Source organism: Pantoea sp. C2G6 (assembly GCF_051336815.1).
Lineage (GTDB): Bacteria > Pseudomonadota > Gammaproteobacteria > Enterobacterales > Enterobacteriaceae > Pantoea.
This window is the reverse complement of record NZ_JBGMNJ010000001.1, coordinates 456,817-569,033: the sequence shown is the minus strand read 5'-3', so window position 1 is coordinate 569,033 and position 112,217 is coordinate 456,817. Positions and strand designations below refer to the sequence as shown.

Sequence of the window (112,217 nt, the reverse complement as noted above, 5' to 3'; positions counted from 1 at the left end):
TGCAGCGCGCCGGTCAGCCAGCCGAGCTGGCCGCAACCTATGTGATGCTGGCCAGCGATGAGGCCAGCTACATTTCGGGTGCCACCGTAGCCGTAACCGGTGGCGTGGCGATTATCTAACCCGCCGAACCCCCTGCGGTTTCCGCCGGGGGTTCGAGAATCGACCGCTGTGCAATCGCCCACTGATAGAGCTGCTCCCGCGCCAGATTCTTCATTTTCACCTCGCACATGATGTCGAAATCCTGAAACGACAAGGCCCAGTCATTCAGCGTCGGGTTGAAGAAGTAGTCGGAGTGCGTCCGCAGTTTGCTTTTACTCACGCCCAGCTGCTGCTGATCGGGCCAGCCCTGCTGCGGAATCATACCCTCCTGCGAAATCGAATAGTGCAGCACCGGCCGGACCCCACGCCATGAGTCGATCACCCTGGCGACGCGCGGGTCATCCGCCTGAATAAATTCCGCCTCTTTTACCCAGTGATGGTGAATATCCAGCACCACCGGACAGAGCGGCGCGGCCTGCAAGACATCATCCAGCGAACAGGAGATCTCATCATTCTCTACCGTCAGCATCAGACGTGCTGCCGGGCTGAGCCGCTGAAAAGATCGGCTGAAGCCGTCAAACCCCGCTTTGCCGTTCATATGGATATTGATTTTAAAATCCTGGAAGGTTTTGCCATAGCCCATCAGCACGGCGCAGAGCGTGTGATACTCCACATCCTCCAGCGCGCGGTTCACCACATCGGGGTTGTCCGAGGCCAGCACGGTATATTGCCCCGGATGGAAAGAGAGCCGGATATGCTGCGCCCGCGCCAGCTCACCACAGCGGGCGAACAGCGGATAGAGTTCCGGCAGAAATGCCGCAAACAGCGGCGCGGCCTCCGGCACCGTATAGAGCGGCAGCAGATCGCTGCCGATGCGCATCATGCGCAGTGGCTCCGGTAAGGTGGCCAGATGCTCAAGCGTCAGATAGAGATGATTGAGATTGGTGACGCTGATCTCATGGAGCAGCTGATAAGCTTCATCGTGCGATAAGCTCAGGAATCGTTTACGGGTGGTGGCGCGAAACGGGAAAAACTGTTTTCCTTCCCGGTTGAGATACTTACATGCAAAGCCTAATTTCATGTCTGCTCCTGATTTATGCTTATCAGAAGTGTAACAGGCCTCCGGCGACCAGCCAGTCGCGGGGCACAGCGCATCACCACAGGGAGAATCACTATGCAGGGTCACGCGATCCAGCGCATCGCTATCGAAGCGGCTGAACGGCAGCCCGCCGCAGAATGCAGCTATCCGTTCGGGCCGGCACATCAGGTTTATAAAGTGTGTGGAAAAGTGTTTTTACTGCTGACCGAACTGCGAGGCGTGCCGATTATCACCCTGAAATGCGACCCGCAGCAGGCGGAACTGCATCGGGTGATCTACCCCTCGATCACCGCCGGTTATCATATGAATAAACGCCACTGGATCAGCGTCTACCCTGGCGACGCGCTGACCCCAGGGCTGATTCAGCAACTGGTTGAGGAGGCTTACCGGCTGGTGGTGCGCGGCATCCCCGCCTCACGTCGCCCGGTCTGGGTCGGCTGAAACGAGCGGATGCCGCCGTCGGGATGACGCCGGTAATCAGCCGCCAGCAGCCTCCCTGCCATTAACCGGCTCGCGCACTCAGTGGTGCAGCATCTCCTCCACCACCTGCGGGTTGCTCAGCTGATAGGGATAATAGGTCGGCCAGTTATCCATCTCTGCCAGCAGCGCCGCCTGCGACTCATTACCCATAAAGATATGGAAATGGGCCGACTTGCGCGGTGCGATGGTGTGGTCGCTGAACTGCACATATTTCGGCGCTTTGCTGTCCGCCTCCTGACACTCAAACAGGTAACGCACCCCTTTTTTGCCTGAGCTATAGGTCAGGATTTTGTGGCCCGCGTAGCGATAATGACAGGCGCTGACCTGATCCCCGACGTGGAACTCCATTACCCCCTTTTCGATGCCGATGGTATTGACGTTGGTGGCGTAGCCTTTGCGGTAATAGGCTTTATATTGCGCGGCCGTTTTACGGTTATCCTGCTGCGCTTTCTTCTGCCAGACCGGGTCCAGCTCGCCACTTTGCAGCAGCGGATAGACCGACTGCCACAGCCCGTCCCAGTCGGAGAGCGGACGATCCTTCACCGCACTGTCGGCGAACACCCCTTCCGCCGCCTGCTGCTCCAGCGCCGACAGCGGCTTGCCGTGTGAATGACCGCCGTGCGCCGCAGCCTGATGGCTGATTAACAGTGCGCTGAGTAACGCTATCCCTTTACCTGCATGATGTGCCAAAGCCTGATCCTCGCTGAAGATGAAAAATGAAATGTTATAATATAACATTTCGCACAGCAAGCCAGCGTGCGCCACACAGGATTAATTTTATTAATCCATTTAGCGCATGCTGCCGCCCGTTACCGGCTCCGCCAGCGGCGGCGCTTATCGGGCGGTCAGAGAGGTCAGCTTCATGGCTGACGCGGGTTGACGGACGGCTAAGCCAGACGGCACAAGGGATGAATAAACGCAGCGGCAGAGGGCGTTCAGCGATAAGCGGGCGAGCAATCCGCGCCAGAACGGCACGCTAATCGACGTTAAATGGCCGCTGTAACCCCAGCATTGTTCAGGTTGTTCTATATTTAGTGTCGTCGAAAGTAAAATAACAGCTGGAGCATGGATTAATGTCGAAAGAAACAGAGAAGAAACCCCTGAGCGAGCGCGCCCCGACCACCGGCCCGGAATCGTCAGAACCCGGTTTAGGCTCCCTGGCACCAAAAGATGGTTCGCATCAGCCGCCAGCCGAACCGACCCCGCCCGGCAAGCAGCCTACCGCGCCCGGCAGCCTGAAAGCCCCGCAGACCCATAACGCCAAACTCGACCAGCTTGAAACCAGCCGTAAAAACGGCACCCATCAGGCGCTGACCACCAATCAGGGCACCCGCATCGCCAACGACCAGAACTCACTGACCGCCGGTTCGCGCGGTCCGACGCTGCTGGAAGACTTCATCATGCGTGAGAAAATCACGCACTTTGACCACGAGCGCATCCCCGAGCGTATCGTTCACGCCCGTGGCTCAGCGGCGCACGGCCATTTCCAGCCCTACCGCTCTCTGAAAGATCTGACCAAAGCGCAGTTCCTCAGCGACCCGGAGCAGACCACACCGGTTTTCGTGCGCTTCTCCACGGTCCAGGGCGGCGCAGGCTCCGCCGATACCGTGCGCGACATCCGTGGCTTTGCCGCCAAGTTCTACACCGAAGAGGGAGTGTTTGATCTGGTCGGCAACAACACCCCGGTGTTCTTTATTCAGGATGCGCATAAATTCCCTGACTTCGTCCATGCCGTTAAGCCGGAGCCGCACAACGAAATCCCGCAGGGCCAGAGCGCCCACGACACCTTCTGGGATTATGTCTCTCTGCAACCGGAAACCATGCACAACGTCATCTGGGCGATGTCCGACCGCGGTATTCCGCGCAGCTATCGCACTATGGAAGGCTTTGGTATCCACACCTTCCGCCTGATCAATGCCGAAGGCAAAGCGACCTTTGTCCGCTTCCACTGGAAGCCGGTGGCTGGTAAAGCCTCGCTGCTGTGGGATGAGTCGCAGAAACTGACCGGTCGCGATCCCGATTTCCACCGCCGCGACCTGTGGGAAGCGATTGAAGCGGGCGACTACCCGGAATATGAGCTGGGCCTGCAACTGATCCCGGAAGAGGATGAGTTCAAATTCGACTTCGATATTCTGGATGCCACCAAGCTGATCCCGGAAGCGCTGGTGCCGGTGGAGATCGTCGGCAAGATGGTGCTTAACCGTAACCCGGATAACTTCTTTGCGGAGACCGAGCAGGTGGCGTTCCATCCGGGTCACATCGTGCCGGGCCTCGACTTCTCTAACGATCCGCTGTTGCAGGGCCGTCTGTTCTCCTATACCGACACCCAGATCAGTCGCCTCGGCGGACCGAACTTCCATGAAATCCCAATCAACCGTCCAACCTGCCCTTACCATAACTTCCAGCGTCAGGGGATGCATCGTCAGGACATTGACACCAACCCGGCCAACTACGAGCCGAACTCGATCAACGACAACTGGCCGCGTGAAACGCCGCCGGCTGCCAAAGGTGGCGGCTTTGAAAGCTATCAGGAGCGGATTGAAGGTCACAAAGTGCGCGAGCGCAGCCCTTCATTCGGTGAGTATTACGCCCAGCCGCGCCTGTTCTGGCTGAGCCAGACCGAGGTTGAGCAGCAGCACATCATCGGCGCTTACTCGTTTGAACTGAGTAAAGTGGGCCGCGCCTATATCCGTGAGCGGGTGGTGGATCACCTGGCGCGCATCGATACTAAACTGGCGCAGGGCGTGGCGGATAACCTCGGTATCGCCCTGACCGATGAGCAGCTGAACATTCAGCCACCGGCGGCGGTCAACGGCCTGACCAAAGATGAGAGCCTGAGCCTCTACGCCATCCCGGATGGTGAGATCAAAGGACGTCAGGTGGCGTTACTGGTCAGCGATGGTGTGAAGGCGGCGGATGTGCTGTCGATTTTGCAGGAGCTGAAAGCTGTCGGGGTGCACACCAAACTGCTGGCCCCGCACATGGGCCAGGTGCGTGCCGATGATGGTTCGGTGCTGCCGATTGACGCGACCTTCGCCGGCCTGCCGTCACTGACCTTTGACGCCGCTATCGTGCCGGATGGCAATATCGACGCCCTGCTGCTGAGCGGTGACGCCCGTTACTTCCTGCTGGAAGCCTACAAGCACCTGAAGGTGATTGGTCTGGTAGGTGAAGCGCGTCGCTTTAAGGCGCAGTTCGGCCTTGAGGATGCGGATCAGGAAGAAGGCATTGTGCAGGGCGATCAGGCGGAGAGCGCGCTGATGTCTGAGTTTACGCAGGCGATGAAGGCGCACCGCGTCTGGTCACGCAGCCAGAAGGCGCAGTCCGTCCCGGCCTGATGCTGACGGCGTGATGCCGCGTAACCGTAGCAAAAACCGCCCATCGGGCGGTTTTTTTTTGGCTGCGGGCCAGCGCCCGAACCGGCTCAGGCGAGCCGGTTCAGGCGAGCCGGTTCGGCGATTGCCGTGGACTCAGAATGTCTGCCAGTTTTCATCGTCCGTAATACGGGCAGGCTGAACCTTTGGCGCAGCGAGCGGCTTCGCCACCGGCGCGGCGGAGAAGGCCGCGTGCAGGCTGCCGGTTTTAAAGACCGATACCGTTTTACGCAGGTAGCTCGCCTGCTCCTCCAGCGAGGCGGCGGCGCTGGCCGACTCCTCCACCAGCGCGGCGTTTTGCTGCGTCACCCCATCCATCTCTGAAACCGCAATGCAGACCTGCTCAATGCCGCGGGTCTGTTCGGTTGAGGAGGCGGCGATCTCTTCGATCAGCTGTGTTACCCGGCTCACCGACTTCACGATGCTCTCCATGGCGATCCCCGCCTGAGAAGCGTGTCCGGCACCGGTACGGATGCGCTCGGCGGAGCGATCGATCAGGCCGCGGATCTCCTGCGCGGCGCTGGCGCTGCGTCCGGCCAGCGAGCGCACTTCCCCCGCCACCACCGCGAAGCCACGCCCCTGTTCACCGGCTCGCGCCGCCTCGACCGCGGCGTTAAGCGCCAGAATATTGGTCTGGAAGGCGATGCTGTCGATAATGGCGATAATCCCGGCGATCTGGCTGGAGCTTTCGCTGATCTGATCCATATTGGCGATAACCCGGGCGACGGTCTCGCCGCCCTGGGTGGCGGTGGCTGACGCCTCCTGCGAGACAGCCGTCGCCTGCTGGGCGTTTTCGGCGTTGAGTTTCACCGTTGAGGTCAGCTGCTCCATGCTGGCGGCGGTCTGTTCTAGCGCGGCGGCCTGCTGTTCGGTACGGGAGGAGAGATCGGTGCTGCCAGCGGAGATCTCCGCCGCGCCGGTAAAGATAGAGCGGGTCGCCTCATCGACCGAGGTGATTGTCACCACCAGCGCGTCGCGCATCTGCTGCAACTCCTGAATCAGCAGTCCCATTTCATTACGGCCTTCGGGCGGGATCGCGGTGGTGAGATCGCCGGCTGAAATCGCGCGCATATAGCCGGTCAGTCTGCCCAACGGACCAATCAGCAGTTTTTGCAGCCCCAGCCAGACCGCCACCCCGATCACCACGGTAATCAGGCTGATGGTGAGCAGCGCCCAGAGGGCGTCCGCCAGGCTGCGCTGATTGTGTTCAGAGGTATCTTTCATCAGCTGGATATTCACCGCCCGCCAGGCCTCATAGGCGCTGTCGAGCCGATCCTGCGCCTCCTGCGCCTCAAGGTTGCCGTAGCTGGCGTAGTTGCCCTGCTTCAGAAAGGTGATCGACGCCAGCATGGTGTCACGCATCTGCTGATAGGCCGCCTGAACCTGGGACGCCTGAGCCTCACTCTGCCCCGCTTTGCGCGGCAGCGCCTGCCAGGCTTTGAATTCGCTATCTGCCGCCGCCGCTGACTCGCCAGCTTTCTCCAGCAGCGCCGCGATAGCCGCCAGTGATTTCGGGTCCTGCTGATTCTTGAGGAAACGGATCGCCACGCGGTTAATGGTGACGCGGGTTTTAATCAGGGTTTTGACCGCATCACTCAGATGCTGTTGCTGAAGCGTCAGCTGTTCGGCTGAGACAAAGTTTCTATCGGCTTTTAACACGCCGTTGTAGAACAGGGAGCCGGTCAGCGTCAGCAGCGCGACGAAGACCAGCAGTACCGCCACGATACCGTGGGTAATTTTAAGATTTTTAAGCATTTCAGCAGGCTCATATCAGAGGAGATACCCCTGTTATCGGCCAGCGTGGCGTTTATCTGAGCGCTGTAACCCACAACGAGACGCCGCGCACACGCTTTTCGCGCATTCCGCCCTTTTTGTCAGCGACAGACCCGGAAAAGGCTGAAAGAGAGGGTCTGAACGCATTCGCCGCTCAACATGCGGCCCGGCTCTGTGGTTGAATTCGCCCTTACATTTTTTTCGCACGTGGTTAACATGCATTACATTCAGAGTGTGACGAGTTTTATCGAGGGAAACAGGGTGTTATCGATCGGCTTCAGCCTGCTGATTCTGATCGTCGCCGGGATGGTCACCCACCTGATCTGCAAATTTTTTATCGTTAAAGTGATCAGGAAGGTCTTTTTCAGCAGCCACAAACAGGGCGTGCCGCTGGATAAAGATATTCGGCTCTCGCAGAAACTCTCTAACTTTGTCCCGGTGCTGGTGGTCTACAACTTTCTGCAATTTATGCCGGGCCTGCCCGACAATCTGAAAGTGGCGATTCAGACCATCTGCGGCATTCTGTTCTTTGTCTACCTGTCGATTTTTTTCAACGAAGTGCTGGAGATCGTTAACAGCTCCTACTCGCGGAAATCGAAACGTAAAAATCACTCGATCAAGGGCTATATCCAGATTGGCAAAATCCTGGTGCATATCATCGCCGCGATCATGATTTTAGCCATTATGTCCAACAAGTCACCGGCGATCATTATCTCCTCGCTGGGCGCGGTCGCCGCCGTGCTGATGCTGATCTTCCAGCATACGCTGCTGTCGCTGGTGGCCAATATTCAGCTCTCCTCCAACGATGTGCTGCAACTGGGTGACTGGATTGAGATGCCGGATAACAATATCAGCGGCGAGGTGATCGACATTGCGCTGCATACCATCACCATCCGCAACTGGGACAACACCATTTCGCGCATCCCGACCAAGAACTTCCTGACCGAGACCTACACCAACTGGCAGGCGATGTTCTCCTCTGGCGCGCGCCGCATCATGCGCAGCTTCCATCTGGACCAGAAGTCGATCACCTTTGTCAGTCAGGAGATGTTGCAGTCGATGAGCCAGATTCGTCTCGCCAGCGACGCCATCACTGAACTGCTGGACGGGCGCGATATTACCGCCGTCGGCGATCGCTGGTTTATGGAGAACGGCATCACCAACCTGATGGTGTTCCGCAAATTTCTCACCGCCTGGCTGGCGCAGCGCGAAGATATTAAAAAAGAGATGTATATCGTGGTGCGGCCGCTGAAGCCGTCGCCTGACGGCCTGCCGGTGGAGATCTACTGCTTCACCTCCTCCATTCTCTGGGTCGACTATGAAAACACCCAGGCGGCGATTTTTGAATTTATCTTTGCGATGGCGCGCTTCTTTGAGCTGAGGATCTATCAGCATCCCGCCGGCTCCGATTTTGCGCGACTCGCTCAGCCCCTTTCCGCGGGCCGCGACAGGGAGCAGAACAGCCCCCTGTAGCCCGACAGACGCGGCGGCGCAGCGCGGCCGCGTCTCAGCTTTTGCTCAGCGCGAAATTCAGCACTTTGTCATTTTTCATCTGCACGGTCAGCGTCTGCCCTTCGGTGGTGTTCAGGGTGCGCGCCTCACTGTAGGTCCATTTCAGCAGCCGCTGCCCGTCCGGGTAAGGGGTTTCACTGTCGGGCTGACCAAACAGCGCGATCAGCTGAGCTTTGGTGGTCTGACCGGCATGGATCTGCTGTAACCGGCCGGTATCCAGATTCTCTCCGACCCGGTTAGAGCAGGCGGAGACCAGCAGCAGCAGGGCCACCAGCAGAGCATTCTTCCTCACGTCATCTCCTTTTCAATGGCATCGGCGCGCAATGTCGCCAGCAGCATCCGGTGGCCTGCACCGGCGCGCTACAGCATAGCCGCAATCGCCGCCGGGCGGCAGGGCTTTCTGCAACGCCGCCCCCACCCGCCGCGCCCGGCGATGCAGAACCGGCGTAATTAACGCAAATTCACCCCTCTCTGCACCGCGCGACCCTGCGATTGCAACATCTTAGACTATGATTACTTTTCGTATGCCGCGTGGAAGCGGTCTCACCGCCCGCTTTCCGCCGCATCACGCTGAATATCCGTCCGGGACGCAGGCTGCAACCCGTCAGCGTCCCGGCTGGCATCCTGGTCTCGCTGACAGATTGATGATTTTTGACGCGCGCTTTATCGACATCCTTCCCGCGCGATGGCGCTCATCGCGCATTTCCAGGTTAAACGAGGCAACTGAATGGAATCCAAATCTTTTTTCAAAAGCTGGGGCGCTGAACGGGTTGCCAGCGACGAGGTGCGTTTCCGCCTCTGGGCAACCGGTCAGCAGCGCGTGACCCTGCGGCTGTCAGGTAAAGATATTGAGATGACGCCGCAGGCGGAGGGCTGGTTTGAAACCCGGCTCAGCGGCGTGGCGCACGGCGCCGAATATGATTTTGTGCTGGCGGATGGCACCACCGTCCCCGACCCCGCCGCCCGCGCCCAGAAAGCGGAGGTGAACGGCCCGTCGCTGGTGATCGATGCCGACGCTTATCAGTGGCAGAACAGTCACTGGAAAGGTCGTCCGTGGCAGGAGTCGGTGGTGTATGAACTGCACATCGGCACCTTTACGCCTGAGGGCACCTTCCGGGCGGCGATTGAAAAGCTGCCGATGCTGGTGGAAACCGGCATCACCATGATTGAAGTGTTACCGGTTTCGCAGTTCGGTGGCAATCGCGGCTGGGGCTATGATGGCGTGCTGCTCTATGCGCCGCACGCCGCCTACGGCACGCCCGATGATTTCAAAGCCTTTATCGATGCGGCACACGGTCACGGCCTTTCAGTGGTGCTCGATATTGTGCTGAACCACTTTGGCCCGGAAGGCAACTATCTGCCGCTGCTCTCCCCCGACTTCTTCCACAAAGAGCGCCAGACGCCGTGGGGCGCGGGCATTGCCTATGACGTGGACGCGGTGCGCCGTTACATCGTGGAAGCGCCGCTCTACTGGTTGCAGGAGTTTAATCTGGACGGGCTGCGGTTCGACGCCATCGATCAGATTGACGATCCCAGCGAAAAGCATGTGCTGATTGAGATTGCCGAGCGTATCCGCGCCACCATTACCGACCGGCCGATCCACCTCACCACCGAAGATTGCCGCAACGTCACCTTCCTGCATCCGCGCGATGACGAGGGCAACGCCCCGCTGTTCACCGGCGAATGGAATGATGACTTCCACAATGCGGTGCATGTGCTGGCGACCGGTGAAGATCACGCCTACTACCAGGATTTCGCCGATCGGCCGGAACAGCGGGTCGCGCGGGCGCTGGCGGAGGGCTTTGTCTACCAGGGCGAAGTCTCGTTGCAGTCGGGCGAGCCGCGCGGTGTGAAAAGCAGCGGCCAGCCGCCGGTGATGTTTGTCGACTTTATCCAGAACCACGACCAGATTGGCAACCGGGCGCAGGGCGAAAGGCTGGTCAGCCTGGCGGGCGTCGAGCGCACGCAGGCGCTGCTGATCACCCTGCTGATGTCACCCCATATTCCGCTGCTGTTTATGGGTGAAGAGTATGGCGAAACCCGGCCGTTCCTGTTCTTTACCGATTTCCATGGCGATCTGGCGAAGGCGGTGCGCGAAGGCCGCGCCCGGGAGTTTGAAGGTCATGCCGGTCATGAAGGTGAAGCGGTGCCGGACCCGAACGATCCCGCCACCTTTGAACAGTCAAAACTCGACTGGCAAAAAACCGGGACGCCTGAAGGTCAGCAGTGGCTGGCGCTGACGCGCCACCTGCTGGATCTGCGCCAGCAGCATATTGTGCCGCTGCTGCACGATGCCGGTGGCGACGCCGGTCAGGTGATCACCACCGCCGACGGTTTTCTGGCGGTGCGCTGGGACTTCCCGCAGGGCACCCTGTCGCTGGCACTGAACGCCGGCGATAAGCGCCAGCCGATGCCCGATCTGCCGGGCGAAACCCTGCTGGCCTGGCCGCAGGCGGAGACCGAACTGGCCCCCAATAGCGTGGTGGTACGCCTTGCTAAGAGAGACGCAGCATGAATATTCCAGTCGCAACCTATCGCATCCAGTTCCGCAACGGCATGACCTTTGACCGCGCGGCGGCGCTGGTGCCCTACCTGAAACAGCTGGGGATCAGCCACCTTTACGCCTCACCCATCTTCAGCGCCACCGCCGACTCGACCCACGGTTACGACGTCACCGACGTCAACCAGATCGAGCCGTCGATTGGCGGCCGTGAAGGCTTTGACCGCATGGCCGCCGCGCTGAAAGCGGCCGGGCTGGGATTAATCCTCGACATCGTTCCCAACCATATGGCGGCCTCGCTGGAGAACCCGTGGTGGCGCGACGTGATAGAGCATGGCGAGCAGAGTCGCTATGCCCGCTATTTTGACATCGACTGGTCACGCCGTCTGACGCTGCCGTTCCTGGGGGATACCTTTGAGGCGGTACTGGCGAATGGCGAGATCAGCGTGCAGCGCGATCCGCAAAGCGGTAAACCGGCGCTGGCCTACTTCGACAACTTCTACCCGCTGGTTCCGCACAGCTGGCAGGGTCGCGAAGAGGCGGTACTCGGCCTGCGCGATGCGGAACAGATTGCGGCGCTGCATGATCAACAGCCGTGGCGACTGATGTCGTGGCGCGATGCGCCCAACGATCTCTCCTACCGGCGCTTCTTTGAAGTCACCGGGCTGGTGGGCGTGCGGGTGGAAGACCCGGTGGTGTTTGACGCGGCGCACCAGCTGATTCTGGAACTGGTGCACAGCGGTGCGGTGCAGGGATTACGGGTAGACCACGTCGATGGCCTGGCCGATCCGCGCGGGTATCTGGAGCAGTTACGCCAGGCGGCCGGTCCCGACTGCTACCTCACGGTGGAGAAAATCCTTGGGGAAAATGAGCAGCTGCCCGATGAGTGGCCGGTCTCCGGCACCACCGGTTATGAATTTATGGCCGCGCTCGCCAATGTGCTGGTGGACAGCGATCGCCTCAGCGGGCTGCGCAAAGCCTACCAGGCGGTGATTGGCAAAACGGTCGATATGAAAGCGGAGCTGCGCGCCGCCAAGCTGCTGATGGCGAATCGCAACTTTGCCGGGGAGTTTAACCGCCTGCTGCAACTGGCGCTGAACATCGCCGACAGCGAAGGCGATGCTCAGCCAGAGGAGACGCTGAAAAATGCGCTGCGCGAGCTGCTGGTGGCCTTCCCGGTCTACCGCACCTACGGCACGCCGGAAGGGCTGACGCCAGCGGACACCGAACTGCTGGAGCAGGTGGTAAGCCAGGTCAAAGCCAGCGCCCATGCGCCCGACAGCCAGGCGCTCGATTTCCTGACCCGCATTCTGCGCGCGGAAGTTGGCGCGGCGGCAGGCGACGACGCCAGCCAGTTCCGCACCCGCTTCCAGCAGCTGACCGGCCCGCTGATGGCGAAATCGGTAGAGGACACGCTGTTCTTCCGTCAACACATGGCGCTGGCGCTGAATGAGGTCGGCGCTGAACCGCTGGCGCGTCACTTCTCGCTGGAGGAGTTTCACGCCGGAATGCAGGCACGCCGCGAGCATCAGCCCGATGCGCTGTCAGGTACCTCGACCCACGACACCAAACGCGGTGAAGACGCCCGTGCGCGACTCTACACCCTGACCGAAGCCCCGGATCGCTGGGCGGCGTGCGTCAGCCGCTGGCGCGAGATGAATCAGCCACAGGTGGTGAAGCTGAAAGATGGACCGGCACCGGAGCCGGCGGTGGAGTGGATGCTGTATGAGGCGCTGGCGGGCGTCTGGCCAACCACCCTGCAACCGCAGGATGCGGATGGCCTGGCGGCGCTGGAAGCGCGCTTTGTGGTCTATGTGGAAAAAGCGCTGCGCGAAGCCAAGCTGCGTACCGACTGGGCGGATAACAACGACGCCTATGAAGAGGCGGTGCTCGGCTATGCGCGTCATCTGCTTGCGCCAACTAATCGCGACTTCCTCAATGACTTCTGCACCGCGCTGCAACCCTTTATGCGTGCCGGGCTGGTCAACAGCCTGACCCAGACCGTGGTGAAGCTGACCGCGCCTGGCGTACCGGACATCTATCAGGGCAGCGAGGCGCTGGACTTCAGCCTGGTCGACCCGGACAACCGCCGCGAGCCTGACTTCGAGGCGCTGGCCGCGATGCTCAGCGCGCCGCAGCAGGATGGCAGCGAGGCGCACTGGCTGCGGGGTCAGGTGAACCAGCAGGCGATTGTGAAACTGCTGACGCTGCGTCAGCAGCAGCCTGCGCTGTTCCGCCACGGTGACTATCTGCCGCTCCCGGTGGAGGGTGAGCAGCAGCAGAAGGTGCTGGCCTTTGCCCGCACCGACCCGCAGCAGGCGGTGATCGTCATCGTCTCGCGTCGGGTGTTAACCACCCTGCCGGATAATCTTGATCGGCCACCGGCGGCACGCTGGGCGCAGACCACTCTCGCCCTGCCCGCCGCGCTGAGCCAGCGCCGCTATCAGGAGGTGCTGACCGGCAAAGAGATCGCCGCTGGCGACCAGCTGCCACTGGCAGAGCTGGCTTCCGCATGGTGCGCCGTGCTGGTGGCACGCTGAAAGTCCGGTTCTGTTGTGCGTCAATCTGTTCAATGAATAACGAGGCATCAATGTCAAACAGTCAGCGTTTTGAAATTACGGCGGGTTACAGCCATTTACTGGGAGCGAACTTCGATGGTCAGGGTGTGAACTTCGCCCTGTTCAGCGCCCATGCCGAGCGGGTTGAACTCTGCCTTTACGATCCCAGCGGCAAAACGGAAATCGCCCGGCTGGATCTGCCAGAATTTACCCATGAAATCTGGCACGGCTACGTGCCAGGCTTACGGCCGGGCGCGCTTTATGGCTATCGCGTTTACGGTCCCTACGACCCGGAAAATGGCCATCGCTTTAACCCGAACAAACTGCTGCTCGATCCCTACGCCCGGGAACTGGCGGGCGACATCGCGTGGAACGAGGCGCATTTCGCCTATGACCTCTATCACGACGATAAAGATCTCACCTTCGACAGCCGTGACAGCGCGCCGTTTACGCCTAAATGCCGGGTGATCGACCCTAACGAGTTTGACTGGCAGGATAAAAACCGCCCGAACGTGCCCTGGCCTGAAACGGTGATCTATGAGACCCACGTCAAGGGCTTTACCCAGCTCAACAGCGCGCTGCCATCCAACATCCGCGGCACCTATGACGGCATGGGCCACAAAGCGACCGTCGATTACATCAAAAGTTTAGGCATCACCTCGGTAGAGCTGCTGCCGGTGCACTGGTTCCCGGACGATCAGCATCTGCTGGATAAAGGGCTGAAAAACTTCTGGGGATATAACACGCTGGGCTTCTTCGCCCCGGCGAGCCGCTACTTCGGCCCGCGCGGCATTCAGGGCTTCCGCGACATGGTACGCGCCTTCCACGACGCCGGTATCGAGGTGATCCTCGACGTGGTCTATAACCACACCGCCGAGGGCAACGAACTCGGCCCGACGCTGTCGTTTAAGGGCATCGATAACTTCTCCTATTACCGCACCCTGCCGGATCAGCATCGTTACTACATCAACGATACCGGCACCGGCAACACCGTTAACACCTCCCATCCGCGGGTGTTGCAGATGGTGCTGGACTCGCTGCGCTACTGGTCGGAATCGATGCATATCGATGGTTTCCGCTTCGATCTCGGCACCATCCTCGGTCGCGAACCGGAGGGCTTCGATCCGCGCGGCGGCTTCTTTGACGCGGTGATGCAGGACCCGATCCTGTCGCAGAAAAAGCTGATTGGTGAGCCCTGGGATATTGGACCGGGCGGCTATCAGGTGGGTGGCTTCCCGCCAGGCTGGGCGGAGTGGAACGATCAGTATCGCGATACGGTGCGGGACTACTGGAAGGGCAACAACGTCTCGACCGATTTTGCCGCGCGCCTGCTGGGATCGGGCGATCTCTACGATCAGCGCGGTCGCCGTCCGTGGGCCAGCGTCAACTTCATTACCGCGCACGATGGCTTCACCCTCAACGATCTGGTGTCGTACAACGACAAGCATAACGATGAGAACGGTGAAGATAATAATGATGGCCACAACGACAACCGCTCCTTTAACTACGGTGCCGAAGGCCCGACCGACGATGAAGGCATTAACGCGGTGCGTGAGCGTCAGAAGCGCAACTTCCTCGCCACGCTGATCTTCTCCCACGGTACGCCGATGCTGCTGGCGGGCGACGAGTTTGGCCGCAGCCAGATGGGTAACAACAATGGCTACTGCCAGGATAGCGAAATCTCCTGGGTACACTGGGATGACCTGCCGGAGTCGGCTGAGGCGCTGCGCGAGTTTACCCGTCAGCTCCTGGCGCTGCGCGCCAAGCAGCCGTTACTACGCCGCGAAAGCTGGCGCGACGGCATGGATATTAAGTGGTTTAACGCCGGAGGCGGTTTCCAGCAGAGCGAGCAGTGGGATGAAGGCTCGACGCTGGGCGTCTATATCGGACGACCCGATTTGCAGACCGAAGAGGGTGTCTGGCATGACGTGCTGATGCTGCTCAACCCGTTTGAGGGCAATGTGCCGTTCCGCATCCCGCAGTTCGGCGAAGGCGGCTGGGTACTGGAGCTGACCACCAGCGATGTGGCGAAACGTGGTCTGGTGATCACCAAAGAGAAGGATTTTGAACTGGAAGGACGCAGCTTCGCGCTGTTCCGCCGCCCCTAGTCACTGAACCGGATTAAAAAGCAGGCAACTGGCGCAGCGCATCTGGCGCTGCGCTTGCGTTTCTGAGCATCACTGCCAGGCTTAATCGGTTGTTAATAGTGATAATAAATGCTGATAAGGAGGCATAATGTCCAGATTTACACAGAAAGTTGTGGTTGTGACAGGTGCCGGGTCCGGCATTGGCGAAGCCAGCGCAAAGCGCTTTGCAGAAGAAGGCGCCTCAGTGGTGCTGGTGGGTCGTACCGCGCAGAAACTGGAAGAGACGCTGGCTGCCCTGACGCCGGGCGACCATCTGGTGGCCGCCTGCGACGTCTCACAGGCAGAACAGGTTAAGCAGCTGTCCGAAACCGTGCTGAACAAATATGGCCGGGTTGACGTGCTGGTTAACAATGCCGGCGTTATCGTGCAGGGCCGTATCCATGAGGTCGATCTCGACGCATGGAAAACCCTGATGGGAACAGACCTCGACGGCGTGTTCCACGGCGTCCACTATTTCATGCCCGCCCTGCTGCAAAGCAAAGGCAACGTGGTGAACATCTCCTCGGTCTCCGGCTTAGGCGGTGACTGGGGCATGAGCATCTATAACGCCGCCAAAGGGGCGATCACCAACTTTACCCGCGCCCTGGCAATGGATTACGGCGCGGATGGCGTACGGGTGAATGCGGTCTGTCCGGGCTTTACCTTTACCGATCTGACCGAAGATACCAAAAACGATCCGGCCCTGCTGGAACGGTTCTACGACCGTATTCCGTTACGCCGCGCCGGTGAAGCGGATGATATTGCTCAGGCGATTCTGTTTATTGCCAGCGATGAGGCGCGTTATATTACCGGCGTCAATCTGCCGGTCGATGGCGGACTGACCGCCTCTAACGGCCAGCCGAAACAGGCCTAAGCCACCCTCAGGCAGCGTATTCACGCTGCCTTTTTTATTCTGCCCAATCCCGCTACTCCGCCCGTAATCTATTCTCTGCCTGTCAGCGCAGCATAATAATGCTTTGCCGCCCGGCGGTTAATGTTTTGGCGTATGGCGGGTCGGCGTCGCCGCCCTGGCGGGTTTAATTACTGTGCTGCTGGTCGGGCAGATAAAACTGCTGAGGCAGGCATTACACTGCGTGACATTAGGGTGATGTATTTTCGCCACGGTCATCGCCTGCTGACGGGTATAAAGCGAGCCAATAAATACGCGCTTATCGTTTTTCGATAAATTAACGCAACCTTCTTTGTGTAAAATCCATCCACCCATGGGACGCGGGCACAGATAATAATAGCTGGCTTTGAGCATGGTATTCATCCTGGTAGTTGCTGTATGTATCGTTAAAAACGAACCAAAATTCGTAAGAGGTTTTTTTTGTTATCTGAAGCATTATTAAACTAACTGAGAATTATCCCTAAAACCACTTTATTGCGTGCAGGAAAGCGACTTTGAGAATATGCCGTTTTCAGCTGTGACTATCGCTTCAGCCATTTTTCGCCCCGCCCCCTATTCTGTCGCATAATTAACGCGCTTCTATTTGTTACGCTAATCGATCAAAAAAAGCGCCATACACCTGATAATCCATATAAAACAGTCCACTAAATGAAATCGACTGAGCGCGGGTGACTCAGACAGCCCGATTCTGATTAGCCGCAGCGGGAATAAAAAAAGGCTCCACAGGGGTATTTATGAGGTTTGGTGAACTGAAGCGAAAAGCGGGGTCGCGCTGCCCGCCACCAGCCATTAAGCGAAACGCTAAACGGGCATGAGTAAGGGATTTATCAATCCCGCTGGCTGCAATCAACCATCACTGGCTTGAAAAAGTAAAACGATCGGTTTACCTTTAAACCATGAAAAAACGAGATGATATTGTTCAGGCGGCCGAGCGGCTGTTTTACCGCTGCGGCTTTCACGCCACCAGCACCGATCAAATCTGTCGCGAGGCGGGCGTCTCCACCCGCACGCTCTATCACCACTTCGCCTCACGCGAGGCGCTGACCGCCGCGGTACTGCGCAGCCGCGAACAGCGTTTTATGGCCGAGCTGCTGCCTCCGCAGCAGCCGGAAGCCATTGCCCGGCTGTTTGCGGTACTGGAGGAGTGGACCGCCGCAAACGGGGCCAGAGGCTGCTTCTTTCTTAAGGCCTGGGGAGAATATGCGGAACGGGACAGCGGCCTGGCAGATCAGGCGCTGGCTTTCCGGGCGGCGATGCGCGCCTATATCACCGAGTGTGTCACCCAGCGCCAGGGCGCAGAGGACGCGCCGCTGAGTGAGGCGATCTGGATAATTTTCGAGGGGACGATCACGGCGGCGCTGTTAACCGGTCCTGCCGTGGCCGGGCGGGCCGCGGCGATGGTGGCTCAGCTGCTGCGCCAGCCTGGTGGCGGCCTGTGAGATCCGCGACCGCACTGGCCCTGACGGGCTTCAGCCTGATCGCCGCGACCTATGGAATGGCACGCTTCTCGTGGGGCGTAATGCTGCCCGCCGTCGCCGCCGATATTCCCTTCAGTCCGCAGCAGGCGGGAGTGCTGTCAGCCTGTAGCTTTGTCGCCTACTGCCTGACCATTGTCAGCGCAGCGGCGCTGGCCGATCGCTTTGGTATCCGGCTGACCGCGCTGCTGGCTTCCCTCTGCGCGACGGCGGGCCTGCTGCTGCTCGCCTGCGCCACCTCACCCCTGCTGCTGGGAGCCGGACTGTTTATCGCCGGGCTTAGCGCCGGTCTCGCCTCTCCCGCGCTGGCGGCGGCGGTGGATCGTCAGGTCAGTGCGGCGGGTCAGCCGCGCATCAATACCCTGATCAACGCCGGAACCAGCGCCGGCATTATTCTGACGGTGATCATCCTGAGCCTGTTACCGGGCGGCTGGCGCAGCGCGACACTGCTCTTCGCCCTGCTGTCGCTGGCCTGTGCTCTGCCGGTGATGCGCCTGCTGCCCGGCGATACCGCAGAGCAGACTTCACCCGCAACCGGCTGGCACCATCGACTCTACCGGCGTTCGATGCATCGCCTGATGGCGATCGCGCTGGGATCGGGTCTGGTCAGCGCCGCCTGGTGGAGCTTTGGTCCGGCGCTGCTGCGTCAGCATCTCGGCCTTGAGGCAGAGATGACCCGTCTGCTGTGGCTGATTGCCGGTGGCGCTGGCATCGCCGGTGCCGCCACCGGACCGATCGCCGCCCGTATCGGACTCAATGCGGTCTACCGGCTGTCACTCTGTGGCATGGCGCTGCTGCTGGTGGTGCTGGCGGTAAGCCATGAGAATTCGGCTCTGCTGTGGGTCGCGGTGGCCTGCTGCGGCGCTGGCTATGTGACGCTATCAGGTGTCCTGCTGGTCTGGGGTGCGCGTGCCACCGAAGAGGCTGCGGCGACCGGGGTCGGCATTCTGTTTCTGATGCTGGCGGTGGGCCAGGTGGTGGGATCGCTGCTGTTTGGTCAGATTTACGCGGCGTTCGGCGCGGTGGCGGCGTTAGCGCTGTTTGCCAGCGGCACCCTGCTGTTACTGTTTTTCGCACCGCCGTCCCGATAAAGCCCACCAGATAGCGTCAGCCAGCGGGTTAGCGGAAATAGCGGTCAGGAAAAAGAGGTTATGCACAAGCTGAAAAGATGATTACCCGGCGATGGCGGGGCGCAACAATAACTCTGACCGCGACGCCTGAGCAATAAATAGCGCTGAGCGGTTCAGCCTCAGATAGTGCGAATATTCTGAATACGCGGGTTTATTTTTTGTTGCAGCAGATCCTGTTCAGGACCGAGATAGTAAGGCACCGCGCACTGTTTACCATCTTTGGTAAAAATAATCTGATTGTCATGCAGAAATAAGGCGGTGAAATGTCCCAGCACCACGCCATTTAATTCAAAGCAGTGATTTCTCGCTTCGCGTAATCCCTGCCTGCTGTTCAGAAAATCGATAAATCGCATCATGCTATGCCGCCGCTAATAAAGTTAATGCTCTGCCGTAATAGTTCAGAATAATAGCCTTAAGCCCGGCGGGAATCATCTGGCGGCCCACCTTTTCAGAATAGGCTTAATAAAGTTCTCGTCGGTCCGAATTAAATCTGATAAAACGCGCGCAGCATTTCTGTCACAATGGCGTCGCGTCTCCGGTCACCCGGCTGATTTTTAGCTGGCGGCGGCCCTGACGCCCACGCCTGCGGTTGAGCCCCACTCAACACCGTCGGCAGAAAACCGCGAGGCGGCCAAAGGCCCTGATTGCATCGCCTGAGCGCGCACTATAGGTTGTTTTTACACTATGCTTATCAGGAGAGCAGTATGATTGAGATTCTGGCGGCGGAAGCGAGTCATATCGCGGCGATTCAGCAGATCTACGCCTGGCACGTGCTGAACGGCACCGCCTCATTTGAAACCGTGCCGCCCGACGCCGCAGAGATCGCCGGGCGGCTGGAGAAGATCCAGCAGGCGGGCCTGCCGTGGTGGGTTGCCATCAGCGAGGGTGTGGTACGGGGCTTCTGCTATCTGGCACCTTATCGCCCGCGTCAGGCTTACCGCCACACGCTGGAGGATTCGATTTACATCGACCCGGACTTTCAGCAGCGCGGCGTGGGTTCGCGTCTGCTGCGACATGCCATTGCCTGGGCGGAACAGGCCGGTTATCGCCAGCTAATCGCCAACGTCGGCGACAGCGAGAACCGGGGTTCAATTGCCGTCCACCGCGCGGCGGGCTTTGAGATCACCGGCACACTGCGGTCGGTGGGGTTCAAGCAGGGCCGCTGGCTGGACACGGTATTTATGCAGCGCCCGCTGGGTTCAGGCGATTCCACCCTGCCCGACAACCTTTAATTCGCACCTGGGGAAACAAAGGGGCGCTGGCCCTCGTTTTCCCCCGTGAAACCTTCTGGTAAGGTGCGCGCACAAAAATAAAAATTTCGGAAGCCTGTATGTTGTCGACAATCATCTATCGCAGCCACATTGTGCCTGATGTGCCGCTTAAGTTTTTGCATGAGCTGGCAATAAAAGCCAATAAAATCAATGAATCATCCAGCATCACCGGAATTTTATTGTTCAACGGCACGCACTTTTTTCAGCTGCTGGAAGGCCCGGAGCAGGCGGTAAAGGCAGTCTATAGCCGGATTTGCCAGGATCCGCGCCACCATAATCTGGTCGAACTGCTGCGCGACTACGCGCCGGCACGCCGTTTTGGCCATGTCGGGATGGAGCTGTTCGACCTGCGCCAGCATGACCCGGAAACGGTGCTGGAGGCGGTGCTGGCCAAATGCACCAGCAAATATCAGATGACCTATGCCGATCGCGCGCTGCAATTTCTGCGCACCTTTGTCGAGGCGCGTGAAAAAGAGAACTACTTTGAGATCCCGGCCGCGAGCAGCTGGACCTTCGTCCGCGACGAGGCGGAGCAGCGTGAAGGCGAAACAAGGCTGATGGCCGCCGATCAGGTCAGCTTCGCCTTTCAGCCGATTGTCGACCCCCTCGCCTGTGAGATCGTCTCGCTGGAGGCGCTGCTGCGCGGTCCGCAGGGCGAACTGCCGCTGGATTACTTCGATCGTCTGCCGCGCGAGCAGCTCTACCTCACCGATTTACAGTCGAAGCGCATCGCGTTCGCTCAGGCCAGGCAGCTCGGCATTGAGGGGATGACGCTGTCGATCAACCTGCTGCCGATGACGCTGGTAGAGGTGCCTGGCGCGGTGCAGTATCTGCTGGATGAGATTGCGGCGCAGGGGCTGGTGCCTGAACAGGTCATGGTGGAGTTCACCGAGAACGAAATTATTTCGCGTCTGGATGAGTTTGAAGCCGCGATTAAACAGCTGAAAGCCGCCGGCATCAGCCTGGCGCTGGATGACTTCGGCGCCGGTTTTGCCGGGCTGTCGCTGCTGACCCGCATTCAGCCCGACAAGATCAAGATCGACCGTAAAATTATCGCTGACGTGCACAAGAGCGGCCCGAAGCAGGCGATTATTCACGCCATCCTGAAGTGCTGCTCCTCGCTTGAGATTGCCGTAATCGCCGAAGGCATTGAGCAGCCTGAAGAGTGGATGTGGCTGGAAGCGGCCGGCGTCACCCAGTTTCAGGGGTTCCTCTTCTCCACGCCGCGGCTTAACGGTGTGGCAGCCGTCGCCTGGCCAGAGCTGCGATAACCGCGTTGCGATTTGGCTGAATCTCCCTCGCGCTGCCTTGCTGAATCACCCGGCTGCTGCTAAATAATAGACAGCAGCGGGTGATGATCATCTTTCTGTCATCTCCCGGTTGCAGAGTCCGTTGTTATCCACTCACTCATTACCCATGATGTTTAGCAGTCAGATGTTCAGTGTTTTTAGGCCAGCGCCACGCTCTATGCGTGGATGCGATTCCAGGGACAGCATTTGAGGAACTGAATGAAGCAAATCATCCGCGGTGATAAAGAGCCCTCCCACATCCTGGCAGCGACCCGCGCGCTTGAAGCGCACTACGCCCGCTACGGAGAAGGCAACAAGTACCATCCCATCATCTACTCCATCGCTTACCGCAGCCGCTTTTACCAGGTTGAGGTGATTACCCGACGTGAAACCATGGTCGCCACGGTGATTACCGGCGTGCGCAACCTGACGCATCTCTCCGGCGCGGCCTGACGCCCGCATACAACAGGGGGGCGTTACGCCCCCCGATACGGTTTAACGTCGATAGAGCGGATTGGCCGGGTAGATCGCGCCAATCACGCTTTTTTCCCGCGCCCCCGTCACCGCTGGCAGATTGCCCGGCAGACCGGAGAGGGTGCGGAATGCCAGCCAGGCAAACGCCAGCGCCTCCATATCATCGCCGCTGATACCCGCCGCATCGGTGGAGCTCACCTCAGTACCGGGCAGCTGCGCCGCCAGCCGCGCCATCAGCAGAGCATTGCGGCTGCCGCCGCCACAGACCAGCAGGCGATCGCAGCCATCATTGAGTAACACCTGCTGCGTAATGGTGATAGCGGTGAGTTCCACCAGCGTGGCCTGCACATCCTGCGGTGCCAGGCCGGGGAAATGGCGCAGCTGCTGCTCCAGCCAGCCCAGATTAAAGTGCTCGCGGCCGGTGCTTTTGGGCGGCGGCAGCGCAAACCAGGGTTCCCGCAGCAGCGCCTCCAGCAGCGCCGGGATCACCCTGCCGCTGCGCGCCCAGCTCGCATCTTTGTCATAGACCTTGCCCTGATTGCGCCAGATCCAGGCATCCAGCAGCATATTGCCGGGACCGGTGTCAAAACCGCGCACCGGCTGGCCAGGGATCAGCAGCGAGAGATTGGCGATGCCGCCAATATTCAGCACCATACGGCGTTCAGTCGCATCCATCAGCAGCGCCTGGTGAAAGGCGGGCACCAGCGGCGCGCCCTGCCCGCCCAGCGCCATATCGCGCCGACGGAAATCACCGACCACGGTCACGCCGGTGGCGGCGACGATCTGGTTATTGTCGCCAATCTGCAAGGTATTGGGGGCGTCGCTTTGCGGTTCATGCCAGACGGTCTGGCCGTGGCAGCCGATGGCGGTCACATCGCTGGCTTCCAGCGACTCACGCTTCATTAAGGTCATCACCGCGTCGGCGAACAGTCTGCCGAGCCGGGTGTCGAGCTGGCCGAGCTGAGACAAGGTCAGACTCTGGCCCTGGCAAATGGCCAGGATCATCTGGCGGAGATCGGGCGGCATCGGATGGCAATAGCTCGCCTGCTGCGCCACCATATTCTCATCGATGGCGGCCAGCACCACGTCGACTCCATCCAGGCTGGTGCCTGACATTACCCCGATATAGCGTCCTGATTTCATAGCCATTCCTTACTCCCGGCGGGCAGTGCGATTCATCTGCGGCTAGCCTGACAAATTATGATCGCGAATTCTATGATTAAATGCTTATTACCCGATCGGGCTGGCAGATAAGCGGAGGAAATTATTTTTCGCTGACGATTGAATTGTTGTTCATCCTGCATAGTCTATGTTAGGTCCGGCCGGGTTTTATTCGGACAGGGATTAATTTGCCAGGTTTGTGTCTTATACTGTGTGCAGGATATTGCGGTAAACGTGGCACCTTCTCGACTAAAGGAGTTTCAAATGATTAAGCGTGTAATTGTGGTCGCTCTGACCGGTGTCATGCTGGCAGGTTGTAGTAATACCAGTACGCTGTCAGGTGACACCTACAGTGCCAGCGAAGCCAAGCAGGTGCAGAGCGTCTCCTACGGTACCTTAGTCTCAGTCCGTCCGGTCAAAATTCAGGGCGGCGATGAGAGCAATGTGATTGGTGCCATCGGCGGTGCCGTACTGGGGGGTTTCCTGGGTAACACCATCGGTGGCGGTGCCGGACGCAGTCTGGCGACAGCCGGTGGTGCGGTACTCGGCGGCGTCGCGGGTCAGGGCGTCCAGGGCGCGGTGAACAAAACCGATGGCGTTGAACTGGAGATCCGCAAAGATGATGGCAACACCATCATGGTGGTGCAGAAACAGGCGGCTTCACGTTACTCCGTCGGCCAGCGCGTGGCGATGGCGTCCAACGGCAGCCAGGTGACGGTCTCACCTCGCTAAGCATGCCAGACAAAAAAAACCGACGCCTGGGCGTCGGTTTTTTTATTTCTCTTTATGTTGCAGTTCGAGAATGTTCTTCTCAAGCCGGGCGATCAGCGTGACCATCTGATTGATCTCCTCCCGACTGATGCCAGACAGAATGTCATCCCGCGTCGCATCAATCACGCTCTCAACCTGCTCGATAATCGGCTCCGCCTGCTGCGTGAGCTTGATGCGTTTAGCACGACGATCGCTGGCGCAGGTGGTACGGGTAATCAATCCTTTCTCTTCAAGCTGATCCAGGGTGCGCACCAGCGATGGCTGCTCGATGCCGATCGCTTTCGCTAACTGAATCTGTGACTGTTCTGGCGGCAGTTGATGAATATTGTGCAACGTCACCCAATGTGTCTGAGTCAGTTCAAGCGGCTTCAGCCGCTGATCAATCAACGCGCGCCAGATGCGCACCAGCCGAGACAAATCCGTTCCAAGGGGCGTATCCATTTCATCTCCTTATAATTAGCTTGCTAGCTATCAAGCCAGATTTTACACTATTCTGCGAGTTTACAGGACAAATTACAAATCCCGGACCCGGTCAGGATAATGCGTCATCGCTTTCCCTCTGCCGTCTGGGTTAACGAAGGATGTTGCTACGTGCTCAGCCATGTTTTTTCAGGCGCGAAACCGCTGACCGATCTGGTGGTGGGCGCCTCTCTGTTCTTTCCGCCCATATTCAAAGCGGTGATACTCGGCTTTTTTTTCTGGCTGATGATCCATCCGCTGCTGCGTGGCTGGATCTACTCCGGCGATGTCTGGCATCCCACCCTGTTTGATCTCTCCCTGTTTGTGCTGTGCGTTACCGCTGCACTCTGGCTCATCGGTCACGGATAATCGAAATGAAATTCAACGCGGTAAAATATTTCTCCACGCTGGTTGTCTTTGCCCTGGCGCTGCTGGCCGGTGGCTGGCTGTGGAACTACTACATGCAGTCCCCCTGGACCCGTGACGGCAAGGTGCGGGCGGAACTGGTGGATATTACGCCCCAGGTGTCAGGCCGGATCCTTCAGCTCCGGGTTAAGGATAATCAGTTTGTGCATCAGGGTGAGGTGCTGTTAACGCTCGACCCGGTGCCGTGGCAGATCGCACTCGACAACGCTGCCGCCCAGCAGAGCAAAGCGGAAGCGGAGCTGGTGAAAGCACAGCATGAATTCAACCGGCGCAGCAAACTGCCGCGCAATATCATCTCAGCTGAGGATCTGGATGCCGCGCGGCTGAGCGCTGAGGCGGCGGCGGCCAGCGCGAAAGCGGCCCAGGCGGAGTGGGAGCAGGCTCGCTGGAATCTGCAACAGACCACCCTCACCGCGCCGGTGGATGGCTGGATCACCAATCTGACGCTGCGGCCCGGCAACTATGCCACCGCCGGCACTCCGCTGTTTGCGCTGGTCGACAGCCACTCTTACTACGTGATGGGCTATTTTGAAGAGACCAAGCTGCGCCATATCCGCCCCGGCGCAGCGGCGCAGATCGTACTCTACAGCAACGGCAGCCGGTTGCAGGGTCAGGTGGACAGCATTGGTCGCGCCATCTACGACCAGAGCGTTGAAACCGATAGCGGTCTGGTGCCCAATATTAAGCCCAACGTGCCCTGGGTACGGCTGGCGCAGCGGGTGCCGGTGCGCATCCGCCTCGATCCACTGCCGGCGGATGTGCCGCTGGTGGCGGGCACCACCTGCACCATCACCATTCAGCCATGAATCTTCAGTGGCTGGCCTGGGACCAGTTGCCCTGGATCAAAGCGAACGCCAACCAGTGGCGTTATGCGCTGCGCAACACTATCGCCATGTGTCTGGCGCTGAGCATCGCCTATGGGCTGGATCTCGATGAGCCCTACTGGGCGATGACCTCCGCCGCGGTGATCAGCTTTCCCACCGTGGGCGGCGCGATCAGTAAAAGCCTGGGCCGCATCGTCGGCAGTCTGGTCGGTGCCACCGCGGCGCTGCTTATCGCCGGACACACGCTGAATGAGCCGTGGCTGTTTACCTTTGCGATTGCTGGCTGGCTGGCGCTCTGTACCGGCATCGCCAACCATTATCAGAACAACGTGGCCTACGCCTTTTCGCTCGCAGGCTACACTGCGGCGATCATCGCGTTCAGCAGCGTAAATGTGACCGACATTACCACCCTGTGGACCATCGCCCAGGCGCGCGTCTGTGAGGTGATCTCCGGCATCCTCTGCGCCGGATTCATGATGATGGTGCTGCCGAGCACCTCGGACGGGGAAACGCTGATCACCTCGCTGAAGCAGATGCATGACCGGCTGCTGGAACATGCGGTGCTGCTGCTCCAGCCTTCGGCCAGCGATAACATCCGCACCGCCCATGAAAATGTTATCAGCCAGATCCTGACCATGAACCTGCTGCGCATTCAGGCCTTCTGGAGCCACTATCGCTTCCGCCGACAAAATAACGTGCTGAACTATGTGCTGCATCAGCAGCTGCGGCTGACCAGCGTGCTCTCCAGCCTGCGCCGTATGCTGCTGAACTGGCCTGACGCCCCTCAGGCGCTGTTTGAGGCGCTGCAACAGCTGCTGGCGGAGCTGGGAAAACCGGCCTGCGACAAATACCGTCTGGCGCTGATCCTGCGCAGCGTCACTCCACCGGCGGATGGCGACTACCGGCAGCGCGCCTTTTGTCAGCGCCTGCGCTACTTCTGCTGGATGTACCTTAATGTGCTGCGCTGGATCCGTCTGCTGGAGCGCGCTGACGCCGACACCCGCTTTCAGCCGCCGCCGGTTCCGGCACTGGCGCGTGACAATGATAGCGCCGAAGCGGGCTGGAGCGCCCTGCGCACCTTCTGCGTTATCGTGCTGGGCTGCGCCTTCTGGATCACCACCCAGTGGTCATCGGGCGCCGCCGCCCTGACGTTAACCGCCATCGCCTGCGTGCTGTACGCCTCATCCCCTTCACCGGGCGGCAGCGTCACCCTGCTGCTGAAAACCCTGCTGTTGCTGTTCGCCTTTAGTTTTGTGATGAAGTTTGGCCTGATGGTACAGATCAGCCAGCTGTGGCACTTTCTACTGTTTCTGTTCCCGCTGCTGGTGACGCTGCAACTGTTTAAATTGCAGCAGAAAAAGCGCGCCGGATTGTGGGGGCAGTTCATTGTCTTTATGGGATCCTTTATCGCCGTCACCAATCCGCCGACCTGGGATTATCAGGACTTTTTTAACGATAACATCGCCAAAGTCTGTGGGGTGCTGCTGGCGTGGCTGGCGTTCCAGATCCTGCGTCCCAGTTCCGATGCCCGGCGCAGCCGCCGCCATATCCAGGCGTTACGGCTGGCCTTTCTCGATCAGCTGCGCCGACGGCCGCGGCTCAGCGAGAGCCGCTTTGAATCGCAGATCTACCATCGTATCAGCCAGCTCAGCCACAGCCGGGATGAACAGGCGCGCGTCTGGTTGCTGCGCTGGGGAGTGGTGCTGCTCAACTGTTCACATATTGTCTGGCAGCTGCGTGAGTGGCGCGCTGGTTCCGATACGCTGATGAAATTCCGCGACAGCATCCTGCAAAATCTGCAACAGATTATCAGCAGCCGCGGTGTGCGACACAGCTTGCTGGATCAGACGCTGTCAGAGCTGGAGTCGATGATTGGATCACTGCTGGCGCTGAAGAGTAACGAGGCCAGCGAGCTGGCGGGGATTATCTGGCGGTTGCGCTGTTCGCTGGCACAGCTGAAGCAGGCCGTGCCAGCGTGATCACTGGCAATATTGCTGTTGCTGACGGTTAAATTCGTCCTGCAACTGTTGCAGCGTTTTGTGGCCTTCGAAACGGGTTTTATCCACTTCGGTCATCGGTTCGATCACCAGCGCTTTCTCATCCGGCGAGAAGATAAAGCGGCGCGTCAGTTCGGTGCCGGTAAAACTCTGACCGTGGATCCCGCCGCACACCATCGTCATGGTGCGACGATAGATAGTGGTATCGGTGAAGTTGGTTTCCGTGGCGCTGCGAAACACCTGCTGACAGCCCTGCGCTTCCAGCCGGCGCACCATATTGCGGCTTAACCACTCCCGCCCTTTGGCGATCTTTTCACAGGTGATACGCATCGGGTTGGTGTCGATGGTGCGCTGAAGTTCACGCCCGGTTTCGGTGACCAGCTGCGTATCATTGGGTTTATCGCATCCCACCAGCAGCAGACACAGCAGTAATGCACCCTTGAATTTCATTTTCCTGCTCCTTTCCCATCACGCTTTCTTACCTGAATCAATATCATAGGGGGGAAACGGCAGGGATGGTACAACAATTCATAAACCGGCAGGAGAAAAGCGGGCGGCCATCATCTGCCGCCCGGCGCGTCAGATCACCCCGCAGGCGTAGCGCGCGCCACCGCCGCCCAGCGGTTGAGGATGATCGGCATGATTATCGCCGCCGACATGCACCATCAGCGCTTTACCTTTGATGTCGCTCAGCGATTTAAGACGCGGCGCCAGCACCGGATAGCTGGCGCTGCCCCTGTCATCGACATAGAGTGCCGGCAGATCACCGGCATGGCCCTCCGCGTAAGGCCCCCGATGTTTGCCGCTGCTGGCGGGATCGAAATGACCGCCTGCCGCGCCCGCGGCCACCACTTTGCCTTCCGATTTACCCGGCTCACAGCTGCCTTCTGCGTGGACATGAAAGCCATGAATGCCGGGCTGAAGCCCCTGCAATGTCGGGGTGAATTGCAGACCATACTGCGTCTCTTCAATCTTAACCGTGCCCAGCGATGTTCCGATGCCTTCGGCCGAGACCTGATTTAGCGTGACCTGCTCGCTGGCAGCCTGTGCCGTGCCGCAGGCAAGCAGGGCGAATAGCGTCACTGTTTTCAGTTTCATAATGACTCCGTTTGCGGACCAGGGGGTGACTAAAGCCTGGCCGCTATCGCGCGAGTCTGCCGAAGATTGACGCAGCTTTACGCTTCAGGGCACATCAAATCCCAGCGCCGCTTTACGGATGCGGAACCACTGCTGACGTGTCAGGGTGAGCGTCAGCGCACCTGCCGCCTCGCTGACCCGCGCCGCTTTACCGGAACCGATGATTGGCAGCGGCCGGGAAGGCAGCATCAATATCCAGGCATAGACCACCTGCTCCAGACTGGTGGCGCCGGTTTCCTGGCGTACCGCTTCCAGCTCCTCACGCAGCGGCTGAAAGTGCGGGTCGTTAAACAGCCGACCGCCGCCTAGGCAGGACCAGGCCATTGGCCGGATGCGCAGTTGCTGACACTGATCGAGTGAGCCATCCAGTACCCCACTTTGCTGTACCGGCGAGATCTCCAGCTGATTGGTGACCAGCGAAAACGGCAGACGGGATTGCAGCAGCGAGAACTGGGCGGGAGTGAAGTTAGAGACGCCAAAATGGAGCACCTTGCCGCTGCGATGCAGTGCCATAAAGGCTTCGGCTACCTGGTCGGCATCCATTAAGGGATCCGGGCGATGGATCAGCAGCAGGTCAAGGCGATCGGTGTGGAAATGACGCAGTGAATTCTCCGCGCTGGTAAGGATATGCGCTTTGTCCGTGATGTAGTGGCCAATCTGATGCTCTGGCCGGGCGCGGGTCGCGATACCGCATTTGGTCACAATCTGGAGCTGGTCGCGCAGGCCGGGTGCCAGCGTCAGCGCCTCGCCAAAGGCCGCTTCACACTGATAGTCGCCATAAATATCCGCATGATCAACGGTGGTGATGCCAAGACTCAGATGATGCTCGATAAACGCCACCCGCTGCTGAGGCGACATGCCCCACTCCATCAGGCGCCAGTACCCCATAATCAGCGGTGAAAAGTCGGGCCCCTGTGAGGCGATGGCTTGCGGTTCTAACATGACATTCTCCCTGTTGCGCGTTGGCTGAAATTAGCGTGACAGAGAGTATAACGGAAAGCGGAAAAGTGTCAGAACAGCTCCGGCTGCTGCGGATCGCGCGAGTCGTCGCTTTTTGACTGTCGTTGCAGGCGCTGGCGGCGCTGCTGGCAGAGGCGTAACACCTCCCGCTTCTGCGCGTCGCTGAAGCGCAGCCAGTTGAACCGCTCATCGCGGCTGCGTAGACATCCCAGACAGTAGCCGCGTGCATCGCTCTGGCAGATGCCGCGACAGGGGCTGGGAACCGGGAAGAACTCAAGCTGTTCGGCCACCACCACTCCGCATCATTTCATCAACAGACCAGTAAAAAGCGTAGCTGGTTTGCCGCGGAAGTAACATTATGTCGCACAGTATTGTCACCCTTCGCCGGTGCAGAGTGAACACTCTGTGCCAAATGCGACTATCCGCATTGCATTCGACCGACTGGTCTACTACTCTCATTGCCATGAATAAGACGCTACAACGCAACGAAACCCGCGAACACCTGCTTCGGACCGGCGAGCAGATCTGTCTGCAACGCGGATTCACCGGAATGGGCCTCAGCGAATTGCTGACGCAGGCGGCGGTGCCGAAAGGCTCGTTCTACTACTATTTCCGCTCGAAAGAGGCCTTTGGCGTGGCGCTGCTGGAACGCTACTTTGCGCGTTTTTTGCAGGATGTGGAACTACAGCTCAACCAGAGTGAGGGCACGCCACGCGAACGCCTGCTTAACCATTTCCGGGCGGCAGAGCAGCTGTTTGTCCGCCAGGGACATATTGTGGGTTGCCTGGGCGTTAAGTTATCCGCTGAAGTGTGTGATCTCTCTGAGCCGATGCGCGACGCGCTGCAACAGGGTGCGGCAAAAATTACCGCCCTGTATGCCCGCACGCTGATCGCCGCTGAACAGCAGGAGTCACTGAACCTGCCGCAGCCGCCCGCGCAGATGGCTGAACTGCTGTCGCTGCTGTGGCTTGGTGCCAGTTTGCAGAGCAAGATTTCCCGTGAGCCGCAGCCGCTGCGACTCGCGCTGAATACCATCGAACAGTGGCTTGACCGTCACTGATTTTAAAAACAGATGTTTGTAGACGACTGGTCTACTAATCAGGAGCTATTATGGCGAGTACCCAGCTGTTTCGTCCGCTGAAAGTCGGCGCAATTACCGTCCCGAACCGCGTTTTTATGGCGCCACTGACCCGGCTGCGCAGCATTGAGCCGGGCGACATTCCAACCCCGATGATGGGCGAATATTATCGTCAGCGCGCCAGCGCCGGTTTAATCATTACCGAAGCCACCCAGATCTCCTTCCAGGCGAAAGGCTACGCCGGTGCGCCAGGCTTACACACGCAGCCACAGATCGCGGCGTGGAAAGCGATTAACGAAGGGGTGCATCAGGCGGGCGGCCATACCGCCGTGCAGCTGTGGCACACCGGTCGTATCTCGCACAACAGCGTGCAGCCGGAAGGCAAAGCCCCGGTGGCACCTTCGGCGATTGCCGCGGGCACCCGCACCTCGCTGCGTGCCGAAGATGGCAGCGTCTACCGTGAAGAGACCTCCACGCCGCGCGAACTGACGGTGCCGGAGATCCAGCAGATCGTGGCCGACTTTGGTCAGGCCGCCGCCAACGCGCGCGAAGCGGATTTCGATCTGCTTGAGTTGCACTCGGCGCACGGGTATCTGATCCACCAGTTCCTGGCGCCAGGCTCAAACCAGCGTAGCGACGAATATGGCGGCAGCATTGAAAAACGCGGTCGTTTTGCGCTGGAAGTGGTTGATGCGGTGATCGCCAACTGGGCGGCGGATCGTATCGGTATTCGCGTCTCCCCTATCGGCAGCTTCCAGAATCTCGATAACGGCCCGGACGAAGAAGAAGCCGCGCTGTGGTATATCGGCGAGCTGGCAAAACGCAACATCGCCTATCTGCACCTTTCAGAGCCAGACTGGGCCGGCGGTAAGCCTTATACCGACGCTTTCCGTCAGAAAGTGCGTGACCTGTTCCCTGGCGTGATCATTGGTGCTGGTGCCTACACCGTGGAGAAAGCGGACGATCTGATCGCACGCGGTCTGATCGATGCGGTGGCCTTTGGTCGCGATTACATCGCTAACCCGGATCTGGTTGAACGTCTGCAACAGGACGCGCCACTGAATCCACAGCGCCCGGAGAGTTTCTACGGCGGCGGCGCGGAAGGTTATATCGACTACCCTACCCTGTAATCGGTTCGGGCTGCCGTCCGGGACGATGACGGCAGCCATTACGCAATGGCGATTTTGATCGCTATACTTAGCGCCTGGGTCATCCGGCGATGGCGTTTTATTGAAAAGAGGATGTTATGCGTTTACTTCATACCATGCTGCGCGTTGGCGATCTGCAACGTTCTATCGACTTCTACACCCGTGTGCTGGGCATGCGCGTGCTGCGTCAGAGCGAAAACACCGAATACAAATATACCCTGGCGTTTGTAGGTTACACCGACGAGAGCGAAGGCGCGGTGATTGAGCTGACCTACAACTGGGGCGTTGATAAGTATGACCTCGGCAACGCCTATGGTCATATCGCGCTGGGCGTCGATGACGCGGCAGCAGCCTGCGAGCGTATCCGCAAAGATGGTGGCAACGTCACCCGTGAAGCGGGCCCGGTCAAGGGCGGCTCCACCATTATTGCCTTTGTGGAAGATCCCGATGGCTACAAAATTGAGCTGATCGAAAACAAAGACGCCGGAAACGGCCTGGGCAACTAATTCTGCCCCTCAGCCTGCCCTGCCGGGTGGGCTGACCTCCCTTCTCTGCGGTTCATCTGCTGCACCCGGGCCGGTTTTTTGCCATAATGCGCGCTGCCCTTTTTCTGCAACGAGATCCTGATGTCTGAATCGAATTCCCCTAATGCACTCAATCAACGTTTCCGTGGCTTCTATCCGGTGGTCATCGACGTGGAAACCGCGGGTTTCAACGCGCAAACCGATGCGTTACTGGAGATTGCCGCCATCACGCTGAAAATGGATGAAGAGGGCTGGATTCAGACTGACCAGACGCTGCATTTTCACGTCGAGCCGTTTGCCGGCTCGCTGCTGCACCCTGAAGCGCTGGCCTTTACCGGTATCGACCCCACTAATCCGCTGCGTGGCGCGGTGAGTGAATATGAAGCGCTGCACGCCATTTTTAAAATGGTGCGCAAAGGCATTAAAGACAGCGGCTGTAACCGCGCCATTATGGTGGCGCACAACGCGACTTTCGATCTGAACTTTATGTCGGCCGCGGCGGAGCGTGCCAGCCTGAAACGCAATCCGTTTCATCCGTTCGCCACCTTTGACACCGCGGCCCTGAGCGGCCTGGTGCTGGGACAGACGGTGCTGGCGAAAGCCTGTATCGCGGCGGGGATGGCGTTTGACAGCAATCAGGCGCACTCGGCGCTGTATGACACCCAGCAGACGGCGCTGCTGTTCTGTGAGCTGGTGAATCGCTGGAAACGTTTAGGCGGCTGGCCACTTCCGTTGGCGGCGGAAGCGCCGGAAGCCGATGCATCCGCATAAGGGATGCCATAATGAGAAAGGCCGACATGATGTCGGCCTTTTTTTATTCTGCTTCTTTAAATTTTTCTGCGGTCTCTTTGATCAGCGACTGCAATTCACCACGCTGTAACATCTCAACGATGATGTCACATCCGCCGACCAGCTCGCCATCGACCCACAGCTGCGGGAAGGTTGGCCAGTTGGCGTATTTCGGCAGCTCTGCACGAATGTCAGGGTTCTGCAGAATATCCACGTAAGCAAAGCGCTCACCACAGGCTGACAGCGCCTGTACCGCCTGAGCAGAGAAACCGCAGCTTGGCAGTTTCGGGGAACCTTTCATATACAGCAGGATCGGGTTTTCTGCGATCTGGCGCTGAATTTTTTCTACAGTACTCATAATTGCCTTCCTTAATTCGTTACTTCGTGTTTGTTTATTGTAGCGACTTCGCCGCGTGACTGAAAACGAGATTTTGCTCACTGCCCGATTAAATGACCCGCATTGCTAAGTTGTGGCAGGCCGGGCATGAATTCTCCTTTATTAACAGCTGGTAACAGTTTAATAATTCGTAATAATTTCGCTGATATAAGAGACTGAAAATGTTCATTTTCAACACTATTATGGCGGCTGCAAAGATTAATAAAAAAAGACATAACAGTTTTTAAAAAAACTGGACTAGAATGGCTTCGGCGCTGATCCTGGATCAGATTATTCTCACCCTTGTCGCGGTGCGTAGTGGCCCTGACAACTCAACTTATCAACGGACTATGCGTTTAATCATTACGCTTTTTATGCTGGCCTTTGCGCAACTGTTCTTTAATGTCGCCGCTGCGTCACCGCACAAGCCGGTGAACCTCAGTACGCATAAAGCAGAGAAAAAGAGTGCGCGTGACGATGAGCGCCGCAAGCGCCGTCCTGTCAAAACAGCGGCGAAAAAGAGTCGCCTCAGCCCGGTTCAGAAAACAAAAACCAAAAAACAGAAAAAAGTTGAACTGACCGCTCAGCAGACCCCCGCTCACAAGACCTCGCTTAAAACCGCCAGCAGCACAAAGAACAAGAAACGCTATGGCCACCAGCGTCCGCTGAAAACCGCCGACCTCAACAGCGCGGAAACCGGCACCATCAAAATGAATAAATCGCACCGTCAGCGCTATCAGAAGGCGCGCGAAACGGCGATGACCAAGCTGATGGGTCAGCTGGGTAAACCCTATCAGTGGGGCGGCACCTCCCCGCATACCGGCTTTGATTGCAGCGGCCTGGTCTGGTACGCCTATAAAGATCTGGTGAAGTTTAAGATCCCGCGCACCGCCAATGAAATGTATCACCTGCGTGACGCCGCACCGATTAAGCGCGAATCGCTGGAAAAAGGGGATCTGGTTTTCTTCCGCATTAACGGTCGCGGTACCGCTGACCACGTCGGCGTTTACCTGGGTAACGGCAAATTTATCCAGTCGCCTCGTACCGGCAAAGATATTCAGATTAGCGCGTTAGGGGAAGATTACTGGCAGCGCCACTACATTGGTGCCCGTCGGGTGATGACGCCAAAAACCATTCGCTGAGTGGATAAACAGCCAGAAAAGAGAGCCGGGGTGAAAACCCCGGCTTTTTTTATCAGTGCAGAATAGCGGTAAAACTAAAGGCTACAATCATCAGCAGGCAGCCGACGGTGGTCATCAACGCCAGTTTAAGATCGGTACTCATTGATTACTCCTTAGTCACACAGTATGTAGGGATATAGCATTTTCCCACAGGGACCGGTAAAAATCTCGTTTTATCCGGTCAGCCTTGTTAGAATCCCGCCTTTGTTGCGCAACGCGCGCAACCCCGATTCCGTTTGCTCGCTTTTCCAGGCGCTATTTACCCGCCAGACGCCTGTTTACCGGCCAGAAAAGAGGCATGATTGCAGGAAAACCCCCTGGGCAGACGCAAACGTTTAACATTACGCTTATCAGCGAGTTAGATAAGCACTGGAGTCCGATTTTCATGGCAACAATCAAAGATGTGGCAAAACGCGCCGGCGTCTCAACGACCACCGTTTCGCACGTCATTAATAAAACGCGCTTTGTGGCGGAAGAGACGCGCAACGCGGTCTGGCAGGCGATTCAGGAGCTGCACTACTCACCCAGCGCCGTGGCGCGCAGCCTGAAGGTGAATCACACCAAAACGCTGGGCCTGCTTGCCACCTCCAGCGAAGCGCCCTATTTCGCTGAAATTATCGAAGCCGTGGAGAATCACTGCTTTGACAAGGGCTACACCCTGATCCTCGGCAATGCCCATAACGATCTGCAAAAACAGCGCGCTTACCTCAGCATGATGGCGCAGAAGCGCGTCGATGGCCTGCTGGTGATGTGCTCTGAATACCCGGACGATCTGCTGAAGATGCTGGAAGAGAACCGTAATATTCCGATGGTGGTGATGGACTGGGGCGAGTCACGCGCCGACTTTACCGACACCGTGCTGGATAATGCCTTCCAGGGCGGCTATCTGGCCGGCCGTTATCTGATTGAGCGCGGCCACCGCGATATTGGTGCTATCCCCGGTCAGATGGAGCGTAACACCGGCGGCGGACGCCATGCCGGTTTTCTGAAAGCGCTGGAAGAAGCGGGGATTCAGCCGCGTCCCGAATGGATCGTGCAGGGTGACTTTGAGCCGGAGTCGGGTTATCAGGCGATGCAGCAGATTCTGTCGCAGAAACAGCGTCCGACCGCGGTGTTCTGTGGCGGCGACATTATGGCGATGGGCGCGATTTGTGCCGCCGACGAGATGGGCCTGCGGGTGCCGCAGGATATTTCGGTGATCGGCTATGACAATGTGCGCAACGCGCGCTATTTCGCCCCGGCCCTGACCACCGTCCATCAGCCGAAAGCCCAGCTGGGTGAGAAAGCGCTGGATATGCTGCTGGACCGTATCACCAGCAAACGCGAAGTGTCACAGACGATTGAAGTGCACCCTACCCTGATTGAACGCCGTTCGGTCGCGGATGGTCCGTTCCGCGACTATCGCCGTTAATCCTCGCTCAGCCACTCCTGATTAAGCGTCTGCGCATCACCCAGGTAGTTCAGCAGCCAGGCGGTTGCCGGGGATGCGCGATCTTCCGCCCAGCTGACGCAGCAGGGGCTGTCAGGAAAGGCCACCGGCAGCGTCAGCTCAACCAGATCGCCGCTGTCGAGCAGCGGTTTCGCCAGATGACCTGGCACCATCGCGACGCACAATCCCGCCAGCAAACAGTCCAGCCCGGTCTGCCATTCCGGTACCACCAGCCGGCGCTGGTTATCCAGCGTCCATGTCATCCGGCGCGGCAGCGCGCGGGAGGTATCCTCCAGCACCAGCGACGGCCAGCTGCGCAGCGTATCTTCATCGATCTGGCTGGCCTGCGTCAGCGGATGATGATGCGCAACCACGCAGCGCCAGTTGAGCTTCCCCATATCGCGGAAGGCGAAACGTCCGCCAACCGGGATCGCCTGGGTCGCGCCAATCGCCACTTCAACCCGGCCATCCGCCAGCGCATCCCAGACGCCGTTAAACACTTCATAGCTGATGTGCAGCTCCATATCGGGGAAATGGCGATAAAAATCTTTCACCAGTTGCCGGGTCCGCTCGGGTTTCACGATGCAGTCAATCGCCAGGCTTAACTGGCCGCGCCAGCCGTTAGCCAGCTGCTGACACTGTCGGCGTGTGGCGAGCATTTTTTTGATGACGCTGCGCCCTTCACGGACAAAATGCTCGCCCGCAGGCGTTAATACCACCTCCCGATGCTGGCGTTCAAACAGCGGCACCGCCAGCCAGGTCTCCAGCTGGCGCACCGTATAGCTGATGGCAGAAGGGACGCGATGCAGCTCCTGCGCCGCCGCGCTGAAACTGCCACCGCGCGCCACTGCGTCAACCACCTCTAATGCATATTCCGACCACATAATCTGCCTTCAAAAATTTTAACAGCAATCGGCAAATATTAGCGTTTCACAGCCGCAAACGCACCTTTTACACTCTGCCGCGTTTATCCTGCAAAATGAGAAGCACATGTTACCGACCAAAGGATTTATGCCCTATCTTGCTCTGCTGAGCATGCTGGGCTTTTTAGCCACTGATATGTACCTGCCCGCCTTCGGTGCGATGCAGCAGACCTTTAACAGCTCGCCGGGTCTGATCAGCGCCAGCCTGAGCCTGTTCCTGGCGGGCTTTGCCTGCGGTCAGCTCTTCTGGGGGCCGCTCTCCGATCGCATCGGGCGCAAGCCGGTGCTGCTGGCCGGGCTGACGCTGTTTGCTGTCGGCTGCGCCGGGATGCTGTGGGTGAGTAATATCTATCTGATGCTGCTGCTGCGTTTTGCGCAGGCGATTGGCGTCTGCGCCGCCGCCGTAAGCTGGCAGGCGCTGGTGGTCGATCGCTATCCGGCGGCGCGCGCCAATAAAGTGTTCGCCACCATCATGCCGCTGGTTGCGCTCTCCCCCGCGCTGGCCCCGCTGCTGGGTGCCTGGCTGATTGGCCATTTCCACTGGCGCTCCATTTTCCTGGTGCTGACCCTGACTGCGGTCGCGCTGATTCTGACCACGTTGCGTCTGCCGGGTGCGCGTCCGGTGGCCGCTGACAAAGGTGCGCAGCCAGGTTTTCTCTCGCTGGTGAAATCCCGGATTTACAGCGGTAACGTTCTGATCTATTCCGCCTGTTCCGCCAGCTTTTTTGCCTGGCTGACCGGTTCGCCCTTTATTCTGGCCGATCTGGGGCTCTCGCCAGCCGACATCGGGCTGAGCTATCTGCCCCAGACGCTGGCTTTCCTGATTGGCGGTTTTGGCTGTCGTGCCCTGCTTAACCGTTTTAGTGGCGCACAGCTGCTGCCCTGGCTGCTGCTGCTCTACAGCCTGAGTATTCTGGCGCTGTTTGGTGTCGCGCTCTCTGGCACTGCGACGCTGATCGGCCTGATGGTGCCGTTCTGCGGCATGGCGCTGGCCAATGGCGCGATCTATCCGATTGTGGTCTCCGGCGCACTGATGCCTTTCCCGCACGCCACCGGTAAAGCGGCTGCGCTACAGAACACTTTGCAGTTAGGACTCTGCTTCGCCGCCAGCCTGGCGGTTTCGGCCGGATTAACTCAGGCGCTCTTCACCACCACGCTGATGATGACGGTGACCATCCTGCTCGCCCTGAGCGGTTACCTGATGCAGCGCAGGGCAAGCGCACGATCTGCTGTTGCCTCTCCGCTACCTGACTGCCAGGATAATCACTGAAACAATGATCTTTAGTTAGCAGCCTAACAATAAGTCATTGAATATTGACTTGGGTGATCATATAATCATCCAGGTCAATAACCTGCTATAAATCAATAAAATAATAACGAAACAAACCGATTGGTAACCTGTTACCGGGAAGGTCTTCGTGCGCGTTATTCCTGCCGTGCCAGCCCTGTTCAGGGAGTGCCAGTCCTCTGTATCACACATAACCGGTGTGCGGAGTCATCCGTGACTTTTCTCAACTCCTGAAGAAATTGACTACTCTTTTTTCAGGCTCCGATTGGACAGGTGGTGGAAAAGCTATGAGTTCATCCTATGCAGAAGAAGTGATCCTTGAAGAGAACCATTGGTACCGTATCGTTCATGAACTGCTGGAAAAAGCGGATATTGACATCAATGGTTCACGTCCCTGGGACATTCAGATTAATCATCCTGGTTTCTTTAAACGTGTTCTGCAGGAGGGTTCGCTTGGGCTTGGCGAGAGCTATATGGATGGATGGTGGGATTGCGACCGGCTGGATATTTTTTTCCACCGCGTGCTGAAACATAATCTGGACCAGCAACTTCCTCATCATTTTAAAGATACCCTGCGTATTGCCGCCGCGCGTTTAACCAATCTGCAATCAAAAAAACGCGCCTGGATCGTCGGTAAAGAGCATTACGATCTCGGCAACGATCTCTTTTCTGAGATGCTCGACCCTTACATGCAATACTCCTGCGGCTACTGGAAAGAGGCCACCACCCTGGAGGCGGCGCAGCAAGCCAAACTGAATATGATCTGCCAGAAGCTCGCGCTGGAGCCGGGCATGTCGCTGCTGGATATTGGCTGCGGCTGGGGCGGGCTGGCGGAATTTGCCGCCCGCCATTATGACGTTAAGGTCCATGGCGTGACGATTTCCGCTGAACAGCAGAAAATGGCGCAGCAGCGCTGTCAGGGATTGGATGTCACGATCCTGTTGCAGGATTACCGTGACCTGCATGAGCAGTTTGACCGTATTGTCTCTGTAGGGATGTTTGAACATGTCGGGCCAAAAAATTACGCCACCTATTTCGACGTGGTCGATCGTAATTTAAAACCAGATGGCCTTTTCCTGCTGCATACCATTGGCGCGATTAAAACGGATATGAATGTCGATCCGTGGATCGATAAATATATTTTCCCCAACGGCTGTCTGCCTTCGGTGCGGCATATCGCGGATGCCAGCGAACCCCACTTTATTCTGGAAGACTGGCATAACTTTGGCGCGGATTACGACCGGACATTGATGGCCTGGTATGAACGCTTTCTCCAGGCCTGGCCGCAACTCGCCGACAGTTATGGCGAACGCTTTAAACGGATGTTCTCTTACTATCTTAACGCCTGCGCCGGTGCGTTCCGGGCGCGCGATATTCAGCTGTGGCAGGTGCTGTTCAGTCGCGGTATTGAAGGTGGCCTGCGCGTTGCGCGCTGAGGCCACGCCTGCGGCAATAAAAAAGGCGCTGACGCGCCTTTATTTAATTGTCGTCGCCGGATTGCCCGGTCAGCAGACTCATCGCTGCCGTGGCGTCGCGCTGCGCCAGCACCCGCTCAACGGTCTCCACAATCGCCTGGGTATGCGGATCGATCTCAATATTGACCCGATCGCCAAAGGTCTTCGCCCCCAGCGTGGTGCGCTCCAGCGTCTCCGGGATCAGGTAGACACAGAACTTCGTCTTAGTCACATCGCCGACAGTCAGGCTGATACCGTCGATGCCGACAAACCCTTTGTGCAGGATATATTTCATCTGCGTCGGGTCCTGAATTTTAAACCAGACCTCGCGGTTATGCTCCGACTGGATAATTTTGCAGATCTCCGCGGTGGTCATAATATGGCCCGACATCAGGTGGCCGCCAATTTCATCGCTGAACTTCGCCGCCCGCTCGATATTGACCACGTCGCCCTGACGTAAATCGCCCAGATTGGTGACCCGCAGCGTCTCTTTAATTAAGTCAAAACTGACACGGTCGCCGTCAATCGCCGTTACGGTTAAACAGCAGCCGTTGTGCGCCACCGATGCCCCCAGCTCCAGCCCCGGCAGCAGGGCTTCCGGCAGCCTGATGGTATGCGTGCGAAACAGCTCTTTCTCGTCAATGGACACAATCTCTGCGGTGCCCTGTACAATTCCGGTAAACATAGTCCTGGCCTCTGAGAAGTTTTGGCTAGTTTATCACAGCTCAGCTACGCTGTTGGATTTCAGCCGGTAGCGCGCGGCAAACCGCATCCTGTGACAAAGATTGGCGAATTCAGCCCGGCCAGTTACACTAGGTTCCGCAATTCCTGGGCTTCTCTGCCCTTGCCCTTTATTCATTCAACAAGTCAGGTGTTAACGTGCAGAAGTATTTAACAGAAGCGCGTCAATTGCTGGCCCTTGCGATTCCGGTCATCCTGGCTCAGGTGGCCCAGACCGCAATGGGATTTGTGGATACCATTATGGCCGGCGCCGTCAGCGCCACGGATATGGCCGCCGTTGCTGTCGGCACCTCCATCTGGCTTCCGGCCATCCTGTTTGGTCATGGTCTTCTGCTTGCATTGACGCCCACCGTTGCGCAACTCAACGGCTCAGGCCGCCGTGAACGCATCGCCGAGCAGATTCGTCAGGGATACTGGCTGGCCTTCTTTGTTTCCATCCTGATCATGGTGCTGTTATGGCATGCCGGTTATCTGATTCAGGCGATGCACGACATCGATCCGCAACTGGCGCGGAAAGCGGAGGGCTATCTGCATGCTCTGCTGTTTGGCGCGCCGGGCTACCTGTTCTTCCAGGTGCTGCGTAATCAGTGTGAAGGTCTGTCAAAAACCAAGCCGGGCATGATGCTGGGCTTTCTCGGCCTGATGTTTAACATCCCGCTTAACTATATCTTTATCTATGGTCACTTCGGTATGCCGGCGCTGGGCGGGGTAGGCTGCGGGGTCGCGACCGCCTCAGTCTACTGGGTGATGTTTATCTGCCTGCGTTTCTGGCTGCGGCGGATGGGCAGCATGCGCGATATTCGCATGGCGAGCCGCTGGTCAGCGCCCTCCCGTCCGATTCTTACCCGGCTGATGACGCTGGGCCTGCCGGTGGCGCTGGCGCTGTTCTTTGAAGTGACTCTGTTCGCCGTGGTGGCGCTGCTGGTCTCGCCGCTCGGCATCGTTAACGTGGCGGGTCATCAGATTGCGCTGAACTTCAGTTCGCTGATGTTCGTCCTGCCGCTGTCGCTGGGGGTGGCGACCACCATCCGGGTCGGCTATCGGCTGGGACAGGGCTCGACCGAGCAGGCCAAAGTGGCGGCCTGGACGGCACAGGGTGTCGGGATCTCGATGGCGGCGCTGACGGCGATTTTTACCGTGACCTTTCGTCACCAGATCGCCCTGCTCTATAACGATAATCCGGCGGTGGTCACGCTGGCCGCTCAGCTGATGCTGCTGGCGGCCATCTATCAGTTCTCCGACTCGATTCAGGTAATCGGCAGCGGGATCCTGCGCGGTTATAAAGATACCCGGTCGATCTTCTTTATCACCTTTATCGCCTACTGGCTGCTCGGCCTGCCCGCCGGCTATCTGCTGGCGCTGACCGACTGGCTGGTGCCGCGTATGGGGCCGGCTGGCTTCTGGTGTGGCTTTATTATTGGCCTGACCTCAGCGGCAATCATGATGATCTGGCGCATCAGGCGGTTACAGCGGGCACCGGCCGGGGTGATCATGGCGCGGGCCGAACGCTAAGCGCGCGCGGTGCCTCAAAAGCGCCGCGCCGCGAAAAAAGCTGAAAAAATCGACGGTTAGCACAGTTGCTGCTCAGTCATGGCGAAAAAACTATTTTCCCCTTGCCAGCCTCACACGCTGCCGTTAATATTCGTCCCCGCTGTCGCCCTGACAGCGTGTTGCGCTCTTAGCTCAGTTGGTTAGAGCACCACCTTGACATGGTGGGGGTCGATGGTTCGAGTCCATTAGAGCGCACCAAGTGCGTCCGTAGCTCAGTTGGTTAGAGCACCACCTTGACATGGTGGGGGTCGGTGGTTCGAGTCCACTCGGACGCACCAATATTTAGTATGCGCTCTTAGCTCAGTTGGTTAGAGCACCACCTTGACATGGTGGGGGTCGATGGTTCGAGTCCATTAGAGCGCACCACTTTCAGAATTTCTCCCGCTTGCGCAACCACGCTTTTATTGATCTACATCTGCTCCCTCTGCCGCTTTTTGATTGGTTTTCGCATACTTAGCGACTATACTGTCCCGCGTTGTTCTCTTGAAAGGTTTCAGCGATCACGTGCTTACTGCGATAACTCAAATGATTTGCGCAACAACAGCCTGGTGGTTACCAACCGTAACCGCACAACTTCCCTGCACGCCTGGCCTTCGTCACCTATTCTTACTCAGTGTTGTTCATTCCGTTCATAACCAGAATTTTCACTTCGATGCGCTGCCATCGGACTTCGCCCTTTATCATCCATCACAACTTACAGATAATCCGTCATGAAAAAGACTAAAATCGTTTGTACTATCGGCCCGAAAACCGAATCCGAAGAGATGCTGACCCAGCTGCTTGAAGCGGGCATGAATGTTATGCGTCTTAACTTCTCCCACGGCGATTACGCCGAGCATGGTCAACGCATCACCAACATGCGTGCCGTCATGGAAAAAACCGGTCGTCAGGCGGCTATTCTGCTGGATACCAAAGGCCCCGAAATCCGCACCATGAAGCTGGAAGGCGGCAACGATGCGTCACTGAAAGCGGGTCAGACTTTCACCTTCACCACCGATCAGAGCGTGATCGGCAACAGCGAACGTGTTGCGGTCACCTACCCTGGCTTCACCGCCGATCTGAAAATCGGTGACACCGTGCTGGTTGATGATGGCCTGATCGGTATGGAAGTGACCGACGTCACCGAAAACAGCGTGGTATGTAAAGTGCTGAACAACGGCGACCTGGGTGAGAACAAAGGCGTCAACCTGCCGGGCGTCTCCATTCAGCTGCCTGCGCTGGCGGAAAAAGATAAGCGTGACCTGATTTTCGGTTGCGAGCAGGGCGTTGACTTTGTCGCGGCCTCGTTCATCCGTAAACGTTCTGACGTGCTGGAAATCCGTGAGCACCTGAAACAGCACGGCGGCGAGCACATTCAGATCATCTCCAAGATTGAAAACCAGGAAGGCCTGAACAACTTCGACGAGATTCTGGAAGCCTCTGACGGCATCATGGTCGCGCGTGGCGACCTGGGCGTTGAGATCCCGGTTGAAGAGGTAATCTTCGCTCAGAAGATGATGATCAAGAAGTGTAATAAAGCGCGCAAAGTGGTGATCACCGCCACCCAGATGCTCGATTCGATGATCAAGAACCCGCGCCCTACCCGCGCTGAAGCCGGTGACGTGGCTAACGCCATCCTCGACGGCACTGACGCAGTGATGCTGTCAGGCGAAAGCGCCAAAGGCCGCTATCCGCTGGAGTCGGTCACCATCATGGCGACCATCTGTGAGCGTACCGATCGCGTCATGAAGCCGCGCATCGACAGCCAGAACGACACCCGCAAGCTGCGCATCACCGAGGCGGTCTGCCGCGGTGCGGTAGAGACCGCTGAGAAGCTGGAAGCTCCACTGATTGTGGTGGCGACCGAAGGCGGTAAATCAGCGAAAGCGGTGCGTAAATATTTCCCGAACGCCACTATCCTGGCGCTGACCACTAACCCGACCACCGCCCGTCAGCTGATCCTGAGCAAAGGGATCGAAACCCGCCTGGTCTCTGAAATCGCCTCTACTGACGATTTCTACCGCCTGGGTAAAGAAGCGGCGCTGGAAAGCGGCTATGGTCAGAAAGGCGACGTGGTGGTGCTGGTCTCAGGTGCATTAGTACCAAGCGGAACTACCAACACCGCCTCAGTACACGTCCTGTAAAACTATTTCGACCTTTAATTCAGAAGCGCCTTTCAGAGGCGCTTTTTTTATTTTTACTTAATACAAATGCCACAAAACTCCAATCGAAAATAACTATTCAAATTCACTTTACATTAAGGTTAATCCGATTAAATCCCTCTGTTTTCGCTAAATTTTTTTATCATCTGCTGCGATTCGCTGCTTCTTTGAGCGAACGATCAAATTTAAGCATCTTCTCATCAAAAATTTATTCTCAACTTAAAAAGCTTTGTGTAATACTTGTAAGGCTACATAGAGATTAACTCAATCTAGAGGGTATAAATAATGAATCGTACTAAACTGGTACTGGGCGCGGTAGTTCTGGCTTCAACTATGCTGGCTGGTTGCTCAAGCAACGCTAAAATCGACCAGCTGTCTTCAGACGTTCAGACTCTGAACGCTAAAGTTGACCAGCTGAGCAACGACGTGAACGCAGTGCGTTCAGACGTTCAGGCTGCTAAAGATGACGCAGCTCGCGCTAACCAGCGTCTGGACAACCAGGCTCACTCTTACCGTAAGTAAGAGTTCTGGTTTAAAAATGGCGCCTTTATGGCGCCATTTTTTTGCTCTTTTTTCAGCCCATACTGCTGCAATCACTATCAGGGCGCAGCTTTTTCCGCTTCAGCCTGCACCACCGGCGCTGCCGTAGTGGCTGAGTCGCGCTCCAGCCCCGCAGGCGGCGTGCCGCTGTTCTCGACCGGCTCACCCTGACTTACCAGCACCGGCATCCCTGAACGGCGCGCCAGGCTCGCTTTAATCAATGCCCTGTCGCTGCTGTCACTTTTCATAAACTGCTTCAGTCCGGCGCTCAGCGCTAACGGCATGGTCTGCGGATCATCCTTTTCGTTGTGGGACAACGGCTGATGGACCTCAACGTAACGTTTGCCATCCGGCTCTACCGCGTACTTAACCGGCTGATTGATAATCTGCACCCGCGTCCCTTTCGGCACCGAATTAAACAGCGCTTCAATATCTTCTGAACGCAGACGAATGCAGCCGGAGCTGACGCGCATCCCGATACCAAACTTCGCATTGGTGCCGTGGATCAGATACTGGCCGGTGCCACGCGCCAGACGCAGCGCAAACAGCCCCATCGGATTATCCGGCCCGGCAGGCACCACCGCGGGCAGCGTGACGCCCTCTTTGGCGTAGCGCTTACGGATGTTCTGCGTCGGCGTCCAGGTCGGATTAGGCACCTTCTGGCTGATCTGCGTCACCATCACCGGCGTCGCTGCGCCCAGCTGGCCAATACCAATGGGATAGACAATCACCTTGTCTTCGCCTTTGGGATAGTAGTAGAGCCGCAGCTCCGCCAGATTCACCACAATGCCTTCGCGCGGCGTATCGGGCAGCAGCATCTGTAGCGGCACGGTGAGCTGCGTGCCCGCTTTGGGCAGCCAGGGATCGGTGCCGGGATTCGCCTCCAGCAGGCCCAGCAGCCCCACCTGATAGCGGGCGGCAATCTCCTCCAGCGGACGTTTGTCATCAGGCACCTGAGCCAGTACGTTTTCGCCAATCAGGCGACTGTCAGGGGGTGGCAGCGGATATTCGGTGGCAAAGAGAGGTGCAGAGAGCCCAAAACAGGTCAGCAGCAATGCACCGGCTAAACGTAAAGCAGGTTTCATGCAATTTTCTCGTCAGATAAAAAAACAGACGCCGGGCGGCGTCTGTCGAGTGTAACTTAGCTGAGGTTCTGAGCGGTATGGCGAATAGACCGAATCATCGCCTCCAGCCCCTGCGACCGGGTCGGCGTCAGGTGCTGCATCAGCGCCAGTTCGCCAAACCAGTGGCGCACATCCAGCGCCAGAATGTCGGCGGGCGGCAGGTTCTGATAAAGGCTAAATACGATAGCAATCAGCCCCTTAACGATAGCCGCGTCACTGTCACCTTCAAAGGCGATGGAGCCATCCGGCTGCGGTGTCATTCTGATCCAGACCTGGCTCTGACAACCCGAAATCACGTTTTCCGGCTGATGCAGGGTTTCAGACGATTCCGGCAGTTTTGAGCCCAGTTCAATGATGTAGAGGTACTTCTCTTCCCAGTTGGCGCAACGGTTAAAGTTGCGGACCAGTTTCTCTTTATCCGGCAAATTCGCCATCGGTTACTCCGTTAAAACTGTTCAGCCGCCCAGCAGACGATGAATGCGCGTCAGGCCAGCAACCAGGCGATCCACTTCCTCTTCACTGTTATAGAAGGTGAAGGAGGCGCGGCACATCGCAGGCACATTGTAGTGCTGCATCAGCGGCATCGCGCAGTGGTGACCGGTGCGAATGGCAATCCCGTATTGATCAAGGAAGCTGCCGACATCATAGGCGTGGTGCTTGCCCAGATTGAAAGCGATAACGCCAGCGCGCGCCTGCGGACCGTAGATTTGGATGTCCGGCACCGTGGCCAGTTTATCGAGCGCGTAGTTCATCAGCGCGGTTTCACGCTGATGAATGGTATCCAGCCCCAGCGCCTGCACATAGGCCATCGCCGCGCCGAAACCAATAATGCCGCCGGTATTCGGCGTACCCGCTTCAAAACGCCAGGGCGCGCTGTTCCAGGTGGTGCCGGTAGGCAGCATCACCCGATCAATCATCGATCCGCCCCCTTCCCACGGTGGCATCTCATCCAGCAGCGCTTTGCGGCCGTAGAGAATACCGACGCCGTTTGGCCCATAGAGCTTATGGCTGGAGAAGACATAGAAATCGCAGCCGATATCCTGCACGTCGACTTTGTCATGCATCACCGCCTGCGCGCCATCCACCAGGGTGACAACGCCAGCGGCTTTCGCCTGCGCGACGATCGCTTTTACCGGGTTGACCGTACCGAGCACGTTTGACACATGGGTCACGGCCAGCAGTCGGGTGCGGCTGTCAATCAGCCCCGCCAGCTGCTCCAGCGCCAGCTCGCCATTGTCGTTCAACGGCAGCACACGCACTTCGGCACCGGTGCGCTGCGCCAGCATCTGCCACGGGACGATGTTGGCGTGGTGCTCCATCTCCGTGATGATCAGGTTGTCACCCGCCTGGAGATGGCTGCTGCCCCAGCTGTTCGCTACCAGGTTGATCCCTTCGGTGGTGCCTTTAACGAAGACGATCTCTTCCTGCGATTGAGCGTTAAGAAAACGGGCCGCCTGATCGCGGACGTTTTCCATATCGCTGGTCGCCTGCTGGCTCAGCGTATGGATACCGCGGTGCACGGCCGCATAGCCGTGCTGATAGAAATGACTCTCGGCGTTGATCACCGAGAGTGGACGCTGTGCGCTGGCGGCACTGTCAAGATAGGCCAGCGGATGACCGTTGACCTCACGCTTCAGGATTGGGAAATCAGCCCTGATGCGTTCGAGATCGAAGTTCATCATACGTCGCCTCCAGGAAAACGTTCAGCAATGCGTTGCAGGACCGCCTGACGCAGCACTTCGTTTTCCAGCGCTTCGGTCAGTTCGGCGGCAAAGGCGTGGATGATCATGGTCTGCGCCGCGTCCTGCTCAATTCCGCGCGAACGCAGGTAGAACATCTGCTCATCATCGATACGGCCAATGGTGGCACCGTGGCTGCACTTCACGTCATCCGCATAAATTTCCAGCTGCGGTTTGGTGTCCACTTCGGAGAGTTTGCCCAGCAACAGGTTGTTGTTGGTCATCTGTCCGTCAGTTTTCAGCGCGTGCTGTGCCACTTTAATGTGACCGTTGAACACCGCACGGCCTTTGTCACGCACGATGGTTTTATGCATCTGGCGGCTGACGCAGTGGCCTTTGTTGTGCTCCAGGTAGGTACGGGTATCCGCCACTTCCTGTTTCACCGGCAGCACCAGGCTGTTGATCGCCAGCGTGCTGTTTTCGCCATTCAGCTGGGTACTGGTGTTATGACGCGACAGACCGGCGCCCAGCAGGAAGCTGGTGCTGCTGACCTGTGCATCATTACCAATCACCAGATCGTTATGGGCGAAGTGATAACTGTCGCGGCTCTCAAACGCCAGCTTGGTGTGCGTCAGTCTGGCATTGTCACCGACCGCAAAGGTGAAGCGGGCACCGGTGAAGTGGGCGCGCTCATCCAGCGAAACGTAGTGCTCAATGACTTCCGCTTCCGCGCTCTCATCCAGTTGCAGGTGATGACGGTGATGCACGGTGTTCATGCCCGCCTGCTGACCGCTGGTGATGTGCAGCAGGTAGAGCGGACGCGCCGCTGCCTTGCCACGCGCCAGGCGCAGTGTGGTCACCTCTTCCGCCAGGCTTTCGGTCAGATGCAGGAACACTTCGGGCTGCACCGCCGCCGGCAGGGAACGGCGCTCAGCGGCCACGCTGTGCTGGATCTCAAACAGCTCGCTGTCGCTGGTGCTGAACGCGGGCTGAAACTGACCGTCAACATAGACCAGCCGGATAGCGTCCAGCGGCAGCGCCAGCGCGTCAACCTGTTCGGCGCTCAGGGTCTGCGGCGCTTCCGGCAACACAAACTGCTGTGCCAGCAGCGACTCCAGCGGCGTATATTTCCAGTTTTCATGCTTGCGGGTTGGCAGGCCAACCCGCATCAGCTGCTGCCAGTGCTGCTGCGCCTGGAGTGAGCGCAGTTCACCGCGCGATTCAAACAGGTGATGCCACTGTTGCAGCGCAGAATCACTCTTCGTCGGTAAGCCAGCCATAACCTTGCTCCTCCAGCTGTTTCACCAGCGAGAAGTCGCCAGATTTCACGATTTTGCCCTGATAGAGAACGTGCACGAAGTCCGGCTTGATGTAGTCCAGAATACGCTGATAGTGGGTCACGATAATAAAGGCGCGCTTCTCGTCGCGCAGGCTGTTCACGCCGTTGGCCACAATTTTCAGTGCGTCAATGTCCAGACCGGAGTCGGTCTCATCCAGTATGCAGAGTTCCGGCTCCAGCGCCGCCATTTGCAGGATGTCGTTACGCTTTTTCTCACCGCCGGAGAAGCCGACGTTGACCGAGCGGGTCAGCAGATCTTCCGGCATCTTCAGCAGATGAATTTTCTCTTCGATAAAATCCTGGAAATCAAAGCGGTCCAGCTCGTCCTGCTGACGATATTTACGCACCGCGTTGACCGAGGTTTGCAGGAAGAACTGGTTGCTGACGCCCGGGATCTCTACCGGATACTGGAACGCCATAAAGATACCTTCGCCGGCACGCTCTTCCGGCGCCAGCTCCAGCAGATCTTTCCCTTTGAAGCTGACCGAACCGCCGGTGACTTCATAATCTTCACGTCCCGCCAGCGTCGCTGACAGGGTACTTTTACCTGAGCCGTTCGGGCCCATAATCGCGTGCACTTCACCAGGTTTAATCTCCAGGTTCAGGCCACGCAAAATGGCTTTATCTTCAACACTGACTTGCAAATCTTTAATGCTTAACATGCTTATTCCTTCACATTGCTTCCGGCAACGCGTGTGACGGCATCAGCCCACACTGTGCTCAAGGCTGATGGCTAACAATTTCTGGGCTTCGACAGCGAACTCCAGCGGCAGCTCCGAAAATACGTCTTTACAGAAGCCGTTAACGATCATCGAAATGGCGTCTTCTTCACTGATACCGCGTTGCAGACAGTAGAACATCTGATCTTCGCCGATACGTGATGTCGTGGCTTCATGCTCAAGCTGAGCGGTATTATTGCGGGTTTCAACATACGGGAAGGTATGCGCGCCACAATCGGGACCAATCAGCATCGAGTCACACTGCGTAAAGTTACGGGCGTTGGTGGCGGTTGGCATGATTTTCACCAGTCCGCGATAGGTGTTCTGACTTTTACCGGCCGAGATCCCTTTGGAGATAATGGTCGATTTGGTGTTTTTACCAATGTGGATCATCTTGGTGCCGGTATCGGCCTGCTGACGACCGCTGGTCAGGGCCACCGAGTAGAACTCACCTACAGAATAGTCCCCGCGCAGAATACAGCTCGGGTATTTCCAGGTGATGGCGGAGCCGGTTTCAGACTGCGTCCAGGACATCTTGCTGTGGTCGCCTTCACACAGCGCACGCTTGGTGACAAAGTTGAGGATACCGCCCTCGCCTTCGCCGCCAGGGAACCAGTTCTGCACCGTTGAATATTTTACTTCGGCGTTTTTGTGAATAATCACTTCCACCACCGCCGCATGCAGCTGATAGCTGTCACGCACTGGCGCTGAACAGCCTTCGATGTAGCTGACATAGCTGTCTTCATCGGCGATCAGAATGGTACGTTCGAACTGACCGGTTTTCGCCGCGTTGATGCGGAAGTAGGTCGACAGCTCCATCGGACAGCGCACCCCTTTCGGGATATAGACAAAGGTGCCGTCCGAGGCGACCGCCGAGTTCAGCGCCGCGAAGAAGTTGTCGTTAGCCGGAACCACGGTGCCGAGATACTGCTTCACCAGCTCCGGGTGCTCCTGGATCGCTTCGCCGAATGAACAGAAGATAATCCCCTGCTCCGCCAGCTTGCCACGATAGGTGGTCGCTACTGACACCGAGTCAAAAATGGCGTCGACCGCCACTTCCCGGCCTTCACGCACCGGCACGCCCAGCTGATTAAAGGCGTTCTCCACCTCCTGCGTCAGATAGTCGCTGGCGGGTGTGCTGCCTGAAGCCTGGGTCGCGCCCGGTTCAGAAGCGCAGCTGTCATCGCAGTTGCCGCAGGAGGGTGCGGAATAGTAGCTGTAATCCTGATAGTCGAGTTTTTCGTAATGCGCTTTCAGCCAGTGTGGCTCTTCCATTTCCAGCCAGGCCCGAAACGCTTTAAGACGAAACTCCAGCATCCACTCTGGCTCGTTACGCTTGGCCGAGATCGCCCGCACCACATCTTCATTGATGCCGTTGGCAAATTCTTCGGTTTGCAGTTGGGTAAAGAAGCCCTCTTTGTAGTTGAGCTTGCCTTCCCAGATTTGTACATCGTCAGATGTTTCGCTGTGTCGTGACATATTTCACTTACTCGACGCCAAAGCTCTCACCGCACCCGCAGGCGTGCTGAGCTTTAGGGTTATTGAATTTAAAAATCTGATTCAGGCCTTCGCGAACGTAGTCCAGCTCGGTGCCATCAACGAATGGCATCGCCTGAAGCGGCACAAACAGCGTTGCGCCGTGGAAAGAGAACTGCAAATCCTCTTCGGCGGGCTCTTTCACCAGATCCATAACATAACCAAAACCGGCGCAGCCGGATTGTTTCACACTCAGGCGTAGCCCCTTGACATCAGGGTCCTGAGCCGCCAGATTGAGAATTTGTTGCGCTGCGGTTTCAGTCAGCGTCAGCCCTTTCCAGACAAAATCGTCGGGTGAGAAAGAGTCTGTATTAACGGATGCCATGTTGATACCTCTTGAGTCAGGACCTTTTCAGGCTATCCCTCTATGGTAGTGATCTGACCAATCACTTCAACCTCTTGTTTTGCAGGGATAATCATCTTGTGCTGTTTTATTTGCCTATTTATTAAGCATAGCCTCTTCAACTCACTTTGGGGTGAGACAGTCAGCGTGAAGACGCCGGTGATAACCTATTAATAATTCACTCTTTTTAAAAAAATCATTTTTACGAAAAATGCTTATTGATAGGTTACGCCTTTCTGTGATGTAAACAGATTGTTATTTCCGATTATACCGACAGGCACCATAAATCGATAAATTTTTCTGTCCGGCGATTGCAATCAGGCCACAGATGAATATGATAATTATTATCATTCACATCCAGAGTGACATTATGCCGCTTTCGCTTTCAGCCTGGCTGCAACAGAAAATCGACCAGTATCAATTTTCGCTGCGTGATCTCACGCTCGACGTTTATATGGCGCAGGCGAAACTGGATCGGGACGACGCGACCATTCAGCAATTACGTCAGTTTAACGATATTTGTCAGGATATGGCAGAGGTCTGCCAGTTGAACGGTGACGATCTGAGCTACCTGCACGCCCTGGGTAAACTGCATCATCGCCTGGTGCAGGAGATGGCCAACGACGCGCGCGATCGTTTGTTTCGCCTTCAGGCCTGGCAACTGGCGCGCCTCTCTCTGACCCGCCTCAGTCATCAACTGGCGCTGGTCGGCGAGTGGGACAAAGCCACCGTGCTGCAACGTGAATTTGCACGCCACGCGGGCTGGATATTCTAATCCAGCCACGGCGTGACGTCGCGCACAATTTTTTTACACCAGCGTTAACAACGCCTGCAACGGATGGCGCATGCCGTTGCCTTCAATGCGCTTCACCTGACTGCGGCAGGAGTAGCCGGTCGCAAGACAGCGCTGACGCGGCAGGCGCTGAAGCTGTGGATGCCAGGAGAGCGCGTAGATCCCCAGCGAGTTGTCGAGGTTTTGACTCTCATGGCCGTAGGTGCCCGCCATGCCACAGCAGCCGACGCTGATATTCTCCAGCCTGGCGCCAAAGCGGGAAAAGATCGCCTGCCACTGGTTCGGCGTGGAGGGCAGCGAAGTCACCTCGGTACAGTGCGCAAACAGATACCAGGCTTCTCCGCTGGTACTCTGTACTTCACGCCCGGCCAGCGCACGCTCCAGCCATTCATGCACCAGCAGCACATTAAAGGTTCCGCGCGCCTCACCCAGCGTCTGGCGATACTCATCGCGGTAGCAGAGAACGGTAGCTGGATCGACCCCCACCATCGGCATCTCCAGCTGCGCCACCCGATTGAGGAAATCGGCGGTGCGGGCGGCGGTGCGCGCGAAGCGTTGCAGGAAGCCTTTAACATGCTGCGCTTTGCCGTTCGGGGAGAACGGCAGCAGCACCGGACGATAGCCCAGCTTCTCAATCAGCCTGACAAAGTCGCTGACCAGCTGGGCTTCATAGAAACTGGTGAAGGGGTCCTGCACCACCAGCACATAGCCGTCGCGTTCCGCGGCGGGCAGCTTTTCGAGCTGCTCCAGCGTCATATTCATGGCGGGATGGCCGCTGAGCTGCTGTTTCAGGTTGGGCGCGGAGAGCAGCGGCAGATCAACCATGCCGATATGCTTTTTGCTTAACTCTTTCACCCACGGCTGACGCAGGAAGAAATTGAACACTTTTGGCGCTTTCGCCATCAGTGGCGCGTAACTCTCGACCGCAGCCACCAGATGGTCGCTGGCCGGACGCAGATAGCGGGTGTGATAGAGCTGTAAGAAGCGCGAACGGAAAGCGGGCACGTCGATTTTAATCGGGCACTGGGTCGAACAGGCTTTGCACGCCAGGCAGCCTGACATCGCCTCTTTGACCTCATGGGAGAAATCATATTCGCCCTTGCTGGCGTGCCAGCTGTTGCGGGTACGGGCGATCAGGGCACGCAGCGACAGGCGATTTTCCGGCAGCTGTTTTTCCAGCATCAGCGGATCGACACCCTGCCCGGCCAGCAGCCGCAGCCACTCCCGCGTCAGCGCCGCACGCCCTTTCGGCGAGTGGATGCGGTTGCGGGTAATCTTCATTGAAGGACACATCGGACTGCGGGCATCAAAGTTAAAGCAGAGCCCGTTGCCATTACACTCCATCGCGCCGCGCCACTCATCCCGCACCGTAAGCGGGATCTGTCGATCCCAGGTGCCACGCTTCACCGCGTCGACCTGCATCATTTCGTCATCACGGTTAAACGGGGTGCAGATCTTGCCAGGGTTCAGCCGGTTGAGCGGATCGAAGGCGGCCTTAATCCGGCGCAGTTCATTAAACAGCGTCTCACCGAAGAAATCCGGGCTGTACTGGGCGCGGAACCCTTTGCCATGTTCGCCCCACAGCAGACCGCCGTAGCGCGCCGTGAGCGCCACCACCTGGTCGGAGATCTGCTTCATCATCATCTCCTGCTGCGGATCGCACATATCCAGCGCCGGACGCACGTGCAGCACGCCAGCGTCAACATGGCCGAACATGCCATAACTCAGCCCGTGGCTGTCGAGTAGCTGACGAAATTCGACAATGTAATCCGCCAGCTTCTCTGGCGGCACGGCGGTATCTTCCACAAACGGAATCGGTTTGGCGCGCCCTTTGGCGTTACCCAGCAGCCCGACCGCTTTTTTACGCATGTTATAGATGCGCTCAATGCCTTGCAGATCGTCACAGAGCTGATAACCGATAACGCCGCCCTGCTCTGCGGCCATCAGGGTGTCAAGACGCTCGCATAACCGTGCGATCTGCTGTTCAATCAGCGCCGCGTTGTCACCGGCGAACTCCACGATGTTCAGGCCCTGCATCTCTTTATCCGGTACGTCGGCGATCAGCTCGCGCACCGAGTGCCAGACAATATCTTCACGCGCCAGGTTCAGCACTTTCGAGTCGACGGTCTCTACCGACAGCGCCTGCGCCTCGACCATAAAGGGCGCGTTGCGCAGCGCGGAGTCAAAGGAGTCATACTTGATGTTTACCAGCCGTCTTACCTTGGGAAGCGGCGTAATATCGAGCCGGGCTTCAGTAATAAAGGCCAGGGTGCCTTCAGCGCCACACAGCAGCCGCGTCAGGTCAAAGGTTTGCATATCGTCGCTGAACACATGACGCAGATCGTAGCCGGTCAGGAAGCGGTTCAGCCGGGGGAACTTTTCCAGGATCAGCGCACGCTGCTCGCGGCAGCGCTCCAGCACCTGCTGATAGATGCGCCCTTCCGGTGTCGCGGTCTGCGCCAGGGTTTCAGCCAGCGCGGTCGCCATCGGCCGGGTATCGAGGATCTCACCGCCCAGCAGCACGGCGCGCAGGCCGAGCACGTGATCGGAGGTTTTGCCATAGACCAGCGACCCCTGGCCGGAGGCATCGGTATTGATCATGCCGCCCAGCGTGGCGCGGTTACTGGTCGACAGCTCGGGCGAGAAGAAGAAGCCATAGGGTTTCAGCCAGGCGTTAAGCTGATCTTTAATCACGCCCGCTTCGACCCGCACCCAGCCCTCGTCGGTATTAATCTCCAGAATGCGGTTCATGTAGCGGGACATATCCACCACAATGCCCTGATTCAGCGACTGACCGTTGGTGCCGGTGCCGCCGCCGCGCGGGGTAAATACCAGCGTGGCAAAACGGGCTTCACCGGCCACGCGGGCGATCAGCGCCACGTCAGCGGTTGAGCGCGGAAACAGCGCGGCATCGGGCAGCAGCTGATAGATGCTGTTATCGGTGGAGAGTGAGAGACGATCAGCATAGCTGGTCGCCATGTCGCCGGTAAAACCCTGCTGCTTCAGCGACTCAAGGAATGTCAGCACCAGCTGAACCAGGCCCGGTGCCTGCGAAATCTGTGGGATCATGATTGTCTGACCGAAGGTGTTGTAAACGTTTGCGTTTATGCGTGAGCGATTTCTCGTTTTATCATATTTTTTCAGCGCCTGCCCTTTTTTCAGACAGGGAATCTGAACGGGCTTGCCGCGGCAATGTGCGGCAAGGCTGCGCCGTTAAGGCGCCATTGCGGCCCAGACCGGCGTTTCCACTCGTCTCTGTTGCCGTTTTGTTCCGGGGTCGCGCCGCGGCAGCCACCGATGTTACGCCTGCTGAGACAAAAACCTTTCCCGCCAGCTCTGTTTAATCCGCAGCAAATAGATCATGATAAAAACGGGCATCCGAATGCCCGAAAATGAAGGATTAAGACGAGGTTATGAGTCAATGATGAAAAGCCAGTACCGGGACATGGATCTACCGCAAATTCTCTTTACCCTGATGTTTATTCTGCTCCTTATCATCGCCTGTCTGTGGGTGGTGCAGCCCTTTATTCTGGGCTTTGCCTGGGCCAGCATGGTGGTGATCGCCACCTGGCCACTGATGCTGAAGTTTCAGCGTCTGCTGTGGGGACGCCGTTCACTGGCGGTTATCGTAATGACATTGCTGTTGCTGCTGCTGTTTATTATCCCGATCGCCCTGCTGGTCAGCAGCCTGATCGATAACAGCGCGCCGGTGATCGCCTGGGTCTCGCAGGGACACCTGATGCCACAGCTGTTGTGGCTTAATGATGTGCCGATGGTCGGTGAGAAGCTCTATGCCAGCTACGATAAGCTGGTCGCGGGCGGCGGCTCCGGCATCATGGCGAAAATTCAGCCCTACATTGGCCGCACGACCGGCTTTTTTGTGGCCCAGGCCGGGCATTTTGGCCGCTTTATGATCCATCTGGCGGTGATGCTGCTGTTCAGCGTACTGCTCTACTGGCGGGGCGAACAGGCGGCCCAGGGCATTCGTCACTTCGCGTTCCGCATGGCTGGCCGGCGCGGGGACGCGGCGGTGCTGCTGGCTGCGCAGTCGATTCGCGCCGTGGCGCTTGGCGTGGTGGTCACCGCGCTGGTACAGGGCGTGCTGGGCGGCATCGGTCTGGCCATCTCCGGCATCCCCTACGCCACGCTGTTAACCGTGCTGATGATCCTCTGCTGTCTGGTGCAGATTGGACCGCTGCTGGTGCTGGTGCCCGCCATTATCTATCTCTACTGGAGTGGCGACACCACCTGGGGCACGGTGCTGCTGGTCTGGAGCTGTGTGGTCGGCACGCTGGATAACGTTCTGCGCCCGATGCTGATTCGCATGGGTGCCGATCTGCCGATGATCCTGATCCTCTCTGGCGTGATTGGCGGGCTGGTCGCCTTCGGAATGATTGGTCTGTTTATCGGCCCGGTGGTGCTGGCGGTCTCTTATCGTCTGGTTTCGGTCTGGGTCCATGAAGCCCCGGCGCCAGACAGTGACGCGCAGGCGGTAGCCGATGCGCTCGCCGACCATGAAGAGACCTTTCCCCGTCCCTGATCCCAGCCATTAACGTTCAGCGTCTCACTGTTGCGTCAGCAATGATTAGTGCGGTTAATGATGATTAACCGCACCCCTTATCTGATGTCACGCAATTTTTGTTTTTCATTAATGAATTTTAAGAAAAAAGCCATCTTTAGCCCGAAACAGACCATACAGGGCTAAAAAAGATTATTTTCTGCACTGTTTCTTAAGCCAAATGGCAGGGAAAAGGTGACAAAAGATTATCGGCTTTAAACTAATAAGAGGATTCTTAAAGACGCCAGCCAGCCATCTGAATAACATATTTCCTATGTTCGAAATCAACCTACTGATTTCTAAACAACCTTCTTCCCCCTGAGTAGAGTAAAGAATTGCTGTGTGTAGTCTTTGCCCATCCCCTGTGATGGGCTTTTTTTTTGCCTGACGCTGGCCAGACAGACACAGAAAAGGCCAGCAAAGCTGGCCTGTTGTTATTGATTACACGCTGGATCTGAACCTTTTATTACTGCTGGCCGTGCCCGCTTATCTGGCTCAGCGCGCCATCCGTGGCAGCAACACCCACCGCCTCCCGGTTTACCCGTCTTCAGGCCGTTTTATTTAGCTGCGCCAGAGTGACCCAGGTTTCCACCACGGTGTCCGGGTTCAGGGAAAGGCTGTCGATCCCCTCCTCCATCAGCCAGGCGGCGAAATCCTGGTGATCGGACGGCCCCTGACCACAGATGCCGACATATTTCCCCTGCTGCTTCGCCGCCCGGATCGCCATTGAAAGCAGCGCTTTGACCGCTTCGTTACGCTCATCAAACAGCGCCGAGACCACCCCAGAGTCGCGATCCAGTCCCAGCGTCAGCTGGGTCATGTCATTAGAACCGATGGAGAAGCCATCAAAATATTGCAGGAACTGCTCTGCCAGCAGCGCATTCGACGGGATTTCACACATCATGATCACTTTCAGCCCGTTCTCGCCGCGTTTCAGCCCCTGACGCGCCAGCTCTTCCACCACCGCCTGCGCCTGATCCACGGTTCGCACAAACGGGATCATAATCTCCACGTTAGTGAGGCCCATCTCATTACGCACCCGCTTCACCGCTTCACACTCCAGGGCGAAACAGTCACGGAAGCTGTCAGCCACATAGCGACCGGCCCCGCGGAAGCCCAGCATCGGGTTCTCCTCTTCCGGCTCGTAGCGTTCACCGCCCACCAGGTTAGCGTATTCGTTAGTTTTAAAGTCGGAAAGTCGCACAATTACCCGTTTCGGCGCAAATGCCGCCCCAAGGGTGGCAATCCCCTCGGTCAGCCGTCCGATGTAGAACTCCACCGGATCGTCGAAGCCTTTCATCATTTTGCGGATCTGCTGCTGCAATTCCGGCGTCTGCTGATCAAACTCCAGCAACGCTTTTGGATGCACCCCAATCATCCGGTTAATGATAAATTCCAGCCGCGCCAGGCCTACCCCTTCGTTAGGCAGACAGGCGAAATCAAAGGCGCGGTCGGGGTTGCCGACGTTCATCATAATTTTCAGGGGCAGTTCAGGCAGTGAATCGACCTGCGAACTGGTGACATCAAAGTCGAGCTGCTGATCATAGACATAGCCGGTATCGCCTTCGGCGCAGGAGACCGTCACGCTGTGCCCCTCTTTCAGCCGATCGGTGGCGTCGCCACAGCCCACCACGGCGGGGATCCCCAGCTCACGCGCAATAATAGCGGCGTGACAGGTTCGCCCGCCCCGATTGGTGACAATCGCTGACGCTTTTTTCATGATCGGCTCCCAGTCCGGGTCGGTCATGTCAGTCACCAGCACATCGCCTTTTTCAATCCGGTTCATTTCGCTGATGTCGTGGATCACTTTCACCACGCCCGCGCCGATACGATGGCCGATAGCGCGCCCTTCCACTACCACGTTGCCCTGGCCCTGTAGCGTGTAGCGCTCCATCACCTGCCCGTTTGAACGCACCGTTTCGGGACGCGCCTGGACAATAAAGAGTTTGCCGGTATGTCCATCTTTCGCCCACTCGATGTCCATTGGCCGCTGATAGTGCTGCTCAATCAGCACCGCCTGCTTCGCCAGCGCCTGAACCTCATCGTCGCTCAGGCAAAAACGATCGCGTTCCGCCTCAGGAACATCCTCAATCCGCACCTGTTCGCCATGCTGCTGTGACGCCGCATAGACCATGCGGACCTTCTTCGAGCCCATGTTGCGTCGCACAATCGCCGGGCGATCGGCCGCCAGCGTCGGCTTGTGGACATAGAATTCATCCGGGTTAACGGCACCCTGCACCACCATTTCGCCCAGCCCCAGCGCGGCGGTAATAAAGACCACCTGATCAAAACCAGACTCGGTATCAATGGTGAACATCACACCCGAGGCGGCCAGATCGGAGCGCACCATGCGCTGAATACCGGCAGAGAGCGCCACGCCACGGTGGTCGTAGCCCTGATGCACGCGGTAAGAGATCGCCCGGTCATTAAACAGCGAGGCAAAGACATGCTTCACCGCCACCATCACCGCCTCGATGCCCTGCACATTCAGGAAGGTCTCCTGCTGCCCGGCAAACGAGGCGTCGGGCATATCTTCCGCGGTGGCTGACGAACGCACCGCAAAGGAGGCGGCATCATCATCGGCGGAGAGCTGCTGGTAGGCCTCCAGAATCGCCGATTCCAGTTCCGGCAGGAACGGCGTCTCCACCACCCACTGGCGAATCTGCTTACCGGCCTTGGCCAGCGCATCAACATCATCAATATCGGTGTTATCCAGCAAGGCATAAATGCGCTGGTTCAGCCCGCTTTGATCGAGGAAAAGATTAAACGCATAGGATGTGGTCGCAAATCCATTGGGCACAGAGACCCCGAGCGACGACAGATTAGTAATCATTTCACCCAGCGAGGCATTTTTGCCCCCCACGCGATCAACATCATGCATACCCAGCTGGTTATACCAGAGCACCAGCGGCTGTTCGCCTGTATTGGACATTGAACTTATCCTTTATCAATGAATGGTCAGAGTGACGCATCGGTAATTAACCTCTTCACCCTGGCATACCCTTCCCTGAATAACGACGTGTTGAATCGTTAAAGCAGATTTTCAGCCGCAGTTTCAGAATTGCGCAGGCGCTTTATGCCTGTTGCGCAAAACCACTATTTTCCGCTAACTGATTGATGCAGCAGCAAATCGCCATTTTTCAGCCACTTAATAATTGTTTTTTGTTGCGCAACAAACGGGCGGGCTATTAACGCGCTGGCGAAGATAAAAAAGAAGATGAGAGAACGAAACGCCTTTTCATTTTTCAGCGTAGCACTAAAAACGGCGTCATAATTCAGATCTGCATTCCGAAAAATAAAAACAGAGATGATTTATCGCCGGGCATGGCTCATGCTGGTCGCTCCCCCTTGCTGAGACGGATTGGGTCATGACGACTGACAGAAGCGTATTTTATATTTCCGATGGGACGGCGATTACCGCCGAAGTGCTGGGTCATGCGGTGCTGTCGCAGTTTCCGGTGAATATCACCAGCCTGACGCTGCCCTTTGTGGAAAATGTGCAGCGGGCACAGGCGGTTAAAGCGCAGATTAACGCGCTCTATCAGCAGAGCGGCGTGCGGCCGCTGGTCTTCTTCTCCATCGTCACCCCGGAAGTGCGCGACATCATCGTGCAGAGCGAGGGGTTTTGTCAGGACATCGTGCAGGCGCTGGTGGCACCGCTGCAACAGGAGCTGGGCTTATCGCCCGCGCCGGTCGCGCACCGTACCCACGGCCTGGACGCCAGCAACCTCGGCAAATATGATGCGCGCATTGCGGCGATCGATTACACCCTGGCGCATGACGACGGCATTTCACTGCGTGGCCTGGAAGATGCCCAGGTGATCCTGCTGGGCGTCTCGCGCTGTGGCAAAACGCCCACCAGCCTCTATCTGGCGATGCAGTTTGGTATCCGCGCCGCCAACTACCCGTTTATCGCCGATGATATGGATAACCTCAAATTGCCGCCTGCGCTGCGCGCCCATCAGCATAAGCTGTTCGGACTGACGATCGATCCTGAACGGCTGGCGGCGATTCGGCAGGAGCGGGCGGAAAATACCCGTTACGCCTCGATGCGTCAGTGCCGGCTGGAGGTGGGTGAAGTGGAAGCGCTGTTCCGCACCCACCAGATTCGCTATCTCAACAGCACCAACTATTCGGTGGAGGAGATCGCTACCAAGATCCTCGACATTATGGGACTGACGCGCCGCATGTACTGAGCACCGATCCCGCTGCGTAATGTAAAGTACCGCTGCCGTCGGTTTTGATTTCATTATTGAATTCCGGGTTGAATTCGCAGGCTAATGGTTTATTGTGACCACCATCACTTCCCGGTATTTCACCGCTGCGAAGAACCCGTTTCGAGAAACTCATGAACAAAACCGACGAACTGCGTACCGCACGCATTGCCAGTCTGATTACCCCTGCCAGCCTGGCGGCTGAGCATCCTGTTTCGGCGGCGATCGCTGACAACGTCACCGCCGCCCGTAAACGTATTGCCCGTATCCTGACCGGTGAAGATCCCCGCCTGCTGGTGGTGATTGGCCCCTGCTCACTGCACGACCCCAAAGCGGCGCTGGAGTATGCAGCGCGCCTGAACGACTTACGCAGTCGCTATCAGGATCGGCTGGAAATTGTGATGCGCGCCTACTTTGAGAAGCCGCGCACCGTGGTGGGCTGGAAAGGTCTGATCTCCGATCCCGATCTCGACGGCAGCTATGATGTGAACCGCGGCATCGGTATTGCCCGCCAGTTGCTGATCGACATCAATGCGCTGGGCTTACCCACCGCCACCGAATTTCTGGATATGGTGATAGGTCAGTTTATTGCTGACCTGATCAGCTGGGGCGCGATTGGCGCACGCACCACCGAAAGCCAGATCCACCGCGAAATGGCCTCGGCGCTCTCCTGCCCGGTGGGCTTTAAAAACGGCACCGATGGCAATGTGCGTATCGCCGTGGATGCGATCCGCGCCGCGCGCGCCAGCCATATGTTCCTCTCGCCCGATAAGCAGGGCCAGATGACCATCTATCAGACCAGCGGCAACCCGCATGGCCATGTGATCCTGCGCGGCGGAAAAGAGCCCAACTACCATGCCCGCGACGTGAACGCGGCGGCGGAGAGTCTGGCGGAGTTTAATCTGCCACAACAGCTGGTGATCGACTTCAGCCACGGCAACTGCCTGAAGCAGCATCGCCGCCAGCTTGATGTGGCGGCGGATGTGGCTAAGCAGATTAAATCGGGGTCGCGCGCCGTTGCCGGGGTGATGATTGAGAGCTTCCTGCAAGAGGGCAACCAGAAAGTGGTCAGCGGCGAACCGCTGGTCTACGGCCAGTCGATTACCGATCCCTGCCTCGGCTGGCAGGATAGCGAAGCGGTGCTCGCGCTGCTGGCCGGGGCGGTCTCTCATCGCTTTTAAATCAGCTGGAGCAGCTGACCTCTAAGGTTTTGCCCCACTCTGGCGGCCGCTGACGATACTCAGCGGCGGTCAGATCGCTGAAGGGCTGCTGTAACGCCTGATGCAGGCGGGCCAGTGCGCCCTGCTCTCCCCGCTCCGCCTCTTCAATCGCCTGCTGCGCCAGATAGTTACGCAGAACCAGCGCCGGATTGGCGGCTTTCATCAGGGTCTGACGCGCCTCATCGCTGACCTGCTCCTGCAACAGCCGGTTGCGATAGCGCTGATACCAGCGGTCGAACGCCTCGCGGTCGATAAATTCATCACGCAGTGGCGAACGGGTTTCACTCTGCTGCGTCTCACTCAGCAGCCGGAATGTCAGGGTGTAGTCGCTGTGCTCCTGGGTCATTAACGTCAGCAGTTCGGTCAGGATCGCATTGTCATCGCTCTCCGCCGTCAGCAGGCCGAGTTTCGCCCGCATCCGTTCGCCCCACACCCGCATCAGCTCAGGTTCGTAGGCACTCAGAGCCGTGCGCAGTTGCTCCGTGGTCAGCAGCCCCGACAGCGCATGCGCCAGCCGGTTAAGATTCCATAGCCCGATCATCGGCTGATTTTCGAAACTGTAGCGCCCCTGGTAGTCACTGTGATTACAGATGTAGTCGGGCTGATAGTCATCGAGAAAACCAAACGGGCCATAGTCGAGGGTCAGGCCAAGAATCGACATATTATCGGTGTTCATCACGCCGTGGGCGAAGCCGACGCTCTGCCACAGCGCAATCAGGCGGGCGGTGCGTAACACAATGTCGGTGAACCAGAGCTGATAGCGGTCCGCTTCCCCGTCCAGATGCGGCCAGTGATGGCGGATGGCATAGTCGGCCAGCTGCTGCACCTTCTCCTGCTGCTGACCGTAAAAGAAGTGTTCAAAGTGACCGAAGCGTAAGTGACTGGGGGAAATGCGCATCAGCATCGCGCCGCGCTCTGTGGTTTCACGATAGACCGGCTCATCGCCAATCGACAGCGTCAGCGCGCGCGTGGTAGGGATGCCCAGATGGTGCAGCGCTTCTGAGGCGAGAAATTCGCGCACGCTGGAACGGATCACCGCGCGACCGTCGCCCATACGTGAATAGGGTGTCAGGCCCGCGCCCTTCAGATGCCAGTCCAGTTTACTGCCATCATCGAGCCGCTGCTCACCCAGCAGAATGCCGCGCCCGTCCCCCAGCTGACCGGCCCAGACGCCAAACTGATGACCACTGTAAACCTGCGCCAGCGGTTGCATGCCAGGCAGCAGCGCCGCGCCGTGCCAGACCGGGTGGCCGTCACCGGCGAAAAGCGCGCTTTCCAGCCCCATAGAGGCCGCCAGTGGCGCGTTGTGGTAGAGCAGGCGTCCGCCTGCCAGCGGCGCAGGATTCAGCGCGCTGTAGCACCCGGTCAGTTCACGGAACCAGGTGTTGTCAAAAGATACCTTGCCTGAGGACATTGTTGCTCCCTTGCGACGCTCAGCGATACGTCGGTTAGCCAAAACCTTCAGTGTAACGCTGATTCAGGGATTAAACAGGTCTCATCAGCCCGGCTGCTGTGAAGAGGGCACACGATTGTCGGCACAGAGCAGCGAATGGAGCGCGTCAGATTTGACCACCGGGAAGAGCGCGCCCTGGAAATCGACGCCGGTCAGCTGGCCCGCTTTATCCAGCAGCGCTTCATCATCGATACCACAAATAATGATGCGATCGCAGTGGGGACGGAAATTGTCGATAATACTCTGAATAAAGGGCGCGAAAGAGGCCCGCTTTGCCAGCGCATGAATAAAATCTTTATCAAGGCAGATGCAGTTAAATAAATTATCGTAGACCGCATTAGCCGGAGATTTCCCGGCACCAAAATGGGACAGTGATAAATTAAATTCAGCCGCCAGGCTCGCCAGCAACGGATTATTTCTGCCGCGTCTGAGTTGCGGAAACGTTTCAGTGATATTCAGCATGATGAACGGCAGCTGCTTTATTTTACGCATCAGCAGTTCGCTGGTCAGCAGGGTTCTGGCCATGCCATCATCAAGGCGAATAAAGGCTAATACCGAATGCCTTTCAAATAGCGCGCGGTACTGCTCCAGCAAACCGACCTGACTTTGTAACAGGCGCAGCTGCTGCGACTCATCGATCTGTGGCAGCAGGAGATCCTGCGGCAGCGTAATGGGGGCGCTGTCGTGCACAAACTGCGTGACCAGCTCCACAGCCGTTAACCGTCCATCAACGTCACAGACAGGATAAAACCAGATTTCCGACTGATAGTCGGCCGACAGATGAATTTTCATTTTGATGCCAGAATATGCGGCGATGGGGCTATCGTATAGGATTGGATAGTCGCAGGCAATAGGGCCAAATCATTGATGAGATGGACTTCTTTGCCCTTCCACCGCCGTTTGACCGCTGAACCTCACGCTTAAGCCAAATAAGGCTGGCAAAACTACGGTTATTAGTGGAATTAAATCGGACATCAACAGGATTAATAGAATCCCCTTTGATAACTGTCATTTAAAATAAAACTTCACCCTGCTCCGTTCGCTCTATTTAAAATTGGACTTAAGTCTGTTTATCGCTGGCGCTGATTAAATACGGCGTGCCTGCCAGAACACTTTGCGCCAGTAAACATTGTCCAGCGAAGAGCGGATCACGCCCTGACTGGTGGAGGCATGAATAAAGGCGTTATCGCTATCATAAATGCCGACATGCAGACCGTTCTCTCCCCGGCCGGTTTTAAAGAAGACCAGGTCGCCGGGCAGCAGCTCATCTTTGCTGATGCGCGTGCCGATGTCACTCTGCGCCGAAGTGGTGCGTGGCAGCTGAAGGGCGAATTTGTCGCGGAAGGTCAGATAGACAAAGCCGGAGCAGTCGACACCGCGACGACTCATGCCGCCGTAGCGATAGGGCGTGCCCCGCCAGTGACCCAGCTGATCGTTCAGTTCTGCAATCACGGTGATCGAGTCAGAAAGACGGCCATTAATCGGCGGCGCATGATGACTGCATCCCGTCAGCAGCAGAATCAAAATCAGCAAACCCAGACGCATCGCCAAATGTCCTTATCAGAAGTTGCAACCGGCTTAATGTAGCGGTAAAGCCCGCCGGGTAGCAAGCCTCAGGGCAATACCGTCAGCAGCCTGTGCCCTTCCAGCACCAGTTGCCGGAACGTCACCTGATAAAGCGGTGACAATCGCTGCGGGGTCAGCACCTCCGCCGCTGTGCCCTGGGCGATCAATTGCCCCTGCCCCATCAGCCAGACGCGATCGGCCTGCTGTAGCGAGTGGTTGAGGTCATGGCTGCTGGCGATAACGCCGATCCCCGCCGCACAGAGTTCCGCAAGCAGATCGTCTGCCGCCTTCTGCTGGGCAATATCCAGCGCGCTGAAAGGCTCATCAAGGATCAGCAGCCGCCCCTGTGCGTTGATCTGCGGGTCCACCTGCGCGCAAACCGCGGCCAGTCTGACCCGCTGCCATTCTCCACCGGAAAGCTGGCTCAGCGAACGGGTCAATTTGTCATGCAGTTGCAGCCGATGCAGCAGCGTGCTGAGCCGTGTCTCTGCCTGCGCCCCGGCGGAACGGAGATGCAGCCGTAAATAGTGCCAGACCGGCATCGGGCTCAGTGCCGCCTGCTGCTGCGGCAGCCAGCCGCGTACGCCAGCCAGCGCCCTGCCACTCCACTGCGCCAGCGGTCGCCCATCCAGCATCACGCTGCCCTGCGCCGGCTGTAACCCGGCGATCGCGCTGAGCAGCGTGCTTTTGCCTGCGCCGTTCGGCCCGGCGATGTGCAGCAACTGACCGGCGGCCAGCGCCGCGGTCAGCGGCAGCAGCCGTCCGGGGACGGCCACCTGCTCCAGCCGCAGCAACATCTATTTCGCCAGCGCCTGCTTAATGGTTTCCAGAATGATCGGGTCTTCCGGTGTCATATCGGGTGCGAACCGCTGGATCACGCTACCATCGCGGCCGATAAGGAATTTTTCAAAGTTCCACAGAATATCCCCCGGCGCTTTCGGCGCGCGACCTTTACTCTCCATCCGCTCGTAAAAGCCGCTGCCTTCCGGCCGCACCGCCTCGGGCCGGGCCGCAATCAGCTGTGTATAGAGCGGATGACGCCCTTCGCCATTCACCTCGGTTTTGGCGAACATCGGGAAGGTCACCCCATAGGTGGTGCTACAGAAGGTTTTGATCTCCTCACTGCTGCCTGGCTCCTGCTCAAGAAACTGATTGCAGGGAAAGCCGAGCACGCTGAAGCCCTGATCCTGCCAGGCTTTTTGCAGGTTCTCCAGCTCTTCATATTGTGGCGTCAGACCACATTTCGAGGCGACGTTGACCACCAGCAGCACGTTGCCCTGCCACTGTGACAGCGTGGTTTTTTCCCCATCGAGCGTAACCAGTTCAGTCTGAAAAATGTTCATGCGTTTTCCTGTTGTGAATGCTGTTGTGGATGCAGAGTAGCCAGCCGAAGCTAGCGCGAAGATTTCACCAGTAAAAGAATAAACAGTGGCGCGCCCAGTGTCGCGGTCACCACCCCTATCGGTAATTCCGCTGCGGTCAGCGCCAGCCGTGCAACGACATCCGCCGCTAACAGCACACCGGCGCCGGCCAGCGCCGAGGCGGGCAGCAGATAACGGTGATCGCTGATGCCGCTCAGACGCAGCAGATGAGGAATGACCAGCCCGACAAAGCCGATCGCCCCGGCCATCGCCACGCTGATGCCCACCAGCCAGCCCATCGCCAGCACCAGCAGGTTGCGCCAGTAGAAGAGTGACAGGCCAAGCTGCCGGGCAGAGGTTTCTCCCAGTGCCAGCAGATTCAGTTGTTCACCGGTGGCGAGCAGGCCCAGCATCACCGGCAGCAGCGCCAGCATCATCCAGCCGTAGCGCCAGTCTATACCGCTGAATCCGCCCATCATCCAGTACATCAGCTGGCGTAAATCCAGACTGGTGCTGAAGTAGACCGCCCAGGTCATCATGGCGCTACAGATAATCCCCAATGCCACCCCGGTCAGTAACAGCCGGGTGATGGAGAGCTGCCGATGGGCGAAATGCAGCAGGATCAGCGTGATAATCAGCGCACCGGCCATCGCCGCCAGCCCGAGGCTCCAGAATGAGCCGCTGCCAAGCAGCACCCCAAGCACCAGCCCGATACCGGCACCGTTGGAGACACCGAGCAGCCCCGGCTCCGCCAGCGGATTGGTAAACAGCGCCTGCATCACTACCCCGCACACCGCCAGCGACGCCCCGACCAGCACCACCGCCAGGCTGCGCGGCAGCCGCAGTTGCCAGACAAAGAGTTTGCCGTTAGTGGTGAACCAGTGAGAAGGCGCGATCCAGCTGTCACCGGCGCACAGGCTGAGACAGAGCAGCGCAAGCAGCACCATAGCTAACGCAATAAGCCATTTCTGGCCGCGGCGATCGGCCTGATAAGCGAGCTGGTCTGGCAGAAACATAAGCAGGATTGGCTGAGAAAACAGAGATTTGATTGTAGAGGGATTGCAAAAAAAAGAAAGGCTGACGGTGAGGCGGTTCAGGCCCGTAGTGAGAGTGGCTGGCCGCTTAGCCGGTGAGAGGATGAAAAAAGGCCGCTTGCGCGGCCTTTTTGAAACGCTGAAATTCAGTCAGTCTCTTTGGGTGTGGCGTTCTCTACGCGGCTTTTCAGCTTCTGCCCTGGGCGGAACGTTACTACGCGACGCGCAGTAATCGGAATATCTTCCCCCGTTTTCGGGTTTCTGCCAGGACGCTGGTTCTTGTCACGCAGGTCAAAATTACCAAACCCAGACAGTTTTACCTGTTCTCCATTTTCCAAAGCGCGACGTACCTCTTCGAAAAACAGCTCTACTAACTCTTTGGCATCGCGTTTGCTCAGCCCGAGTTTCTCAAACAGGTACTCTGACATCTCAGCTTTTGTAAGCGCCATAGGTTCAATCCCTCAAGGTTGCCTGGAATCGCTCTTTTAATGCCGCAACGCATTTGCCAACGGTCGCGGCAATCTCCTCTTCTTCGAGTGTCCGGCTGGTATCCTGCAAAATCAGGCTGATTGCGAGGCTCTTAAAGCCCTCAGAAACGCCCTTACCGCGGTACACGTCAAACAAGTTTACGCCAACTACCTGATTTACGCCAACTTTCTTACACTCTGCGATGATATCTGCTGCGGGGACGTTTTCAGCCACCACAACGGCAATATCACGACGGTTCGCCGGGAAGCGGGAAATCTCCCGCGCATCAGGCAGGACGCGGTCTGCGACCTTATTCCAAAGCAGTTCAAAGACTAAGGTGCGGCCGTTGAGATCCAGCTTACGTTCCAGCTCAGGATGAACCACGCCGATAAATCCGATCGGTTCATCGTGCAGATAAATGGCCGCGCTCTGTCCTGGATGCAACGCCGGATTAGCTTCAGCGCGGAAGCTGATCTCATCCAGTTTACCGGTTAAATCGAGCAGCGACTCTAAATCGCCTTTTAAATCATAGAAGTCAACCGCCTGACGCGCCAGATCCCAGTGCTCTTCAACCCGGTTGCCACTGATGACGCCAGCCAGCATAAGATCCTGACGAATGCCCAAATCCGCCTGGGTATCCGGTACAAAGCGCAGGCCGCTCTCAAACAGACGCACCCGGCTCTGTTGACGGTTCTGGTTGTAGGCCACCGCACTGAGCAGACCGGTCCAGAGCGACAACCGCATGGTCGACATATCGCTGGAGATCGGGCTTGGCAGCAGCAGCGCCTCTTCACCCGGATGCAGCAGCTGCTGAACCTTCGGGTCGACGAAGCTGTAGGTAATCGCCTCCTGATAGCCTTTATCCACCAGCAGGTTTTTAGCGCGCTTCAGTGACAGATCCGCTTCACGATGACGGGTCATGATCAGACCCGCCTGAACCGGCACGTCAGGAATGTTGTTATAGCCGTAGACGCGCGCGACTTCCTCGACCAGATCTTCCTCAATCGCCATATCAAAGCGCCAGCTCGGTGCGACCGCCTGCCACTGCCCCTCAGAGACAGTGACCTGACAGCCCAGCCGCGTCAGAATATCCGTTACCTGCTCATCGGCAATCACGTGGCCAATCAGACGGTCCAGCTTTTCACGGCGCAGGGTAATGGTCGCCGGTACTGGCAGCGCCGCCTGATGAGTCTGGTCGATGATCGGACCCGCTTCCCCGCCGCAGATCGCCAGCAGCAGCTGGGTAGCACGCTCCAGCGCGCGGTGTTGCAGCGCCGGATCAACGCCACGCTCATAGCGGTGTGAAGCGTCGGTGTGCAGACCGTGACGACGCGCGCGTCCGGTAATCGCCAGCGGATCGAAGTAAGCGCATTCGAACAGGATGTTCTGCGTTTCGCCGTTCACGCCCGAGTGTTCGCCACCAAAGATACCGGCCATCGCCAGCGCTTTGTGGTGATCGGCAATCACTAAGGTGTCGCTTTGCAGGCTCGCTTCGGTTCCATCCAGCAACGTCAGCTTTTCACCCTCTTTCGCCATGCGCACCACGATCCCGCCATCAATGCGGTCGAGGTCAAAGGCGTGCATCGGCTGACCCAGCTCCAGCAGAACGTAGTTGGTAATATCGACTACCGGGTCGATGGAGCGGATCCCGCAGCGGCGCAGTTTCTCTTTCATCCAGAGTGGCGTCGCGGCAGTGACGTTCACCCCTTTCACTACGCGGCCCAGATAGCGCGGACAGGCTTCGATGGCCTCAACCTGAATCGGGAAGGTGTCGCTCAGGGTGGCGGCAACCGGCAGGATCTCGGGCGCGTTCAGCGGCAGACTGTTCAGCACCGCGACATCGCGGGCGATGCCGATCAGGCCCAGGCAGTCGGCGCGGTTAGGCGTGACGCTGATCTCAATGGTGTTGTCATCGAGTTGCAGATAAGCGCGAATATCGGTGCCGACCGGCGCATCGGCAGGCAGCTCAATAATGCCGTTATGGTCGTCAGAAATCCCCAGCTCGGAGAACGAGCAGAGCATCCCTTCCGACGGCTCGCCGCGCAGTTTGGCCGCTTTGATTTTAAAGTCGCCTGGCAGCACGGCGCCGACGGTGGCCACGGCCACCTTCAGTCCCTGACGGCAGTTTGGCGCGCCGCAGACAATATCCAGCAGGCGGTCGCCGCCGACGTTGATTTTGGTGACGCGCAGTTTGTCTGCGTTAGGGTGCTGACCGCACTCCACCACTTCGCCAACCACCACGCCGTGGAACGCGCCAGCGACAGGATCAACCCCGTCCACTTCCAGACCGGCCATGGTGATCTGTTCAGACAGCGCGGCGCTGTCCAGGGCTGGATTTACCCATTCGCGTAACCAGAGTTCACTGAATTTCATTGGATAACCTGCCCTTACTTAAATTGTTTGAGGAAACGTAAATCGTTTTCGAAGAATGCACGCAGATCGGTTACGCCATAGCGCAACATGGTCAGACGCTCCATGCCCATACCAAAGGCGAAACCGGAGTAGACTTCCGGGTCGATGCCGACATTGCGCAGCACATTAGGGTGCACCATGCCGCAGCCCAGCACTTCCAGCCATTTGCCGTTTTTGCCCATCACATCCACTTCAGCGGAGGGTTCGGTGAACGGAAAGTAGGAGGGACGGAAGCGGATCTGCAAATCTTCCTCGAAGAAGTTATTCAGGAAATCGTGCAGCGTGCCTTTGAGGTTGGTGAAGCTGATATTCTTATCAACAATCAGGCCTTCCATCTGGTGGAACATCGGCGTATGGGTCTGATCGTAATCGTTACGGTAGACGCGGCCCGGCGCAATGATGCGGATTGGCGGCTGCTGAGCCTTCATGGTGCGGATCTGCACGCCTGAAGTCTGGGTACGCAGCAGGCGCGTGGCGTCGAACCAGAAGGTGTCGTGATCGGCACGTGCCGGATGGTGGGCCGGAATATTCAGCGCATCGAAGTTATGGTAGTCATCTTCAATTTCAGGCCCGGTGGCCACCATAAAGCCCAGCTCACCGAAAAAGGTTTCGATTCGGTCAATGGTGCGGGTCACCGGATGCAGGCCGCCATTCTCAATGCGACGTCCTGGCAGAGAGACATCGATGGTCTCCCCGGCCAGACGCGCATTCAGTGCCGCCGCTTCCAGCGCATCTTTGCGCGCGTTCAGGCGCTCAGTCACCTGCTGTTTAGCCTCATTGATCACCGCGCCAGCGGCGGGACGATCTTCTGCTGGCAGCTCGCGTAAGGTGGTCATCTGTAGTGTCAGATGTCCTTTCTTACCCAGATATTCGACGCGCACCGCGTCAAGGGCGGCGATGTCTGTCGCCCCGTCGATGGCCGCCGTGGCGCTGGCCACCAGTTCTGCGAGTTGGGACATAATTTCCTCTTTTTCCAGTCAGGCTGGTCAGTTCTCGTTGGGACCTGCCGGTCCAATATAGTTACGCCAGAAACAAAAAAGCCTCCACGAGGGAGGCTTTTAGCGCGATTTTTCGTTTCTTTTCTTATGCGCAAAAGCCCCCGGATGTCAGGCGCTAAAGTAAAAAAAGAAACGGAAAATAGCAGCATTCATGCTTGCGGTTACCTTGTCATCATACATGATGGGGTCTATTGAAATGCGCGGGGACAAAAATGTCAATCTTTTGCTGAGCTTACGGGCAATAAAAAAGGGAGCAAGCTCCCTTTTTCATCTGACTTACGCCAGTGCTGATTTCGCTTTTTCGACCAGTGCAGAGAATGCCACTTTGTCGAATACCGCGATGTCAGCCAGGATCTTACGGTCGATCTCAATGGCTGCTTTTTTCAGACCATTGATGAAACGGCTGTAAGACATGCCGTTCTGACGTGCCGCTGCGTTAATACGCGCGATCCACAGCTGACGGAACTGACGCTTACGCTGACGACGGTCACGGTAAGCATACTGACCAGCTTTGATAACAGCCTGGAAGGCAACGCGGTAAACACGTGAACGTGCACCGTAATAGCCTTTAGCTTGTTTTAAGATTTTTTTGTGACGTGCGCGAGCAACTACACCACGTTTTACACGAGCCATTTAGCTCTCCTGTTTAATATTCTGAATGAGTTAAAAAATTTACTTATGCGTACGGCAGGCAGGCAATAACCAGACCCAGATCGCCTTTAGACACCATGCCTTTCGGACGCAGGTGACGTTTACGCTTAGTAGATTTTTTAGTCAGAATATGACGCAGGTTTGCGTGTTTACGCTTGAAGCCGCCAGAAGCGGTCTTCTTGAAGCGCTTAGCCGCGCCACGTACAGTTTTAATCTTTGGCATTTTAAAAAATATCCACTTCGCATTGTTGATAACATGACCCAGACAGGCGAACAGCTAACCGCACAGCGCGAACGCTGCGCGGCCGGTGTTACTTGAAAGCCTACTGTTTCTTCTTAGGAGCGAGCACCATGATCATCTGGCGGCCTTCGATCTTCGAAGGGAAGGATTCGACAATGGCCAAATCCAGATCTTCACACAGGTCTTTACGGACGCGGTTAAGCACTTCCATACCGATCTGCTGGTGCGCCATCTCACGACCGCGGAAACGCAGCGTGATTTTGGCTTTATCGCCTTCTTCCAGAAAGCGAATCAGGTTGCGTAGTTTGACCTGATAGTCGCCATCATCGGTTCCAGGACGGAATTTGATTTCCTTAACCTGAATAACTTTTTGCTTCTTCTTCTGTTCCTTAGAAGATTTGCTTTTTTCATAGAGGAACTTGCCGTAATCCATGATGCGGCAGACCGGCGGTTCGGCGTTCGGGCTGATCTCAACTAAGTCAGCACCCGATTCCTCGGCTTTTTCCAAAGCTTCGCGTAATGTGACAATGCCAATCGGCTCGCCATCCATGCCTGTTAAGCGCACTTCAGTTGCACGGATTTCACTGTTAATTTTGTTCGGTCGCGTTGGTAGTACTCGTTTTCCGCCTTTAATACTTTATTCCTCCAATTGGTGAAGATTTCGGCTGCGAACCTCTTGTTGCAATTTCTCAACAAACAGATCGACATCCATCGTCCCAAGGTCTTTACCACGGCGGGTGCGAACGGCCACTTTGCCAGCTTCCACCTCTTTATCACCACAGACCAGCATATAAGGGACGCGACGTAATGTGTGCTCGCGGATTTTAAAGCCTATCTTCTCATTTCTCAAGTCTGCTTTCACACGAATGCCAGCATTCTGCAACTTACGTGTTAAAGACTCAACATATTCTGCTTGTCCGTCGGTAATATTCATTACCACGACCTGCAACGGTGCCAGCCAGGTTGGGAAGAAACCGGCGAATTCTTCGGTCAGAATACCGATGAAACGCTCCATTGATCCCAGAATGGCCCGGTGAATCATCACTGGCGTCTGACGATCGTTGTTTTCACCCACATAGGTTGCTTCAAGGCGTTTTGGCAGGGAGAAGTCTAGCTGAACTGTTCCGCACTGCCAGGCGCGATCAAGACAATCGTATAAAGTGAACTCAATTTTCGGTCCATAGAACGCACCTTCGCCTGGCTGGAACTCAAACTCAATATTGTTTTCGTTCAGCGCGGCGGCCAGATCTTCCTCGGCGCGATCCCACATCTCATCCGTACCGATACGCTTCTCAGGACGGGTGGATAATTTCACCACAATCTTTTCAAAGCCAAAGGTGCTGTACATGTCATAAACCATGCGGATACAGCTGTTGACTTCGTCACGCACCTGCTCTTCCGTACAGAAGACGTGCGCATCATCCTGGGTAAAGCCACGCACACGCATCAGGCCGTGCAGCGCACCCGATGGCTCGTTACGGTGACAGCTACCGAACTCGGCCATACGCAGCGGCAGGTCACGGTAGGACTTCAGACCCTGATTAAAGATCTGCACATGCCCAGGACAGTTCATCGGCTTAATGCAATATTCACGGTTCTCTGAAGAGGTGGTGAACATCGCTTCTTTGTAGTTTTCCCAGTGCCCGGTTTTTTCCCACAGCACGCGGTCCATCATGAACGGACCTTTCACTTCCTGGTACTGGTACTCTTTTAACTTGCTGCGGACAAACACTTCCAGCTCGCGGAAGATGGTCCAGCCGTCGTTGTGCCAGAAGACCATACCTGGCGCTTCTTCCTGCATATGGTAGAGGTCGAGCTGCTTGCCAATCTTACGATGGTCACGCTTCGCCGCCTCTTCCAGCCGTTGCAGATAGGCCGCCAGCTGCTTTTTGTCTGCCCATGCGGTGCCATAAATACGCTGCAACATTTTATTGTTGCTGTCGCCGCGCCAGTAGGCGCCGGAGATTTTTTGCAGCTTAAAGTGGTGGCAGAACCGCATATTCGGCACGTGCGGACCGCGGCACATGTCGACATATTCTTCGTGATGGTACAGGCCAGGCTTATCGTCATGGCTGATGTTTTCATCAAGAATGGTGGTCTTGTAAACTTCACCGCGCGCGGCAAACACGTCACGCGCTTCCTGCCAGCTGACCTTTTTCTTCACCACATCGTAGTTGGTTTCCGCCAACTGATGCATGCGTTTTTCCAGCAGGTCGATATCTTCCTGGGTCAGCGTGCGATCAATATCGACATCGTAATAGAAGCCGTTATCAATGACCGGGCCAATCGCCATTTTGGTGTCTGGCCACAGCTGCTTAATCGCGTGCCCTAACAGGTGCGCACAGGAGTGACGGATAATTTCCAGACCGGCCTCATCTTTAGCGGTGATGATCGCCACGGCGGCATCTTCGGTGATGGGATCAACCGCATCAACCAGTTCACCGTTAACCCGACCAGCAATACAGGCTTTTGCCAGGCCAGGACCGATGTCCAGCGCAATATCCATCACACTGACCGGGCGGTCAAACACGCGCTGGCTGCCATCAGGAAGCGTAATTACAGGCATTTCATATCCTTATTTGCAGTGGTAAGCCACACGAAAGCCTACATGCAACATAAATGTAAATTTAGTGACCTGGCGTGCTATCAGACCCACATTGTCGGAATGTCGCCAGGATTGCAGTGCGGTGCCGATGATAGCAGTTTTCCCCGGTGAGAAAAACCCATCCCTTTTTCGCTAAGCTCTGGAGAGATCAAAAAAAAGCGGCCCGACAGAGTGTCAGGCCGCTGTAGATGCCGCAGGCAAAAGTGCGCTTACATCGCGTAAGAGAGCATCACCGAGGTTTTGGTGTCGGTGCGATCTGGCGCAGACTCTGGCGGATTGTTGTTCCAGGTCACGTTGTAAGCCAGCTTCAGCGCAAAATGGCTGTTGATTGCGACCTGCAAGCCGGTTTCAGAGTTCACGGTGGTATCTTCACCAAAGCTGCTCAGCACTGAAACGCCCTGCACAAATTTGGTGGTGTCGGTCAGCTGCCACTGGTAGCTGATGGCGCCGTAGCCCAGCGCTTTGGTTTCATGGCCGCCGTCATGGAAATCGTCATAGCGGACACCCGGACCAAATTCCGCACGCAGTGAGTGCACCGGACCATTCAGAATCTGGCGACCGTAACCGGCGGTCAGCACGTCACGGGAATCATAGCCGTTGAAGCGATCGCTTAACCAGCTCGCCTGACCAAACAGGTAGTCATAGGAGTTCAGGTTATAACGTGAACGGCCACCGATATTGTAGGTCTCGGAGGAGCGCTCATCATTGGATGAGGTATTGGCCGCGTTACCCCACAAGCTGTATGCCATTGAGGACTGATACCAGGTCATGTTGGTCTGAGCGGTCAGGGATGAACTGGTGGTATTACCGGTTTGCGCCAGATAACCTGCGGCGGCAGAGCCTTCAAACGGTTTCTTCGCCGTAGAAGGATCATCCATGGAGGTAAAAACGGCGTTATCAGCCAGTGCCTGGTGACAAAACGCTCCGGCGGAGAGCAAAAGAACAGCAGACAGCTTGTTATAAGCTTTCATTTAATGTGATCCGTGCGACAGTTTAGAAAAACGGAGAGTCTGAAGAGTTTTACCGGGCAATCAATCCAATTTACGGTAAGTTTTGTAAAAAATTATTAACCCGCCAGAAAAGCGTGGTATTACCCTGACAATCCATGTTAATTGGGACTTCTCTGATTAACCTTATAGCTACAAATACAAGGCGACAGCGCGCATAAACCGCCCGTTACCGCGCTGGCTATTTACCCGATTTTACCTGCCGTGTCACCTGCTTTACTCACCTCCGGCCGATAACTCGCTGATTTTTTCACCATAGTCTACGCTCAGTTCAGTTTCCCTTGCCGGAGGTCTGTTATGAGCAACCATTCGTTAACCCGCTATATCGTTACCTTTCGCTACCCGGAATCGGGCTTGAGTGACATTCTGGAGCTGACCGGCGCAATGACCGCCGCAGGTTTAACCACCACGCTGACCGATGAGAGCGGTCACCCCCATGAGCTGGGTACTAACAGTTTTGGCATGGTCACTACGCTGGACGCCGATGAAATTCAGCATCAGATGATCGCCGCCGGGGAGAGCGCGCTGGGACAGAAACCAGAGGTGACAATAACCACGTTTGAGCAGTTCCTGCGCGATGCGGACGACCAGCGTCCGGTCACGCCACCCGAATAAACGGAGATTCACGCTGGTTTTGGTGAATATTTACGCGCTACAATCGAACTTACGCAGCGAATAACGAGGATAGCCCGATGTGGTCAGCCATTAGTCGTCTGTTAAGCGAGCAGTTAGGCAACGCCGAAATCACCCAGCGTCGCGCCCTGGCGGGTGGCGACGTTCATCCCACCTGGCATATCCGCTACGGTGATCATGACATCTTCGTCAAAAGTAACAGCCGCGAGATGCTGTCGCTGTTTACCTGGGAAGCTGACCAGCTCGCCCTGCTGGCGCGCACCGGCACCGTCCGCGTGCCAAAGGTTTATGGTGTCGGCCACCATCGCGAAGAGAGCTTTCTGCTGCTGGAGTATATCGAACCTCAGCCCTTTGATGAGCAGAGTGCCTGGCAGCTCGGTCAGCAACTGGCGCACCTCCATCAGTGGAGTGAGCAGCGGCAGTTCGGTCTCGATTTTGACAACAACATCACTACCACGCCCCAGCCCAACAGCTGGCTGCGCCGCTGGTCAGTGTTTTTCGCCGAGCAGCGTATTGGCTGGCAGTTGCAGCTGGCCGCGGAGAAAGGCATTCACTACGGCGACACTGAGCTGATTATCGCCGCGGTCCAGCGGGTGCTGGCTTCGCATCATCCCCAGCCCTCTCTGTTGCATGGCGATCTCTGGCCAGCCAACTGCGCCAGTAGCCACGACGGCCCCTGGCTGTTTGATCCCGCCTGCTACTGGGGCGATCGCGAATGCGATCTGGCGATGCTGAGCTGGTATCCCGATCTGCCGCGCCAGATTTATGAGGGGTATCAGGCTGTCTGGCCGTTACCGGATGGATTTTCGCAGCGTCTGCCGGTTTATCAGCTCTACTACCTGCTGAACCGGGCCAACGTGTTTGGCGGGCACTGGCCGGACGATGCGCTGTTCGCCATCGGCCAGTTGCTGGATGAGGATGCGCTCGGGCTCAGTCAGGCCAGACCGGCCTGACGGCGTCAGATAAAGCCCAGTAGCGACAGCACAAAGTAACCCGCCACCGCGATCACTACCGGCAGAATGTAGAGCGGGAAAATCTGTAAAAAGATGGTGTGGCGTGGCACGCGCACCTTCTCTTCCAGCTGCTGACGGCTGCGTCCTTCACTGCCTTTCGCCTGCTCCAGAATCATCTGATCCTCGATGCCCTCTTTGATGTGGCGCGCCTGACGGCCCATGCGTGCGCCTGAAGACTCCAGCGCCAGCCCGACAAAAATCAGGATGTAGATCAGCCAGAAGCCGATGTTCATCTGGCCGTGAAATTCAGGCACCGGAGAGTTGTGCCAGAAAACATTAAGAAACGGCGTGTTAAAGCGGAGCATATCGACAATCACGTGGACAAAATCGAGCATCACCGCGTCGATGCCAGGCTGCTTCTCGCTGTGCTTAAACATAAAGCTCAATACCGAAATAATGGTCGAGAGCAGCGCCACTAAAAAGAGCGCCCAGCCCGCCACACGCTTGAGGATGGCGATACGGCCAGCCTGTTGATAGGTCATGATGTCTCCTGAACCTGGAATCCAATTTGCCGTCAGTCTACCTGCCAATAGTGAAATTTCCCAAATAAAGCGTGGCTGAACCGCACGGGCCCTGTCGCGCTGCGCACCCGCAGACAAAGATGGTAAGGTAAGCCCGACGTTTAAAAGGAGACGCCTGATGCCCTATCACCGCCCTGTTCTTGCCGCCCTGTTTGATATGGATGGATTACTGATCGACTCTGAGCCGTTATGGGACCAGGCTGAGATGGATATTTTTTCGACGCTGGATGTGGACCTGTCGCGGCGCAGTGAAATGCCTGACACCCTCGGCCTGCGCATCGATCAGACGGTGCGCATGTGGTACGAAACCCTGCCGTGGCAGGGCCCCAGCCAGCAGGAGGTCACCGATCGCATTATTGCGCGCGCCATGACGCTGGTGGCGCAGACGCGGCCACTGCTGCCGGGCGTGGAAACCGCGCTACAGCTCTGCCGTGAGCATAACCTGAAAATCGGTCTCGCCTCAGCCTCGCCGCTGGCGATGCTGGAGCAGGTGCTGGAGATCTTCAACCTGCGTCGCTACTTCGACGTGCTGGCCTCGGCCGAGAGCCTGCCCTACAGCAAACCGCATCCGCAGGTCTATCTCAACGCCGCCGCCAGCCTGGGCATCGACCCGCTTAACTGCGTCACGCTGGAAGATTCGTTCAATGGCATGATCGCTACCAAAGCGGCGCGCATGCGCTCAATTGTGGTGCCCGCCGCCGCGCATCGTGACGATCCGCGCTGGGCGCTGGCCGATGTCAGACTGGAGAGTCTGACCCAGCTCACCCTGCCGCATCTGCGGGGATAGACGATAGCCCGCCTGGCGCGGGCTTTTTTCTGTCGCCCTGCTGCGCGGTTGATCTACTCCGCAAAAAATAAAACAACGTTTCATTTTTATTGAATTCCCATCCCGCTCTGCCTAAGATGCCAGGAGAGCCCCCATTCGGGGCGCGCATAACCTGACTTGCAGAGAGGCCCGAGATGGACGTTCGCCAAAGCATTCACAGCGATCACGCAAAACAACTCGATACCGACGCGCTGCGCCGTGAGTTTCTGATTGAAAATATTTTTACCGCCGATCACTACACCCTGACCTACAGCCACATCGATCGCATCATCGTCGGCGGCGTGATGCCGGTGAATCGGCCGGTCACCTTCGGTGATGAGATGGGCAAACAGCTGGGCGTCAGCTATTTCCTGGAGCGCCGCGAGCTCGGCATGATCAACATCGGCGGACCAGGCCTGGTTGAGGTCGACGGCAGGCGCTGGGAGGTGGGCCATGAAGAGGCGCTCTACATCGGCAAAGGCGCACGCAATCTGCTGTTCCGCAGCCTCGACCCGGCCCAGCCCGCAAAGTTCTATTACAACAGTGCGCCAGCACACAGCACCTTCCCCGACAAAAAAATCACACTTCAGGAGGCGGCCACCGCCACGCTGGGTGACGCTGCCACCTCCAACCGCCGCACCATCAATAAATTTATCGTGCCGGATGTGCTGCCAACCTGCCAGCTCACTATGGGCTTAACCAAACTGGATGAGGGCAGCCTGTGGAACACCATGCCGTGCCACACCCATGAGCGCCGCATGGAGGTCTACTTCTATTTCGATATGAGCCCGGAGAGTGCGGTTTTCCACATGATGGGCGAGCCACAACAAACCCGTCACCTGCTGGTGCACAACGAGCAGGCGGTGATCTCACCAAGCTGGTCGATCCACGCCGGCGTCGGTACCCAGCGCTACACCTTTATCTGGGGCATGGTGGGTGAAAATCAGGTCTTTGATGACATGGACCACGTCAAAATCAGTGAACTGCGCTAAGCAGAGGAGAAGCAGAAATGGTACTGAATTCGTTTGATCTTAAAGGCAAAGTGGCGATGGTGACCGGCTGTAACACCGGTCTGGGTCAGGGCATGGCGTTAGGACTGGCACAGGCGGGCTGCGACATCGTCGGCGTCAACCGCTTTGAGCCTGATGAAACCCAGCGTAAGGTGGAAGCCATGGGCCGCCGTTTCTGGTCGGTATCGGCGGATCTGATGCGTACGGAGGGTGTGCCTCAGGTGGTTGAAGAGGCAGTCGCCGCCGCAGGCCGGATTGATATTCTGGTGAACAACGCGGGCATTATCCGTCGTGAAGACGCGCTGAACTTCAGCGAGCAGGACTGGGATGATGTGATGAACATCAATACCAAAACGGTCTTTTTCCTGTCACAGCAGGTGGCGCGGCAATATATCGCGCAGGGCAGCGGCGGCAAGATCATCAACATCGCTTCGATGCTGTCGTTCCAGGGGGGTATTCGCGTCCCCTCCTACACCGCCTCTAAAAGCGCCGTGATGGGCTTAACCCGTCTGATGGCCAACGAGTGGGCGAAACATGGCATTAACGTGAACGCTATCGCCCCAGGCTACATGGCCACCGATAACACCGAACAGCTGCGTAAAGATCAGGCGCGCAGTGATGAAATCCTCGGACGCATCCCGGCCGGACGCTGGGGCGTACCGGATGACATGATGGGACCGGTGGTCTTCCTGGCCTCCTCAGCCTCTGACTATGTGAATGGTTACACCCTGGCCGTCGATGGCGGCTGGCTGGCACGTTAATCGTTCTGGCGGACAGCGTTAGCGCGCTGTCCGCTTTGTTAAAGAAATTCACTCTTCGTTACAGCGTCACATGTTCTCATTCACTGGATAAATCCCTATACTGGATGCATTGACAGTTTTCTTTGCAACCAGGTTCTATCATGACGGGCGAAGGCCACATCATTTTTGCCATTGCCAGTGCGATTTTTGCTAAACGTGCTGAGCTGACACCGGTGCTGGCGCAGGCCGACTGGTGGCATCTTGTTCCCTCAGCCCTGCTGACCTGCCTGCTGCCCGACATCGATCACCCAAAATCTCTGCTGGGACAACGGCTGCGCTGGATCTCCCATCCGATTGCGCGGGCGTTTGGCCATCGGGGCTTTACCCATAGTCTGCTGGCGGTGGCGGCGGGCCTGTGGCTGTTTCAGATCAACCTGCCCAAAGCCTCACCGATTCCGGCTGACGTGTTGCAGGGGCTGACGCTCGGCTACCTCAGCCATATCGTGGCCGATATGCTGACCCCGGCAGGCGTGCCGCTGCTGTGGCCCTGCCGCTGGCGCTTCCGTCTGCCGATCCTGCGCAGCCAGAAAGGCAACCAGCTGGAACGGGCATTATGTCTCGGACTGGTGGGCTACGCGCTCTGGTTTCCGGTTGGCTTGCCCTCTTTTGGTGCCAACGGCTGGCCAGCTCAGCTGTTCGATACGCTACAAAATGGCGTCGGAAGGTTGATTTCCAGCCATAGTGCGCAATAAAGCAGCGTAACGCGCTATTTAGTTATAACCCATGCCATTTGGATATAAGGCACCCTCTCCGCCTGCTGTTACCATTCCTGCTGTCTTAATTCGTGATTAACATTATGCGGCCTTCCTGACCGGGAAGGCCGCATTACTCTGGAGTTTCGGTATGGATCTTCCTCTTACGCTCAATATCCTGGCCTTTGTGGTGCTGCTGCTCTTGCTCGCGCGCTTCAGCCGCCAGAACTGGAGTCTGTCGAAAAAAGTGCTGACCGGTCTGGTGATCGGCGTGCTGTTCGGTCTGGTTTTACAGCTGATCTACGGCGAAAACAGCGAGGTGGTCAAAGCCTCTATCAGCTGGTTTAACATCGTGGGTAACGGCTATGTCCAGCTGTTGCAGATGGTGGTGATGCCGCTGGTGTTTGTGTCGATTCTGAGTGCGGTAGCGCGTCTGCATAACGCCTCGTCGCTGGGAAAAATCAGCGTGCTGACCATTGGCGTACTGCTGTTTACCACCGCGATTGCGGCGCTGGTCGGCGTGTTCGTTACCGGGCTGTTTGGCTTAAGCGCCGAAGGGCTGGTGCAGGGTGTGCAGGAAACCGCGCGCCTGAGCGCCATTCAGAGCAACTATGTCGGCAAAGTCGCTGATCTGAGCGTACCGCAGCTGCTGCTCTCCTTTATCCCGAAAAACCCGTTTGCCGAGCTGACCGGTGCTAACCCCACCTCGATCATCAGCGTGGTGATTTTTGCCGCCTTCCTCGGCGTGGCCGCGCTGCAACTGCTGAAAGATGATGAAGTCAAAGGTCAGCGGGTGATCGTCGCCATCGATACCTTACAGTCGTGGGTGATGAAGCTGGTGCGTTTAGTGATGAAGCTGACCCCCTACGGTGTGCTGGCGCTGATGACCAAAGTGGTTGCCGGTTCTAACCTACAGGACATCATCAAGCTGGGCAGCTTTGTGGTCGCCTCTTATCTGGGTCTGGCGATCATGTTTGCGGTGCACGCTCTGCTGCTGTCGCTGAACGGCATTAATCCACTGCGCTTCTTCCGTAAAGTGTGGCCGGTGATTACCTTCGCCTTCACCAGCCGCTCCAGTGCTGCCAGCATTCCGCTGAGCGTTGAGACCCAGACCCGTCGCCTGGGCGTGCCGGAATCGATCGCCAGCTTCTCCGCCTCGTTTGGTGCCACTATTGGTCAGAACGGCTGTGCCGGTCTCTATCCGACCATGCTGGCGGTGATGGTCGCACCAACCGTGGGGATCAACCCGTTTGACCCACTGTGGATTGCCACGCTTGTCGGTATCGTCACCCTGAGTTCAGCTGGCGTGGCCGGTGTCGGTGGTGGCGCTACGTTCGCCGCGCTGATTGTCCTGCCCGCTATGGGTCTGCCGGTGACGCTGGTGGCGCTGCTGATCTCCATCGAGCCTCTGATCGATATGGGCCGTACCGCCCTGAACGTTAACGGTTCGATGACCGCTGGCTCCCTGACCAGCCGCTGGCTGGGCCTGACCGACCGGCGCGTTCTGGAGAGTGACGAGCAGGCTGAACTGGCGCATCGTTAATCGCTGTAAAACCTGGCGCGCCCGCGCCAGGTTCCTCCTCCCCCATTTATTCTCCACAATCCCGCCGTATCATGGCGACGTCGTTAAGAAAGCGTTAAGCATGGTAAACAGGCGAAAATTCGCCGTTTTAGCGCTTGTCTTTGGCCGCTAAAAAGCCAATTCTGCCTCCATCTGAAAAGGAGGAGCGCCTATGAAAAAAGTTATCGCCTCGCTGCTGGCGTTAGCTCTGTTAACGCCAGCTGCGGTTTTCGCTCATCCCGGCGACTGGGGTCCACATGGCGGCTGGGGTCCACACGGTGGCGGTCCGCGCTGGGGGGGTCCCGGACCGGTGCGTTTTTTACCTGAGGCGGCCACCGCGGTATTGATTGGCGGATTGACCTATTACCTGCTGAACGGCAGTTATTATCAGCGTCACGGGGAGGAGTATGTGGTGGTAGAGCCGCCCGCTGGGTCACCGGTAAGCAATGAGATGCGGGTGCTCGACTTTAACGGCAAACGCTTTTATGTGCAGGAGGGCCACTACTACCAGCGGCAGATTAACGGTGATTACGTCGAGGTGCCGCGTCCGGCCGGATTGTAGTCAGACGCATAACGAAAAACGGCCCGTCATCTGACGGGCCGTTTGTTTATCTGGCGGGATTACTGCTGAGCCTGCGGGTCAGTGTCATATTCCGCACAGCTCTGGAAACCGTAGTTCATCACCCGGCCGGTATCGTTGTAGCTGACGAAGTAGGTCTGAGCCTTACCGTCGCGCTGACCCAGCACGTAAGTCTGGCAGGTGCCGCGCGCGTGAACCATGGTGATTTCAGTCGAAGGCGCACCCGCGATCTGACGAACCTGATCGCGCGTCATGCCTTTTTTAACATCCTTTACCACAGGCTTAGTCACGTAGCTCTCAGCACGATCGTAAGTCGTACAACCAGACAGTGCAGCCAGCGTCAGCGCCGCAGCGATACATCCCATCACTTTATTCATCTTGTTGTTCCTCATTGATTGTCCATGTGAAAAATAGCCTGGAACATAAATCCAGAATAATCAAGTTTATGGCGAACTTTTAATGCCTTCGCCACTGTCAGGATTCAGTAAAGAAGGCTGTTTTACCGTCAGCGGCACCGTATAATTGCGGCGGCTCTGGCACGCTCTGGCCGCCCGTTTTCAGCAACAGGCTGGATGCGCGCCTCTGACGCAGGTCACGCTGATTCAGGCGCGATGGGTGCTTCAGGCTTAGCCGCACGCTATTTCCCCACTATTTACGATTCCGAGGCTCAATGACCCCTGCACACTCCAACCGGCTGGTTTACGCCATTACGCTGGGCCTGCTGGCCGCACTTGGCCCGCTCTGTATCGATCTCTATCTGCCTGCTCTGCCGCAAATGGCGCAGGATCTGCAAACCGAAACCGCGACTGCACAGCTGAGCCTGACCGCCGGTTTGCTGGGCCTGGGGCTGGGTCAGCTGGTGTTCGGGCCAATGAGTGATAAGTTTGGCCGCCTGCGTCCGCTGACGCTGTCGCTGGCGTTGCTGTTTATCGCCTCAATGGGCTGCGCCCTGTCGCAGAGTATCGACCAGCTACTGCTGGCTCGCCTGTTTGAAGGCTTAGCCGGCGCGGGGGGTGCCGTGCTGTCGCGCGCGATTGCGCGGGACATGTACAGCGGCCATGAACTGACACGCTTCTTCGCGCTGCTGATGCTGGTTAACGGATTAGCGCCGATTGGTGCGCCGGTGCTGGGTGGCATTCTGATGGCGGTGGTCGACTGGCGCGGCATCTTTATGGTGCTGGCGGCTATCGCCGTGCTGCTGATTTTCCTGGCACGCTGGAGGCTGCATGAAACGCTGCCAGAGGCACGCCGCAGCAATGGCTCGCTTTTTTCCGCCTACGCCGCGTTAGGTCAGGTGATAACCCATCGCTCATTCATGGGCTTCTGTCTGACCCAGGGACTGATCATGTCCGGGATGTTCGCCTACATCGGCGCGTCACCCTTCGTGCTGCAACAACTTTATGGCCTGTCACCCCAGGCGTTCAGCTTCTGCTTTGCGGCAAACGGCATCGGGCTGGTGATTGCTTCCCAGACCAGCGCCCGCCTCTGCCCGTTATGGGGTGAATATCGGGTGCTGAAAGGCGGGCTGACGCTGGCCTTTGTCGCCTCCAGCCTGCTGCTGCTGGCCGCGCTGACCCGGGCTCCGTTACCCCTGCTGCTGGTCGCGCTGTTCTTTACCGTCGCCAGCAACGGCGTCATCGCCACTACCGCCTCGTCGCTGGCGATGCAAAGCCAGGGCCATCGCGCCGGCAGCGCCTCGGCGGTGATTGGCGTCACGATGTTTACCCTGGGTGCCCTTACCGTGCCGATCACCGGCATCGGCGGCACCTCGGTGCTGAGCATGTGCGCCACGATTTTTGGCTGCTTTATGACGGCGATCCTGGTGTTTATCCTGCTGGCTAAAAAACCGCAGCCGCCGCTGAAAACTGTCTGATTTCGCGGCGGTTAGCGGAAATCATCTACCGGTTTGGCTTGTTGTTTTCGCTGAGGCACGTTAGCTTTAATAATACGTTCGCATCGAGCCGACAGGCCACTGACCTGAGGAGAAGTTCATGTCATTGCAGCAGGAAATTATTGAAGCACTGGGGGTGAAACCCACTATCGACGCCGACCAGGAAGTGCGCGTCAGCATCGACTTTCTGAAAGCCTACCTGAAACGCCACAGCGGCCTGAAAACCCTGGTGCTGGGGATTAGCGGCGGTCAGGATTCCACCCTGGCGGGTGCGCTGGCGCAGCGGGCAATCAGTGAACTGCGCGAAGAGAGCGGCGATAATGACTACACCTTTATCGCCGTACGCCTGCCCTATGGCGTGCAGGCTGATGAGCAGGATTGCCAGGACGCGCTGGCGTTTATCAAGCCCGACCGTTCGCTGGTGGTGAACATTAAAGAGTCGGTGCTGGCCAGCGAACGCGCCCTGAAAGAGGCGGGCATCACCCTCTCCGACTTTGTGCGCGGCAACGAGAAAGCGCGCGAGCGGATGAAGGCGCAGTACAGCATCGCCGGGATGACCAAAGGGGTGGTGGTCGGCACCGATCACGCGGCGGAAGCCGTCACCGGTTTCTTCACCAAATATGGCGACGGCGGCACCGACATCAACCCGCTGTTCCGCCTCAACAAGCGCCAGGGCAAAGCGCTGCTGAAACATCTGGGCTGCCCTGAACATCTCTATCTGAAAAAACCGACCGCCGACCTGGAAGATGACCGGCCGGGCTTGCAGGATGAGGTCGCGCTGGGTGTGACCTATGAGATGATCGATGACTATCTGGAAGGCAAAAGCATCGATCCAGACAGCGCCCGTATCATCGAAGGCTGGTATCAGAAAACCGAGCATAAACGTCGCCCGCCGATCACGGTCTTCGACGACTTCTGGAAGTAACACTGCGCCTCGCCTGCTCAGACAGGCGAGGTTCTATTCACCCTCTCTGTTGATAGCTGCATGCCTGCCACCGTGACACGCGCCACCCTAATCGGTCTGATCGCTATTCTGCTCTGGAGTTGCAGCGTTGGCCTGCTGCGCAGCGTCAGCGAAGCCTTTGGCGCCACCGGCGGCGCGGCGCTGATCTACACCACCACCGCCCTGCTGCTCTGCCTCAGCCGCGGTCTGCCGAAACCAGGCGCGATGCCCGCCATCTATCTGTGGCTGGGCGGCGCGCTGTTTGTCGGCTACGAAATCTCTCTGGCGCTGGCGATAGGGCTGGCCAGCGATCGCAGCCAGTCGCTGGAGCTGGGGATGATTAACTACCTCTGGCCCTGCCTGACCATTGTGCTGGCTATTCTGTTTAATCAGCAACGCTGCCGCGTCTGGCTCTGGCCGGGCGTGGCGCTGTCTCTGCTGGGGATCGTCTGGGTGATGAAAGGCGACGGCAGCGCATCGCTGGCGATGCTGTGGCAAAACCTGCTGCGCAATCCCACCGCCTATACGCTGGCGTTTATCGCGGCCATCACCTGGGCGCTCTATAACAGTGTGACCCGCCGCTACGCCCGCGGGGCGAACGGGGTGACGCTGTTTTTCATCCTGACCGCGCTGGCGCTCTGGCTGAAATATGCGCTCAGCGATCCGCCTGCGGAGATGAGCTTCCGGCTGGTGCCGCTGCTGGAGGTGCTGTTTGTCAGCCTTTCCACCGCCATCGCCTACTCCGCATGGAATCACGGCATTCAGCATGGCAATCTGACCCTGCTGGCCAGCGCCTCCTATTTTACCCCGGTGCTGTCGGCGCTGCTGGGATCGCTGTGGCTCGGCCTGACGCCGACGCTGACCTTCTGGCAGGGCGTGGCGATGATCACCCTGGGCTCGCTGATCGGCTGGCTGGCGACGCGGCGGCAGTAACCTGACCGCTGGCGATCATTTCGCCTGCCTGTTATGCTGTATGGACAACCAGTAAATGGAGTCCATCTTGGTCAGACGTGCTGCCACGCATCGCCTCGACGTCGACGCGAATGCGATTTATCAATATCCCGAACACCTGCGTGAATGGCTGGAAGGCCTGCCGAACCATCCCGGCGTCTATACCTTCCACGGTGAAAGTGAGTCGCTGCCGCTCTATATCGGCAAAAGCGTCAATCTGCGTTCGCGGGTGATGTCCCATTTCCGTACCCCGGACGAGGCGAAAATGCTGCGCCAGTCACGGCGCGTCAGCTGGATCCCCACCGCGGGCGATCTCGGGGCGCTGCTACTGGAAGCGCAGATGATCAAAACCCAGCAGCCGCTGTTCAATAAGCGCCTGCGAAAAAATCGTCAGCTCTGCTCATTGCAGATTACCGACGGCAAACCGAATGTGGTCTACGCCAAAGATCTCGATTTCAGCCAGTCGCCCAATCTGTTCGGGCTTTATCGCAGCCGCTTTGCCGCACTGGAGCGTCTTAAACAGCTCGCGGATGAGTATCAGCTCTGTCACGGTCTGCTGGGGCTGGAAGCGCTGAGCGCGGGGCGCGGCTGTTTCCGCTCGGCGCTGCGGCGCTGTGCCGGGGCCTGCTGCGGCAAAGAGCCGGTCAGCGATCATCAGGATCGGCTGCTGGAGGCGCTGGAGAATGTGCGGGTCTTCTGCTGGCCGTGGCAGGGTGCCGTGGGTCTGGTGGAAGAAGGCAAGCAGATGACCCAGATCCACGTCATCGACCACTGGTTCTATCTGGGCTCGGTCAACAGCATGGAAGAGGCGAGAAAACTGCAACGCCCGAAAGGCGGCTTTGATCACGACGGCTACAAAATCCTCTGCCGGCCGATTCTGTCAGGCGACTATCCGATTCTGCCGCTATAAAAAAACCGCCGACGCTGCCCACTCACACTCAGTGGACAACGCCGGCGGTCTCAGATCCTCAGCTTAGCCGGACTTATTCAGCCGGTTCCGCTGGCGGTGCCATTTTGCCTTCATGCGGACCTTTCTCAGTCAGACGCTTTTCAAAGTTAGCGTTGTACTGTTTCTTCTGCTCTGGCGTCAGCACGTTATAGAGCTTGTTCTGGGTTTCCAGCATCTTCAGCGCATGCTCTTTCGCATTGGCGGACATTTTTTCTGCCTGCGCTTCAGCTTTGCTCTGGTCGAAACTGTCAGACGCAATGATGCTGTGAGCCGCACGACGCTCATCCAGCGATGGGCGTTTCATCTCTTTGTGGCTCTCTTTCATGATGTCGCGCATCTGAGTTTTCTGCGCTTCGGTCAGGTTCAGACCTTTAAACATCATCATCTCCATGCCGTGACGCATCGGCGGTTTATGCATCGCTTTCTCGCTGCCCGCCGGTGGTGGGGTCAGGTTATCAGCAGCAGCATGGACGGCGCTGGCTGCACCAAACGCCAGCGAAGAAGCCAGTAAAAGGGAAGTCAGTTTGCGCATAATCGTGTCCTTATAATTCATGATAATGACGACAGCACTCTGTCGCGTCTTCGGAAACAAGCATACGACGCTGAACGTCAACTACTCAGAGCCTGAGTAAAGCCGTGAAAGCATAAAAGATAGAAATCGGTCAATCATGAAGAGAATAAGAAGAAAGGCGTGAGGAATTGCAAAACTTTATGAATTTACAGCGGATTTGGCAGAAATCATGGAGGAGTGTAAGGGTTCTGACAGGAAAGCGGAAGATGATCTTCCGCTTTTCGGGCTGATTTTTGACGACGACTAAGGGATCAGGGTCAGACCGGCAGCGCCTGGGTCTGCTCCCCCTCTTCAATCAGCATCAGACCGGCCCGCAGCCCGGCGGCGACGTTGGGATTGGGAAACAGCACATACTCCCGCGCCTGCTGCACGTAGTAGCGCCTCTCGCCCTCTTCGGCCAGCAGCGTGCCCTGGGGAAAGGCGGTGAAGTTGAGCGTTTCCGCCGACATATGCAGCCGGAAGTGGTCACTCAGCCGGGTGATCTGCTGCGCCACCCGATAGTGTCGCGGCTTTCCTTTGGCCACCGGCAGCGGCTCGCCGTAGAGCAGCGCGGCCAGCGCCTGCTGCGCAGCGCTGAACTGCGTGAGATCGTTAGCACCAAACGGCAGCGCTTTGCCCAGCTCCAGAGTGCAGCTGGCTGCGCCGAAGTGCTCACAGCTGAAGTGGGTAAAGGTGCCGCCCGGCGAGCGATGGAACACCAGCGCCTTCAGTCCGGCAGCGGCCAGCCAGTCGAGAAAAGCGGGCGGCCAGGGGCGGTCGCTGTACGGCATCACGCCGAACTGAGGATGATAAGAGCCACGGATGGCGGTGTGCATATCAAGATGCCAGCGCGTCTCGTCACACTCACCCAGCTGCCAGAAGGTCTCCAGCGCCTGCTCCAGCCGCAGCACGCGCCGGGCTTCATCGCCATCATCTATCTGCTGCCAGCGTCCGCCAAACAGCCGGTTGATGTCGTAATGTACATAACGTTTTCCGGCGCGCAGCGCCGAGGGATTCCCGAGGATCACCAGCATCCGCTGCTGCAACGGCTTTTCGCCGCGCAGCAGCGGATTAATCAGCTGATTCACTATTTCCACCGGGGCGGTTTCATTACCGTGAATTCCGGCGGAAAGCACCAGCGCCTGTTTAACCGGCACCGTCGGCTCCATCAACAGGATGCCGTGATACAACCACTGCCAGCGAAGATGCGCCGTTTCACCACTACGCTGACGCGGCGCCTCGCCGGAGAGCGTTTGCTGTAAAAAGTCCTGCATCGTTCCTCCTGTTTGCCTGAAACCGGCGGCCGTCACTGCGGCCGCCCGCTTCACTGCTGAAATGCATACACATTTCCTAAGTCTAGCAGCTTCGTCAGTTCATCCAGCGCCTCGCGTCCCTCGCGCAGCAGCTGGGGGTCGGCCAGATCGGCCTGCGTCAGGCGATCGCGGTAGTGGCGGTCCACCCAATTATTCAGGGTGCTGAAGAGCTGATCGTTCATCAGCACCGCCGGATTCACCGCCTGCTGCTCCTGTGGCGTCAGCACCACCCGCAGACGCAGGCAGGCCGGGCCACCGCCGTTATACATGCTTTCGCGCAGATCAAACACCTTCAGCGCCTTCAGCGGGCCATCGCCCTCGACCTGTTCACAGAGGTAGCGCCAGACGCCAGGATGCTGGCGCGACTCTTCCGGCAGCACCAGCAGCATGGTGCCATCAGGACGGCTCAGCAGCTGGCTGTTAAACAGGTAGGTCTCTACCGCGTCCTTCACCGACACCCGGTTTTCCGGCACCTCCAGCGCGATAAAGCCCGGCACCCGCGCCCGAAGCTGCGCCAGTAAGCCGGGCTGATCGACAAACGCCTGCTGATGACAGAACAGCATCTGCTGGTTACTCACCGCTATCACATCATTGTGAAACACACCCTGATCGATTACCGCCGGATTCTGCTGCGCGAACAGCACGCTCTCCGGCGAGAGCTGATGCAACCGGGCGACCGCTTCGCTCGCCTCACGGGTCTGCCGCGCCGGATAGCGCTGCGGAGCCCTGCCCTCATGGCTGCTGTCGCGGCCATAGACAAACAGTTGCACGCCCCGCTCGCCATAGGCGCCGCCCAGCCGGTTATGGTTGGCCGCCCCTTCATCGCCGAACATCGCCACCTGCGGCAGCGCGTCGTGCACCGCAAAATGGCGAGGGTCGCGGAAAATCGACCGCAGCAGCCAGGCGGTTTCCGGGGCTTCTATCGCCCGGTGGAATTTGTTGTTCAGGTTGGCCACCGTCAGGTGAACCCGGCCATCCGCGCTGTCCGCTGACGGAGAGACCGTGGCGGCGTTGGCGACCCACATCGCCGAGGCGGAGCTGGCCGCCGACAGCAAGCCTGGGGCGGTTCTGGCGGCAGCGGCCAGCACCTGCTCATCGCTGCCGCCAAAGCCAAGCTGACGCAGCACCGCGATATTGGGCCGCTCATGGGGCGGGATCACCCCCTGAACGTAGCCCATATCGGCCAGCGCTTTCATCTTCAGCAGCCCCTGTTTTGCCGCCAGACGCGGGTTGGAGGGTTGCAGCTGATTGCGGGTCGAGGCTTCGTTACCAAACGACAGCCCGGCATAGTGGTGGGTCAGCCCCACCAGCCCATCAAAGTTCGCTTCTGTGGCTTTCATGACGCTGCCTCCGGCGATGAGAAGTCGAGGCCTGGCGACAGCGTCGCGGGCAGGGTCAGATCCGGCGTCTCCAGCGAGGCCATCGGCCAGGCGCAGTAGTCCGCCGCATACCAGGCGCTGGCGCGATGGTTGCCCGACGCGCCAATCCCGCCAAACGGCGCGGTGCTCGCCGCGCCGGTCAGCGGTTTGTTCCAGTTAACGATACCGGCGCGCGCCTCAAGCAGCAGCTGCTCAAACTGCGGACGGGAGGGCGAAATCAGCCCGCATGAGAGGCCGTAGCGCGTCTGATTAGCCAGGGGTATCGCCTCGTCGTAGCTGTCATAGCGGATAACGCCGAGCAGCGGGCCAAACACCTCTTCATCCGGGATGTCCGGCACGCCGGTTAAGTCGATAATGCCCGGCGTCAGAATGGCGCTGTGGCGATCGGGCCAGCGCATCGCCAGCAATACGTTGCCGCCCGCCTCGACCCGCCGTTGCCATTCAGCGAAAATCTTCTCTGCTGCACCGGTCGAGATCACGCTGCCCATAAAGGGTTGCGGTTCAGCGTCCCAGGCCGCCGGTTGCAGCCGCCCCGCCACCGCCACCAGCCGCTGTAAAAAGGCATCACCGGCCGCGCCGCGCTTCACCAGCAGACGACGGGCGCAGGTGCAGCGCTGACCGGCGGTAATAAAGGCTGACTGCAAGGCGATATGCACCGCCGCGTCGGGGTCAGCCGGATCTTCCACAATCAGCGCGTTGTTGCCGCCCATCTCCAGCGCCAGCATTTTTTCCGGCTGACCGGCAAACTGACGATGCAGCTGATAGCCGGTGTGTGCGCTGCCGGTAAACAGCAGGCCGTCGATCTGGCTGTTGGTCGCCAGCGCCTGACCGGTCTCACGGCCGCCCTGCAACAGCGCCATCACTCCGGCGGGCAGCCCCGCCGCCAGCCAGAGCCGCACCGTTTTTTCAGCGGTCAGCGGCGTCAGCTCACTGGGTTTAAACACCACGCAGTTGCCTGCCAGCAGCGCCGGGACAATATGGCCATTAGGCAGATGACCGGGGAAGTTATAGGGGCCAAACACCGCCAGCACGCCGTGCGGACGATGCCGCAGCGAGCTTTCGCCTTCATGCTGCTCACCGGTGCGGCTGTGGTACGCCTGCACCGAAAAGCCAATTTTATTGATCATCGCGCCCACTTCGGTCAGGGCTTCCCAGCGCGGCTTGCCGGTTTCACGGGCGATGGTCTCCGCCAGATCGCTCTTGTGCGCCTCCAGCTGCGCCGCAAACTGCTCTATCAGCGCCTGGCGTTCCGCCAGCGGCCGTTTTGCCCAGGCGGGAAACGCCGCGCGCGCCGCGTCACAGGCCGCCGTCACCTGCGCGGCCGAAGCGGCCTGGCCCTGCCAGAGCAGCTCGCCGCCGACCGGGTTGGTTTTGCTCAGTGTCTCAGCCTCTCCCGCCAGCCACTCTCCATTAATCAGGTGCGTCATGCTGTTTTCTCCTCTTTGCAGAGCGTCACGACCCGCAGGCTGTCGCCCGGCTGGCAGTGCAGCGCCCGCATCTGTTCATCCGTGAGCCGCACGCTGTCACTGCCGGCCTCTGCCGGTATCAGCGCCACACGGAATTGACGGTAATGGTTATTGGCGACCAGACAGAGCGGCGCATCCACCGGGTTTTCGCCGCGTTCCGCGCCGCACAGGCGGCTTTTGCGCACCGCCCGGATGCGATCGATGTCGCACTCCAGCGTCGGGCCACCATCAAAGATGTCGACATAGTTGAGGTAGCGGAACCCCTCCGCCTCCAGTACCGCCCGGGCGGGGGCGGTTTTCGGGTGAACCTGGCCAATCACCGCCTGCGCTTCGGGCGTCAGGTAGTCGATGTAGAGCGGATGTTTGGGCATCAGCTCGGCGATAAAGGATTTCTGGCCGGTGCCGCTGAGGAAATCCGCTTTACTGAACTCCATCGAGAAAAAACGGCTGCCGACGCTGTCCCAGAACGGCGAATGGCCCTGCTCATCGCTGACGCCGCGCATCTCAGCCACCACCCGATCCATAAAGCGTTCCCGGAAGTTAGCCATAAACAGAAAGCGTGACTTCGACAGCAGATAGCCGTTTTTGCCGTCACGGTAATCGGGATCGAGAAACAGGGTGCAGAGCTCGCTGCTGCCGGTGTGATCGTTACTCAGCGACAGGGTCGGCAGCGCGGCGTAGACATTCAGCTCTTTTGAAGCGTGAACCTGGGTGCCGACGCGAAAGTTGTACCAGGGGTCCTGTAGGCCGACCGCCACCTCAATGGCACAGATCCCCACCGCACGGTTATCCTCGCTGTCGGCCAGCACAAACACGTAGCCCTGCTCGGCGCGCGGCAGCGAATCCTGCCAGGTTTGCAGCGATCGATCGATACGCGCCTGCAAGGTCGCGCTATCGGCCGGCAGTGAAGTCAGCCCGCCGCCGGTTTTACCGGCCAGCGCCAGCAACTGGCTTAAGTCATCGCGTTCAACCGGACGGATTACCATCATGATGTCGACCCTCGTACCAGGCTTTCACACACCTCGGCGAAGCGCGCCATACCCAGCTTCACCTCCTGCTCACTGATATTCAGCGCCGGGGCGAAACGCACCACGTTGGCACCGGCAATCAGCACCATCACGCCCATTTCGGCGGCCGCCAGGTTGATCTGCTTCGCTTTACCGGCAAAATCGTCGCTGAGCACCGCACCAATCAGCAGACCCAGACCGCGCACCTCTTTAAACAGATGCAGGCGCTGGTTAATCTCATCCAGAGCTTCAACAATCCACTGATGACGCTGCGTGACCCCCGCCATCAGCTCCGGCTGGTTGATCAGCTCCATCACTTTACCCGCCACCGCCCCGGCCAGCGGGTTGCCGCCATAGGTGGTGCCGTGGGTGCCTACGCCCATCACCAGCGCCAGATCTTCGCGGGTCAGCATCGCGCCGATCGGGAAACCGCCACCCAGGGCTTTGGCGCTGGTCAGCACATCGGGGGTGACGCCGTAGTGCATATAGGCATAGAGCGAACCGGTGCGGCCCACGCCGCTCTGCACTTCATCAAAAATCAGCAGCGCCTGATGCTTATCGCACAGCTCACGCAGCCCGCGCAGGAAAGCCGGTTCGGCAGGCAGCACGCCGCCTTCGCCCTGAATCGGCTCGACAATCACCGCGCAGGTCTGGTCATTAATCAGTTCCGCCGCCGCCGCCAGATCGTTAAACGGGGCGTGCTGGATTTCCGGCGGCAACGGTGCAAAATCTTTTGAGTAAGCGGGCTGCCCCCCGGCTGACACCGTAAACAGCGTGCGACCGTGAAAGGCATTTTTGAAGGCCACAATGCCGCTTTTATGCGCGCCAAACCGGTCGTGTGCCACCTTGCGCGCCAGCTTCAGCGCGGCTTCATTGGCTTCCGCCCCGGAGTTACAGAAGAAGACCCGGTCAGCGAAGGTGGCGTCGATCAGCTGTTTCGCCAGCCGCAGAATCGGCTCATTGGTATAGCCATTACCGGTATGCCAGAGCCGGGCGGCCTGTTCCTGCAACGCCTGCTGTAACGCCGGATGCGCATGGCCTAACGCATTAACGGCGATGCCACCGGCTAAATCGATATAATCTTTGCCATTCTGGTCCCAGACGGTGGAGCCTTCCGCGCGCACCGGTATAAAGGTCGCAGGGGCATAAACCGGCATCATCCATTGATCGAAATCGTGACGTGAAACGTGCAGTGCCATAACTCACTCTCCTGCTTTCCCGGCTGGGTAAAGCTTTTGTTTTAAAATTGTTAAAGGATGTTGTAGAGCAGCCCTACTCTAGATTGCAGTTAACGTGCCAGCCAGCGAAATAATGCATAAAATCGGCATCACAACGAAATATCAATAAGTTACAACGAGGCGCTATTCACTTATTTTGCATATATAGTGAATAATTGTCTGATTGCAGCGCCAGCGCCGGGTTTTAAACAGCAGAATTATGCATTCGCGGCAGGAAATATCGCTTTTGTGATCGCTGATAAACTATCTGTCCAGAATGGCTCAGGCGTTGCCCTGTTTTAGCGCAGATTGCCTTCAGCGGGTGCAATCAGCCCAGTGGCGATCGGCGGCACCCGCCGGTCAGCAGGGGGAAGGATTTAACAAAATGTTTTCATTTTTTATAGCGGCGGCCGGTGGACGCCGCCTGACATCTGGCACTGCCACACAACTCAGCTGACCGCCAGCACGTCCTCTTGAGCGAATCCCGCCAGCGTCGCGGCGGCCAGCAGGCTGGCCGCCTGGCCGAGCGGCACCGGGCGGCTGAAGAGATACCCCTGACCGTAGTCGCAGCCCTGCTGTTGCAGCCAGCGCAGGGTGGCGACATCCTCAATCCCTTCCGCGGTGATCGCCACCTTCAGCTCCTGGCAGAGCGCCAGCAACGCCTCCACCACTTTTCGCTGCTGAGACTGGCCGGTTCCGCCAGCGATAAACGACTGATCGAGCTTGATTTTGGTGATGCCCAGCCCCAGCAAAACCGAGAGATTCGAATAGCCGGTGCCGAAGTCGTCCAGCACCACCCGGATGCCGCCCTGCTTCAGACGCCAGATCGCCCGGCGGGCATCTTCCGATACCGTCATCACGTTCTGTTCGGTGATTTCAAGCTCCAGCCTGAGCGGTCCGGCCTGCTGCATGATGCCGGAGAGGCAGTGGGTCAGCGCCGGTCTGAGCAGCTGTTCGGGGGTGATATTCAGTGACAGGCAGAGACCCGCAGGCCAGTTCGCCGTGGCGCTGACCGCATCCTGGAGCAGCCCCACGGTGAGATTGTCCATCAGCCCCAGCCGCTCCACCACCGGCAGAAACTCAGCCGGAGTAATGATCTGACCGGAATCGGTGATCCAGCGCGCCAGCACCTCAAAGCCGGTAATTGTGCCGCTGCGCAGACAGACCAGAGGTTGCAGGAAAGGCACGATGGCGTGACGGCTGACGGCGGCAACCACCTCATGCTCCAGGGTTTCCCGCTGTCGGAAACGCAGTTCCATCTCCGGCGAAAAGCGCGCCAGGTGGCTGCATTTATCCTGTTTGGCCTCATACAGCGCCAGATCCGCCGCCCGTACCACATCGGCCTGGCCGCAGCAGGCGGAGCTGGCTACCCCGGCCGACAGACTCAGAAAGGTTTGCGGACCGGTGCGGATGGCGGCCGCTTGCTGGAGCAGCCGGTCCGCTGTCGCCATCGCCTGCTCAACCTGTCCGGCTCCGGCAATAATGGCAAACTCATCGCCGCCGATGCGAAACAGCCGGCCATCCGGGCTGGCGGCTGAATGCAGCAGGGCGGCCAGCGCCACCAGCGTCGCGTCCCCCTGCCGATGACCGTTCAGGTCATTGATCACTTTGAAATCGTTAATATCGATCAGCGTCAGGGTGTAGGGCGTGTCGCGGGCATCCAGCACCGCGATATGCTCCCTGAACGCCCGGCGGTTTCCGACACCGGTCAGCTCATCGGTTCTGGCCAGCCTGAGCGCGTTTCTTTCCGCTGACAACGTTTTGCGGATCAGGGCGGCGATCAGCAGCGCCGGGATGATCATCGCCAGCCCGGCAAACGAGGAGGAGGTGAGGATGAACCGCAGCCGCTCACTGGTTTCAAAATGGGAGTCGTACCCCAGCCCCAGCAGGCGGGAGAGATGTGCCTCAAGCCCAAATTCCCACAGGGTCGAGAGTAAAATGATGGTCGCAATATTCAGCATTGCGAGCCAGAAAAGTTTCAGGCGCATGCACTCATTCCCGGTAATGGAGTCGGTAAAGGTTTTATTTTCTTGATCTGTAAAAACCGGGGCGTGCTTTCCCCCGCAGCGCAGCCTGCCATTGACGCTTCACCTCCGCTGGCCTCGCTGCTGCATAAAAGCACGCTTTCCCACCGGTATCGCACTGACGCGGAACTCTATCGGACAGGGTTCTACCTGCGCCTTACCTCGTCACGGTCGATGGAGGATCTATCGGCAGCGGCAGCCAGATGAACAGGCCCGCAGAGGTAAATTTGTGCTGGCCGCCGGGTTCACCGCCTGGCTGGAGGGTAAAAATGTGATGCCGCTCGCAGCCGTGCTGAAGCGAAATTCCGCAGCGGGGCTGGCAGATCCCCGCAGCTGGCTGCGTGTTAAGTTGACATCAATTTAGTTTGACTCAATACTGTGTCACCGCTCAATCGGGGGCGAAGGTCATGACCTTCTCTTCCCGCCGCGCTATTGCCTGCGCGGTCGGTCGTCAGCCACCCGTAAAAAAAGACGCCGCCGCAACAAACAGCCATCAGAAATCCCGTCAGCGCGTTATCGCGGCTGGCGTTTTCCTGTGGCGGGCAGCCCCGCACGCTGGCTCAGAATGAGTAAAGATATGAATGACCAAACTCCGGTAATGCCCGACGAGCCTCCTGCCGGTGGGGCACCAGAGACCATCGATCAGTTTCTCTGCTTTGCGCTCTATTCCGCGTCGCTTGCCATGACCAAGCTCTATCAATCCCGGCTGAAACCGCTGGGACTGACCTATCCGCAGTATCTGGTCCTGCTGGTGCTGTGGGAAAAAGATAACCTGACCGTCTCGGAAGTCGGGGCGCGGGTCCGGCTCGATTCCGGCACGCTGAGTCAGTTGCTGAAAAGGCTGGAGCGCAGCGGCATTATCTGCCGCCAGCGGGACACCGGCCACGATGAGCGTCGGGTGCGGATTTCGCTGACCGAACAGGGGCGTCAGCTCAAAGTGACAGCCGCTGGCGTGCCGGCGGATATGGTGTCGGTGATGGATACCGCCTGTAGCGAACTGGGCGATCTCACCAGCCGGGTAGCCACCCTGCGGGAAAAACTGCTCAGGGCGTTACCCTGATGCCCCCCGATGCTGAAAGTGTAGGGATGATGAAAAAGTATACATACCTGAGTGGTGCCCGTGCCGGTGCTGTTCAGCCAGACTGTTGCGCGGGAGGGACGATTGGGCATTGATAAACCAGATGACATGGATGAGATCCATGCCGTTGTCGGCCATGCGGTCTCATACCTGCTGAAGTCAGGTCACAGCGCGGGCGTAAAGGAGATCGTGGCATTTCTGCAACAGCAGGAAGCGCAGTCGGTCAACGGTCAGCGGGAAGTTTACTCGCGGGCGGTACGCATTGTGATGGCGACCGTCAACTGAGACGCGGCTCGCCCTGCTGAAGCACGGCTTTCCCTTTCCGCCCTCTCCTCATGGCGCGCTACAGCGCCGCCCCGCTCGGGGCCATCAGATCATAACGATCGTCCTGCTCGGCCGCCATCGGTGGCTGGATTTTCAGGGTGATCCAGTTAGAGGTCACGCGCTGCTGCTTGCTATCCTCCAGCGTCACCGACAGACGATATTCGTTGCTGGCATCCGGTGACGGGTCCCACTGCGGTAAGATCACACTCCAGCCCTGCGGATCCGCGTTATCAGCCGGTGGCGTCAGGCTCAGCGCCTGGGTATCGCCCTGCCAGCTGACCGCCCTGATCGGATTACTGGCGCGCACCTGCAACTTCAGCGGCAGACTTTCCCCGCTGCTGAGTTGCCACGGCGGCGTCGCCAGGAACACCGACAGGGTTTTGCGCTGACGGAAGGCGAGCACCGGCGTATCACTGCGGGTCACGGTATCGTAACGACTGCCGCGCAGCGAGCGCGCTTCAGCGACGTTATTGGCATCCAGCTGGCGGCGCAGGGCGACGCCGAAGCGGTAGTTGAGCTTCAGCCCCAGCTGATCCTGGCTCTCACCGGCGCTGCTGGTTTTGTGGGTCGCCGAGAGCGTCACCAGCGGCACCGGGGTATATGAGAGGCCAAACGACATGGCGGAAGGATTATGGTAGCGATTGCCACTGTTAAACAGATCGACGTTATTGCCGAGATATTGCTGGTAACTTACCGAAACGCCGAGCTGACGATAAAACGGCAGGTAGCTCTGGCTGGTGATGTCATAGCCGCGCGCCATACGCTGCTGCCGGGAGTCACCGAGATTCCGCCAGCCGGAGAGCGGCATATAGTAGTTGGCTGACAGTCGCATCGAATCACTCCACGCCTCGGTGCCCAGCGACGCGCGCTGTAAACCGCTGCTGAAGATGCGATCAACAAAACCGTTGTAGCCCAGCAGCCAGCTGCCCGCCTCCCAGCGCTGTCCCAGGCCCGCATTGCCGACCAGCCCATCGCCGTTATCGTGCACCCCGAGCTGGCTGAAGGTGAGCAGGCTGTTCTCATCGGCCAGCGCGCTGAAGAGATCGCCGCCGCTGCCGGTGAAATTGCCGTTCATGTCCACCTTCAGATCAAGCTGCGCGGTGCCGTAGGGTGAAAGCAGTGACTGCCCTTCACTCTCAACCCGATCGGCGACTTCATCGCGCAGATGATTAAAGGCCCAGACGCCCGCCTGCTGCCCGAAGGTGACGTTGCTGTCACTGTTATTACTGGCTTCACCAATACTTTTAGCCACCGACGCCAGCTTTTTACTCCACTCGTCATCCTGCTCGCTGGCACTGCCCAGCGTCGGCAGCGACTGGCTGTAGCGCGCCGGATCGTCAAAGGGCGTCTCTGACACCCTGGTTTCGCTCTGTAAGGCGCGCGCGCTCTGCATCACAGTCAGTGATAGCGCGGTTAAAAAAACAACTCCCGTTTTGCGTATCATGTCATCCGGCAGATAGATTAAGGTTTGCCTGTGCGGCTGCGGTAAAAAAAATCGTCAGCATTTACCTTAACATATTGTGACGGTGATGCAGGACAGCAGGAGCTAAATGTGCATATGACAGAGAAATCTGAGCCAGCAGAGGCCGGCGCTGCGTGACGCCGCCACCATCAGGAGAAGATTAAACCGCCATCGACGTTGATGGTCTGCCCGGTGATATAGCGCGCATCTTCCGAAGCGAGAAACGCCACCAGCCCCGCGACATCCTCCGGCTGACCGGCGCGCTTCAGCGGAATATTTTTCACCCACTCCGCCATCAGCTCCCCTTTGCCGTAGGTTTTCTCCGCGCTGCTGAGGATCTCCCCCCAGACGCGATCGTTGTAATCCCACATCTCACTCTCAATGATGCCGGGACAGAAGGCGTTGACCGTGATATTCCAGGGTGCCAGCTCCAGCGCCAGACTCTGGGTAATACCGATCACCCCCATTTTGCTGGCGGCGTAGTGCGGCGTGTAGATAAAACCCTGCCGCCCCTGGCCCGATGAGGTATTGATCAGGCTGCCGCGCCGCTGCTGCACCATATACTTCGCCGCTTCGCGGCAGCAGAGCCAGACGCCGGTGGTGTTGACCGCCAGCACCCGCTCGAAATCACTCTTTGGCATGGTGTCGAAGCGGTCGATGGTGATTACCCCCGCGTTCTGGATTGAGACGTCGATCTGTCCAAAGCGCGCAACGGCCTGCTGATAGAGCTGCTGCACCGCCGTTTCATCAGTGACATCGACCTGTAGCGCCAGAATTTCACTGCCGTACTGCTGCTGAAGCTGGTCGGCGGTAGCGAACACCCGATCGCTGTCTGAGACCATCACCAGCCTGGCACCGTCGCGGGCGAAACGCGCCGCGATCCCGGCACCGATGCCGCGACAGGCACCGGTGATCACCACTGTTTTTTCCTTTGCATCCTGGGACATAATGACTCCTGTTAACTGTGACCAACATCAGGGAGCGGTGCCGCCTGCTGCTTTTTTTCATGGCGACGCAACAGCACCACTTTACTTTGCAGACGCTGCTGGAACTGGTCGATCACCACCGCAGTCACAATCACCAGCCCTTTGATCACCATCTGCCAGAAATCGCTGACGCCCATCATCACCATGCCATCCGCCAGGAAGACGATAACGAAAGCGCCAATAATCGAGCCGGAGACCCGGCCACGTCCGCCCGCCAGCGCGGTGCCGCCCAGCACCGTCGCGCCGATGGCGTCCATCTCAAACATGTTGCCGGTCATCGGGTGCGCGGTCTGCAACTGCGAGGCCACCACCAGCCCGACCAGACCGGCGCACAGGCCGGAGAAGGCGTAGACAAAAATTTTGACCTTGATAATCGGCACGCCCGCCAGCCGGGCGGCTGACTCGTTGCCGCCGATGGCGTAGATATAACGCCCCAGCGGGGTTTTGCGCGTCAGGTAGAGGCCGAGCAGCAGAAAGCCAATCATCAGCCAGATCGGGATATAGACCCCCAGCACCGTGCCGGAGCCGAGCAGCGCAAAGCCGGTGTTGCCGAGCGCGGGCAGTCCGACCAGGTTGGCGTAGGTGCCGCCGTCGTTGAACAGCAACGCCGCACCGCGCGCCACGTACATCATCCCCAGGGTGCAGATAAAGGGGGCGACGCCCAGCCGGGTGATCACCGTGCCGTTAATCAGTCCCACCAGCACGCCGAAGATCGCCACCACCAGGATCACCTCCGGCACGTTAAGGAACAGCGTATTGCCACCCCACAACGGGATGCCATTAGTCAGCAGCGCCCCCGCCACCATGCCGCAGATCCCGGCGACCGCGCCCACCGACAGATCGATACCGCCGGTGAGGATCACCAGCGTCATGCCGATCGCCAGCAGCCCGGTGATCGCCACATGCTGCGTCATGATCAGCAGATTGGAGGGGGTAAGAAAATTGGGCACCATCACGCTGAAAAAGCTGACCACAATCAGCAGCGCGATAAAGGTCCGCGCCTTCAGCAGGTACATATAGAGCAGATATTTCTGGTTCATGACATTCTCCGGCCAGCTTAATCCTGTGGGGTTGATGCCGCGATCAGCTGTTCTCGCGTCGCCGCTGCGCGCGGCAGATCGGCAGTTATCCGGCCATCGGCCATCACTAAAATGCGGTCCGCCAGTGCCATCACCTCATCCAGTTCCGATGAGGAGAACATCACTGCCAGCCCCTGTTGCGCCAGCGTGCCAATCAGGTGATAGACGTCGGTTTTCGCGCCAACATCGATGCCGCGCGTCGGCTCATCCAGCAACACCACCTGCGGGCCGGTCATCAGCGCTTTGCCCAGCACCACCTTCTGCTGATTGCCGCCGCTCAGCGCCGTCACCGGCAGCTCAGGATCGCTGACCTTGATCGCCAGATGACCAATCATCTCACTGACCCGCCGCTGCTCCCGGCCAGGGTTAAGCGGTGCCAGCGCCCGACGGAAACCGCGCAGGCTGAAGTCAGAAAGCGTCATATTGGCGGTAATCGACATCAGCTCAACCACCCCTTCGCCTTTGCGATCTTCCGGTACCAGCGCAATCCCGCTTTTCAGGCGCTGCTGAAAGCTGCGCCTGGCCAGATCCTGCCCCGCCAGCCGCACCTGTCCCGACTGGCAGGGCATCAGCCCGATCAGCCCCTTAAACAGCTCGGTGCGTCCGGCCCCCAGCAGGCCATAAATGCCGATCACCTCGCCTTTACGCAGGCTAAAAGTGACCTGGTTGAGTCTGTAACCGCCGTTCTGGTGCAGCGCGGTCAGGCCCTCGACCTGCAACACCGTCTCCCCCTGCGGGGCTGGCTGATAGTCGAACTGCTTTTTCTTGTCGCCCACCATCTGGGCGATAATCCACGGCACGCTGGCGTCGCGCACCTCACGCTCACTGATAAAGCGGCCATCGCGGAAAATAGTGATGTGATCGCCAATCTCCATCAGCTCTTCCAGCCGGTGAGAGATGTATATAATGGTGACGCCGCGCCGTTTCAGCTGCTCAATCACGTTAAACAGCACCTTCACTTCCGACTGGCTCAGCGCGCTGGTCGGCTCATCCATGATCAGCACCCGGGTATCTTTCGACAGCGCCCTGGCGATCTCAACCAGCTGCTGATGGCCGATACCCAGCTCGCCCAGCGGGGCATAGGGATCGACATCCAGCTGCAACCGCTCCAGCAGCGATTTCGCCAGCGCGTACTGATACTTTTCATTGATCACCCCGCGCTGGAAAAACTCGTTGGCGATAAAAATGTTGTCCATCACGTTCATGTTGGGAAACAGGTTCAGCTCCTGAAAGATGATGCTGATCCCCTGCTGCTCCGCCTGATGGGTAGAGTTCAGCGACACTACCTTACCGTCCAGCAGGATCTCGCCCGATGAGGGGGTCTCCACGCCAGCCAGCATCTTCATCATGGTCGACTTCCCGGCCCCGTTCTCACCGATTAACACGTTCACTTTATTGCGGTAGACCCGGTAATTGACCTGATCGAGCGCGGTCACGCCGGGATAGAGGCGCGACACGTTGCGGGTTTCGATAATCACATCGCTGGCCTGTTGCGGTTCGGAATTGGGCATCTGCCGCTCCTTATTGCCGGGTAATGGCAGCCGGGGTAATGTCCGGCAGCTGCTGAGGAATGTCCCAGCTGCTGAAGACGCCGGAGACCACCACCTTGTCACCCACCTTCGGTGCGAACTGCTGCATCAGGCTGGCGGCGTGCTGGTTAATCGCTTTGCCATATTCACCAAACAGCACCTGGTCGTTGAAATCCTGATAGCTCGCGCCTTTGTAAGCATCACGCAGCGCCGTACCGCGAATAATCGGCCCGACCTGAATTGTGACAGTGTCACCTGATTCATCCTTCACGCTCATCCTGCCGCTGCGTGAAGTGGTGTTTACCGCGGTCACATCGCCGCGCACCGAGACGCTAAAGACACAGGGATTCTCCGCCTGACTGCGATAGCCGTAGGTGTGACAGGCACTGTCAAAATCGTTGGCCGATTGCAGTGACTTCAGCAGCGTGGCCAGCGGCCTGGCCTCCGCCTGGATTTGCGGCACCAGCTTCTGCTGCCAGAGTTGATCGATATTGGCCATCGTCGGATTGGGGGGATTCTTCAGGTCAGCCAGCTCCTGCTGCGACACGATTCGGCAGCCGCTCAGCACCATGACCACCAGTGTCAGCCAGACTCTTCGGGACATCTTCTTCTCCCTGGCGCCCGCTTTCGCGGGCGCGACAGCGGTTAATTACGACTTGTAGTTAAAGTCCTGCACGCCTTTGGCGTTTTCCGGGGTAATCAGAATGCCGCGGAACATTACGCGCTGCTTCTCTGGTTTCACGCCCTTCTGGATATAATTATCGAGATCGGTGACGCCTTCGGCGGCAATCGCCTGCGCCTGCAACATCACCGTGGCTTTCAGCGTGCCCGCTTTCACCGCATCGCGTTCATCGTTACTGCCATCAATGCCCACCACGATCACATCGTTGCGACCAGCCGCTTTCAGCGCGGCAATCGCGCCCAGCGCCACCGGCCCGTTACCGCAGATCACCCCTTTGACATCCGGGTGCGCCTGCAAAATGCTGTCCATAATGCGTTTGCCGTCAATCAGCGTGCCTTTGGCATCCTGACGCGCCACGCTCTGCATATCGGGATATTGATCCAGCACCTGATGGAACGACTTCGAGCGCGTCACGCAGTTGTTGTCGGCCAGGTTACAGGTCAGCTCGGCATATTTTCCCTTCTCGCCCATCTTCTCCACAAAGACGTTGGCCACGTCTGAGCCCGCCTGAAAGTTGTTATGGGTAATCTGCGCCAGCGCCACGTCATCCACCGGAATTTCACGGTTAATCAGCACCACCGGAATACCGGCATCTTTGGCCTTTTTAATCGCCGCCACGCTGGCGGTGGAGTCGGCGTTATCCAGCACGATACCCTGCACTTTCTTGCCAATGGCGGCGTCGATCAGTTCGCTCTGCTTCTTCACATCTTCGCCGTGCGACAGCACCGAGGTTTTGTAGCCCAGCGCCTGCGCTTTGAGGTTGGCGCCTTTGGCTTCAGAGGCGTAATAGGGGTTATCGAGTGAGTTAACCAGAATCATAATGGTGCCTTTTTCGACGGCGAACGCCGCCTGTGAAATCAGACAGGCAGCCACGGCACTACAGAGCAGGGTACGGTTTTTCATGATGTTCTCTCTTATCGTTATGGCAGGGTATGCATTCCCGGGTGTTGGATTGGCCTTACCAGATGGTGAAGCCACCATCGATCATCAAATCAGCGCCGGTGATCATGTCGCTGCCGTTGCTGGCGAAAAACAGCACCGCGGCGGCGATCTCATCGGTATAAGCAAAGCGACCCAGCGGGATCAGCTTTTTCATCTGCTCGCCCTTTTCACCGCGCCAGGCTTTTTCGCCCATCGGCGTCAGCACCACGGTGGGTGACAGGGTGTTGACATTGATACGGTGCGGGGCAAACTCTTTGGCCATCACCTTCGTCATGCCGAGCAGACCCGCTTTGGCCGAGGTGTAGGCGACATGGTTATCAATGGCGATAGAGGCCGCCTGAGAGGCGATATTAATGATTTTGCCGCCCTGTCCGGCCGCGATCATCTGGCGGGCAGCCGCCTGCGAGCAGAGGAACGGCCCGGTCAGATTGACGGCGATCTGCTTTTGCCACTCGGCAAAGTCGGTTTCAATCACCGGCTGCAACATCACGTAGCCCGCGCAGTTCACCAGAATATCGATGCGGCCATAGTGGGAGATGACCTCTGCGAAAGCCTGATCAACGGAAGCGGGATCGGTCACATCACAGCAGACAAACTGCACCTGGTCGGCGGCGAAGTCGGCCCGCAGGCTGGCGACTTTCTCAGCTTCAAACGGCGGATAAAGCAGAGCCAGCCGCGCGCCCTTTTCCAGCAACATGCCATTGGTCGCCATCGCAATGCCGCCCAGCCCGCCGGTCACCACCGCCACCTTGTCGGCCAGACTCAGTGCGGTATCCACGCCGTAGCGCAGGTTTACGTCATATTCACCACTCATCCCTCTCTTCCCCTCAGATTTTTATTGCCGTCATTGACACACTCATTTTCGAACAAAAATATATGCTATCGAAAAGAAATGATGTGTGGAGCAGATCAAATTTCGACCATCTGCCTGTCAAAGCGGGTTATCTGTTTGAAAAGACGTGATCTGGCCTGCAATCCGGTAATAAAGCCGCTCGCCTGACTTTCAGAAAGCGCGAACAATTCAACAGGCTGCGTAATTTAATTTTCGTTCGAAAATGAAACCCGCCCCTGGCTATCTCGCATTCATAAAAATCGCGCGTTAAACTCAGCGACAGAGACCTTCTTCGCCCGACCCTCAAGTGATTGGAAAAGGGAGCATTTCGATTGAAAAGCAAGAGTGAGCAGTTCGCTGACATGCAGCAACGCCGCGAGAAAATTCTGGAGATGATCCGCGAGGATGGCACGGTCACGGTTAAGGCCCTGACGGAAACCTTCGGGCTGACCGAAGCCACATTGCGCAGCGACCTGCGTATGCTGCAAAAACAGGGCTTTGTGCAGCGCTATCACGGTGGCGCGACCCTGATGACCGGCAAGCAGAACAGCGGCGCGATGCTGCTGGAGCGGCAGACCCATCTGGAAGAGAAAGAGGCGATTGGCCGACTGGCGGCGCAGCATATCGAAAATGGTGACACGGTGATTTTCGATTCCGGCACCACCACCACCGCCATTGCCGAGGCGATCAGCCACATTCGCCGGCTGTCGGTGGTCACGACTGCGGTAAATATCGCCCTGAAGCTGGGTGGCGAGCCGGGGATCAATATCCTCCTCACCGGCGGCACCTTTAAGTTTCCGACGCTCTCCACCTCGGGCGAAAAAGCGGCCAGCTTCTTTGAAAACGTGCTGGCGGAAAAGCTCTTCCTGGCGACCGCCTGTATCTCGCCGCGCCTCGGCCTGAGTTTTCCCAGCGAAACCGACATCAAAGTGAAACTGGCGATGATCAAATCCGCCAGCACGGTCTACGTGGTGGCAGACTCCAGTAAAATCGACAAGGTATCGATGTTCGCACTGCCCTGTGACTGGAGCAATATTCACTATCTGATCACCGACAGCGGCATCACGCCAGCGCAGGTAAAAGCGTTCGAGTCGTTGGGGGTGAAGGTGCTGGTCGCCCCGCTGCCATTGAAAAGGGCGATGTAACGCCAGGCGACCTCTGCCTGAAACGATCATCGCCCCGCCACGGCAACCCACCGCACCATCGCACCCACTACAGCGCGCATCACCGCCAACCGGGCAGTTACAGCGCGCACCACCGCCAACCGGGTAGTTCACCACAGCGCGCACCACCACCAACCGGGCGGATCTTTCCTGCCCGCCACACGTAATCTCCATTGCCCCAGCCACAAATTCTCCCCTACACGCCCTTTCAGCTTGTGTATACAATGTATATTGCGCTAGCATGTATCACCATTGTGTAACCTAACCGGAGGCAGACTAAATGATCCGTGGAAATGTTAAACGCTGGGGTAACTCACCCGCCGTGCGTATTCCGGTGACGCTGATGCAGGCGCTTAATCTCAAAATTGATGATGAAATCAGGATTGACCTGGTCGAAGGGAAACTCATTATTGAACCCGTAAAACAGGAAGTCAGTTACTCTCTGGAAGCACTCCTGGAGGGTGTGACACCGGAAAACCTGCATGACCCGGTAGACTGGGGTGAACCCGTCGGGAAGGAGATTTGGTAAATGGTCAGTCGCTTTGTTCCTGATGCCGGAGATGTCATCTGGGTAGATTTTGACCCTACCAAAGGAAGCGAACAGGCTGGTCATCGACCCGCTGTGGTGCTTAGCCCGTTCGCCTACAACAACAAGACTGGCCTCTGTCTCTGCGTTCCCTGTACAACCATGTCAAAGAATTATCCCTTCGAGGTGCCATTAAGCGCTGAACAGAACAGCGTGGCATTATCCGATCAGATAAAAAGTATCGCCTGGAAAGTCAGGGGAGCGACCAAAAAGGGCGTCGTCTCTGCAAGCGAACTTCAGCAAATTCGCGCGAAGGTAAAAGTCATCATTGGCCTTTAGCATCATCACCCTCTGAAGAGCCGGACAGTACTGATTTATCCGGCTCTGGCAATCTGCATCTCATACGCTCTCAGCACTAGCGGCACACTAAGTGTACAGATGTTTGTCCAGACACCTCCACCCTAAGCGCACCTCAGCCAGACAGATCATTACCGTACGCTCCACCGCCAACCTGGCAGTTCACCACAGCGCGCACCACTGTCAATCGGGCAGGAAAGCGCTGCCCGAAGAGCAAAGTGTGCGAGCCAGGGATGGCGAGCCCACTTCGCAGGGATGCGGGGTCCTTTGCGATCGGGCAGCTCTTTCCTGTCCGCCGCACATAATCCCCAGTCAGCACCCCGATCTTTACTCCAGCACACGCACCTCAGCCAGACACGGATCTCAGCGCGCACCACCGCCAACCGGACGGCTCTTCCCTGCCCGCCGCACCCTACCCCCGGTCAGCCGCCTGCACCCCCACACCCAGCTGCAAATCAGCCCGGTAAAACCTCACCACCTCACCCACCACCAGCAACGACGGCGAAACCGGCTTATCCCGCGCCACCGTCTCCGCCAGCCCGCCCAGCGTGGTAATCAACACCCGTTGATCCGGCCGCGTCCCCTTCTCAATAATCGCCACCGGCGTCTCCGCATTCCGTCCCTGCGCCTGCAACTGCGCACTGATTGACGCACTCCAGCTCAGACCCATATAAAACACCAGCGTCTGATTCACCGCCGCCAGCGCCACGTCATCCAGCTGCGGCTCCCCGCTGCGGCCATGCCCGGTAATCAACCGTAACGACTGCGCGCAATCGCGATGCGTCAGCGGGATCCCGCTGGCCGCGGCACATCCCACCGCCGCCGTAATCCCCGGCACCACCTCACAACGAATCCCGGCCTGCTGCACACTCACCATCTCCTCGCCACCGCGACCAAAAATAAAGGGATCGCCTCCCTTCAGCCGGATAACATTGCGCCCGCTGCGCGCCAGATCCACCAGCAACTGATTAATCTGCGCCTGCTTCAGACCGTGCTGACCCGGCTGCTTGCCCACATCAATACACAAGGCGCTATCCGGCACCTCCGCCATTACCGCTTCACTCACCAGCCGGTCATACACCACCACCTCAGCGCGATGCAGCAACCGCAACGCCTTAACCGTCAATAACTCCACATCGCCCGGACCTGCACCCACCAGCCACACCGCACCCTGCTGAGGCTCATCGCCCGCCGGGGCCAGTAACTTATCCAGAGAATCAATTGCTCGTGTCATTACGCCTCCGTTACCTTATCGGACAGCAACAGCTGCTTCAGCTCTGGAATACAGGAGCCACACTGCGTGCCGCATTTAAGCCTCTCGCCCAGCGCCTGCGTGGTGCGACAACCCTGCGCCACCGCCTGCAAAATCGTCTGCTCACCCACCGCCATACAACTACAGATAATCCGGCCCGCCGTACCGCCCTGCGCCGCCTGACCCGCCAGCACACTATGCCGCCCGCTGGCATCCTGCGGCGCGTCACGAAAGGCGGCGGCAACAAAAGCGCTATCCAGCGCCGGCAGCGCGTCAGCCGCATAAAAGGCCAGCTGCAACTCGCCGTCGCGCCATGCCAGCAGACGATAATCCCTGCCGCTGCCCGCCGCGACCTGCAACACACAGCCCGCAACATCGACATGCTCCGCCAGCCACGCCTGCGGCGACCCTTCGCCCGCCACCACGTAACGCTGCACCGTGGGATAAGGGACGCGCGCCCAGTAACGTAACCCCGCAGGCTGCGCGATCTTCCGCTGCCAGAGCCAGCCCTGCCAGCCCACCACCAGCGGCAAAACCCGCACCGGCGTCTGCTTCAGGGCGGGCTGAGCGGAAAAGGGACAGGCGCGACCGGCAACCAGCATATCGACATGACTCTGCTGACTGAACTGCCGGTTCCAGTGCATCGGCACAAACAGCTCGCCGCGCCGCAGCCCGGCATCAACCCGCACCCGCCCGCTGATCCATCCCCGCACCGACTGCACCCGCGCCAGTCCCCCCACCGTCACGCCATAGTGCGCGGCATCAGCGGGATGCAGCGCCACAAACGGCTCATCACAATGCTGCATCAGCCGCGGCACCAGACCGGTGCGCGTCATGGTATGCCACTGATCGCGCACCCGGCCGGTATTCATCAGCAGCGGATAGGCGGCGTCACGCGGCGCGACCGCCGGAGTAGCCGGAACGCTGAGCCGCGCTTTACCATCGGGATAAAAAAAGCGTCGATCGCTGAACAACCGGGCGCACCCCTGCGGATGCGCCGCGTTAACCGGCCACTGAACCGGCCGCAGCGCCTCCCAGTCTGCGTTGCTCAGCTGTGCCAGCCCGCTAATATCAAACGCCCGCTGCCCCCGGTTCTCAAAACCCGACAGCACCGCATGCTCGCGGAAAATCTCTGCCGGATGCTGCCAGCTGAATCCCTCACTGAAGCCCAGCCGCTGCGCCACCTGCGCCAGCAGCCACCAGTCAGGTCGGGCATCGCCTGGCGCGACCACAAAGGCACGCTGACGGGAAAGCCGCCGCTCTGAATTGGTCACGGTGCCGTTCTTCTCACCCCACCCCTGGGCGGGCAGCTGAATATCGGCAAAGGCGCTGGTATCGGTATCCGCCATCACATCAGAGACGATCACCAGCGGACAGGCCGCCAGCGCCTGGGCCACCCGGTTGCCCTCCGGCATCGACACCGCCGGATTGGTGCCCATAATCCACACCGCTTTCACCTCGCCGTCGGAAATCGCCCGGAACAGATCCAGCGCGGTCAGCCCCGGTTCACGGGCAATCGTCGGACTGCGCCAGAAACGCTGCACCCGATCGCAATCCGCGTCAGTAAAACTCATGTGCGCCGCCAGCTGATTCGCCAGCCCGCCCACTTCACGTCCACCCATCGCATTCGGCTGTCCGGTCAGCGAAAATGGCCCGCAGCCCACGCGCCCGATTTTGCCGGTCAGCAGATGCAGATTAAGCATCGCCTGGTTATTGTCGCTGCCGGTGGCGGACTGATTAATGCCCATACACCACAGGGTCAGCACCCGATCGTGCTGGCTGAACAGCTGGAAAAAGTGCGTCACCTGCTGCACGCTCAGATCACACGCCGCCGCGACGCGGTCGACCTCCCACGCCGCCGCTGCCGCCAGCGTCTCATCAACCCCGTTCAGATGCGGCAGCATCGTCGCATCCACACCGCCCCGCTGCGCCAGCCAGTGCAGCAGGCCGGAAAACAGCACCGTATCGCTGCCGGGACGCAGCGGCAGATGCAGATCGGCCTGATCAGCGCTCGCGGTGCGACGCGGATCGATCACCACAACCCGCATCGCCGGACGTTGCAGCTTCGCCTGCATCAGCCGCTGCCAGACCACCGGATGGGCCCAGGCGGCATTCGATCCCACCAGCAGCACCAGATCGGCCTGCTCCAGATCCTCATAGCAGCAGGGCACCGCATCCGCTCCCAGCGCCCGCTTATAACCGACCACCGCCGACGCCATACAGAGCCGCGAATTGGTATCGATATTGGCGGCCCCGATATAGCCCTTCATCAGCTTGTTGGCGACGTAGTAATCCTCAGTCAGCAGCTGGCCGGAGCCGTAAAAAGCCACCGCCTGCGGACCATACCGATCGATCACCGCCCGCAGGCCCGCCGCCGCCGCATCCAGCGCGGCCTCCAGAGTAGCCTGCTGACCGTTAACCCTGGCGGTCAGCAGACGGCCCTGCGGCGTCAGCGTCTCGCCCAGCGCCGC

At 58.1% G+C, this 112,217-nt stretch carries 107 protein-coding genes, 3 tRNA genes, 1 other RNA gene and 1 other annotated feature (2 of these 112 only partly in view); of the genes, 53 read left to right on the top strand and 58 right to left on the bottom strand.

The window, feature by feature from the left end:
* Positions 1-119 carry the 3' end of a glucose 1-dehydrogenase gene (locus tag ACCW71_RS02740; RefSeq protein ID WP_436369470.1) on the top strand. 745 nt of this gene lie to the left of the window's left edge, so 119 of the gene's 864 nt are visible here — the last part of the coding sequence; the start codon falls outside the window, past its left edge; its stop codon occupies positions 117-119.
* Here the strand turns inward: ACCW71_RS02740 and ACCW71_RS02735 are convergent.
* Complete coding sequence (locus ACCW71_RS02735) at positions 116-1,120, bottom strand: UV damage endonuclease UvsE (protein ID WP_436369469.1); 1,005 nt, start codon at positions 1,118-1,120, stop codon at positions 116-118. The two genes, ACCW71_RS02740 and ACCW71_RS02735, sit on opposite strands and share 4 nt — an antisense overlap.
* 93 nt (positions 1,121-1,213) lie before the next feature.
* On the opposite strand from ACCW71_RS02735, the gene ACCW71_RS02730 reads away from it, so the two are divergent.
* Positions 1,214-1,579, top strand: a complete 366-nt coding sequence (locus tag ACCW71_RS02730; RefSeq protein WP_436369467.1) for an MmcQ/YjbR family DNA-binding protein — start codon at positions 1,214-1,216, stop codon at positions 1,577-1,579.
* A gap of 78 nt (positions 1,580-1,657) precedes the next feature.
* On the opposite strand, the gene zinT is transcribed toward ACCW71_RS02730, so the two are convergent.
* Positions 1,658-2,308: a metal-binding protein ZinT gene (zinT, locus tag ACCW71_RS02725; RefSeq protein ID WP_436369466.1), complete on the bottom strand. Its 651-nt coding sequence runs from the start codon at positions 2,306-2,308 to the stop codon at positions 1,658-1,660.
* A gap of 383 nt (positions 2,309-2,691) precedes the next feature.
* Between zinT and katE the strand changes: the two genes are divergently transcribed.
* Positions 2,692-4,956 (top strand): catalase HPII, encoded by a 2,265-nt coding sequence (katE, locus tag ACCW71_RS02720; RefSeq protein ID WP_436369465.1) that lies wholly within the window; start codon positions 2,692-2,694, stop codon positions 4,954-4,956.
* 132 nt (positions 4,957-5,088) lie between these two features.
* Here katE and ACCW71_RS02715 read toward each other — a convergent pair whose 3' ends face one another.
* Complete coding sequence (locus ACCW71_RS02715; RefSeq protein WP_436369464.1) at positions 5,089-6,747, bottom strand: methyl-accepting chemotaxis protein; 1,659 nt, start codon at positions 6,745-6,747, stop codon at positions 5,089-5,091.
* Positions 6,748-6,981: 234 nt separating this feature from the next.
* On the opposite strand from ACCW71_RS02715, the gene ACCW71_RS02710 reads away from it, so the two are divergent.
* Positions 6,982-8,238 carry a mechanosensitive ion channel family protein gene (locus tag ACCW71_RS02710; RefSeq protein ID WP_436369462.1) on the top strand — a complete coding sequence of 419 codons (1,257 nt, stop codon included), beginning with the start codon at positions 6,982-6,984 and terminating at the stop codon, positions 8,236-8,238.
* A gap of 34 nt (positions 8,239-8,272) precedes the next feature.
* On the opposite strand, the gene ACCW71_RS02705 is transcribed toward ACCW71_RS02710, so the two are convergent.
* The gene (locus tag ACCW71_RS02705) at positions 8,273-8,569 is read right to left on the bottom strand and encodes a hypothetical protein (RefSeq protein WP_436369461.1); all 297 of its coding nucleotides are present in this window, start codon (positions 8,567-8,569) and stop codon (positions 8,273-8,275) included.
* 435 nt (positions 8,570-9,004) lie between these two features.
* Between ACCW71_RS02705 and treZ the strand changes: the two genes are divergently transcribed.
* The 4 genes from treZ (at position 9,005) to ACCW71_RS02685 (ending at position 16,335) form a co-directional block, all read left to right on the top strand.
* Positions 9,005-10,792: a malto-oligosyltrehalose trehalohydrolase gene (treZ, locus tag ACCW71_RS02700; RefSeq protein ID WP_436369459.1), complete on the top strand. Its 1,788-nt coding sequence runs from the start codon at positions 9,005-9,007 to the stop codon at positions 10,790-10,792.
* The gene (treY, locus tag ACCW71_RS02695) at positions 10,789-13,317 is read left to right on the top strand and encodes a malto-oligosyltrehalose synthase (protein WP_436369457.1); all 2,529 of its coding nucleotides are present in this window, start codon (positions 10,789-10,791) and stop codon (positions 13,315-13,317) included. Before treZ ends, treY begins: the two co-directional genes overlap by 4 nt.
* A gap of 50 nt (positions 13,318-13,367) precedes the next feature.
* Positions 13,368-15,443, top strand: coding sequence for a glycogen debranching protein GlgX (gene glgX / locus ACCW71_RS02690; RefSeq protein ID WP_436369456.1), 2,076 nt, complete (start codon positions 13,368-13,370; stop codon positions 15,441-15,443).
* Between the two features lie 127 nt (positions 15,444-15,570).
* Complete coding sequence (locus ACCW71_RS02685; protein WP_436369455.1) at positions 15,571-16,335, top strand: SDR family NAD(P)-dependent oxidoreductase; 765 nt, start codon at positions 15,571-15,573, stop codon at positions 16,333-16,335.
* 117 nt (positions 16,336-16,452) lie between these two features.
* Here ACCW71_RS02685 and ACCW71_RS02680 read toward each other — a convergent pair whose 3' ends face one another.
* Positions 16,453-16,725 (bottom strand): hypothetical protein, encoded by a 273-nt coding sequence (locus ACCW71_RS02680; protein ID WP_436369717.1) that lies wholly within the window; start codon positions 16,723-16,725, stop codon positions 16,453-16,455.
* Between the two features lie 542 nt (positions 16,726-17,267).
* Between ACCW71_RS02680 and ACCW71_RS02675 the strand changes: the two genes are divergently transcribed.
* Together ACCW71_RS02675 and ACCW71_RS02670 are read left to right on the top strand one after the other, a co-directional pair.
* Positions 17,268-17,810, top strand: coding sequence for a TetR/AcrR family transcriptional regulator (locus ACCW71_RS02675; protein WP_436369453.1), 543 nt, complete (start codon positions 17,268-17,270; stop codon positions 17,808-17,810).
* Positions 17,807-18,937, top strand: a complete 1,131-nt coding sequence (locus ACCW71_RS02670) for an MFS transporter (protein ID WP_436369451.1) — start codon at positions 17,807-17,809, stop codon at positions 18,935-18,937. Before ACCW71_RS02675 ends, ACCW71_RS02670 begins: the two co-directional genes overlap by 4 nt.
* 158 nt (positions 18,938-19,095) lie before the next feature.
* On the opposite strand, the gene ACCW71_RS02665 is transcribed toward ACCW71_RS02670, so the two are convergent.
* Complete coding sequence (locus ACCW71_RS02665) at positions 19,096-19,332, bottom strand: hypothetical protein (protein ID WP_436369449.1); 237 nt, start codon at positions 19,330-19,332, stop codon at positions 19,096-19,098.
* A gap of 351 nt (positions 19,333-19,683) precedes the next feature.
* Here ACCW71_RS02665 and ACCW71_RS02660 point away from each other — a divergent pair, with 351 nt between their 5' ends.
* From ACCW71_RS02660 to ACCW71_RS02650, 3 genes are all read left to right on the top strand, one after another.
* The gene (locus ACCW71_RS02660; RefSeq protein WP_436369716.1) at positions 19,684-20,208 is read left to right on the top strand and encodes an N-acetyltransferase family protein; all 525 of its coding nucleotides are present in this window, start codon (positions 19,684-19,686) and stop codon (positions 20,206-20,208) included.
* A gap of 98 nt (positions 20,209-20,306) precedes the next feature.
* Positions 20,307-21,518 (top strand): diguanylate phosphodiesterase, encoded by a 1,212-nt coding sequence (locus ACCW71_RS02655; RefSeq protein WP_436369448.1) that lies wholly within the window; start codon positions 20,307-20,309, stop codon positions 21,516-21,518.
* A 237-nt stretch (positions 21,519-21,755) separates the two neighbouring features.
* Positions 21,756-21,989 carry a DUF4060 family protein gene (locus ACCW71_RS02650; RefSeq protein ID WP_013357724.1) on the top strand — a complete coding sequence of 78 codons (234 nt, stop codon included), beginning with the start codon at positions 21,756-21,758 and terminating at the stop codon, positions 21,987-21,989.
* Between the two features lie 42 nt (positions 21,990-22,031).
* On the opposite strand, the gene anmK is transcribed toward ACCW71_RS02650, so the two are convergent.
* Entirely contained in the window at positions 22,032-23,153 is a 1,122-nt protein-coding gene (gene anmK, locus ACCW71_RS02645; RefSeq protein ID WP_436369715.1) for an anhydro-N-acetylmuramic acid kinase, read from the bottom strand.
* A gap of 282 nt (positions 23,154-23,435) precedes the next feature.
* Here anmK and slyB point away from each other — a divergent pair, with 282 nt between their 5' ends.
* A complete protein-coding gene (slyB, locus tag ACCW71_RS02640) occupies positions 23,436-23,903 on the top strand; it encodes an outer membrane lipoprotein SlyB (RefSeq protein WP_436369447.1) in 468 nt (155 codons plus the stop codon).
* Positions 23,904-23,945: 42 nt separating this feature from the next.
* On the opposite strand, the gene slyA is transcribed toward slyB, so the two are convergent.
* Entirely contained in the window at positions 23,946-24,383 is a 438-nt protein-coding gene (slyA, locus tag ACCW71_RS02635; protein ID WP_436369445.1) for a transcriptional regulator SlyA, read from the bottom strand.
* Between the two features lie 150 nt (positions 24,384-24,533).
* Here slyA and ACCW71_RS02630 point away from each other — a divergent pair, with 150 nt between their 5' ends.
* From ACCW71_RS02630 to ACCW71_RS02620, 3 genes are read left to right on the top strand one after another with little or no spacing between them, the layout of a single operon-like run.
* Positions 24,534-24,770: a DUF1656 domain-containing protein gene (locus tag ACCW71_RS02630; RefSeq protein WP_436369714.1), complete on the top strand. Its 237-nt coding sequence runs from the start codon at positions 24,534-24,536 to the stop codon at positions 24,768-24,770.
* 5 nt (positions 24,771-24,775) lie between these two features.
* Entirely contained in the window at positions 24,776-25,633 is an 858-nt protein-coding gene (locus ACCW71_RS02625; protein ID WP_436369443.1) for an efflux RND transporter periplasmic adaptor subunit, read from the top strand.
* Complete coding sequence (locus ACCW71_RS02620; protein ID WP_436369441.1) at positions 25,630-27,630, top strand: FUSC family protein; 2,001 nt, start codon at positions 25,630-25,632, stop codon at positions 27,628-27,630. The genes ACCW71_RS02625 and ACCW71_RS02620 overlap by 4 nt, the downstream gene beginning before the upstream one ends.
* Here the strand turns inward: ACCW71_RS02620 and ACCW71_RS02615 are convergent, their stop codons facing one another.
* The 4 genes from ACCW71_RS02615 to ACCW71_RS02600 form a co-directional block, all read right to left on the bottom strand.
* Complete coding sequence (locus tag ACCW71_RS02615) at positions 27,631-28,098, bottom strand: hypothetical protein (protein WP_436369439.1); 468 nt, start codon at positions 28,096-28,098, stop codon at positions 27,631-27,633.
* Between the two features lie 129 nt (positions 28,099-28,227).
* A complete protein-coding gene (gene sodC, locus ACCW71_RS02610; protein WP_436369437.1) occupies positions 28,228-28,746 on the bottom strand; it encodes a superoxide dismutase [Cu-Zn] SodC in 519 nt (172 codons plus the stop codon).
* An 84-nt stretch (positions 28,747-28,830) separates the two neighbouring features.
* Complete coding sequence (locus ACCW71_RS02605; protein ID WP_436369435.1) at positions 28,831-29,727, bottom strand: aldo/keto reductase; 897 nt, start codon at positions 29,725-29,727, stop codon at positions 28,831-28,833.
* 68 nt (positions 29,728-29,795) lie between these two features.
* The gene (locus ACCW71_RS02600; protein WP_436369434.1) at positions 29,796-30,035 is read right to left on the bottom strand and encodes a DUF1289 domain-containing protein; all 240 of its coding nucleotides are present in this window, start codon (positions 30,033-30,035) and stop codon (positions 29,796-29,798) included.
* A gap of 173 nt (positions 30,036-30,208) precedes the next feature.
* Between ACCW71_RS02600 and ACCW71_RS02595 the strand changes: the two genes are divergently transcribed.
* The 4 genes from ACCW71_RS02595 (at position 30,209) to rnt (ending at position 33,266) form a co-directional block, all read left to right on the top strand.
* Entirely contained in the window at positions 30,209-30,805 is a 597-nt protein-coding gene (locus ACCW71_RS02595) for a TetR/AcrR family transcriptional regulator (RefSeq protein ID WP_436369432.1), read from the top strand.
* Positions 30,806-30,855: 50 nt separating this feature from the next.
* Positions 30,856-31,953, top strand: a complete 1,098-nt coding sequence (locus ACCW71_RS02590; RefSeq protein ID WP_436369430.1) for an alkene reductase — start codon at positions 30,856-30,858, stop codon at positions 31,951-31,953.
* Positions 31,954-32,069: 116 nt separating this feature from the next.
* Positions 32,070-32,477, top strand: coding sequence for a lactoylglutathione lyase (gene gloA, locus ACCW71_RS02585; protein WP_008926200.1), 408 nt, complete (start codon positions 32,070-32,072; stop codon positions 32,475-32,477).
* Between the two features lie 120 nt (positions 32,478-32,597).
* A complete protein-coding gene (gene rnt, locus ACCW71_RS02580) occupies positions 32,598-33,266 on the top strand; it encodes a ribonuclease T (protein WP_436369428.1) in 669 nt (222 codons plus the stop codon).
* A 43-nt stretch (positions 33,267-33,309) separates the two neighbouring features.
* Here the strand turns inward: rnt and ACCW71_RS02575 are convergent, their stop codons facing one another.
* The gene (locus ACCW71_RS02575; RefSeq protein ID WP_179291196.1) at positions 33,310-33,645 is read right to left on the bottom strand and encodes a Grx4 family monothiol glutaredoxin; all 336 of its coding nucleotides are present in this window, start codon (positions 33,643-33,645) and stop codon (positions 33,310-33,312) included.
* A 365-nt stretch (positions 33,646-34,010) separates the two neighbouring features.
* Here ACCW71_RS02575 and ACCW71_RS02570 point away from each other — a divergent pair, with 365 nt between their 5' ends.
* Complete coding sequence (locus ACCW71_RS02570; RefSeq protein ID WP_436369426.1) at positions 34,011-34,802, top strand: C40 family peptidase; 792 nt, start codon at positions 34,011-34,013, stop codon at positions 34,800-34,802.
* A gap of 52 nt (positions 34,803-34,854) precedes the next feature.
* Here the strand turns inward: ACCW71_RS02570 and ACCW71_RS02565 are convergent, their stop codons facing one another.
* Positions 34,855-34,944: a YnhF family membrane protein gene (locus tag ACCW71_RS02565; protein WP_095707274.1), complete on the bottom strand. Its 90-nt coding sequence runs from the start codon at positions 34,942-34,944 to the stop codon at positions 34,855-34,857.
* 282 nt (positions 34,945-35,226) lie between these two features.
* Between ACCW71_RS02565 and purR the strand changes: the two genes are divergently transcribed.
* On the top strand, positions 35,227-36,252 hold the full coding sequence (gene purR / locus ACCW71_RS02560; protein WP_436369424.1) for an HTH-type transcriptional repressor PurR: 1,026 nt from the start codon (positions 35,227-35,229) through the stop codon (positions 36,250-36,252).
* Here the strand turns inward: purR and punR are convergent.
* A complete protein-coding gene (gene punR / locus ACCW71_RS02555) occupies positions 36,249-37,154 on the bottom strand; it encodes a DNA-binding transcriptional activator PunR (RefSeq protein ID WP_436369422.1) in 906 nt (301 codons plus the stop codon). The two genes, purR and punR, sit on opposite strands and share 4 nt — an antisense overlap.
* A gap of 106 nt (positions 37,155-37,260) precedes the next feature.
* Between punR and punC the strand changes: the two genes are divergently transcribed.
* Together punC and cfa are read left to right on the top strand one after the other, a co-directional pair.
* The gene (gene punC, locus ACCW71_RS02550) at positions 37,261-38,463 is read left to right on the top strand and encodes a purine nucleoside transporter PunC (RefSeq protein ID WP_436369420.1); all 1,203 of its coding nucleotides are present in this window, start codon (positions 37,261-37,263) and stop codon (positions 38,461-38,463) included.
* Between the two features lie 305 nt (positions 38,464-38,768).
* Complete coding sequence (gene cfa / locus ACCW71_RS02545; protein WP_436369419.1) at positions 38,769-39,917, top strand: cyclopropane fatty acyl phospholipid synthase; 1,149 nt, start codon at positions 38,769-38,771, stop codon at positions 39,915-39,917.
* A 43-nt stretch (positions 39,918-39,960) separates the two neighbouring features.
* Here cfa and ACCW71_RS02540 read toward each other — a convergent pair whose 3' ends face one another.
* Complete coding sequence (locus tag ACCW71_RS02540; protein ID WP_436369418.1) at positions 39,961-40,620, bottom strand: riboflavin synthase subunit alpha; 660 nt, start codon at positions 40,618-40,620, stop codon at positions 39,961-39,963.
* 194 nt (positions 40,621-40,814) lie between these two features.
* On the opposite strand from ACCW71_RS02540, the gene ACCW71_RS02535 reads away from it, so the two are divergent.
* The 6 genes from ACCW71_RS02535 (at position 40,815) to ACCW71_RS02510 (ending at position 44,890) form a co-directional block, all read left to right on the top strand.
* Positions 40,815-42,188, top strand: a complete 1,374-nt coding sequence (locus ACCW71_RS02535) for an MATE family efflux transporter (RefSeq protein WP_436369416.1) — start codon at positions 40,815-40,817, stop codon at positions 42,186-42,188.
* A gap of 160 nt (positions 42,189-42,348) precedes the next feature.
* Positions 42,349-42,425: transfer RNA gene (locus tag ACCW71_RS02530), tRNA-Val, on the top strand.
* A gap of 3 nt (positions 42,426-42,428) precedes the next feature.
* Positions 42,429-42,505, top strand: a tRNA-Val gene (locus tag ACCW71_RS02525).
* 11 nt (positions 42,506-42,516) lie between these two features.
* Positions 42,517-42,593, top strand: a tRNA-Val gene (locus ACCW71_RS02520).
* Positions 42,594-42,937: 344 nt separating this feature from the next.
* Positions 42,938-44,350 carry a pyruvate kinase PykF gene (pykF, locus tag ACCW71_RS02515; RefSeq protein WP_436369414.1) on the top strand — a complete coding sequence of 471 codons (1,413 nt, stop codon included), beginning with the start codon at positions 42,938-42,940 and terminating at the stop codon, positions 44,348-44,350.
* 303 nt (positions 44,351-44,653) lie between these two features.
* Positions 44,654-44,890, top strand: a complete 237-nt coding sequence (locus tag ACCW71_RS02510) for a major outer membrane lipoprotein (RefSeq protein ID WP_003853216.1) — start codon at positions 44,654-44,656, stop codon at positions 44,888-44,890.
* A gap of 77 nt (positions 44,891-44,967) precedes the next feature.
* Here the strand turns inward: ACCW71_RS02510 and ACCW71_RS02505 are convergent, their stop codons facing one another.
* From ACCW71_RS02505 to sufA, 7 genes are read right to left on the bottom strand one after another with little or no spacing between them, the layout of a single operon-like run.
* Positions 44,968-45,993, bottom strand: coding sequence for a L,D-transpeptidase family protein (locus ACCW71_RS02505; protein WP_436369413.1), 1,026 nt, complete (start codon positions 45,991-45,993; stop codon positions 44,968-44,970).
* A 56-nt stretch (positions 45,994-46,049) separates the two neighbouring features.
* Entirely contained in the window at positions 46,050-46,466 is a 417-nt protein-coding gene (gene sufE / locus ACCW71_RS02500; RefSeq protein WP_436369412.1) for a cysteine desulfuration protein SufE, read from the bottom strand.
* Positions 46,467-46,487: 21 nt separating this feature from the next.
* Entirely contained in the window at positions 46,488-47,711 is a 1,224-nt protein-coding gene (sufS, locus tag ACCW71_RS02495; protein ID WP_436369713.1) for a cysteine desulfurase SufS, read from the bottom strand.
* Entirely contained in the window at positions 47,711-48,991 is a 1,281-nt protein-coding gene (sufD, locus tag ACCW71_RS02490; protein ID WP_436369410.1) for a Fe-S cluster assembly protein SufD, read from the bottom strand. Before sufD ends, sufS begins: the two co-directional genes overlap by 1 nt.
* The gene (sufC, locus tag ACCW71_RS02485) at positions 48,966-49,712 is read right to left on the bottom strand and encodes a Fe-S cluster assembly ATPase SufC (protein WP_013357697.1); all 747 of its coding nucleotides are present in this window, start codon (positions 49,710-49,712) and stop codon (positions 48,966-48,968) included. Before sufC ends, sufD begins: the two co-directional genes overlap by 26 nt.
* A 42-nt stretch (positions 49,713-49,754) precedes the next feature.
* Positions 49,755-51,248 (bottom strand): Fe-S cluster assembly protein SufB, encoded by a 1,494-nt coding sequence (gene sufB / locus ACCW71_RS02480; RefSeq protein WP_436369409.1) that lies wholly within the window; start codon positions 51,246-51,248, stop codon positions 49,755-49,757.
* A 7-nt stretch (positions 51,249-51,255) separates the two neighbouring features.
* Positions 51,256-51,630, bottom strand: coding sequence for a Fe-S cluster assembly scaffold SufA (gene sufA, locus ACCW71_RS02475; protein WP_436369407.1), 375 nt, complete (start codon positions 51,628-51,630; stop codon positions 51,256-51,258).
* A 388-nt stretch (positions 51,631-52,018) separates the two neighbouring features.
* On the opposite strand from sufA, the gene ACCW71_RS02470 reads away from it, so the two are divergent.
* A complete protein-coding gene (locus ACCW71_RS02470) occupies positions 52,019-52,423 on the top strand; it encodes a hypothetical protein (RefSeq protein ID WP_436369712.1) in 405 nt (134 codons plus the stop codon).
* A 33-nt stretch (positions 52,424-52,456) separates the two neighbouring features.
* Here the strand turns inward: ACCW71_RS02470 and ydiJ are convergent, their stop codons facing one another.
* On the bottom strand, positions 52,457-55,510 hold the full coding sequence (gene ydiJ, locus ACCW71_RS02465) for a D-2-hydroxyglutarate dehydrogenase YdiJ (protein WP_436369406.1): 3,054 nt from the start codon (positions 55,508-55,510) through the stop codon (positions 52,457-52,459).
* A 352-nt stretch (positions 55,511-55,862) separates the two neighbouring features.
* Here ydiJ and ydiK point away from each other — a divergent pair, with 352 nt between their 5' ends.
* Positions 55,863-56,981, top strand: a complete 1,119-nt coding sequence (gene ydiK / locus ACCW71_RS02460; RefSeq protein WP_436369405.1) for an AI-2E family transporter YdiK — start codon at positions 55,863-55,865, stop codon at positions 56,979-56,981.
* 292 nt (positions 56,982-57,273) lie between these two features.
* An RNA gene (gene rprA / locus ACCW71_RS02455) (antisense sRNA RprA) lies at positions 57,274-57,382 on the top strand.
* A 164-nt stretch (positions 57,383-57,546) separates the two neighbouring features.
* Here rprA and ppsA read toward each other — a convergent pair.
* A complete protein-coding gene (ppsA, locus tag ACCW71_RS02450; protein WP_436369404.1) occupies positions 57,547-59,931 on the bottom strand; it encodes a phosphoenolpyruvate synthase in 2,385 nt (794 codons plus the stop codon).
* 436 nt (positions 59,932-60,367) lie between these two features.
* On the opposite strand from ppsA, the gene ppsR reads away from it, so the two are divergent.
* Positions 60,368-61,195, top strand: a complete 828-nt coding sequence (gene ppsR, locus ACCW71_RS02445) for a posphoenolpyruvate synthetase regulatory kinase/phosphorylase PpsR (protein WP_031375700.1) — start codon at positions 60,368-60,370, stop codon at positions 61,193-61,195.
* 152 nt (positions 61,196-61,347) lie between these two features.
* On the top strand, positions 61,348-62,394 hold the full coding sequence (locus ACCW71_RS02440) for a 3-deoxy-7-phosphoheptulonate synthase (RefSeq protein ID WP_436369403.1): 1,047 nt from the start codon (positions 61,348-61,350) through the stop codon (positions 62,392-62,394).
* A 1-nt stretch (position 62,395) separates the two neighbouring features.
* On the opposite strand, the gene ACCW71_RS02435 is transcribed toward ACCW71_RS02440, so the two are convergent.
* The 15 genes from ACCW71_RS02435 to ACCW71_RS02365 form a co-directional block, all read right to left on the bottom strand.
* Entirely contained in the window at positions 62,396-63,847 is a 1,452-nt protein-coding gene (locus ACCW71_RS02435; protein ID WP_436369402.1) for a protein adenylyltransferase SelO, read from the bottom strand.
* Positions 63,848-63,931: 84 nt separating this feature from the next.
* Positions 63,932-64,678 carry an EAL domain-containing protein gene (locus tag ACCW71_RS02430; RefSeq protein ID WP_436369401.1) on the bottom strand — a complete coding sequence of 249 codons (747 nt, stop codon included), beginning with the start codon at positions 64,676-64,678 and terminating at the stop codon, positions 63,932-63,934.
* Positions 64,679-64,972: 294 nt separating this feature from the next.
* Positions 64,973-65,431: an NlpC/P60 family protein gene (locus ACCW71_RS02425; RefSeq protein ID WP_436369400.1), complete on the bottom strand. Its 459-nt coding sequence runs from the start codon at positions 65,429-65,431 to the stop codon at positions 64,973-64,975.
* Between the two features lie 68 nt (positions 65,432-65,499).
* Entirely contained in the window at positions 65,500-66,249 is a 750-nt protein-coding gene (gene btuD, locus ACCW71_RS02420; RefSeq protein ID WP_436369398.1) for a vitamin B12 ABC transporter ATP-binding protein BtuD, read from the bottom strand.
* Positions 66,250-66,795, bottom strand: coding sequence for a glutathione peroxidase (locus ACCW71_RS02415; RefSeq protein ID WP_436369396.1), 546 nt, complete (start codon positions 66,793-66,795; stop codon positions 66,250-66,252).
* A 50-nt stretch (positions 66,796-66,845) separates the two neighbouring features.
* Positions 66,846-67,829: a vitamin B12 ABC transporter permease BtuC gene (gene btuC, locus ACCW71_RS02410; RefSeq protein ID WP_436369395.1), complete on the bottom strand. Its 984-nt coding sequence runs from the start codon at positions 67,827-67,829 to the stop codon at positions 66,846-66,848.
* Positions 67,830-67,993: 164 nt separating this feature from the next.
* Entirely contained in the window at positions 67,994-68,296 is a 303-nt protein-coding gene (gene ihfA, locus ACCW71_RS02405; protein ID WP_003853259.1) for an integration host factor subunit alpha, read from the bottom strand.
* A gap of 4 nt (positions 68,297-68,300) precedes the next feature.
* A complete protein-coding gene (gene pheT, locus ACCW71_RS02400; RefSeq protein WP_436369393.1) occupies positions 68,301-70,688 on the bottom strand; it encodes a phenylalanine--tRNA ligase subunit beta in 2,388 nt (795 codons plus the stop codon).
* Positions 70,689-70,702: 14 nt separating this feature from the next.
* Positions 70,703-71,686 carry a phenylalanine--tRNA ligase subunit alpha gene (gene pheS, locus ACCW71_RS02395; protein WP_436369391.1) on the bottom strand — a complete coding sequence of 328 codons (984 nt, stop codon included), beginning with the start codon at positions 71,684-71,686 and terminating at the stop codon, positions 70,703-70,705.
* 71 nt (positions 71,687-71,757) lie between these two features.
* Positions 71,758-71,883 (bottom strand) — a sequence feature (Phe leader region).
* Positions 71,834-71,878 carry a pheST operon leader peptide PheM gene (gene pheM, locus ACCW71_RS02390; RefSeq protein ID WP_106120997.1) on the bottom strand — a complete coding sequence of 15 codons (45 nt, stop codon included), beginning with the start codon at positions 71,876-71,878 and terminating at the stop codon, positions 71,834-71,836. (Overlaps the previous feature by 45 nt.)
* Before the next feature lie 118 nt (positions 71,884-72,001).
* On the bottom strand, positions 72,002-72,358 hold the full coding sequence (rplT, locus tag ACCW71_RS02385; protein WP_003853267.1) for a 50S ribosomal protein L20: 357 nt from the start codon (positions 72,356-72,358) through the stop codon (positions 72,002-72,004).
* Positions 72,359-72,401: 43 nt separating this feature from the next.
* Positions 72,402-72,599, bottom strand: a complete 198-nt coding sequence (gene rpmI, locus ACCW71_RS02380; protein ID WP_004157374.1) for a 50S ribosomal protein L35 — start codon at positions 72,597-72,599, stop codon at positions 72,402-72,404.
* Positions 72,600-72,699: 100 nt separating this feature from the next.
* The gene (gene infC / locus ACCW71_RS02375; protein WP_094120302.1) at positions 72,700-73,251 is read right to left on the bottom strand and encodes a translation initiation factor IF-3; all 552 of its coding nucleotides are present in this window, start codon (positions 73,249-73,251) and stop codon (positions 72,700-72,702) included.
* 3 nt (positions 73,252-73,254) lie between these two features.
* A complete protein-coding gene (gene thrS, locus ACCW71_RS02370; RefSeq protein ID WP_436369389.1) occupies positions 73,255-75,183 on the bottom strand; it encodes a threonine--tRNA ligase in 1,929 nt (642 codons plus the stop codon).
* Between the two features lie 248 nt (positions 75,184-75,431).
* Entirely contained in the window at positions 75,432-76,193 is a 762-nt protein-coding gene (locus ACCW71_RS02365) for a DUF481 domain-containing protein (RefSeq protein WP_436369388.1), read from the bottom strand.
* 333 nt (positions 76,194-76,526) lie between these two features.
* Between ACCW71_RS02365 and ghoS the strand changes: the two genes are divergently transcribed.
* Together ghoS and ACCW71_RS02355 are read left to right on the top strand one after the other, a co-directional pair.
* On the top strand, positions 76,527-76,844 hold the full coding sequence (gene ghoS / locus ACCW71_RS02360; protein ID WP_436369386.1) for a type V toxin-antitoxin system endoribonuclease antitoxin GhoS: 318 nt from the start codon (positions 76,527-76,529) through the stop codon (positions 76,842-76,844).
* Between the two features lie 77 nt (positions 76,845-76,921).
* Positions 76,922-77,815 (top strand): fructosamine kinase family protein, encoded by an 894-nt coding sequence (locus ACCW71_RS02355; RefSeq protein ID WP_436369384.1) that lies wholly within the window; start codon positions 76,922-76,924, stop codon positions 77,813-77,815.
* A 5-nt stretch (positions 77,816-77,820) separates the two neighbouring features.
* Here ACCW71_RS02355 and ACCW71_RS02350 read toward each other — a convergent pair whose 3' ends face one another.
* On the bottom strand, positions 77,821-78,357 hold the full coding sequence (locus ACCW71_RS02350; RefSeq protein ID WP_436369383.1) for a YniB family protein: 537 nt from the start codon (positions 78,355-78,357) through the stop codon (positions 77,821-77,823).
* Positions 78,358-78,514: 157 nt separating this feature from the next.
* Between ACCW71_RS02350 and hxpB the strand changes: the two genes are divergently transcribed.
* The 6 genes from hxpB to ACCW71_RS02320 all read left to right on the top strand — a co-directional run bounded on the left by hxpB (position 78,515) and on the right by ACCW71_RS02320 (position 83,826).
* Positions 78,515-79,183: a hexitol phosphatase HxpB gene (gene hxpB / locus ACCW71_RS02345; protein WP_436369381.1), complete on the top strand. Its 669-nt coding sequence runs from the start codon at positions 78,515-78,517 to the stop codon at positions 79,181-79,183.
* 173 nt (positions 79,184-79,356) lie between these two features.
* On the top strand, positions 79,357-80,193 hold the full coding sequence (gene kduI, locus ACCW71_RS02340) for a 5-dehydro-4-deoxy-D-glucuronate isomerase (protein WP_436369380.1): 837 nt from the start codon (positions 79,357-79,359) through the stop codon (positions 80,191-80,193).
* 17 nt (positions 80,194-80,210) lie between these two features.
* Entirely contained in the window at positions 80,211-80,972 is a 762-nt protein-coding gene (gene kduD / locus ACCW71_RS02335) for a 2-dehydro-3-deoxy-D-gluconate 5-dehydrogenase KduD (protein WP_436369379.1), read from the top strand.
* Between the two features lie 140 nt (positions 80,973-81,112).
* Positions 81,113-81,703: a metal-dependent hydrolase gene (locus ACCW71_RS02330; RefSeq protein ID WP_436369378.1), complete on the top strand. Its 591-nt coding sequence runs from the start codon at positions 81,113-81,115 to the stop codon at positions 81,701-81,703.
* 151 nt (positions 81,704-81,854) lie between these two features.
* Positions 81,855-83,246: an L-cystine transporter gene (locus tag ACCW71_RS02325; protein ID WP_436369376.1), complete on the top strand. Its 1,392-nt coding sequence runs from the start codon at positions 81,855-81,857 to the stop codon at positions 83,244-83,246.
* Between the two features lie 190 nt (positions 83,247-83,436).
* Positions 83,437-83,826, top strand: coding sequence for a DUF6515 family protein (locus ACCW71_RS02320; protein WP_436369375.1), 390 nt, complete (start codon positions 83,437-83,439; stop codon positions 83,824-83,826).
* Positions 83,827-83,885: 59 nt separating this feature from the next.
* Here the strand turns inward: ACCW71_RS02320 and osmE are convergent, their stop codons facing one another.
* The gene (gene osmE / locus ACCW71_RS02315; RefSeq protein WP_111139102.1) at positions 83,886-84,221 is read right to left on the bottom strand and encodes an osmotically-inducible lipoprotein OsmE; all 336 of its coding nucleotides are present in this window, start codon (positions 84,219-84,221) and stop codon (positions 83,886-83,888) included.
* Between the two features lie 293 nt (positions 84,222-84,514).
* On the opposite strand from osmE, the gene ACCW71_RS02310 reads away from it, so the two are divergent.
* The 4 genes from ACCW71_RS02310 (at position 84,515) to cho (ending at position 88,539) form a co-directional block, all read left to right on the top strand.
* Positions 84,515-85,717: a multidrug effflux MFS transporter gene (locus ACCW71_RS02310; RefSeq protein WP_436369374.1), complete on the top strand. Its 1,203-nt coding sequence runs from the start codon at positions 84,515-84,517 to the stop codon at positions 85,715-85,717.
* 118 nt (positions 85,718-85,835) lie between these two features.
* Positions 85,836-86,660, top strand: coding sequence for an ammonia-dependent NAD(+) synthetase (gene nadE / locus ACCW71_RS02305; RefSeq protein ID WP_436369373.1), 825 nt, complete (start codon positions 85,836-85,838; stop codon positions 86,658-86,660).
* 60 nt (positions 86,661-86,720) lie between these two features.
* Complete coding sequence (yddG, locus tag ACCW71_RS02300; RefSeq protein ID WP_436369371.1) at positions 86,721-87,611, top strand: aromatic amino acid DMT transporter YddG; 891 nt, start codon at positions 86,721-86,723, stop codon at positions 87,609-87,611.
* A gap of 67 nt (positions 87,612-87,678) precedes the next feature.
* Positions 87,679-88,539: an excinuclease Cho gene (gene cho / locus ACCW71_RS02295; RefSeq protein WP_436369370.1), complete on the top strand. Its 861-nt coding sequence runs from the start codon at positions 87,679-87,681 to the stop codon at positions 88,537-88,539.
* A gap of 73 nt (positions 88,540-88,612) precedes the next feature.
* Here cho and spy read toward each other — a convergent pair whose 3' ends face one another.
* The 7 genes from spy to ACCW71_RS02260 all read right to left on the bottom strand — a co-directional run bounded on the left by spy (position 88,613) and on the right by ACCW71_RS02260 (position 97,498).
* Positions 88,613-89,110 (bottom strand): ATP-independent periplasmic protein-refolding chaperone Spy, encoded by a 498-nt coding sequence (gene spy, locus ACCW71_RS02290; protein WP_436369368.1) that lies wholly within the window; start codon positions 89,108-89,110, stop codon positions 88,613-88,615.
* 296 nt (positions 89,111-89,406) lie between these two features.
* Positions 89,407-90,402: a succinylglutamate desuccinylase gene (astE, locus tag ACCW71_RS02285; protein WP_436369367.1), complete on the bottom strand. Its 996-nt coding sequence runs from the start codon at positions 90,400-90,402 to the stop codon at positions 89,407-89,409.
* A 50-nt stretch (positions 90,403-90,452) separates the two neighbouring features.
* Positions 90,453-91,781 carry an N-succinylarginine dihydrolase gene (gene astB, locus ACCW71_RS02280; RefSeq protein ID WP_436369366.1) on the bottom strand — a complete coding sequence of 443 codons (1,329 nt, stop codon included), beginning with the start codon at positions 91,779-91,781 and terminating at the stop codon, positions 90,453-90,455.
* The gene (gene astD / locus ACCW71_RS02275) at positions 91,778-93,247 is read right to left on the bottom strand and encodes a succinylglutamate-semialdehyde dehydrogenase (RefSeq protein ID WP_436369364.1); all 1,470 of its coding nucleotides are present in this window, start codon (positions 93,245-93,247) and stop codon (positions 91,778-91,780) included. Before astD ends, astB begins: the two co-directional genes overlap by 4 nt.
* Entirely contained in the window at positions 93,244-94,275 is a 1,032-nt protein-coding gene (astA, locus tag ACCW71_RS02270) for an arginine N-succinyltransferase (RefSeq protein WP_436369363.1), read from the bottom strand. Before astA ends, astD begins: the two co-directional genes overlap by 4 nt.
* The gene (locus ACCW71_RS02265) at positions 94,272-95,492 is read right to left on the bottom strand and encodes an aspartate aminotransferase family protein (protein WP_436369362.1); all 1,221 of its coding nucleotides are present in this window, start codon (positions 95,490-95,492) and stop codon (positions 94,272-94,274) included. Before ACCW71_RS02265 ends, astA begins: the two co-directional genes overlap by 4 nt.
* Before the next feature lie 467 nt (positions 95,493-95,959).
* On the bottom strand, positions 95,960-97,498 hold the full coding sequence (locus ACCW71_RS02260) for a putative bifunctional diguanylate cyclase/phosphodiesterase (RefSeq protein ID WP_436369360.1): 1,539 nt from the start codon (positions 97,496-97,498) through the stop codon (positions 95,960-95,962).
* Positions 97,499-98,099: 601 nt separating this feature from the next.
* Here ACCW71_RS02260 and ACCW71_RS02255 point away from each other — a divergent pair.
* Positions 98,100-98,594 (top strand): MarR family winged helix-turn-helix transcriptional regulator, encoded by a 495-nt coding sequence (locus ACCW71_RS02255; RefSeq protein ID WP_436369358.1) that lies wholly within the window; start codon positions 98,100-98,102, stop codon positions 98,592-98,594.
* 102 nt (positions 98,595-98,696) lie between these two features.
* A complete protein-coding gene (locus tag ACCW71_RS02250) occupies positions 98,697-98,897 on the top strand; it encodes a hypothetical protein (RefSeq protein WP_436369357.1) in 201 nt (66 codons plus the stop codon).
* A 58-nt stretch (positions 98,898-98,955) separates the two neighbouring features.
* Here the strand turns inward: ACCW71_RS02250 and ACCW71_RS02245 are convergent, their stop codons facing one another.
* The 7 genes from ACCW71_RS02245 to ACCW71_RS02215 form a co-directional block, all read right to left on the bottom strand.
* Positions 98,956-100,380: a YchO/YchP family invasin gene (locus tag ACCW71_RS02245; protein ID WP_436369355.1), complete on the bottom strand. Its 1,425-nt coding sequence runs from the start codon at positions 100,378-100,380 to the stop codon at positions 98,956-98,958.
* Positions 100,381-100,547: 167 nt separating this feature from the next.
* Positions 100,548-101,345 carry an SDR family oxidoreductase gene (locus ACCW71_RS02240; protein ID WP_436369354.1) on the bottom strand — a complete coding sequence of 266 codons (798 nt, stop codon included), beginning with the start codon at positions 101,343-101,345 and terminating at the stop codon, positions 100,548-100,550.
* Between the two features lie 11 nt (positions 101,346-101,356).
* Complete coding sequence (locus tag ACCW71_RS02235; RefSeq protein ID WP_436369352.1) at positions 101,357-102,424, bottom strand: ABC transporter permease; 1,068 nt, start codon at positions 102,422-102,424, stop codon at positions 101,357-101,359.
* 17 nt (positions 102,425-102,441) lie between these two features.
* Positions 102,442-103,974, bottom strand: a complete 1,533-nt coding sequence (locus ACCW71_RS02230) for a sugar ABC transporter ATP-binding protein (RefSeq protein WP_436369350.1) — start codon at positions 103,972-103,974, stop codon at positions 102,442-102,444.
* 10 nt (positions 103,975-103,984) lie between these two features.
* On the bottom strand, positions 103,985-104,596 hold the full coding sequence (locus ACCW71_RS02225) for a DUF2291 family protein (protein ID WP_436369348.1): 612 nt from the start codon (positions 104,594-104,596) through the stop codon (positions 103,985-103,987).
* A 45-nt stretch (positions 104,597-104,641) separates the two neighbouring features.
* A complete protein-coding gene (locus ACCW71_RS02220; RefSeq protein WP_436369347.1) occupies positions 104,642-105,577 on the bottom strand; it encodes a D-ribose ABC transporter substrate-binding protein in 936 nt (311 codons plus the stop codon).
* Between the two features lie 55 nt (positions 105,578-105,632).
* Complete coding sequence (locus tag ACCW71_RS02215; RefSeq protein WP_436369345.1) at positions 105,633-106,430, bottom strand: GolD/DthD family dehydrogenase; 798 nt, start codon at positions 106,428-106,430, stop codon at positions 105,633-105,635.
* Between the two features lie 350 nt (positions 106,431-106,780).
* Between ACCW71_RS02215 and ACCW71_RS02210 the strand changes: the two genes are divergently transcribed.
* From ACCW71_RS02210 to mazF, 3 genes are all read left to right on the top strand, one after another.
* The gene (locus ACCW71_RS02210; RefSeq protein ID WP_436369344.1) at positions 106,781-107,593 is read left to right on the top strand and encodes a DeoR/GlpR family DNA-binding transcription regulator; all 813 of its coding nucleotides are present in this window, start codon (positions 106,781-106,783) and stop codon (positions 107,591-107,593) included.
* 298 nt (positions 107,594-107,891) lie between these two features.
* On the top strand, positions 107,892-108,140 hold the full coding sequence (gene mazE, locus ACCW71_RS02205; RefSeq protein WP_436369342.1) for a type II toxin-antitoxin system antitoxin MazE: 249 nt from the start codon (positions 107,892-107,894) through the stop codon (positions 108,138-108,140).
* Positions 108,141-108,476 (top strand): endoribonuclease MazF, encoded by a 336-nt coding sequence (gene mazF / locus ACCW71_RS02200; RefSeq protein WP_436369341.1) that lies wholly within the window; start codon positions 108,141-108,143, stop codon positions 108,474-108,476.
* A gap of 430 nt (positions 108,477-108,906) precedes the next feature.
* Here mazF and cobA read toward each other — a convergent pair whose 3' ends face one another.
* Together cobA and ACCW71_RS02190 are read right to left on the bottom strand one after the other, a co-directional pair.
* Entirely contained in the window at positions 108,907-109,728 is an 822-nt protein-coding gene (gene cobA / locus ACCW71_RS02195) for a uroporphyrinogen-III C-methyltransferase (protein ID WP_436369340.1), read from the bottom strand.
* Positions 109,728-112,217, bottom strand: partial view of a nitrate reductase gene (locus tag ACCW71_RS02190; protein WP_436369339.1) — the 3' portion only. Its footprint extends 129 nt past the window's final position; the window shows 2,490 of its 2,619 coding nt (coding positions 130-2,619); the start codon falls outside the window, past its right edge; it ends in the stop codon at positions 109,728-109,730. The genes cobA and ACCW71_RS02190 overlap by 1 nt, the downstream gene beginning before the upstream one ends.

Excerpts from the sequence above, each read along its gene's own strand:
- ACCW71_RS02735 (WP_436369469.1), bottom strand. The coding sequence starts at position 1,120 with ATGAAATTAGGCTTTGCATGTAAGTATCTCAACCGGGAAGGAAAACAG.
- ACCW71_RS02730 (WP_436369467.1), top strand. The coding sequence starts at position 1,214 with ATGCAGGGTCACGCGATCCAGCGCATCGCTATCGAAGCGGCTGAACGG.
- katE (WP_436369465.1), top strand. The coding sequence starts at position 2,692 with ATGTCGAAAGAAACAGAGAAGAAACCCCTGAGCGAGCGCGCCCCGACC.
- ACCW71_RS02715 (WP_436369464.1), bottom strand. The coding sequence starts at position 6,747 with ATGCTTAAAAATCTTAAAATTACCCACGGTATCGTGGCGGTACTGCTG.
- ACCW71_RS02710 (WP_436369462.1), top strand. The coding sequence starts at position 6,982 with ATGCATTACATTCAGAGTGTGACGAGTTTTATCGAGGGAAACAGGGTG.
- treZ (WP_436369459.1), top strand. The coding sequence starts at position 9,005 with ATGGAATCCAAATCTTTTTTCAAAAGCTGGGGCGCTGAACGGGTTGCC.
- treY (WP_436369457.1), top strand. The coding sequence starts at position 10,789 with ATGAATATTCCAGTCGCAACCTATCGCATCCAGTTCCGCAACGGCATG.
- glgX (WP_436369456.1), top strand. The coding sequence starts at position 13,368 with ATGTCAAACAGTCAGCGTTTTGAAATTACGGCGGGTTACAGCCATTTA.
- ACCW71_RS02685 (WP_436369455.1), top strand. The coding sequence starts at position 15,571 with ATGTCCAGATTTACACAGAAAGTTGTGGTTGTGACAGGTGCCGGGTCC.
- ACCW71_RS02680 (WP_436369717.1), bottom strand. The coding sequence starts at position 16,725 with ATGCTCAAAGCCAGCTATTATTATCTGTGCCCGCGTCCCATGGGTGGA.
- ACCW71_RS02675 (WP_436369453.1), top strand. The coding sequence starts at position 17,268 with ATGAAAAAACGAGATGATATTGTTCAGGCGGCCGAGCGGCTGTTTTAC.
- ACCW71_RS02665 (WP_436369449.1), bottom strand. The coding sequence starts at position 19,332 with ATGATGCGATTTATCGATTTTCTGAACAGCAGGCAGGGATTACGCGAA.
- ACCW71_RS02655 (WP_436369448.1), top strand. The coding sequence starts at position 20,307 with ATGTTGTCGACAATCATCTATCGCAGCCACATTGTGCCTGATGTGCCG.
- ACCW71_RS02650 (WP_013357724.1), top strand. The coding sequence starts at position 21,756 with ATGAAGCAAATCATCCGCGGTGATAAAGAGCCCTCCCACATCCTGGCA.
- anmK (WP_436369715.1), bottom strand. The coding sequence starts at position 23,153 with ATGAAATCAGGACGCTATATCGGGGTAATGTCAGGCACCAGCCTGGAT.
- slyB (WP_436369447.1), top strand. The coding sequence starts at position 23,436 with ATGATTAAGCGTGTAATTGTGGTCGCTCTGACCGGTGTCATGCTGGCA.
- slyA (WP_436369445.1), bottom strand. The coding sequence starts at position 24,383 with ATGGATACGCCCCTTGGAACGGATTTGTCTCGGCTGGTGCGCATCTGG.
- ACCW71_RS02625 (WP_436369443.1), top strand. The coding sequence starts at position 24,776 with ATGAAATTCAACGCGGTAAAATATTTCTCCACGCTGGTTGTCTTTGCC.
- ACCW71_RS02620 (WP_436369441.1), top strand. The coding sequence starts at position 25,630 with ATGAATCTTCAGTGGCTGGCCTGGGACCAGTTGCCCTGGATCAAAGCG.
- ACCW71_RS02615 (WP_436369439.1), bottom strand. The coding sequence starts at position 28,098 with ATGAAATTCAAGGGTGCATTACTGCTGTGTCTGCTGCTGGTGGGATGC.
- sodC (WP_436369437.1), bottom strand. The coding sequence starts at position 28,746 with ATGAAACTGAAAACAGTGACGCTATTCGCCCTGCTTGCCTGCGGCACG.
- ACCW71_RS02605 (WP_436369435.1), bottom strand. The coding sequence starts at position 29,727 with ATGTTAGAACCGCAAGCCATCGCCTCACAGGGGCCCGACTTTTCACCG.
- ACCW71_RS02595 (WP_436369432.1), top strand. The coding sequence starts at position 30,209 with ATGAATAAGACGCTACAACGCAACGAAACCCGCGAACACCTGCTTCGG.
- ACCW71_RS02590 (WP_436369430.1), top strand. The coding sequence starts at position 30,856 with ATGGCGAGTACCCAGCTGTTTCGTCCGCTGAAAGTCGGCGCAATTACC.
- gloA (WP_008926200.1), top strand. The coding sequence starts at position 32,070 with ATGCGTTTACTTCATACCATGCTGCGCGTTGGCGATCTGCAACGTTCT.
- rnt (WP_436369428.1), top strand. The coding sequence starts at position 32,598 with ATGTCTGAATCGAATTCCCCTAATGCACTCAATCAACGTTTCCGTGGC.
- ACCW71_RS02570 (WP_436369426.1), top strand. The coding sequence starts at position 34,011 with ATGCGTTTAATCATTACGCTTTTTATGCTGGCCTTTGCGCAACTGTTC.
- ACCW71_RS02565 (WP_095707274.1), bottom strand. The coding sequence starts at position 34,944 with ATGAGTACCGATCTTAAACTGGCGTTGATGACCACCGTCGGCTGCCTG.
- purR (WP_436369424.1), top strand. The coding sequence starts at position 35,227 with ATGGCAACAATCAAAGATGTGGCAAAACGCGCCGGCGTCTCAACGACC.
- punR (WP_436369422.1), bottom strand. The coding sequence starts at position 37,154 with ATGTGGTCGGAATATGCATTAGAGGTGGTTGACGCAGTGGCGCGCGGT.
- punC (WP_436369420.1), top strand. The coding sequence starts at position 37,261 with ATGTTACCGACCAAAGGATTTATGCCCTATCTTGCTCTGCTGAGCATG.
- cfa (WP_436369419.1), top strand. The coding sequence starts at position 38,769 with ATGAGTTCATCCTATGCAGAAGAAGTGATCCTTGAAGAGAACCATTGG.
- ACCW71_RS02540 (WP_436369418.1), bottom strand. The coding sequence starts at position 40,620 with ATGTTTACCGGAATTGTACAGGGCACCGCAGAGATTGTGTCCATTGAC.
- pykF (WP_436369414.1), top strand. The coding sequence starts at position 42,938 with ATGAAAAAGACTAAAATCGTTTGTACTATCGGCCCGAAAACCGAATCC.
- ACCW71_RS02510 (WP_003853216.1), top strand. The coding sequence starts at position 44,654 with ATGAATCGTACTAAACTGGTACTGGGCGCGGTAGTTCTGGCTTCAACT.
- ACCW71_RS02505 (WP_436369413.1), bottom strand. The coding sequence starts at position 45,993 with ATGAAACCTGCTTTACGTTTAGCCGGTGCATTGCTGCTGACCTGTTTT.
- sufE (WP_436369412.1), bottom strand. The coding sequence starts at position 46,466 with ATGGCGAATTTGCCGGATAAAGAGAAACTGGTCCGCAACTTTAACCGT.
- sufS (WP_436369713.1), bottom strand. The coding sequence starts at position 47,711 with ATGAACTTCGATCTCGAACGCATCAGGGCTGATTTCCCAATCCTGAAG.
- sufD (WP_436369410.1), bottom strand. The coding sequence starts at position 48,991 with ATGGCTGGCTTACCGACGAAGAGTGATTCTGCGCTGCAACAGTGGCAT.
- sufC (WP_013357697.1), bottom strand. The coding sequence starts at position 49,712 with ATGTTAAGCATTAAAGATTTGCAAGTCAGTGTTGAAGATAAAGCCATT.
- sufB (WP_436369409.1), bottom strand. The coding sequence starts at position 51,248 with ATGTCACGACACAGCGAAACATCTGACGATGTACAAATCTGGGAAGGC.
- sufA (WP_436369407.1), bottom strand. The coding sequence starts at position 51,630 with ATGGCATCCGTTAATACAGACTCTTTCTCACCCGACGATTTTGTCTGG.
- ACCW71_RS02470 (WP_436369712.1), top strand. The coding sequence starts at position 52,019 with ATGCCGCTTTCGCTTTCAGCCTGGCTGCAACAGAAAATCGACCAGTAT.
- ydiJ (WP_436369406.1), bottom strand. The coding sequence starts at position 55,510 with ATGATCCCACAGATTTCGCAGGCACCGGGCCTGGTTCAGCTGGTGCTG.
- ydiK (WP_436369405.1), top strand. The coding sequence starts at position 55,863 with ATGATGAAAAGCCAGTACCGGGACATGGATCTACCGCAAATTCTCTTT.
- ppsA (WP_436369404.1), bottom strand. The coding sequence starts at position 59,931 with ATGTCCAATACAGGCGAACAGCCGCTGGTGCTCTGGTATAACCAGCTG.
- ppsR (WP_031375700.1), top strand. The coding sequence starts at position 60,368 with ATGACGACTGACAGAAGCGTATTTTATATTTCCGATGGGACGGCGATT.
- ACCW71_RS02440 (WP_436369403.1), top strand. The coding sequence starts at position 61,348 with ATGAACAAAACCGACGAACTGCGTACCGCACGCATTGCCAGTCTGATT.
- ACCW71_RS02435 (WP_436369402.1), bottom strand. The coding sequence starts at position 63,847 with ATGTCCTCAGGCAAGGTATCTTTTGACAACACCTGGTTCCGTGAACTG.
- ACCW71_RS02430 (WP_436369401.1), bottom strand. The coding sequence starts at position 64,678 with ATGAAAATTCATCTGTCGGCCGACTATCAGTCGGAAATCTGGTTTTAT.
- ACCW71_RS02425 (WP_436369400.1), bottom strand. The coding sequence starts at position 65,431 with ATGCGTCTGGGTTTGCTGATTTTGATTCTGCTGCTGACGGGATGCAGT.
- btuD (WP_436369398.1), bottom strand. The coding sequence starts at position 66,249 with ATGTTGCTGCGGCTGGAGCAGGTGGCCGTCCCCGGACGGCTGCTGCCG.
- ACCW71_RS02415 (WP_436369396.1), bottom strand. The coding sequence starts at position 66,795 with ATGAACATTTTTCAGACTGAACTGGTTACGCTCGATGGGGAAAAAACC.
- btuC (WP_436369395.1), bottom strand. The coding sequence starts at position 67,829 with ATGTTTCTGCCAGACCAGCTCGCTTATCAGGCCGATCGCCGCGGCCAG.
- ihfA (WP_003853259.1), bottom strand. The coding sequence starts at position 68,296 with ATGGCGCTTACAAAAGCTGAGATGTCAGAGTACCTGTTTGAGAAACTC.
- pheT (WP_436369393.1), bottom strand. The coding sequence starts at position 70,688 with ATGAAATTCAGTGAACTCTGGTTACGCGAATGGGTAAATCCAGCCCTG.
- pheS (WP_436369391.1), bottom strand. The coding sequence starts at position 71,686 with ATGTCCCAACTCGCAGAACTGGTGGCCAGCGCCACGGCGGCCATCGAC.
- rplT (WP_003853267.1), bottom strand. The coding sequence starts at position 72,358 with ATGGCTCGTGTAAAACGTGGTGTAGTTGCTCGCGCACGTCACAAAAAA.
- rpmI (WP_004157374.1), bottom strand. The coding sequence starts at position 72,599 with ATGCCAAAGATTAAAACTGTACGTGGCGCGGCTAAGCGCTTCAAGAAG.
- thrS (WP_436369389.1), bottom strand. The coding sequence starts at position 75,183 with ATGCCTGTAATTACGCTTCCTGATGGCAGCCAGCGCGTGTTTGACCGC.
- ACCW71_RS02365 (WP_436369388.1), bottom strand. The coding sequence starts at position 76,193 with ATGAAAGCTTATAACAAGCTGTCTGCTGTTCTTTTGCTCTCCGCCGGA.
- ghoS (WP_436369386.1), top strand. The coding sequence starts at position 76,527 with ATGAGCAACCATTCGTTAACCCGCTATATCGTTACCTTTCGCTACCCG.
- ACCW71_RS02355 (WP_436369384.1), top strand. The coding sequence starts at position 76,922 with ATGTGGTCAGCCATTAGTCGTCTGTTAAGCGAGCAGTTAGGCAACGCC.
- ACCW71_RS02350 (WP_436369383.1), bottom strand. The coding sequence starts at position 78,357 with ATGACCTATCAACAGGCTGGCCGTATCGCCATCCTCAAGCGTGTGGCG.
- hxpB (WP_436369381.1), top strand. The coding sequence starts at position 78,515 with ATGCCCTATCACCGCCCTGTTCTTGCCGCCCTGTTTGATATGGATGGA.
- kduI (WP_436369380.1), top strand. The coding sequence starts at position 79,357 with ATGGACGTTCGCCAAAGCATTCACAGCGATCACGCAAAACAACTCGAT.
- kduD (WP_436369379.1), top strand. The coding sequence starts at position 80,211 with ATGGTACTGAATTCGTTTGATCTTAAAGGCAAAGTGGCGATGGTGACC.
- ACCW71_RS02330 (WP_436369378.1), top strand. The coding sequence starts at position 81,113 with ATGACGGGCGAAGGCCACATCATTTTTGCCATTGCCAGTGCGATTTTT.
- ACCW71_RS02325 (WP_436369376.1), top strand. The coding sequence starts at position 81,855 with ATGGATCTTCCTCTTACGCTCAATATCCTGGCCTTTGTGGTGCTGCTG.
- ACCW71_RS02320 (WP_436369375.1), top strand. The coding sequence starts at position 83,437 with ATGAAAAAAGTTATCGCCTCGCTGCTGGCGTTAGCTCTGTTAACGCCA.
- osmE (WP_111139102.1), bottom strand. The coding sequence starts at position 84,221 with ATGAATAAAGTGATGGGATGTATCGCTGCGGCGCTGACGCTGGCTGCA.
- ACCW71_RS02310 (WP_436369374.1), top strand. The coding sequence starts at position 84,515 with ATGACCCCTGCACACTCCAACCGGCTGGTTTACGCCATTACGCTGGGC.
- nadE (WP_436369373.1), top strand. The coding sequence starts at position 85,836 with ATGTCATTGCAGCAGGAAATTATTGAAGCACTGGGGGTGAAACCCACT.
- yddG (WP_436369371.1), top strand. The coding sequence starts at position 86,721 with ATGCCTGCCACCGTGACACGCGCCACCCTAATCGGTCTGATCGCTATT.
- spy (WP_436369368.1), bottom strand. The coding sequence starts at position 89,110 with ATGCGCAAACTGACTTCCCTTTTACTGGCTTCTTCGCTGGCGTTTGGT.
- astE (WP_436369367.1), bottom strand. The coding sequence starts at position 90,402 with ATGCAGGACTTTTTACAGCAAACGCTCTCCGGCGAGGCGCCGCGTCAG.
- astB (WP_436369366.1), bottom strand. The coding sequence starts at position 91,781 with ATGAAAGCCACAGAAGCGAACTTTGATGGGCTGGTGGGGCTGACCCAC.
- astD (WP_436369364.1), bottom strand. The coding sequence starts at position 93,247 with ATGACGCACCTGATTAATGGAGAGTGGCTGGCGGGAGAGGCTGAGACA.
- astA (WP_436369363.1), bottom strand. The coding sequence starts at position 94,275 with ATGATGGTAATCCGTCCGGTTGAACGCGATGACTTAAGCCAGTTGCTG.
- ACCW71_RS02265 (WP_436369362.1), bottom strand. The coding sequence starts at position 95,492 with ATGGCACTGCACGTTTCACGTCACGATTTCGATCAATGGATGATGCCG.
- ACCW71_RS02260 (WP_436369360.1), bottom strand. The coding sequence starts at position 97,498 with ATGCGCCTGAAACTTTTCTGGCTCGCAATGCTGAATATTGCGACCATC.
- ACCW71_RS02255 (WP_436369358.1), top strand. The coding sequence starts at position 98,100 with ATGAGTAAAGATATGAATGACCAAACTCCGGTAATGCCCGACGAGCCT.
- ACCW71_RS02245 (WP_436369355.1), bottom strand. The coding sequence starts at position 100,380 with ATGATACGCAAAACGGGAGTTGTTTTTTTAACCGCGCTATCACTGACT.
- ACCW71_RS02240 (WP_436369354.1), bottom strand. The coding sequence starts at position 101,345 with ATGTCCCAGGATGCAAAGGAAAAAACAGTGGTGATCACCGGTGCCTGT.
- ACCW71_RS02235 (WP_436369352.1), bottom strand. The coding sequence starts at position 102,424 with ATGAACCAGAAATATCTGCTCTATATGTACCTGCTGAAGGCGCGGACC.
- ACCW71_RS02230 (WP_436369350.1), bottom strand. The coding sequence starts at position 103,974 with ATGCCCAATTCCGAACCGCAACAGGCCAGCGATGTGATTATCGAAACC.
- ACCW71_RS02225 (WP_436369348.1), bottom strand. The coding sequence starts at position 104,596 with ATGTCCCGAAGAGTCTGGCTGACACTGGTGGTCATGGTGCTGAGCGGC.
- ACCW71_RS02220 (WP_436369347.1), bottom strand. The coding sequence starts at position 105,577 with ATGAAAAACCGTACCCTGCTCTGTAGTGCCGTGGCTGCCTGTCTGATT.
- ACCW71_RS02215 (WP_436369345.1), bottom strand. The coding sequence starts at position 106,430 with ATGAGTGGTGAATATGACGTAAACCTGCGCTACGGCGTGGATACCGCA.
- mazE (WP_436369342.1), top strand. The coding sequence starts at position 107,892 with ATGATCCGTGGAAATGTTAAACGCTGGGGTAACTCACCCGCCGTGCGT.
- mazF (WP_436369341.1), top strand. The coding sequence starts at position 108,141 with ATGGTCAGTCGCTTTGTTCCTGATGCCGGAGATGTCATCTGGGTAGAT.
- cobA (WP_436369340.1), bottom strand. The coding sequence starts at position 109,728 with ATGACACGAGCAATTGATTCTCTGGATAAGTTACTGGCCCCGGCGGGC.